This window comes from Anaerolineales bacterium (assembly GCA_019637755.1).
Lineage (GTDB): Bacteria > Chloroflexota > Anaerolineae > Anaerolineales > UBA11579 > JAMCZK01.
Genome location: JAHBVC010000001.1, coordinates 341239 through 451759, shown reverse-complemented (window position 1 = coordinate 451759; position 110521 = coordinate 341239). Strand labels below are relative to the sequence as shown.

Sequence of the window (110521 nt, the reverse complement as noted above, 5' to 3'; positions counted from 1 at the left end):
AGCAGCTCTGAGGAATGGGAAACACACAAAGCTTCAGCTATGTTTTCTCAAAGCATTACAATGCGATTGCAAGCTTGGGGTAGGGCGGCGGAACAGGCAATTGAGCGGTTTGATCGCCTTAACGATTTGGAGTGGCAAACAAAGCATGTGCCGCGAATCACCGCGAGAGAGCTTGTTGACACATGGATTACTCAGAAACAGGTGGAAGAATGTGGGGTTCTTGAAGTAGAGCATATTCGATCTGTACAACAGTGCCAGACGGATGAGGATATTGAGAAACTGATTGGCATAATTACAGACTCCAGCTGGGACCAAGTTGTGCTTCGCTGGGCGCGTCATCAAGACAGAATGGCACAACAAGCAGAAGGCTCCTTGGGCTTGCTTGAATCGCATGTCTTGTCTTTGCCTACCCGAGATAATCAAGGTAGCAAGACCTTTGAAGAATGGTTGCCCTTATTGACCAGAGCACAAAATAGAGTGGTAATGCTAGACGCGTTTAATCCCGTTCGGCTTAAAGGTGGCCCAGGCACCGGGAAGACACTGACCGCTATGCTTCGTGCAATATACTTGCTTCGCCAAGCTCGCGATGCAAAGCAGGAGCTTAAACTTGGTTTCTTTGTTTTTAACAAGGAGATCTCTCGAAAACTCGTGGGGATGTTGGCAGAGTTGGGAGCAACCGAGTTCTTATCACCTGATTCTAAGCAGCATCTTGTTGTTACAAGCCTGCTGGACTGGTGTAAAGAGTTTTTAGACCTAAGAAATATGGATATCACGGTACTAGAGCCATATCAGGGTGATGGTATTGACACGACTCGAGACTTAATTTTCGAGCTGGCAATTGAGCAGGCGCAAAGCTCATTGCAGAGGCCAGAATTCATACCGGTGTGGGCTGAATTCAACCCCTCTGGACAAAATGGCAAGAAGGAGGTCCAGCTTGAAATCAGTCAATTCATTAAAGCGAATACTATCGAAAGCCTAGATAATTATGTTGAACAACCGCGTGAAGTAAGTCTTGGAACAAAGGACAGGCTCTACCGAAGGTTTATCTGGGAAGTTGCAAAGATTTATAAAGATACTCTGAGCAAACTTGGTTATCTGGATGGGGATGATCTGGTTAACGACTGCTTACGAAAAACTTCCCAAACTATATGGGCCCAAGCGAAGAAAAGAGATGGTTTCGACTATTTGATAATCGATGAGGGCCAAGATTTTTTCCCAAACCAGTTACTTTTATTGGGGCACCTAGTCCAGCACTCGTCCCATTTAATGATTTGTTACGATGAGGGTCAGAAAGTTTACTCAAGATATCCTACGCTAAGGCAATTTGGTTTTGATACTGACAGTCGTTTCCGAAGCGAGAATTTAACGGTTAACTTCCGAAGCTCCAAGGCAATCGTGAAGCTGCTCAGTAGGTTTGTTTCGCTCTTTCCGGTGTATGGTCATTTATCACACTGGGCTGATTTTGCGGCTAATGAAGGCGCTCCCGAGGGTGAGATACCTACTATTTCCTCCTATGCAACTGATACGACTATGTTTTTGGAACTGGGTAAGAGGATTCAAGACTATGTTAACAAAAAAGTAGAGGCTAAGAATATTGCTATCTTAGCTTTTCGCGATACGGATCTGGATAAAGCAACTGATGCTTTGCTTGATATAGGGATGAACGTAAACAGAATCACGGCAAAGGGAAGGCTTGGCCCAAGGAAATCTGTGACTATTGCTTCACCCAGAAGCGTAAAGGGTGACCAATTTGAAGTTTGTTTTATTCTGGGAGTGGATAGAGATCATCTTCCTGAGTTGGATGGTATTCATAACCTTCAGCAGCTTAGCGCCAAAGAGGCAGATGATTTTCGCTTGCTGATGGTAGCAGTGAGCAGATGTAAGACCAATTTGCATTTTCTCTATCATGGAACTCAACCGAGTAAGTTTGTTGAGAATTTGGGGGATGCTGCTAGATGGTTCGGCGGCTAAGCATACTGCTGGGCTGCGTTTTGAAGTAGAATAAGTGTTCGCCAAAGTAACGGAGCCGTTGCGAAGCAACGGCTCTTTTTATTCGTGGGATAACGATGAAAAAAGCTGAAAAGAAACGAGCCTTTTATTGGCTACTGGGCAACAACCTGGTGGCTTCGATCACCAATAGCACGGTGTGGTTTGCGATCATCTTCTACGCCTACCTGGAAACCCAGTCCGTGCTGGTCACTTCGATCTTGGGTGGGCTTTACCTCGTACTGGTATCCGTCTCCGGCTTTTGGCTTGGCTCGCTGGTCGATCACCATAAGAAGAAGAGCATCATGCTGGTCTCCAGCGCCATCTCCCTGGCGATGTTCATTTTGTGCTTTGTGCTCTACCAGACCGCAGCCCCGGGCGAGTTCGCCAGCTTGCACAGTGTGCGTTTGTGGGTCTTGGCTGTGCTGGTGCTCTTCGGAATGATCGCCGGCAATATCCGCGGCATCGCCATGCCTACCTTGGTGACGCTGCTGTTCGCCGCCAAGGAGCGCGAGCGTGCCAATGGCCTGGTGGGCACCGTATTCGGCGTCTCCATGCTCACCACTTCGGTCATCAGTGGCTTGCTCGTGGCTCAGGCAGGCATGTTCCTGGTTTTGCTGTTGGCAGTCATCATCACGGTTCTAGTCATTGCTCATTTATGGAGCATTGAAATTCCCGAAGCCAAGATCGCCCATGTGGAAGGCGCCCCCAAGTCAGTTGATCTGCGTGGCACCTATAAACTAGTGGCCGGTATCCCCGGCTTGTTGGCCTTGATCTTGTTCACAACCTTTAACAATCTGCTGGGTGGCGTCTTCATGGCACTGATGGATGCCTATGGCCTCTCGATGATGTCGGTGGAGGCTTGGGGCATCCTGTGGGGCGTGATCAGCACCGGCTTTATCCTCGGCGGTCTGCTGATCGCGCGTTTTGGCCTGGGTGGCAAGCCGCTGCGCGCCCTGTTCGGCGCCAACCTGGTGATCTGGTTCGTGTCGTCGATCTTCACCATCCAGCCCTCAATTCCACTGATGACCGGTGGCCTGCTGATCTATCTCACCGTGGTGCCGTTCATTGAGGCGGCCGAGCACACCATCATCCAGCGCGTGGTGCCGCCGGCGCGCCAAGGCCGCGTGTTTGGCTTTGCCCAAAGCATTGAGCTGGCCGCCGCGCCGCTGACCGCCTTCCTGATTGGCCCACTGGCCGAGTTCTTCTTCATTCCCTTTATGACCGATGGGGCAGGCGTGCAGCTGATCGGTAGTTGGTTTGGCACCGGTCCGGCGCGCGGCATGGCGCTGGTCTTCACCGTCGCCGGCGTGATTGGCTGCATTGTTACCCTGCTGGCGATGCGTTCGCGCCCCTACCAATTGCTCGCCGCGCGCTATGCGAAGGGCAGTGCTACCAACAGCGGCTAACAAACTCGCATCGGTTAATCAATTAATCGATTGGTGCTGATTCTTATGGATAATCCTAAACTTATTCTTGCCCCCGGCCGCCAGCGTTCGCTGGAGCGCCGCCATCCCTGGGTCTTCGCCAGCGCCATCGCCAAGCTGGAGGGCAACCCGCAGCCTGGCGACACCGTTGCCGTGCATGCCGCCGGCGGCCAGTTCCTGGCCACCGCTGCGTATAGCCACCCCTCGCAGATTCGCGCCCGCGTCTGGTCTTGGCAGCAAGCTGAGCCGATCGACGCGGCCTTCTTCCGCCGCCGCCTGGCCGCCGCAATTGCCTCGCGCCGCAACCTGGCCATCGAGAGCGACGGCCTGCGCCTGGTACACGCCGAGTCAGATGGCTTGCCCGGCATCATTGTCGATCAATATGGCGACTCGCTGGTGCTGCAATGCCTCAGTTGGGGCGCCGAGCGTTGGCGCGAGACCATCGCCGCGCTGTTGATCGAGCTGTGCCAGCCGGCGCGTCTGCTCGAGCGCTCCGACGCGGATGTGCGCCAACTCGAGGGCTTGCCGCCGCGCCGCGGCCTGCTGCATGGCACCCCGGCCACAGTACCGCTTGCCATTCACGAATCCGCTTTGCAATTTCAGTTGGATTTGGAAGGTGGGCACAAAACCGGCTTTTATCTCGACCAGCGCGCCAATCGTGCTCTGGCCGGGTCGTTGGCGGCTGGCCGCCAGGTGTTGGATTGCTTCTCCTACACGGGCGGCTTCGCCACTCATATGCTGCAGGGTGGGGCTGAACATATCACTCTGGTGGACGATTCGGCCGCGGCGCTGGAGCTGGCGCGCCACAACATTCAGCGCAATCAGTTGCCCTTGGAGGCGGCCGAGTTCATCGATGGCGATGCCTTCCAGGTGTTGCGCCGCTTTCGCGATGCGGGCCGCCAGTTCGATATGATCGTGCTGGACCCGCCCAAGTTTGCCCCTACCCGGGCCACCGCCGAACGCGCCGCGCGCGGCTACAAAGACATCAACTTGCTGGCGCTGAAGCTGCTGCGTCCCGGCGGCCGCCTGCTGACCTTCTCATGTTCCGGGGGCGTGGATGCCGCGCTGTTCCAAAAGATCGTGGCCGGCGCCGCTCTGGATGCCGGGATCGAGGCGCGCATTCTGCAGCGTCTCAGCCAAGGTGCCGATCATCCCGTGGCGCTCAACTTCCCGGAGGGCGAATATCTCAAAGGCCTATTGATCGAAGTATAAAGAAAACACCGGCCGCATGGCCGGTGTTTTTCGCACGTTGAGTGTTGCTAGGGCTGTGCCGGGAAGCTACCCTCCGGCGCGTACCAGTCCTGTGGGTTGACGCCGGCGCTGTCCTGCCCACTCTTGACCTCAACAGTCACCAAGCTGTGATCGGTGCACTCAACGCTCAGGCCGCAAGCCACCGCAAATGAATGACCTCCTGCCATGCCATTGGTGTAAGCCACCACCTGGTAATCGCCCGCAGGCAAATTGCTGATTTGATAGAAGCTGGTGCCATCGCTGGTGGTCACGTAATAGTAAGTGCCGGGGTGCTCAACGCTCCAAGCTACCACCGTCATCCCGGGGATGAATTCGCTGGGGTAGCTCAAGCTGCCCGAGAGGCTGCCCGGATCTTGCGCTTCGTTCTGCGCCGGGGGTTGCACGCCCGGCGGGTAGGGCACATCGCCCGGCTGGCCGTACCAATCACACACGGCGATGCCGCCGGTCTGCTGGCCCGCCACCACGTCGAAGCTCACCAGCGAATGGTCTGTGCAATCCACGCTCAGGCCACACGCCACGGCTTGCGAATAGCTGCCGCCAAAGCTGAAGTCTGGCAGCCAGGCGTAGGCGGTGTAGCTGCCCGGCTCTACATCCGCGGAGAATGACATCTGGTTCTGCGCAATCGGCACTTGCACCGGTTCGGGTGCACCGGCCTTGTGCAAAAATACGGTCATCTCAGGAATGAAAGAGGAGGGATAGCACAGCGAGCCTTCCAGTGTGCCGAGTTGTAGGCTGGTCAGCTCCTCCTGCAAGGCGGGCTGCCCTGCCTGGCTGGTTTGCAGGGCCGCGGCCACCAGGGTGGCTACTGCGGCCTCATCCGTGGCCGTGCTGGGGGCGCAACTCGCTAGTAGCAGGGCCAGCGCGCATACAAGCATAGCGATCCGTGTACGCATGAACTCTCCTTGGGCACCACTGCGCCCCTTGAATGAATGGCGCTGATTATAAATTGAGCCGTGCAATTGCACGGCTCAAAAAGGGAGTGGAGATGGCGGGAATCGAACCCGCGTCCGACTGATTAGAGTGCTGAACGTCTACGAGCGTAGTCGGTTGTGTTGTCGCAGCCAGGCCCACAAACGACAAGGGGGTCCTCGCTGCCATCCGCTTTGGCTTAGGCGCCAGTCACGGCGGCTGGCACAGCACCTCGGCATTGTCTCGCCTGCTCCCGCCCAGCCGAGGAGAGGGCGGGGCAGACGCAACCCCGAAGGGTTGGGCAGTTCGTTGGCTAGCCGGTATTACGCGGCGAGCGGGAGAGCTGCGTAGTTAGTGCGGTTGGCACTTAAGGTTTGCGCTGATTTTTCGAGGTCGGCGCCGCTCGGCTCGCAGTTCAGACTCAGCCTCAACCGTCGAAGCCAGTCATCCCCATACACCGAAATTATAGCAGGGCGATATATACACAGTATTAGAAATGGATTGCACACTGCCCATTCGTAGCACAACGTATTTCTCATTCCTCCTCGCGCCTCTCCTTCGCAGGGGCGCAGCATGCTGCGCCTCTGCGAAGCCAAGCCGTCATTCCGAGCGTAGCGAGGAGTCCTTTAGGCCATAGCAGAAGCAAGCCTGTTTGTAATGCCAAAAGGATTCCTCCTCGCGCCTCTCCTTCGCAAGGGCGCAGCTACAGAGCCAAGCCGTCATTCCGAACGTAGCGAGGAATCCTTTAGGTCTAGCAGAAGCAAGCCTGTTTGTAATGATCTAAAGGATTCCTCCTCGCGGCTGCGCCGCTCGTTCGGAATGACAAAATTTGCTAATTGTGTTGTGGCCATACTCAGCATGACCCAAGTGAGCAGAGCAGTACGCCTTCGTAGCGGCAGCATACTTCGCCATTTCCGTCATTGCGAGGATTGCGCTGCGCAGCAGCGCTGACGAAGCAATCCCCAAGCCTGCCATTCACCTTACGCGTGAGGATTGCTTCGTTGTTCTGTCGCTAACGCCACTACGAAGCCAAGCCGTCAGTCTCGAATCACGCCGCGGCTGGCGCGCCGACCGCGGCAAGCGCCGCCAGTGCTTGGCGCACCGCGGCCGTATCCGGCGCCAGCAGCTCCACGCGGTTGCCGTCCTGATCCGGCAGCCAAAAGCCGGGCTGCCCATCGCGCTCCGTGGCCTGGGGCTGCTGCTGCGTGCTATTCACGCGCTGCAGCAACGCCAGCCAGCCGGCTTCGTCGGGGACGCGGTAGGCATATGAGCGCAGCCCGGTCATATCCTCGTCGCGGCGTGGCGCATTGCGGCTGTGCCAGGTATTGGCGCCCAGATGGTGGTGGTAACCGCCGGCGCTCATAAACAGGGCGCTGGGCATGCTCATCACAATGTCCATGCCCAGCAGGTCATGGTAGAAGGCGGCCGCCGTCGCCGTATCGGAGACTTGCAGGTGCATGTGGCCAATATCGGTGCCGGGGTGGATCTGGCCAGCCTGCGCCGCGGCCGTGTCGGCCTCTTCCAGCAGCTTGTGCAGGTCCAGCGGGGCGTTGGCCATCTGCAGCTCGCCACCATCCAGCCGCGGCCATTGCGCGCGCGGTCGGTCGCGGTAGATTTCAATCCCGTTGTTCTCTGGGTCCGGGAAGTAAATCGCCTCGCTCACCAGATGGTCGGCCGCACCGTGCAACGGCCAGCCGGCCGAGACCACGCGCAGAAAAGTGGTGGCCAGTGCCTGGCGGTGCGCGAAGCGGAAGGCGGTGTGGTACAGGCCGCTGCGCTCCTGCGGCTGCTGGCGCGCTCCCGGGTAGGCGCTCAGCGTCAACAGAGCAGGCAGCTCGCCGCTGGGCGAGAGGCGCACGCGGCCGGCATCGGCATCGATCACCTGAAAGCCCAGCAGATCGGCGTAGAAGGCTTGCATGCGCGCCAAGTCAGCTACCTGCAGCTCAACGTGAGCGATGTGTGTATCGGGATGGAGTTGGAAAGTAGGAGTATTCATGAGGTTTGACATATAGATGATAGTCAATTATGCTTTCTTACATAGATGGCCGTCTATACATATCCTCTTGTGGGAAAGGAGTACATGCCATGATGGAAGAGCAAGCAGTGTGTGAATGTGGTTGCTGCGCCGGCGGCGACGGTTGCTGCTAGCCCCAAACCAACGGGCGGCTCAGGCCGCCCGTTGGTTTACTTGCTAGCCTGCATACGCTCCAGATGTTCGGCCGTTTCGCTTTCGGGCGCAAAGGTGCTGATCAATTGCCCGCAGCAGCGCGCCATCTTCTCCTGGTTCAGCGTGTAATACGTATTCTTGCCCTCATCGCGCACCAGCACCAACTGCGCCTCGCGCAGTAGGGCCAGGTGGTGCGATACCGTGGGCTGGCTGACCTTGACCGTTTTTACGATCTCATTGACATTCTTCCACTGGCAGCAACACGTTTCCATGATCTGCTGCCGCGTAGGGTCGGCCAACACTTTCGCAAAGGCCACGGGGTCCATGCTTTTTGTTTTCATATTGATTGCTCTCTATGCAGTCTACTTGCGATAGCAACGAATGTCAATTCATGCCGCCGCTTGCGGGTGCGGCGAAAGCTATCGCGCGTGCACAGCACTTGCTGCTAATATGTAGCCATGCGCGCCCTTGCCCTCAGTGACCAGGTGCTGGATCTGGTCTACTCCACTCAGGCAGCCCAACGCTTCGCCGCTATCGATCTGGTGATCGGCTGCGGCGATCTGCCGTACTACTATCTTGAATACCTGGTGGATACGCTGGATAAGCCAGTCTTCTTCGTGCGCGGCAACCATGCCGCCGAGGTGGAGTATTCGCAGAGCCAGGCGCGCCGCGCCCCCTGGGGCGCCGAGGATCTGCACGGCCGCGTGGTACGGCACGGCGGCCTGATCCTGGCTGGCTTTGAGGGCAGCCTGCGCTACCGCCGAGGCCCCTTCATGTACACCCAGGGCGAAATGTGGCGCATGGTGCTGGGCATGCTGCCGCGCCTGCTCTATCATCGCCTGCGCTATGGCCGTGCCCTGGATGTGCTCGTCACCCATGCTCCCGCCTGGGGCCTCGGTGACCGTGAGGATAAGGCGCACCAGGGCTTCAAGGCTTTCCGCTGGCTGCTAGCCACCTTCAAGCCGCGCTGGCACCTGCACGGGCACATCCATCTTTATGACCGCAACCAGCCCGCCAGCGTGCAGTTTGGCGCTACGCGCATCCTCAACGTCTATGGCTATCAAGAGGTGGCCTTGGATGAATAGCTATTCCTCGGCGCTCAATGACTTCAAGCGCGCCCGCTCGCGCGCCGCACTGCGCAAGTGGCTGGCGCGCCTCGGCGCCCGCCACAGCGATGATCTGTTGCGCTTCGATGAGGTGCGCAAGATGCTGGGTGCGGTGAGCCAGTTGCCGCGCGGGCTGCACCAGATCCCGCTGGATGCGATCGTGGGTAGCGTGGGCCGCTATGAGGATTTCAATCGCCAGTTCCTGCCGCGCCAGGCCAGCCAGGGCGGGCGCTGGGCACGCGTGCGCATGGCGGTGGAGGGGCAGGGGGGCCTGCCGCCGATCGAAGTCTACAAGATCGGTGCGATCTACTTCGTGCTCGATGGCCATCACCGTGTCTCCGTGGCGCGTGAGGTCGGTGCCACCACTATCGAAGCCTACGTGACTGAGATCCCCACCAAGGTACAGCTCTCACCAACTGACAACATTGCCGATCTGATCCTCAAAACGGAGCTACAAGCCTTCACCGCTGATACCCAGTTGGCCCAAACACGCCCCGATGTTGATTTCCGCGTCACGCTGCCCGGCCGCATTCAGGAGCTGCGCGAACACATTGCCGTGCATCGCTACTACATGGGTCAGGCGCAGCAGCGTGAGATCAGCCTGCCCGAGGCGGCCGCCCACTGGGCTGATGAAGTCTATGTGCCCGCCGTGCACAGCATCCGCCAGCTCGGTTTGCTGCGCGATTTTCCGCAACGCACCGAGGCCGATATGTACCTCTGGCTGATGCGCCACCGCAGCGAGCTGGAAAAAGACCTGGGCTGGAACTTGGGCGTCAGCGAGGCCGCCGCGCATGCCTGGAACCGGCTCGAGGGCAGCCCGCGCCGCCTCGGCGCCCGCCTGCGCCGCTGGCTGAGCACGTGGCTGCCGCTGGCGGCGCCACCCGTGCCCACCGCCTGGCAATTGCCCAGCGAGGAGCTGGCCGGTGGGCAGACGCTCTTCCCGCGCCTCTTGGTACCACTCAGTGGCGAAGACGCCAGTTGGACCGCATTGGATGTGGCCCTGCAGGTGGCCCAGCGCGAGCACAGTGAACTGCGCGGCATCCATGTACAGCCGCTCGGCAAGGCGGATCCGGCCGCAGTGCAGCCGCTGCGCGAGGAATTCGAGCGCCGCGTGGCCGCCGCTGGGCTGCGCGGCAGCCTAGTGCTGGAGCAGGGCGATATTCACCGCCGGGTCGAGGCGCGCAGCCATTGGAGCGATCTGGTGGTGCTGCACCTTAAGTATCCTCCGGGCACGCGCCCATTGGAACGCCTGCTCTCCGGCTTGCGCACCTTTTTACAGCGCAGCCCGCGCCCGGTGTTGGTGGTGCCGCAGAAGACCGCGCTGCAGCATGCCCTGCTGGCTTACGATGGCAGCCGCAAGGCGCGCCAGGCGCTCTACCTGGCGGCTTACCTGGTGCGCCGTTGGGGTATCCGCCTCACCGTGCTCACCGCTCACGAGCGCAGCCTGCGCCCCACGCTGGCGCAAACCGGTGCCAAAAATTATCTGCTGGCTCGCGGCGTGCAGGCCGAGTATGTGCAGCGCCGTGGCCGCGCCGCCCAAGCCATCCTCAGCCTGGCGCGTGAACACGGCTGTGATTTTGTATTGATGGGCGGCTATGCCCAAAGTGGCTTACTGGAAGTCGTGCGTGGCAGCAACCTGGATGTGGTGCTGCGTGAGTTTCATGGAGCGGTGTGGGTGTGCAATTAAGCGGCCAGCCAGGCGCCTATCCCTTCGATCCCCAACCATAGCGCCATCCCCAACATCAACAGCAAGCTGCTTAGCTGCAGCCCGCGCCGCAAGCGCGGGTTGTATTGGCCCACCTTCTCAAAGATGTAAGCGATCAGCAGCAGGCCGGCAATGCTGACGATATAAAAGCCCGCCAGGAAGGCCAGCGCATGCACCCATGAGAGTTCCGCCGCCTCCACCAGCAGTGGACCGAGCACCAGCCCCCAGAACAAATACGTGCCCGGGCCAAGGAACAGCATCAGCATACCCTGCAGCAGGCTGCGCCAGGCGCTCACTGGCGCGGGCAGCTTGCCCGCTTGCGCCGTGCTGGCCTTGCGTAGTTGCCGCGCCAGATCCCAGGCCAGATACAGTAGCAGCAGCGCGCCGGCAATCCGGATGACCAGCAGGAAAGTAGTGGGCACTTGTTGCACCAGCAGCACCATGGCCACCGCAACGGGAATATCGGCCAGTAGCGGTGCCAGCGTCACCGGCAGGGCGCGCCGCCAGCCGCCCAGCAAAGCCTGGGCGATCACCAGGGATTGAAACGGCCCCGGGCTAAGCGCCGCACCCAGCCCGATCAGGCTGGCTTGCACAGCAAAGGCCCATACGCTCGTGGAGTCCATACGGGTTTATTTTACGAAAAGAGCCCAGTTTTGCTGGGCTCTTTGGTTGCTTGCTAGTATTGGCTCGAGTGCTCGTCCAGCCGGGCGACGTCTTCGGCGCTCAGGCTCCAACTCAACGTGGCGGCATTTTGCTGCGCCTGTTTGATGTTTTTGGCGCCGGGGATCGCCAGGGTTCCCTTGGCCACGCACCAGTTCAGCGCCACTTGGGCCAGCGGCACATCGCCGTGGGCGCTGGCAATGCGCCCCATCTCGGCCAGCAGCGGGCCGAGGCCGGCCAGCTTGCTGCCATTGGTCACCCGGCGGGCAATATCGCGCGGCGGGTTTTGCGCAGTGTACTTGCCGGTCAGCAAGCCTTGTGCCAAGGGGCTGTAAGCGATCACCGTGATGCCGTGATCGCGGCACAGTTGCAGCAGGCCGTTGCGCTCAGCGCCACGTGCCAGCAAACTGTACGAGATCTGGTTGCTGGCCAGGCGTACCCCGCGGCTCTCGAGCACCTTGACGGCCTGTTCCACCTGGCGCGGCCCAAAGTTGGAAACGCCCACCTGCTTCACCAGCCCGGCTTCTACCGCATCGGCGATGGCATGCAGCCAGGTACTGGTGCTGCGCGGCGGGAAGGGCCAGTGCACCTGATACAGGTCGATCGCCGGGGTGCCCAGGCGCTGCAAGCTGCCCGCTACCGCCTTGCGCAGGCTGCTGCGCAGCACGCGCCAGGGATACGGGAAGAACTTGGAGGCGACGAAGGCTTCGGCCGGGTTGGCCGCCATGAAGCCACCCAACAGGCTCTCGGAGCGGCCCATGCCATACACTTCAGCCGTATCCACGAAGGTGATTCCGGCGGCCAGGCTGGCGTCGTAGGCGCTCTTTAGCTCCGCTTCGCCGTACTCCTTGCCGTATGACCAGAACAGATTGTCTCCCCAGGCCCAGGTCCCCAAACCGATTGGGGCCACCTTGGGGCCATCAGGCCCAATATGAATGAGTTGCATAGCTTCCTTTGTAGCGAGTTTGTTGAGGCCTGTATTCTAAGCGCACATTCCATCCGCGGGCGGCGAATTTGTGGCCGTGATGTTATCCTTGGCCGCATGTCGGCTAAACCCTCCCTTTCCCTCCCACGCCTTAATTCCATCCAGTGGTTCGCGCAGGTATCCATTCCCTTGGTAGTGCTGGCTGCCTATTGTGTAGCCTTCCGCTGGCTGGTGGTGGCCTATCGCCCGCTGCCGGCTGGCGTCAATTTGAATTTCGTGCAGAACTTGCTGCCGCTGGCCTTGCTCGTTGCGGCGTTGGCTGCCGCGCTGGCGCTTTTGTTCAAACAGCGCGTTGCCCTCCAGCCGCCCGCGCCCGGCGGCCTGCAGGCCAGCGATGCGTTGCTGGTGCTCCTGCCGCTGGCGCCGATCGTGCAGTATGTGCTCAACAATCCGGGCCTGCTCTCGCCGCGCCAGGTGGCCATTCTGCTGGTGATCTTCCTCGTGGCCGCGCTGATCATGGTGCTCTTGGTGCCGGCCTTGCTTAGCGGCAGTGCCGATGTGCCATTGCTGCGCGCCATCGGCATGGTGACGGCCTTCCTGCTCAACAACATGGCGGCCATGAGTGCCGACTTCAAGTGGTTCGAACAGGGCAACTTTGCCATCCAACTGGGAATTGGGGTGGGCCTGGTGGCGCTGGCCAGCTTGCTGTATCGCTCGCGCCAGCGCGGCCTGCTGTTGGTGCTGGTTGTGGCCTTCTTCGCGTCCAACACGCTGCTGCAGATTGGCCGCGTGGAGGACAGCAGCAGTACGCAGGACATTAACAGCCACCCGCTACTGGCTGCCGGGCTGCCGGGCGAACCGGCCAGCCGCCCAAATGTCTACCTGCTGATCTACGATGCCTACGTGCCCAATGAGACGATGCGTGGCTACGGCCTGGATAATCAGGCGCAAGAGGACTACTTGCGCCAGCAGGGCTTTACGCTCTATCCGCGCACCTATTCGATCGGCTCGTATTCGGTGGCCACAATGACGCCAGTGCTGAATGCGTCCACCGAGTATTACGGGCCTTCGCGCACCGGCGCGTCCGGCGGCGGTGTGGTGCAGCAGCTGTTCCACACTCTGGGCTACCAAACCTATGGCATCTTCCCCTCTGACTATTTCTTCCGTGGGATCGGCTCCAGCTACGATGTGTCCTTCCCCAACAGCCGCCCGGCAGGCTCAGTGCTCTTTGATGCCATCCTCACCGGCGAATTCCGTTTCGACATCGGCTTCGATGCCATCAGCGCCAGTGATTACCTCAGTCAGAAGGCCTACCTGTTCTCCAACATCCCCGCCGAGCCTGTGTTTCTCTACAGTCACTCAAACTTCCCCGGGCACACCCAGAATTCAGGGGCCTGCCTGGATGATGAGTTGGAGAGCTTCCAACGCAAGCTCAACATTGCCAATGAGGAGATGCAGGCTGATCTGGGCTTGTTGCTGGCCAACGACCCTGACGCCATCGTTATCGTAGCCGGTGACCACGGCCCCTACCTCACCAAGAATTGCTATTCCCTGGGTGGCGAGTACCCGTTGGACGCGGTGACGCGCCTGGATATTCAGGATCGCTTCGGCACCTTCCTCGCGATCCACTGGCCGGGGAATGACCACGCCGCCTATGATGACATCGTCGTGCTGCAAGATGTGTTCCCGGCCGTATTCGCCTACATGTATCAAGACCCGGCCTTACTGCAAGCGCACCGCGTTGAGCCGGTCACGCGCTACACCCCCGAGACGATCAGCGGGGCGGCCGTGCAGGATGGCCTGATCGTGGGCGGCGCCGACGATGGCGAGCCACTGTTCCTCAGTGAGTAAAGCAAAAAAGAGCCCGGCGAACCGGGCTCTTTTTTTACGGGAGGGTGATCGTCGTCGCCAACGGCAGATGGTCTGATGCCGTGCTCAGGGGGATCGTAAAATCGCTGTAAGCCAGATCAGGCGAAGCGAAAATGTAGTCGATCTGGTGGTCAGCTGCAAACGAAGGATAGGTGAAGGTGCTGGCCAGGCCGCTGTGGCGTGAGATGTCCACGAAGCCACCGCCTTGCATCACCTCCAGCGCCAACGAATCGGGCAGCGAGTTCAGATCGCCCATGGCGATTGTCGCCGGGCGACCGGCGGCCGCATCCACCAGCACTGAGGCCTGCTGGGCGCGGATGTCATCCTGGCCTTCCTTCTCGCTGAAGTGCGTGTCGATCACGGTCAGGGTTTGGCCGTTCACATCCAGCTCGGCGTAGAGATAGCCGCGCAACAGCAGCACGTCTTCGGGTGGCAAGGTGTTGTTGGTGTAGCTTTGGATCGGCAGCCGCGTGAGAATGGCGTTGCCCCATTGGGCGTCTGCCGTTGGTCCCCAGATGTATTGCATCTCCAGGCGTTGGGCCAGCCACTCAAGCATGTCCATGCCGCCCCAAATCAGCCAGCCGCGCGAAATCTCTTGCAGGCCCACGATGTCTGCGCCGCTGGCTTCGATTACCTGCGCCAGCGCTTCCGGGTCCACGCGGCCATCCGTATTCACTGCGTCGTGCAGGTTGTAGTTCATCACGCGTACGCGGTTGCCTTCAGCGGCTTGTACCGCCGGCACCTGCCAGCTAAAGCTCAGGCCGAAGGGCACCAGCATGGCGATGGCTGCCAGCATCGCCGGGGAGAGCAGCGGCTTGCTCGCCTTCTGGCTGGCTGCACCACGCCAGGCCGGCAAAATGAACAGCGCCGCCAACACGGTGGCGGCGGGGGCGATCACGCTGGAGCGAATGCCGAAATCAATGTCGTAGGAGGCATAGTACACAAAGGTCATCAACACAAAGAAGATGTGCCCCAGGCCATTGAACAGCGTGCTGCGCAGCAGCCCCGGCTGGCCGCTGCCCTGCGTGGCGGCCAGGAAGATGAAATAGCCCAGCACCAGGCTGAACACCTGGCCGAGCAGCAGGATGATGGCCTGCGCCGGAGCCATGCGATAGGCCAGCAACAGGCTCATAAACACCAGCACGCCGGCCAACAGCCCGGCCAGGCCACGGCGCGGTGAGCTGCCAAGCTGCACCGCTTGCCACAGGCCGAAGGCGTTGCCGGCCAGCAGCAGGGTGCCCGCCAGTGGGGTGTTCCAGCCGGTATGGGCTGAGAACAGTGCGGTATTTTGGAAGACCAGCAATTGCAGCAGCAGCCAAGGGCCGATCGCCATCAGCGCGGTGGCATTGCCCCAACTGCCATCAGCGGCGGGCGGGGCATCGGCGGCCAGCTTGCTCAGCGTCCACAGTTGGGCTGCTGCCAGCAGCAACACCAGCAGCACGGCCCACACGCCGGGCTGCCAGGAGAGATCCAGCGTGCGCAGGCCGATCTGCAGCGCGCTATCCAGCACCAGGCCCAGCAGCCAGCCCAAGCCCAGATGCATGGGGATATCGCCGCCGCGTGCTCGCGCAATGCCGATCGCCAGCGGGATCCACATCAGGAACAGCGCGGTGGCCGCCGCCGAGAGGTACAGATCCAGCGGGGCGCTGGTGGCCAACTGCTCCAGCAGGCGTACCGCCGCCAGGCCGCCCGCGGTCAGCCAGAGAGTGGTGCGTGTGCCCAGCAGGCGGTTCAAGGGGCCAGCCAGGAAGGCGAGGGCGAAGACACCGATCGCCACGGGCGCCAGGCTGAGCGAGCTCATCCCGGTGGAATCACGCAAGTAGCCCACGAAGCTCACGAACAGCACGCGCAATTCCTGCAAGCCAAAGGTGACCGTGATGGCTGCAAACAGCCAGCGCAGCCAGTAGGCTTTAAGGTCAGAACGGAGAAGATTAAGCATGCAACTTCCTTTCAGAGATACGCGCGGAGAATTTGGATTAAATACATAAACCCCAGCGGGGCGGGTTCGTTGTCGGCTGGCTCAGGTGGCTTTGCGCCGGGCCGCGGGCGGCCACAGGCCCGACAGCGTGGCCAGCGCCACCAGCGCACCGAGGCTGAGCACAAAATAGCTGTAATCTGCCGGCTGCCGGGTGGCGTACAGAGCCGCCAGCATGCTGGCAAAGCACACCAGCGCGGTGACGGTGATGTTGTGCACCCGGCGCATCACCAGCCAGCCGATAAGGATCACCAGCAGCACTTGCGGCCAGGCTACAAAGGCGCTGGCGCCCAGCGCAGTCGCCAGCCCCTTGCCGCCGCGCAAGCGCAACCACAGCGGCCAGTTATGCCCAGCCACTGCCGCGCTGCCGGCCAACATCCACCAGGCGCCGCTATCGGCGGCCAGCGCCTGGCCGATGGCCATCGCCGCCAGCCCCTTTGAGAAATCCAGCACGGCGCCCACAGCTCCCCAGCCCAGGCCGGCCGTGCGCGCTAGATTGCGCGTGCCTACGTTGCCGCTGCCCGTCTCCGCCAGGCGCACGCCGGTGACGCGGCGCGCGAGGATGTGCGCGAAGGGCAGCGAGCCCAGCAGGTAGCCAATCAGCACACTGAGCAAGAGCTTCACTGGCTATAGATCCCCATTGGCCTTGAACCAGGCCAGCGCATCGCGCACGGTTTCTTCAAAGGGCCGCGCCTGCAGCCCCAGCTCGCCCTCGGCCTTGGTGGTGTTGTAGGGCTGCCAGCGGCGGATGCTGCGCAAATGATTGGCGGGCAGCGGAAAATTGGGGATGCGATCGCCCAGCCACACCACCGGCGGCACGACCCACAGCGGCAGGCGTAGCCAGGGCGCCTTGCGCCCGGCCACCTGCGCCGCGGTGCTGATCGCGTCGCGCAAGGTGGTGTTGTGCCCGCCGAGGATGTAGCGCTCGCCGGGGCGCCCGCGCAGGGCGGCCTGGATGTGGGCATTGGCCACATCGCGCACATCTACCACGTTCGCTCCTGCGGGCAGCCAGAAAAAGGCCAGCCCCTTGGCGATCAGGATCAATAGCGTGCCCAGGGTGCGGTTAAGGTCGCCCGGGCCGAAGACGGCGGTAGGGTTGGTCACCACCACTTCAAAATCCGGCGCGTTGGCGGCCAAGGCCAACTGCTCCATCAGAATTTTGGTTTCAAAATAGGCGCTTTCGGGAAAATCGCCCAGCGTATACACATCGCGCTCGTCGGCCAGGCGCCCGGCACCGGGCGGCAGGTTGGCGATGCAAAACAAGGCCGAGGTGTACACCATGCGCCGCACGCCGGCGGCGCGGGCGGCGGCCAGCACGCGCTGCATTTCGGCCTCTGCCGCGGCGAGGTGCTGGGCGCGGCTCAGTTGGTGTTCGCGGCGTGGGTAGTAGGCGGCGGCATGGAAGAGCAGGTCTACGCCTTCCATCGCGCCCGCCAGGCTGGCCGCATCGTTCAGGTCACCCTCCACCCAGGCCACGCCGGCATCCGCCGCCAGATGGCCGTGGTGGCCTGCCCGCCGGCGCAGGCCGCGCACGTGCCAGCCCTGTGCCAGGGCGGCGTGGGCAATGTGCCCGCCGATGAAGCCAGTGGCTCCGGTAACCAGTACGTTCATGGGCAGGATTATAAGGGGCATCGCTGCAGCGGTAGAATTGTGTCTGGCAGGTGATGGAGTTCGCCGCGCGCCGCCTATACTGTATGGGCAGCCCAAACCGCCGAATGGCTGATGACTCCTACGCATTCATCGATGTGGAGGCTTGCCATGGTTAACATTCTTTGGGTAGGGCTGGGCGGTGCACTGGGGGCGATGCTGCGCTATGTGCTTTCGATACAAATGCAGGCAGGGCGCGTTGCGCCGTTTCCCTACGCCACGTTGGGCATCAATCTCAGCGGTTGTTTTGCGATTGGCCTGCTGTCGCACTGGCTGTTACAGCATGGCCGCCTGGCGGATTATGGGCCGTTATTGATCAGCGGATTTTTGGGAGGTTACACCACCTTCTCCAGCTTTGGCTTGGAGCTCCTCAGCTTGCTTTCTGCAGGCCTGCTTGGCCAGGCGGCGGCCTATGTGCTGGCCAGCAATGTGGGCGGGTTGCTGGCTGTATGGGCGGGCAGGGCAGTGGCCGCACGGTTAGGTTAACAAAAAAAACCGCAGCATTCGCTGTGGTTTTTTTTGTTTTTGCGGTTGCTGATTATGCGGGTACGCTCTCGCCGGCGATGAACGTCTCCGTGTTGGTGCGGGCCAGGTCATCGGTGAACTGCTGCGGCGGGGTCTTCATAAAGTAGGAAGACGGGGCGATCAGCGGGCCGCCGATGCCGCGATCCATGGCCAACTTGGCGCAGCGCACCGCATCGATCACTACGCCAGCCGAGTTGGGCGAATCCCACACTTCCAGCTTGACTTCCATCTGCAGCGGCACATCGCCGAAGGCACGGCCTTCCATGCGGATGTGGCACCACTTACGGTCGGTCAGCCAGGGCACATAGTCGCTAGGGCCAACGTGCACATCGCCGCCGTCCAGTGCATAGGGCAGCATGCTGGTAACGGCGCCGGTCTTGGAGATCTTCTTCGACTCGAGGCGTTCGCGCTCGAGCATATTGTAAAAGTCCATATTGCCGCCGAAGTTCAGCTGGTAGGTGCGGTCGAGGTGCACACCGCGCTCCACGAACAGGCGCGTCAGAGCACGGTGGGTGATGGTAGCGCCTACCTGGCTCTTGATGTCATCGCCAATGATGGGGATGTTGCGCTCTTTGAAGCGCTCGCCCCAGTAATCCTGGCTGGCGATGAACACGGGGATGCAGTTCACGAAGCCCACACCGGCCTCGAGGATCTGTTCCACGTACCACTTGGTGGCCATCTCAGAGCCCACCGGCAGGTAGCTCACCACCACATCGGTGCCGGTGTCTTTCAGAACCTTGACAATATCGGCGGTGGCGCCGGGCGCCTTTTCCACTACTTCACGCAGGTACTTGCCCAGGCCATCGTGGGTCATGCCGCGCTGCACTTCCACGCCGAGGTGGGGCACATCGGCGAACTTGATCGTGTTATTGGGGTAGGCACAAATGGCTTCGCTCAGATCCTTGCCCACCTTGGTGGCCACCACGTCGAACGCAGCCGAGAATTCAATGTCGCGAATGTGATAGCCGCCCAGGTTGACATGCATCAAGCCGGGGACTTCGTCATTGTCGGCGGCGTTCTGGTAATACTGCACGCCTTGCACAAGGGAGCTGGCACAGTTGCCAACACCGATGATTGCCACGCGTACTTTTGAAGATGTGTTTGCCATGTTTCTCCTTTGTAAAGTTGCGGTGATTATATACCTTGCCCGCCGGGTTTGCTGCCTGTGGCCCCGCGCGCCGCGATGCAGGTTATGATTCGGCCTATGCAGGCCTATTCACTCCCTGAGATCATCACTGAGCTGCGCGACAACGCACAGCAAGTGGCCGCGGCCTTCGCGGCGGTGCCTGCGGCGCAGTTTTATCTGCACCCGCCGCAGGTATGGTCAGCCGCTGAGAACCTGGCGCACCTGATCAAGTCGGTGCGCATCGCTACGCTGGCCTACCGCCTGCCGGCGCGTATGTCGGGCCTGGTGTGGGGCACCGCCAGCCGCAGCCGCAGTTATGCCGAGCTGCTGGCGGCCTACCGCGCCAAGCTGGAAGGCGGCGCCGAAGCACCGGCAGCCTTCCTGCCGGAGCTGGGCGAACCGCCAGCCGACCCGGCCGCCGGGCAGCGCGCCTTGCTGGAGCAATGGATGCAGAGCATGTCTAAGCTGCTGAAGACGCTCGACGGCTGGCAGGAGGCGGATCTGGATAAGGCGCAGGTGCCGCACCCTTTGCTGGGCAAGCTCACCCTGCGCGAGTTGCTGTTCTTTACCCGCTACCACAACCTGCACCACGTCAATGATATGCAACGCTTGCTGGGCTTGCCTGAGGTTGCCTATGAGTGAGAACGGGCTGCCGGTGAACTTGCAGCGTTTTCTGGCCAGTTTTCCTGAGCCGCTGCAAGCCATGGCACTGGAGTTGCGCAGCCAGATCCTCGAGCTGGCGCCCGACGCGCTAGAGCAGCTCGACCCGGCAGCGCATTTGTTGGGCTATGGCTTCGCCGAAACCTATACCCACTTGATTTGCGTGATCATCTTTCAGGAGGATTACATCAACCTCGGCTTTCCGCGCGGGGTAGATCTGGAAGACCCCGAGGCTTTGCTGGAAGGCGAAGGCCAGCGCGCCCGCCACGTCAAGATCTACAGCCTCGAAGATGTAACCTTGCCGGGCATCCTCTCGCTGCTGCAAGAGGCGGTGCAGCGCACGCCGCGCCCAGACCCGCCTGACGCCAACGATCCCTAAGCACGATAAAAAACAGGCCGCAATTGCGGCCTGTTTTTTTTTATTGCTAAGCGTGTGCGGCTAGGGAACCTTGATCACTACGGAGAGATAACCAAACGGCGTGCCGCTGGCATCTGCCAGCGCCCAGTAGCCGGTATAGTCGCCGGCCGTGCTGGGCGCTACCAGGGCAATCGAAACATTGCCATTCTGGCCCACCGGAACGGCGGCGGTGAAGGGCTTGCTGCTGGAGGGGCCGCCCATCTGGTCACCACCGTTGTAGAGCAATTGGAATTCTGTGCTCCATTCACAGGTGCCCGAGTTGCGTACCGACCAGGTTTTCGTGTAGGCGGTGCCTGCGGCAATCTCTTCACCATCTTCCACGGTCACATCGGCCACAAAGGTCATCGCGCCACAGGTGGTCGCGGCGCCAGTGCCGCCAGTGCCGCCCGTACCGGCCCCGCCGCTACCCACCGTGGCCGTGGCCGATAGAGTGGCCGTGGGCTGCGGAGTAGCGGTGGGCATTTCAGTGGGGGTGGCCGAAGGATTGGCCAAGGCATATTCAGTCAATTGGGCGTAAGCGGTTGAAACGGCGTTCGTCTCGGCCACTGCCACGGTAGCCTGGATGTCGGCCTCCGAAGGGCCACAGGCTGCCAGCACTAGCGAGAGCGTCAGCAGGGGGAGAAGTAGGATGCGTTTCATCATGGGTACGATTCTATCCAGCAAATTTGCCGATTGGCGCTACTCATCTAGCGCTTAGGAAGTTGCCGGGCGGCTGGTCTCCGCCTTGGCCTGCTCGACTGCCTGGTTACCGATGTAGCGATAGGTCAGCAGCGTGGCCAGCAGGATCAGAACGCCGCCCGCCCAATAGGGCATCTCCAGCCCATAGCGGCGTGCCAGCAGGCCACCGGCCAGGCTGCCCAATGGCGCCGTGCCGATGACAATAAAGCGATACACACTGGTCACGCGGCCGAGCAGATCATCGGGGATCAGCGTCTGGCGCAGCGCCAGGATCAGCGTAACGCTCATCGTGGTGGAGAAGGAGTTGAGCGCCAGCATGGCCGCCGCCAACCAGGTGTTGTGGCTGACGCCCAGCACGATGAAGGCCAGGCCGGTCAGCACGATGCCGAGGATGATCACGCGGCCGGTGCCCAAGCGCAGCCCGGCGCGGTCAGAGACCACCGCACCGGTCAGGCCGCCGATGGCGCCCATCGAGAGCAGCAGCCCGTAGCCGGTGGCGCTCAGCCCCAGCTGGTCTTGCGCATACAAGACCAGCAGCGAATAGCCGGCGGTGAACACCAGGTTTTGCAGCGTGACCAGCAGCGCCAGGGCGCGCAGTACGCGGTGGTTCCAAAACCAGTGCAGGCCTTCGCGGATCTCGGTGAGCAGGCGCGTGGCTGCGCCGGGCTTGCGTTGTGCCAGGTAGGTGCCCTCCAGGGTGCCGAGCAAACCCGCCGCGCCACCGTAGGCCAGGCTGCTGATGATAAAAGCTGCCGGCGGAAACAAGGTGAACAGGAAGCTGCCCGCCGGTGGGCCGACCAGTTCGTTGGCCACGGTGGTGGTGGCAAACAAGCGCCCGTTGGCCTTCTCCAGTTGGCCTTGCTGCACTACGCGCGGCAGGATGGCAAAAGAGGCATTATCCACAAAAGGTTCCACCGTGCCCAGCAAGAAAAAGAATACATACATGCCATAGATGCTCAACAAACCATAGTAGGTGCTGAGCCCCAGGGCGAGGATCAGGCTGGCGCGAATGGCGTTGCCGATCCACATGATGCGTTTGCGATCCAGGCGGTCGACCACGGCACCGCTGGGTAGCGAGAACAGCAGCCAAGGCAGGCGCTGGGCAGTGACCAGGCCTGCGATCAGCAAGGGGTCACGCGTCAGGCTGGCCGCCAGCAGTGGCCCAGCCGAGAGCCATACGCCATCCGCCAGGTTGGTGGTGAAGGAGGCCTGCCACAGGCGCATGAACTTGGCGCCCAGGTTGCCGGCCACGGTGCTACGAATGCGGGAGAGATTCATCGTGTCTTTCTCATCGTGCCAGCGCGAAAAGCGCAGCCGGTGAATTCACCGGCTGCGCACGGCGCGTGGCGGGGTGGGCTCAATCCAGGCGATACAGTTGGCCGTACTTGTCTTTCAAGTAGCGCATGTACGGGGCGATACGCAGCTGGCCGCCGCTGATGCGTTCCACCAGCTCGTTGGGTTCGTACTTGGCGCCATACTGGTAGATATTCTCGCGCAGCCAGCCGTGCAGCGTGCCGAACTGGCCGGCGGCGATCTCCCCTGGAATGCTGGGGTGGGCCTGCAACGCCGCATCGTAAAACAGGGCGCTCATGATGTTACCGAGGGTGTAGCCCTGGAAGGCGCCGCCGATCAGGCCAGCATACCAGTGCACATCCTGCAGCACACCATCCACATCGCTGGGGGCCTGGATGCCCAGGTCACTCTGGTAGCGTGCCTGCCAGGCCGCCGGCAGATCCTTGATCTCCAGGCTGCCTTCCAGTAACTGCAACTCCAGGTCAAAGCGCAGCATCACGTGCAGGTTATAGGTCACCTCGTCGGCATCCGTACGGATCAGCGAACGCTCCACCTTATTGATGGCGCGGTAGAAGCCATCCACATCGGCGTCTTTGAGTTGGCTGGGGAATTGCTGCTGCAGCTTGGGGAAGTAGTGCTCCCAGAAGCCGCGGCTGCGGCCGACGATGTTCTCCCAGGTGCGCGATTGGCTCTCGTGCACGCCGGAGGAGGTGCCGCCTGCCAGCGGCGTGGCTTCATAGGCCGGGTGGATGCCCTGCTCGTACATGGCGTGCCCGGCTTCGTGCAGCGTGCTGAACAACGCGTCCGCCAGGTAGTTGGGCTTGACGCGGGTGGTGATGCGCACATCACTGATCGAGAAGCTGGTGCAGAAGGGGTGGTGGGTCTTGTCCTGGCGGCCGCGCTCAAAATCGAAGCCGAAATCTCTGATCACACCCAAGCCAAACGCCAGTTGCTGTTCTTCGGGATAGTCTTTGCGCAGCACGCGGTCATCGGCCTCTGCCTGGGCGGTGATGGCTTGCACCAAGGGCACCAGCTCCTGGCGCAATTCGGCGAACAGGCTGCGGATGCTCTCGGCACGCATGCCAGGGTCCGGCCCATCGATCAGCGGGTCGGCGATGTGCGCGTAGCCCGGGAAGAAGTTGGCATACTCGCGGCTGAGATCCAGCGTGGTTTGCAGGCGCTCGGCCACCGCCTTGAAGTCATTGGCGGGGCGAGCTTCCGTCCAGGCCTGATAGCTTTCGGCCATATGACGGTTGGCGCGTGCCACCCAATCGGCGGATACTTTGACCTGTTTGTCGTAGTCCTTACGCGTCTTGCGCACCAGGGCGGCATCGTCGGAGCCGGCGGGTTGCTCGGCCGCCCAGGGTTCCAGAGCGTCGAGCAGGCGGCCGATCTCCGCATCGGTGAACTTGGCTTGCGCCAGACTGGCCAGGGTGGCCATCTGGCGGCCGCGGGCGGCTGCGCTGCCTTTGGGCATATAGGTGGCTTGGTCCCAACTGAGCACCGCGCCGGCTGCGCTCAGGTCAGCCACTTCGGCCAAGCGGTTTTTGAGGTCATTGAGTTTGGCTTGCATCGTTGATGTCCTTGAGGGTTAGCGCAGCGCAAGGCGCAGCGGGGAACTGAGCAGGGCGCGTGGCCCGCGGCCGCCAGCCGCCGCGGGGACGCTGCGGCTGGGTTTGGGCGGCAAGTAGGGCACCAGGTTGGCGGCCACCAGCGGCAGCACTTGCTGCACAAAGGGGTCAAGCGCCTGGCGCGGCTGCTGGTGCGTCCATTGTTGGGCGGCACCGTACAGCGCCCAGGCCGCCACGGTGGCGGTCTGCGACAGGGTGGGGGCCTCGGCGCGGTGGCGCGCCGCTGCGTAGGGGGCCATGCCCTGCATCAGGCGTTCGTAGATGTGGGCCTTGAGCTGCTTCTCCACCAGGGCTTCCATCTGGCCGCGCGGTGGCGGGCAGTGACTTTCGGTCTTGTCCAGGAAGGTGCACACAAAACGCAGCAAGGCATGCAGCGCATCCTCGCTGAGCTGCAACTGGGGGCCGAGGGCGGCATCCAGCTCGGCACGGATGCGGCTGCTCATATCGTATTCGAGCAGCGCATACTTATCCTGAAAGTGCGCGTAGAAGGTGACGCGATTCAGGGTGGCGCGGCTGGCAATCTCGCTGACGGTGATGGCATCAAAACTTTTTTCGCCCATCAGTGCGTGCAGCGCATCCACCAGCAGGGCACGCGTGCGCACAACGCGCGGGTCTTCCGGATTCTTGGTTTTTTCTTGAGTAATTAACATTTTCGCCGTTTTGTTGTTTAGCTAACAAACTCTCCGATTTGTTGGTTGACGTAACCGAGTTCCTTATTATCATCTGTAGGATACCTTACATTTGTTGTTTTAGATAGGAGAAATAGATGCAAGCAGTAGTTTCGTTGTTGTCCCCCGATTGGGGTTTGCTCATCCTGCGCATTGGCGTAGCCGTGGTGTTCTTTGTGCACGGGCTGCCCAAGATTAAGAATGTGGGCCAGACGGCCGGCTTCTTCACGCAGGCCAACATTCCCATGCCGGTGGTATCGGCCTGGATCGTAGCCCTGGTGGAAACCCTCGGTGCGATTTTGCTAGTGCTCGGCCTGGGCACCCGCGTGATGGCGTTGGGTATGGCGTTTGCCATGCTGGTGGCGATCAAGGTCGTCAAGATCGGCATGGCCAAGGCCAAGTTCTCGGGTGGCTGGGAGTTTGAGTTCATCCTCGGCATGGCCGCCCTGGCGCTGGTGTTCACCGGTGCCGGTGCGCTGGCGCTGGACGCGGGCCTCGGCTGGTAACGATGGCCACCGTGCTCTGGATCGTACAAGCGCTGCTCGGCCTGATGTTCATCGGTGCGGGCGCCATGCACGCCTTCCAGGCGGAGACGATGGCCAAGCAGCCGCCGATGGCCTGGTTGGCCGCGGTGCCTAAGCCACTGATGACCTTTATTGGCTTGGCTGAGATTGCCGGTGGGTTGGGGCTGTTGTTGCCGATGCCCACAGGCATTGCGCCCTGGCTCACCCCGCTGGCTGCCGCACTGTTGGCGGTGGTGATGCTAGCCGCGATTGTGTTTCACTTGCGCCGCAAGGAGTACCCCAACATCGGCATCAATGTGGTGCTGTTGCTCCTCGCCGCACTGGTGGCCTGGGGCCGCTGGGGGCTGTTTTAGCCTCACGCTTTCCGCACGGAAACAAAAAAAGACCTCGCAATTTGCGAGGTCTTTTTTGTGTATGCGTGCAGCCTAGACGCGCTTGCTGCCGCGTGGGCTGGCCGAGATCCAGGCGATGATGTTGCGCACCACCAGAGCCACGATCATCACCCCAAAAAAGGTGGAGATGCTGGTGAGCAGGGCGGTGAGCGGCTCCCCGATGGTGGGCAATTCGGAGAGCGTCTGGCTGAAGAACACCAGACCAACCGCCACCAGGAAGAAGTGGTGCTCCATATCCTCGGTGATGAAGGTGTAGCCGGCAAACAAGCCGAGCAAGATCATGAGCCACACAAAGGCGGAGTGGATGGGCGTGACCAGGGCGAGAATGACAGCCAACACAAGTCCGGCGATGAAGGCCCAACGAGCCATTTCACTACGATCCATAGGTATCCTTTCACTTGGGCGTGGATGTGCGGCCACTGCGGCCGCGCTGTTGGAGACAACGCAAGGTTCGGATCCGTGTTATAGTTAATTGTCCAACCCAATCAAAAACGCCCGGCTTGCCGGGCGTTTTTGACTTTAAAAATAAGAGCTGCAATGGATTAGGAGCGGAACCAGCCGATCACGGTGCGGGCCACGATGGCCAGGGCCGCAATGGAAACAAACAGGCCCAGCAGGCCCAGGGCGGAGGTGATGTACGGGCCGACGACGGGCACGAAGTTCAGGCGGTCAGCAAAGAAGGAGAGCGCCAGGGCGATGATGAGGAAGCCCTTCTGCGAATCCTTGCCGATGTGCAGCCAGCCACCCACCAACGCCAACACGATGATGATGTAAGCGATCGGCATCTGCACGCTCTGGATGTTGACGCCAGGCAGCACGAACAGAATGCCGGCGATGATCGAAACCACTACGCCAGCCAAAAAGGTGTAGCGGCCGATCATGGCCATGTCGCTGCCGTTGCTGGCTGCGGCGGTGCTCTTGGTGGTGCGCTTGCTCTTGCTTACTGCTTTCTTGGTTGTTGCCATAATTCCTCCTTAGGGATTATGAAAAAAGGATAGACCGACTCTAACAGCTTGCGGCCGTTGCTGCCAGCCGATTAACGGGCCTTCTGCTTGGCATTTTCGAATAGAAAACTAAGCTGCTTGGCGCGCGCCGCGCCCATACTGGCGCCTTTGGGCGCCTTGATCACCAATGGCTTCAGTTTCTTGCTCGAAACCGTGGGAATGGCAGCTGTGCCGACCTGCACATCGCTGGCCGGGTCTAAAAATACCAATGCCGCCGATACCGGCACGCTCTCCTCCTTGAGGTGCTTGGAGAGCCAGCGGTCAAGCGCCTCTGCCTCGGCGGTGGCTTCGGCCACCGGGTTGCCGATGCCCTCTTGCGTCAGGCGCTTGAGCAGCGGCACGCCACTGGCCTTCCAGCGCCGGCGCTTGGCATCATAGGTGATCGTGCCCGTGGTCTGGCGTGGTAGCAAGATCCACAGGCCGCTGGGGCCAACCAGCAGGTGCGAGGCCGGGCTGGTGTAGTTGTACAGGCTGTAGCTATCATCCAGCGATTTGAGCGCCTGATAGAGCTGGCGGTCCGGGCGCTTATTCCAGCGGTTGAAGTATGTGCCCACCTGGGTAAAGATCATGCCACCGGTCAGGAACAACAAATACAGCCCAAAATCCTGATTCTGGCGAAAAAGCACATAGACCGAGATCACCAGCATGAACATGCCGGTGAGGTTGGCCACCAGGGCCACGCGGGTATTGCGCTTGTAGAGGCTTTCGTTGGTGATCAGGCGCATCCAATTACTCCTGAGAGGTTTCGAACGAAGTGAGCTGTGCCAGGCCGTGTTCGATGGTCTCGGCCAGCGAGGCCAGCAGGTTGACCTCAACCGAGTGGCGTGCCAGGCGCAGCGCGCTGAGCAGGGCGCGTGAATCGGAGCGCCCGTGGGCCACGAACACCAGGCCGTTGATGCCCAGCATCGGCGCCGCACCCACTTCGGCCGGGTCCAGCTCCTTGCGCAGACCGCGAAAGGCCGGGCGCGCCAGCAGACCGCCCAGCGTGGTGATCGGCGAGCTGCTGATCTGCTCGCGCAACCGGTCGGTGATCAGCTTGGCGATGGCTTCAGCCGATTTCATCACTACATTGCCAGTAAAGCCATCCGTCACCACCACATCGGCCTCGCCGCCGAAGAGCTCCTTGCCTTCTACGTTGCCTACGAAGTTCAAGCCGCTGTTTTGCAGCAGCGGGTAGGTGGCCTTGACCAGTTCGTTGCCCTTGCCCGCCTCTTCGCCATTGGAGAGCAGGCCGATGCGTGGGTTCTTCACGCCCAGCATCTTCTCCACATACACTGAACCGAGCAGGCCAAATTGCAGCAGGTATTCGGGCTTGCATTCCGCATTGGCGCCGATATCGAGTACGGCGCAGCGCCCGCCCGCCACCGGGAAGAACACGGTGAGCGCGGGGCGCTTGACGCCGCGCAGGCGGCCCAGGCGCGCCAGGGCAATCGCCATCTGGCCGCCGGTGTTGCCGGCCGAGACGAACGCATCTGCCTTGCCTTCCTTGATCAGATCCATCCCCACGCCCATGCTGTTCTGCATCTTGCGCAGCGAACCAGGCGAGATGTGGTCGGTCATCTCGAATACATCCGGGGCATGCACCAGCTCAATGCCGGCCGTGCGCGAGCCGAGCAGGGTCTTCAGGCGTGGCGCGTCGCCCACCAGGTATAGCGGTTCGCTGTATTGGCGGGCATACTCCACCGCGGCCTCTACTTCAGGGGCAGGGTGGTTATCGCTGCCCATGGCATCTAAAACAATGCGCATACGTCTCCTCGAAGAATAAATGGGTAATGAGCGCTAAGGCCCAGATGAAGGACCCCGCTTGACGGGCAGGGTGAGCGCATTATAATACTGCGTCTTGCGCTGGTGCTGGAACTGGTAGACAGGCATGGTTGAGGGCCATGTGCCGCAAGGCGTGTGGGTTCGATTCCCACCCAGCGCACTCGCCTCGCCTGGCGGCGAGACTTGAGGAGTTTCTGTTCGATACTGAGCAGAAACTCCTTTTCGTATCTGCGTATGGCCATCCGCTATACTTAGCCAAAACCGGAGGGTCGTATGTGCCGCAATATCCGAGTGCTCTATAACTTTGAACCACCCACCACGCAAGATGAAGTGCAGGCTGCCGCGTTGCAGTTTGTGCGCAAAGTATCTGGCTTCACCAAGCCTTCGAAGGTGAATGCTGCCGCGTTTGCGCTGGCGGTGGAAGAAGTGGCCGCGGCGACCCATAAGTTGCTGGGCAGCCTGGAAACTTCCGCCCCGCCGCGTGATCGCGATGTGATCGCCCAGCGGGCGCGTGAACGCGCTGCCAAGCGCTATGGCTTGCAAGCGCAATGACCAAATACACCACCACGATCTGGCAAAGTGGTAACAACACGGGCATCCCAGTGCCGCCTGAGGTGCTTGAGGCGCTCGGGGCGGGCAAGCGGCCGCCCGTCAAAGTAACCGTGGGAGAGTACAGTTACGCCAGCAGCGTAGGCGCCATGGGTGGCCAGAGCCTGATCCCGTTCAGCGCGGCCCATCGCGCCGCCAGCGGCCTTAAGGGCGGCGATCGGGTGGCGGTGACGCTGGTGCTGGATACGGCGCCGCGCACCGTGGAGCTGCCAACGGATCTGGCCGCGGCGCTCAAGCGCGCCGGCGTGCTGGCCGCCTTTGAGGCTAGCGCACCCTCGGCCAAGAAAGAATTTGTGCGCCAGGTCGAATCCGCCAAAGCAGCCGAGACGCGCCAGCGCCGCATAGAGAAGATCATCGCCAGCTTGGAAGCCAAAAGGAAGTAATCCAATGAACAGCAAGACGATCCTGACCGCCAGCGCGTGTGTTCTGGGGCTGGCGGGCATTGTGCTCACCTTCGCGCCCGAACTCGGTTTGGGCGCCCTGCGCATCCCGGCCGAGGCCGCCAGCCTGCTGCTGGCGCAAATTGTCGGCAGCCTGTATTTTGGCTTCGCCATGCTGAATTGGATGCTTAGAGATGGCATCATCGGCGGCATCTACAACCGCCCACTGTTGGTGGCCAACGTCAGCCATTTTGTGATCGCCGCGCTGGCGATCCTCAAGCAGCTTTCCGCAGCGGCCGGCACGGCGCTGTGGGTGGCCGGCGGGCTGTATGCGCTGTTCGCCATTTTGTTCGGCTGGCTGCTTTTCCAGCAGCCCAGCCGGGCGGCATAGCGTGCCACCAATTCTCACAGGGGAGTCCTCAGCACGTATGTCAAAACTTGTCAGTGTGGCCGAAATGCGCGCCATCGAGCAGGCCGCCGATGGACTCGGGTTAAGCTATGCGCAAATGATGGAGAATGCCGGCAAAGCGCTAGCCAACGCCTTGCTTGCGCATAGCCAGCAGGGAGAACGAGGGGGCGAGCGCAGCGTGGTGGCGCTGGTGGGCGGTGGAAACAATGGCGGCGATGCGCTGGTGGCCCTGGCGCATTTGGCCACGCTGGGCTGGAAAACCGGCGCCTTGCTGATCGGCAAGCGCTTCAGCCATGATGAGCATGTCAAGCGCGCCCGCAAGGCTGGCGCCGCGATCCGCAGCCTGGATTATGACAATCACGAAACGCTGGATGCGCATGCCGACTGGCTGCGCAGTTTTGCCTGCGTGCTGGATGGCATCCTCGGTACCGGCGTGCGCACGCCGGTACGCGAGCCGCTGGCACGCGTAATGGCCGCGCTCAAAGCCAATTTTGAACTCAGCCCGCGCAGGCCCTACGTCGTCGCAGTGGATTGCCCCTCGGGCATGGATTGCGATACTGGCGAGGTGGCGCCGCAGGCGCTGCCCGCCGATCTGACCGTGTGTATGGCGGCGGTCAAATATGGCATGCTGACCCTTCCCGCGTTTGGTTACCTGGGGGAGCTGCAGGTGGCCGATATTGGCATCACCAACCGTGTGCGCCCGTGGGCAGAGATCAAACGCCAGACCATCGATAGTGAGATGGTGCGCGGCTACCTGCCGCCGCGCCCGCTAGGGGCGCACAAAGGCAGCTTCGGCCGCCTGCTCGTCGTAGCCGGCTCGTTGCAGTACCCTGGCGCGGCGTTGCTGGCCGGGCGTGCTGGCTATCGCAGCGGTGCCGGCCTGGTGGAGCTGGCGCTGCCTAAACCTTTGCAGCCTCTGCTGGGGGGCCATTTGCCCGAGGCGATCTGGCTGCCGCTGCCGGCGCTGGAAGGCTGGCTGGCGGCCAGTGCGCTCAAGCCACTCAAAGCCGCTCTGCCGCAAGCCAGCGCGCTGCTGCTGGGGCCGGGGCTGGGCCTCACCGAAGCCACGGGCGAATTCGTGGGCAAGCTGCTTAAAGAGAAACTGCCGCCGCTGGTGGTGGATGCAGACGGGCTGAAGCTGATGGCCGCCTATAAAGATTGGTTCCGGCGTTTTGCCCTGGATGCGGTGTTAACGCCGCACCCGGGCGAGATGGCGGCGCTCACCGGCCGCAGCGTAGAAGAGATCCAGCGGGCGCGCATCGCCACCGCCGAGGAATTCGCGCAGGCTTGGCAGCAAGTGGTGGTGCTCAAAGGCGCCTTCACCGTGGTGGCCGCTCCGGATGGCCGCACGGCGGTGCTGCCCCTGGCTACCCCGGCGCTGGCGCGCGCAGGCACGGGCGATGTGCTGGCTGGCCTGCTGGCCGGCTTACGCGCCCAAGGTGCACCCGCCTTTGAGGCGGCCTGCGCGGCGGTGTGGCTGCACGGGCAGGCTGCCCTGAATGTGGCCCGGGTGCGCGGGGCCGCGGCCGTGCTGGCCGGTGACCTGTTGGATGCACTCCCACTATGGGCTGAGCGATAAAAAAAGAGACCCGCATCGCGGGTCTCTTTTTTTTGAAGATACAGGTGGGAGCCTACTTGGGCGACTTCTTGGCCGCTTCGATGGCGGCTTCGCCACGCGCCTTCAAGTCTTCGGCGCTCTTGCGCAGGCCGGCCGTTTGGTCCTTGGCGTACTTGGATACTTCCTCGGCACGCTGCTTGGCCATCTTGGTCAGCTCATCGGCGCGGGCGCGCGCCTCAGCGGCGGCTTCTTCGAGGCTGTCGCTGGCCTGATCGCGCAGCTCAATGCTGCGGTCACGGATGATGCGGCGGGTCTCCTCGCCGGAGTGGGGGGCGGTGAGCAAAGCCACTGCCGCACCGACCAAACCACCTACCAGCAAGCCAGACAGAAAGCCGCTGAATTCACTACTACTTCGGTCAGACATAGTTATCTCCTTTTGATTTCCCAGGTTACTTACGACGGCTAAAGTTCAGCATATCCAGCGCTTTGCGAGCAGCCGCCAGGCTCGCATTCACTTTCACTACAGGCTCCACCAAATGATCGCTCAGGAAGCGCGCCGTGCCCCGCAGGGTGTGCGCCGCATCGCTGGCGGAGTCAATAATGGGGCGCAACTCGTTTTGCAACAAGTTGATCAGCTGGGCCAGTTGGAACAGCAGGATGACCAAGGCCAGGCCCACGAGCATGAACTCAAACGCCACCAGGATGATCACGATGTCGCGCACCGTCTCGGTGGGGGCGCCGGGCTGCAGCAGGAAGTAGACACCGGCAACCAGCGCGCCGATGAACAGCACCGCCAGCACGCCCAGGCCGATCATCAGCCCCTTGGACGATGCAGCGGCTTCCCCGTTGACATGGTCGTTTGCAAAATCGTCAGTCATTTTTCGCTGCTCAGCCCGCATTATAGCGTACGGCCTATAAGCTTTATATTTGATTTCTTAAACGCTATGTGAGTGTTGTTTGTCACTGCCAGGCGGACAGATTGTCTTGGATCTGTTGCATCTCACGTTGATTGCCATTCACCTGACGTACAGGGGCGTCAGCTTCCAGCTGGCTGCAGGCGGCATCGCGGCAGTAGCGATACTCCAGCCCTTCGCCAAAGTTGGTGGGGCTGTACAACACATAGGTATAGCGCCCGCCCCCCAGATCCCACATCGGCAGCGGGGTGGCCCAATCGAGCAGCTTGAATTGCAAATACACCGCACCACTATCCGCCGGGGCGCTCAGATCGAACCACAACGGTGCGCTGCTGCCCGCCGTCCAGCCTTGCAGGTTGTCACGCACGGTGAGTTGCTGGGTGCCGGCCGGAATGATCAGTTGGCGCTGCACGAAGCCGCCCTCGGCATAGTGCTCGGCGTTCCAGAAGCCATCCCCCAGGCTGTACTTGTAGCGCAGGTCAATACCGCTAGGCAGTTGCAGGGTCAGCGAATAGCCACCATCGTGAGCAGTGAGCACCATGCCGTGGCTCAGCGCGGTGAGGTTGCCCAGCAGGAAAACAGGTACGCCCGCCGGGCTGTTGGCGCTGGGCACCAGGATGAAGGTTACATTGGCCAGCACCGCCGGCTGCAATTGCAGTTCCGCCGGCGTTTGTGAGCCCGCCGCTACCAGGGCGCCTTGCTGGAAGCTCTGGTAGCGCCCCTCGGGGTCAGTGAGCACCATGTTGTGCAAGCCTTGTGGCAGGCCGTCAAAATAAAAGCGTCCTTCCGCATCGCTGATCGTAGCCAGGCCGGCGGCGCGCACGGCGATGCCGTCGAGCGGCTGGCCGCTATCGGCGGCGGTGATGCGCCCGGCTACCTGGCCAACCGGCAGGGTGCTGGCTGGCGCGTCGGCCCAGGCGGCGATGAGATCATGCACCACATGGCCAGCGCCGCTGACCAGGAAGCTGCGGTAGGCGATCGGCTCGCCAGTGGCACTGACTTCATCCACGGCCGCGGCGGCGCTCACCCGGCTGTAGCGATAGGTGAGCAAGCTGCCGGCGGGCACGCTGAGCGTGGTGGCATAGCTGCCCTCACCGCTGCGCTGCATGTTGACCGCCTGGCGGTTGAAGCTCAGCCCGGTAAGCAGATCGACAACATCAAGCTGCACGGGCTCGTTGGCGGGAGTGCCCGGCGGGGTGAGCACGTTGAGGATCACGCTGACCAGCGGCGGATTTTGCACATCCGTAATGGCAGGGCGGGCGGGTTGGCAACTTGCCAGTAGCAGGCCCAGCAGGGCTAGAGATAGGGCACGTCTCATAGGTCTTGGCTCCGGCGGCGCACACGCTGGTGTTGGGCCAGCAAGGCGGTCGCTACGCTAAGGAAGTAAAGGGCTACCAGCGGCGCCCACACCAGCAGCATATTGATCGGGTCAACCGTGGGGGTGATCGCTGCGGCAATGATCGCCAGCACCACCACGGCGATGCGCCAGTTGGCGCTCAGCCAGCGGGCGGGCAACAGGCCGATGGCAGCCAGCACGAAGGAAAGCAGCGGGAGTTCAAAGGCCAGCCCGATCCAGAACATCAGCCCGGTGGCAAACCCAATATACGAAGAAGGCCGCACCTGGGTGGGGATCTCCATAAAGTTCACAAGAAAGGTAACGGCGGGCGGCAGCAAAATGTAATAGGTGAACAAGGCGCCGCACGCAAACAGGATCAGGATCAGTGGAATGGCGATCAAGCCCACCAGACGCGAGCGGCGCGAGAGCCCCGGCGCTACAAAGCTCAACGCCTCAAACGCGATATACGGCAGGCTGACCACAAAGGCACTGAAGAAGGTGATGCGCATCACTACGCCGACTGGCTCGGTAACATCCACGGCTTGCAGGGCGGGCAGGCCGCCGATGGGGGCCGCCAGCCAGCCGAGCAGCTGCGGGGCGAATTCGAAGGCGACCAATGAGGCGAGGATGAGCACAATGACCGAGCGCACCAAATGGCCGCGCAACGCGGCGAGGTGCACGAGCACATCGCCCGGGTTGGCGACGGCCTTCTGCACCGTTTCGCTCAGCGGTACATAGGCCGGCTCCTCGGCCAAAAAGGGCTGCAGCGGGCGCAGCAGCCAGCGGAAGGGGGCGCTGAGCACGCGCCACAGGCCGCCGAGCAGGCGGCGTATGGCGGCGCCGAGCTTGCTGGCCATCAGGCGCCCTCGCCAGGGTCGTTGCCCGGGCCAGCGGCCGCGTCCGGGTCAGGCGGCGTGGGGGCGGGCGGCTGGCTGGGGGTTGGGTTGCGCGTCCAGGCCACGAATTGGCGGTCGAGCTCTTCGATCTTCTGGCGCTGCTGCTTGAGCTCGCTGCCGATCTCGCGCCCCATCATTTCGAGCTCATCCACGCCGGCTTGGCGTGCCAGCGTTTGCGGCAGCTCGCGCAGTTGGCGTGTGGCCTCGGTGAAGGTATGCCAGGCGCCCGATTGGCGCACGGTGCGAATGGTGCGCCCCAGGCGCGCGCCCAGCTTCACCAGGTCTTGCGGGCCGAGCACCAGAAAGAGGATGATGGCTACAAAGAAAAGCTCAGTGGGGCTGATACCGAGAAATTGCATGCAACAATCATGCCCTACTTTGGATCAACTTGTCCCAGGGCTTGCTTAATTTCTTCGCTGCGCTCGGCCAGGCTGCCGAGCACACCGTTGACGAAGCGCGGCGAGCTGTCTGAGCCGTAACGCTTGGCCAGCTCCACCGCTTCGTTGATGGCTACTTTGACCGGGGTCTCGCCGCTCACGGCGAATTCCCAGGTGGCCATGCGGATCAGGTTGCGGTCAATCACCGAGATCTGGTCGATCGGCCATTCCGGGGCGTGCTGAGCAATGTAGTGGTCAAGCTCTTTGCGGATGGGCAAGACGCCGAGTACCAGGCGGCGGGCGAAATCCTCCAGCTCACCTTCCAGGGCATATTCGGCAGCGCGTCCCTCGAACACGGTGCCTTGCGGGTGGGCCGTCAGGTCGAGTTCGTAAAGCGCCTGTAGGGCCAGGCTGCGCGCCCGAGTGCGCGGTTTCATCGCTAGGCTTCGGGGTAGTGAATGTCTTCGATATGCACGTTGATGTGGCCGGGCGACATGCCCACCATCTCCGTGATGGCGCGGTGCACTTCATCTTGCACGGCGCGGGCCACCTGGCGCAGATTCACGTCTTTGTGCAGCACCAGGTAAAGGTCCAGGTCAATTTCATCGCTAAAGATGCTGGCCAGCACCCCTTCGGTGGTGTGCTCATCCTTGCTGCGGCGCGGGGCGCGCGCCATGGCGTACACGCCATCCACTTGCAGCGCGGTCAGGCGGGCGATGGCCAACAGCACATCGGGCGCTACCGTGGTGAGGCCGGGGGAACGTAAGGAGCTGCTCATGTTTAGGCCATCGCCATGCCGCCATCCACCGCCAGGGTCTGGCCGGTGATGTAGCTGGCTTCATCGGAGGCGAGGAAGGCGACCGCGTTGGCAATGTCTTGCGTCTCCCCCTTGCGGGCGAGCGGGATCATGTTGAGCAGGCCGGTGCGCGCTTCCTCGGGCACACCTTCCCAAATTTCAGTTTCCACGTAGCCCGCGGCTACGGCGTTGACGGTGATGTTGCGGGCGGCGACCTCACGGGCGAGCGCCTTGGTGAAGCCGATCTGGCCGGCCTTGGAGGCGGAGTAGTTGGTCTGGCCGGCGTTGCCGATCTGGCCGGAGATGGAGGAGATGTTGATGATGCGGCCGTAGCGTGCCTTCATCATGTAGCGCACGGCTGCCTTGGAGCAGTTGAAGGTGCCCTTGAGGTTAGTGTCCATCACCGCATCCCAGGATTCTTCGCTCATCATCATGATCAGCATGTCGCGGGTGATGCCAGCGTTGTTGATCAGGATGTCGATCTTGCCGTACTTTTCAACCGCGGCCTTGATCAAGTTGGTGGCGTCTTCCACTTTGGCTACATCGCCGGGGAAGGCGGCGGCACTGCCACCCGCCTTGACGATCTCCATCACGACGTCCTCGGCGGCCTTGCCGTTGCTGTTGTAGTTGACCACGACCGACGCGCCGCGCGCGGCCAGCTCAATGGCAATGGCGCGGCCAATGCCGCGTGAACCGCCAGTAACGACGGCAACTTTGTTCTCAAATGGGCGGGGGTTTACGGGCATGTGAAGCTCCTCAGATGAGGCTGATTATACACAAGCGCGCCGGTGCGATTGCCAGTACACACCATTCGGCATGAGGCCGGCATTGCTTGCGTTCCTCTGTTTGGCATGGTTATACTCAACCATACGCTATGGAGTTTGACGCGTTAGTTGAAGTTTTGCCCAGTCGCTACACCCCAGCTGATCTGGAGCTGATCCAGCGCGCCTACAAATACGCCGCCAAAGCACACGAAGGCCAGCAGCGCGCCTCCGGCGAGCCGTATATCAATCATTGCCTGGCGGTGGCGATCATTCTGGCCGAGCTCGAAGTGCCGGCGGCCCTGGTGGCAGCCGGCCTGCTGCACGATACCGTAGAAGATACCAGTGTCACCCTCAAAGATCTGCAAAGCGAATTTGGCGAAGAAGTGGCCAAGCTGGTCTCGGGCGTCACCAAGCTCAGCCAGTTGCCGCGTGTCTCGCGCATCGCCGGTGGCGGCAAACTGCGCCGCAATGGGGAGGGCGAGGACGACGAAGCCATCGAGGAGGATCGCAGCCGCGGCGCCGACTTGGCGTCAGAGACGCTGCGCAAAACCTTCCTGGCGATGGGCGAAGATGTGCGCGTGGTGATGATCAAGCTGGCCGATCGCTTGCACAACATGCGTACCCTCGGCTATCTGCCGGACGAAAAGCGCCAGCGCATCGCCAAGCAGACCCTGGACATTTTTGCGCCACTGGCCAACCGCCTGGGTATTTGGCAGCTCAAGTGGGAGCTGGAAGACCTGGCCTTCCGCCATTCGGAGCCCAACACCTATAAGCAAATTGCCGCCAATCTGGCCGAGCGCCGCTCAGAGCGCGAGAAGAGCCTGCAATCGATCGAGAAAACCTTGCGCGGCATGCTGGCACAAGAAGGCATCGAGGCGGAGGTTTCCGGGCGCCCCAAACATATCTATTCCATTTATAACAAGATGCGCCGCAAAGGCGTGCCGTTTGAAGCGTTGATGGATGTGCGCGCCGCGCGCATCATCGTCAAGGATATTGCCACCTGTTACCAAGTGCTCGGCATCATCCATTCACGTTTCCGCCCGGTGCCGGGTGAGTTTGACGATTACATCGCCGCCCCCAAAGATAACTTTTACCGTTCGCTGCACACGGCCGTGATTTACGAAGATGGCCGCCCTCTGGAAGTCCAGATCCGTACTAATGAAATGCACGAAAGCGCCGAGCTGGGTATCGCTGCCCACTGGCGCTACAAAGAGGGCACGCCGCAGGATAAGGATTACGAACGCCGCGTGATCTGGCTGCGCTCGCTGATGGATTGGATGCACGAGGTGGATGACGCCGGCCAGTTCGTGGATACGATGAAGACAGATGTCTTCAGTGACCGCGTGTATGCCTTCACGCCGCGCGGAGACATCATTGATATGCCCAGCGGCGCTACGCCGCTTGATTTTGCCTACCATGTGCACACCGATGTTGGCCACCGCTGCCGCGGCGCCAAGGTGAACGGCAAGCTGGTGGCGCTGGATACACGCCTGCGCACCGGGGACCAGGTTGAGATCCTCACCACCAAGCGCGGCGGGCCCAGCCGGGATTGGCTCAACCCCAACCTACGCCTGCTCAATACCGAGCGGGCGCGTGCCAAAGTGCGCCACTGGTTCAAGCGCCAGGACCGTGAGCTCAACATCAGCATGGGGCGTGGCCAACTGGAGCGCGAGCTGCGCCGCCTGAGCCTGCCTGAGTTCAGCCTCGAGCGCTTGGTGCAGGATGCGGGCTTCAAAGAAAGTGATGACCTCTACGAGGCGATCGGTACCGGCGATATGTCGGTAGGGCGCGTGATCAGCAAGTTGAACTTGGGCGGCGAACGCGAGCAGAAGCTCGAGCCCTTGCCGCCGGGCCAGCAGACGCCGTTCTCCAGCGGCGATAGCGTCAGTGTATTGGGCCTGCGCGGGCTGCTAACCACCATGGCCAAGTGTTGCAAGCCGGTGCCGGGTGATCCGATCGTCGGGTACATCACCCGTGGCCGCGGCGCCACGATCCACCGCCGCGATTGCCCCAACATTTTGCGGGCGCGTGACCGCGAGCGCCTGGTACAGGTCTCGTGGGGCGCGCCGAAGTCCACCTACCCGGTGGCGGTACGCATTCAGGCGTACGACCGTGATGGGTTGATGCGCGATGTCTCGACCCTGATCGCCGATGAAGGGGTGAGCATGAGCCAGGTGAAAGTGGATGTCGATCGTAACGAAGCCACTTTTGACCTGGTGCTGAACGTCGATAACATTGCCCAATTGAGCCGTGTGCTTACCCGCATTGAAACGTTACCTAATGTGCTTGAGGCGCGGCGTGTGCGCCCAGGCTAAAACAGGATGGGTGCATTGATCTCCGTTGAGGAAGCCTTAGAACGGTTACTGGCCAGTTTGCCGGTCACCGATGCCGAGCGCGTGCCGCTGGCCGAGGCCAACGGCCGCGTGCTGGCCGAGCCGTTGGCGGCGCCGTTTGATTCACCGCGCTTTGATAACTCCAGCATGGATGGCTTCGCCGTGCGCTCGGCCGATGTGCACGGCGCCAGCCGCCAGAAGCCCAAGAGCCTGCTAGTGGCCGGGGATATTCCGGCGGGCAAATCCTCCAGCACCACTTTGCAGCCTGGCCACACCATGCGCATCATGACCGGGGCAGCCTTGCCGGCCGGCGCCGATGCGGTCGTGCCGGTAGAGGATAGCGATGCCGCCGCCCAGGCCGGCGCGGCCCTGCCCGCGGTGGTGCAGATCTTTGCCTCGGGCGGGCCCGGGGCGTATGTGCGCCCGGCGGCGCAAGACTTCGCCAGTGGCGATGCGCTGTTGGCGGCGGGCACGCGCCTACGCCCGCAGGAGTTGGCGCTGTGCGCCATGCTGGGCCAGGCCGAGCTGGCCGTGCACCGCAAACCGCGCGTCGCCATCTTCTCTTCAGGCGATGAGTTGTTGCCGCCCGGTGAGAAGCTGCAGCCCGGCAAGATCTACGAAACCAATTCCTACACGCTGCGCGGCCTGGTGGAGAGCGCCGGCGGCGAGGCGTTGCTGCTGGGCACCGCCAAAGACAGCCTGGCGGATGTGAAGGCCCATTTGGAAGGTGCTTACCAAGCCGGGGTGGACCTGATCCTCACCAGCGCCGGCGTCAGCGTGGGCAGCTATGATTTCGTGCGCGCCGCAGTGGAAAGCGAAGGGCAGATCGATGCCTGGCAGGTCAACATGCGCCCTGGCAAGCCCTTCACCTTTGGCCGCTACCGCCAGTTGCCCTTCGTGGGCTTGGCCGGTAACCCCGCCTCAAGCTTCGTGGGCTTCGAAGTCTTTTTGCGCCCGGCGTTGCACAAGTTGGGCGGCGTCATCGGCTGGCAGCGCCGTGTGGTGCGCGCCCGGCTGATGGACGCGGTCGAATCGGATGGCCGCCAGAGCTACCTGCGCGTGCGCATCCAGCCCCAGGCGCGCGAATGGCAGGTTTATTTGACAGGCCATCAGGGTTCAGGTAATCTTTACTCGCTCGTTCAGGCAGAAGCCTTGATGCTGGTGCCGGCGGGTGTTAAGAAGATTCGTGCAAAATCTTGGGTAGATGTTTGGCCACTGTAGCGGAGGCATTGCTTGCTTAGAACAGTTTTGATCGGTTTGGCGATCTTGGGCTTGCTGGATGCAGCCTATCTCACCTATATCAAAGTGCTGGAGGATGGTGTATGCGCCATTAGCGGGGGCTGTGCCATCGTCAACACCAGCCCGTATGCCTCGCTGGCCGGTATCCCCATCGCCGCCATCGGCGCGGTGGCGTACCTGGCCATGCTGGCCGTCTTGTGGCTCGAAGAGCGCAATGATTTCTTCGCCGTCAACGGCAGCATGATTGTCTTCGGCATGGCGCTGATCGGTGTGCTGTACTCAGCCTATCTCACCTACCTGGAGCTCTACGTGATCCATGCCATCTGCCCCTTCTGTGTGGTCTCCGCGGTGATCCTGGTGGCCATGCTGGTTGTCTCGATCCTGCGCTTGCGCAACGATCTACACACTGCCTAGGTGCCCGATGCCACGCATTCGTTGCCATTACGTTGATTGCGTTTTTCTTGATGAAGGCTATTGCGCCGCCGCAGCGGTAGAGCTCGACTCCGAAGAGGGCTGCCTTACCTACGCCGCTGCTGGCGAAGTATCCGCCGAGGACGCCTGGGACGATAACGAGGCCCTCGAAGAAGAATGGGAAGAAGCCGGCTTCGCCCCGGATGAAGAAGAGGACGAGGACGACGAGCTGGAAGAAGAAGAGGAAGACGACGATTTTGAAGACGAATAGCCAGTGAACCACTGGCTATTTTCTTTTTAAGCTACGCTGCGTATATAATTTCCTGCATGAGTGCGCAACACTCGCCCCTGAAGAAGAGCGCCGAGCTCATTCGTGCCGGGCGTCTTGACGATGCCCGCAACCAATTGGTGGGGCTGCTGCGCCTCGAACCCAACAATGCCCAGGCCTGGTACCTGCTCAGTTTTGTGCTCGATGATCCCCAGCGTAAGCAGTACGCGCTGCAGCAAGCTCTCAAGGCCCAGCCGGATTTCGAGCGCGCGCAGGAGCGCTTGCAACAACTGCGTGGCGAGCTGCCCGCCGCGCCGCCCAGCCAGCCGATAACTCCCGCCTTCAGTGATATGCCCGCGGCGCCGCCCTGGGAGGCAGAGCAAGCCCTGCGCGTGGAGGAGCCGCCGCTGCCTGCGCGCCGCTCGCCGCTGCGCACGATTTTGCTCGCCCTGCTGGCAGTTGTCGTAGTCGCTGCCTTGTGGCTGCTGGGGCAGGGCTGGCTTTCCGGGCTTGGTAGCGGCGGCGCACTGCCGCCCACGCTCACCAATGCGCCCTTCCGCACGCTGCCAGCGGTGTGGACCGCAACACCGCAGCCCGCGGGCACTGCCACCACTACGCCGGCCAGCCAGCTCACTTTGCCCGCCGATGGCCAAGCGCTGTTGCAAACTATTGCTGACCAGGTGGCCAGCGTGCGGGGCCTTGCCCCCAGCCGGGCTGTGCCTGCGCTGCTGGTGCCCACGGCCGCGGCGGCCGATGCGGTCGCAAGCCTGGCGCCGGGCGGCCCGGCGGCTGAGGCACGCATGCTGCAGGCCCTCGGCCTGCTGCCCGCCGATGGCAACCTGGCGGCGTACTATCGCAATCGCCAGGTGGATGCGTATGCTGGCGCTTACCAGGCCAGCGCCCACCGTGTGCTTTTGCTGGGTGAGCAGCTTAACAATGGCCTCAGTTATGCCTATGCGCGCGGGGTGGGGCGCGCCGCCCTGGCGGACCAGTTCCCTGAGGTCTACGCGCCGCTGCAAAACTGCGCGATATTCGATGATGGCTGCCGCGCCCGCCTGGCCCTGGTGCAAGGCGATGCTAACTGGGCCGCCGCGGAGTGGCTGCGCGGCCCCGGCGCGGCGGCCTTTGACGCCAGCAGCCTGCCGCAACCCAACTACACCTATTTCACCGATCCGGCCTCGGCCGATGTGGCCGTGCTGGATACGCGCTTTGCCGCCGAGACGGGCCAGAGCTTTGTGCAGACCCTGTTTGCAGCCGGCGGCTGGGAACAGGTCAATAGCGCCTATCGCAATCTGCCCAGCACCACGGAGCATATATTGCACCCCGAAAAATACGTTGCCAACGAGGCTGCGCTCAACTTGCAGCCGGCTGACCTGGCGGATGCGCTAGGTGCAGGCTGGCAATTGCAAGGTCGTGGCCAATTGGGCGAATGGCTCACGCGGCTACTGCTGGCGGCCGGCGCCGATGCGGATACGCGTTTGCCGGAAGAGAGCGCCGTGACCGCTGCGGCGGGCTGGGGCGGCGATGAGCTGCAGGTCTACTGGCGCAGTAGCGATGGCCAATTGGCGCTGGCGCAGCACTGGCTGATGGATGATGCCGCCAACGGCCAGGAGTTACATGCCGGCGTGCAACAATACCTATCGCAGCGTTTTGGCGGGGCGCCCGGCGAGCTGGGCCGCGGCCGCTGCTGGCAAGCTGGCGGCCAGGCCGCCTGCCTGCTGGCCAACGCCGCCGAGGTCGTGTGGCTGCTGCTGCCAGATGACCCCGCGGTGATCAACGCGGCACTGGCGCTGTATCCACATATTCCCTAAACGCAGCGCCTGCGGTGGCCGCCTGTGGCGCGGCAGGCCGCCTTGTTGACAAATCCCCCGCCTGCATAGTAAACTCGCCCGCGTTGTCTTGGCGAGGTAGCTCAGTGGTAGAGCAGGGGACTCATAAGCCCTTGGTCGTGAGTTCGAATCTCACCCTCGCCACCTCGTTTTCCCCCGTAAATCGGGGGATTTTTGTTGGATTATGGCGGGTTCGGGGATTTCGGGTGCAATGTTGGTGCAATCTTTTTAGCTCACTACTAAGCGATCCATCACGTCTGCCGCTTCTGCTTGAACGGACGGGATGAGATGGCCATACACATCCAAAGTGATGCTGGGTTTGGCATGCCCAAGTCGGCGTGAAGCAACTAAGACATCCACTCCATTGTTGAGCATGAGCGAAGCGGCGGTGTGTCTGAGATCATGGAAGCGGACTTTGCCCAGACCAGCTTCCTTGAGCAAGTGAGAGAACTGGCGATTAAGGTTAGTCGGGTCGATGGCTGTGCCAACGGTTGAAGCAAACACATGGCCAGTTTCTTGCCAGTAGCCATTCAACTGTTCCCTTTCTCGTCGCTGTTGTGCTCTGTGTTCCTCCAAAACGGTGATCGATTCTTTGCCAAGTTTTACGGATCGCTCCGATGACTTGGTCTTGGGTTTCTGTATTGTGAGGCTGCCACCTGGCAGGCGGGTGAGGCTGAATTTGACATTGAGTAACCCCTTGTCCAAGTCAACATTGTCCCACTTCAAGCCCAGCAGTTCGCCCTGGCGCATGCCGGTGACGATGGCAGTAAAGTACAGAGCATAGTTGCGGTCGCCCGTTCGTTTGGCTGTTTCCAGCAAGACTTTCACCTCGCCTTGATTAAGAAAGCGCATCTCTTTGTGACCTGGCTTTGGTGGTTGGGTGGCATCATCCGGATTGCGGCCAATCAGTCCCATTTTGAGGGCGCCATTGAGCGAAGCGTGGATGACTGTGTGCGCTTTCTGCACAGTACGCAAGCCAACCCCTTCAGCTACTTTTTGGTTGTAGAAGCGCTGAATGGAGCTTGGATTTAGATCACGCAGTTTGATTTTTCCCAACGCCGGAAGAATGTACTTTGCGGCAAGTTGTGAGTAGCTGTAGTGGGTGCCAACTGTCAGGCGTTGCTTGGCCGTAACCAACCACTCGGCCAGAAACTCTCCGTAGGTGGTTTTGGCTCCCCGCAGGGTCAAACCTGAATCGATTTGGTTCCGGGTTGCCCTTAGCCATTCCTGAGCTTCGGTGCGGGTGCTGGCAGTTTTACTAAGCCGGCCGCCGTTGAGCACGATTTGGGCGCGCCACTTACCGTTTGGTTTCTGAAAAATCGTCCCCTCTTTGTAACGTCGTTTTGCCATTTCCTAGTCTCCTTTCTACAGAGAGCTAGGAAAGACGGTTCCTCGGCGATATGCGGTTGGTAAGGTGCAGGATCGCTTCGAGGATTTTAACCGAGCTTCGAATCGCGAAAGCAAAATTCTCATCAGATACCCGTGCTCAGGTTTGCGTGGATGTAAGCTTCTAAGTCTTCCGGACGCACGCGCACCGCGGTACCAATGCGCACACAAGGAATTTCGCCCATTTGCATCAGCCGATAGGCAAGGGCTTGGCTGACGTTGAGGATTTTGGCAACCTCACGAGCGCGAAGCAAGTGGGTTGTTTGTTCAGCTTCAACTAATCGTTCAGCCACGGCAACCTCGATGAAGCAATGCCCCTGCTCGCAGTGGGCAGGGGCAGTCACACGCCCCGATAATGCTATTGAGGTTTCTTGCCGCCCCAATAACGTCACAGGCACCAACAGGCAAGTGGTCGGCAACTGCACGACCGCTTCCTTGCTTTTGAAGCAATCGTGCGGGACGAGCCACTATCATGCAAAAAATAATCTCAAAAATCAACGGTTGACTCCAATGTTGCCGACTAGCGCGATCAGGTCACTCGATCCGCCCCGCCACCAAATAGGTGCGTTGAGCACAGTCGCGGATGTGACCTTGTTGAAAGTCGTAAACAGGAAATTGCTGGCTTGTCTGCCCAAGACTTTTTCCGTTTGCGCTTTGAGATTGCGCATGCGGACGCCACTCTTGCAAACCACCAGCCAGCGGCCGGAATTGAAACCGAAGCGTTTCTTGTACGCACTGCTTCGGATGTAAGCCAAGCCTGACAACGCCTTATCCCGACCGAAGCGATTGAGCGGATGGGTGCTGTTATCAAGCTCCAGTAAGAATCGTGCCTTTGCCGGTGAATTGTCAATTTGACGCAAGTGATCAACCAGAATAAAAAAGCCGTCCGGTCGCACGCCTTTGCGCCGCTTGTCACTTTCAGAAATCGTGATCGTGTCCATATTGGTGAGGAAGTCACCTTCGGGGATCCATTCCTCAAGGGAAATCGATGGCCAGTGATCAGCCGCCTGTTCGACGGCCCGGCGAAAATCGTTGACGGCAATATCGTGGGCTAACTGGCTCCAGCGCGGTTCGCGCTGCCAGCGCATACCAGCCTCACGCAAACGCTTTTCAAGTCGGCGCAGCTGGTTTTCGTTGACGGGCTTTGGCGGGTCAACTTCGATGCCTAACTGGCTGGCCACAAACAGAATGCCGCGCCAGCCAAGCCAGACGATAGGTTCAGAGATGGGATGAATGCGTCTTTGCTCAAAATCCGGCATGTTGAGATAGCCCGTGTGATAGAGCAAGGACAGACGCCGTTCCATGGCTTGTAGGCTTGCCTGAGGCCAGAAAAGCGCCTTGATTTGACGCTTGGCAAGAACACCATCGTATTTGTGAATGGCGGCGAGAATTTCGCCATCACGCACTTGGAAGCGCATAGGTGGCGTTGCTACTTTTCTTTCGAAGCGTTTCTGTTCAACTTGCATCGTTTCACTCTAGCATTCAGGTCGTCCAAAGTGGAGGGTCTGGTTCAAGAGATTGCTCATGTGATTGCAACTTTGATTTGGGGATGGCGTAACGCTGACCACTAATGTTGCGCAAAGTTTGAATCTGGTTTTGCAGTTCGGGCGTGAGCTTTGGATCCGGCATGAAGTAGCTTTGTTGTTTCACGGGTTGGTGATTGCCTCTTTTGCGAGACCAGAATTGGCGGTTTTCGAGGCTTGCTAGCTCCCGCGCCGGTCTCTCCCAACCCTTGGGTTTGTTTTCGCCAGGAAAGCTCACCGGCAAAAACCACGGGGCGCGCAGGTTTGGCCGAAAGCCTGTGGCTTGAAAGAAATCTGGGCGGGGGAAAATTTCCTTGGCTAGCTCCATAGCGTCTTTGTAGCCCACCCTGAAGCTGACAATCGTGCCAGCGGTATTGAGGACTGCACTGCGAAGCTCATCGGGGAGTTGCTGCAAATATTGGTGCGCCAGGATCAATGAAAGCGCGTATTTCCGGCTTTCAGACAGGATGTCAGCAATATTGTCGGTGGTGTAGTTTTGAAACTCATCTAAGTACAGATAGAAGGGTGGACGGGTAGGTGAACTGGCGCGGGATAGCGCTGCTTTTTGCAAGTGCGCAACTACGAACGCCGCCAAAAGCGAACTGAGGCTTTCACCCAGGATGCCCTTTGGCACATTGACCAACAGGATTTTTTGCTCGTCAATCACTTGGCGAAAATTGACTGTGCTTTTCTTTTGGAAAATCCTTCGCACGTCCGGATCGAATAGCAGGTTCCCTAGCTTGTTTAGGATCGGTGTCGCCCACTGCTGGGAAGACTTGGTGGTCGTGGGGTATTCACGCTCAAAATAATGGCGCACAGCTTGGTTGGTAAGCTTCGCAGTGAGTTCTTCACGGTAGTCGCTATCGACCAGGAAGCGCTGCAAATCCAGTAAGGTCAGCCCGAGGTTGGCAAGTGCCAGAAAGCTGTTGGTCAAAAGCCAAATCATGCGCGGTGCGTTCTCCGGCTTTAATTTCCAAACCTTGATCACAACGTCGGTAAGATACAACGCAATCCGCTCTTGGGAGAAGCCCTGGACTGGTTCAAGCGGGTTGAGACCGACGATCCAATCCGGGTCAAGCGGATCGAAGATCACCACGCGATCATGAAGCTGGTGTCTTATGGCAATGCGAGTCAGTAGATTGTTGAAGAGATCTCCATGCGGGTCGATAACACCCACTCCCCTTCCATTGAGGATGTCTTGCATAACCCAAGACTCAAGCGCCCGCGATTTGCCGGTGCCAGATTGCCCGACCACATAGGTGTGGGTTGCACGGTCTGTGAAGCCGAAGGCGGTTTCTCTCTCACCCATCAGCCACTCGGCCGCCTTGCTCATGGCATCCTCTCCCCCAGGCGAAACTCGCCTGGGTTTTCAATGTGCTCCCACACGGAACCGATCAGTAAGCCATGAGCCGTGAAGATGGCAAGCCACCAGAAGCCAATGTGCCAGCCAAGCCAAACCAAAAACCCGCAGCCAATCGCAAGGGAAAGCACTGTGCACGAGATGACTCGCGCATGCGGGGACAGCACATCAAGGCCGGTGGTTGAATAAATCAAGGGGCGAAGCTTGCTGAGACTAAAAGCATAGAGTTGGAACGAACCGCGCAGAAGCAATCTCACCGCTAAGAGCAACCCTTGCAAAAGGCGCGGAAAGTTCAAAAGGATGCCAATCGCGCCAATGGCTAGAGCCCCGCAAACTGAGAAGCAGACTACCATCAAGAGATTGCCGCCCATCTGATTACTCGTACCAACGATCAATCTCAATCCACACGTTATCTTCCGTGACCGCGACCAGGATAGGGTCTAATAGCAGCGCGCTGCCCATCGCAAACATGGCTGGCAGAACAACACCCGCAACCGCGATGGTAGCCATTGCCATCGCTCCGACAGCTTTCAGTCCGAGGTCGATCACCTTGCCGACGTCGAGCGTGATTTCATAGGGTTTGATAACCGTGTATTCGCCGTCGATGATGTCCGCAGCACCGGCGGGCAACTGGTCAGGCAATTCGTGCACCAGTACGAACCCTTTCGGGCGAATGCCGGCGGCGAAAATTGCTTGAATTCGCGTGAGGGGACGCGCCGGAATTTCAGAGGTATCAAGATGGGCGGGCACGATCTCCCACTTGGACATGCGAATGCGCTCATTGGGCATGGGGGCAATGCCCAGGATGGCAAACACCCATCCTTCACGCATGCTCAAGTGCATAAGCTCCTTGGTGGGCTTGCTTTGAGCTAGATGGATTTTCGGATCGTATAGGGTAGGTTCGTTCATGTCTCCTCACATTCTTTCGAGCCGGTGCAAGAGCACGTCGATGATGTGCAATGCCTTACGCCAGGCAAAGCTGGCCGCCCACGACAGTATGAGTATGGCAATCAATCCAAGCCAAAACAGCGCGCCTGCCGATAACAGCCACCACGAAAGCAGGTAGAGCGCGCCAACTGCCAGGAGCCAAAGACCTCTAGGTGACAATCGAACGCGCAGGCGGCGATCAAACTGAAGCGTTTCGAATGGGTTTTGCTGCATGCGGTTTCTCCTTCGGTGGTATAAATCCCTTCGTTGCCTGATGGGGGCATATCGCAGGGTGCCCACAAAATACCAGCAGGAACAATTGAAATCATTGGACTAAGGTGGAAATAAAGGTTTAAGTTTTGTGGTGCGTCCAAGCCTGCGGCAGGGCTGCTGTTAAACCTTTGTTTCAGGAGAGATATGAACCATATCGAACGCTTTAGACAATTGACCGCCAGGGAACGCGAAGTCCTGGATCTTTTTTGCCAAGGTCTTCTGTATCGAGATATCGGCGAACGCCTCTTCATTTCGGTTAAAGGCGTCAAGTCGCACATGCAGCACATTTATCAGAAGCTTGGTCTGATGCACCTGCCGCCAAAGGCTAGGGCATTTACGCTGCGCGAGGAATACTGGCCGCTAGTCCAATCTGAACCGCAGGCAGCGCAAGCTGTGGAGCCTGACGTTGAAATCGTCGACCAGATAGAGCCAGAGGTCGAAGCCTTGATCGACCAAGACGAAGCGACCATGAAAGCCTTGGTGGTTACCGAGCCTCCCAAGTTAGTTCCTCCGCCCAGACGACGGTCTCGGCTAGCTTGTTTCCCGCTCACATTGATCATGCTTGTAGTTGTCGCCGCTGCCTTCTGGTACTTTGATGGCTTGTCGCTTATTCAAGGCGCGTTTGCTCAACCGCAAAGTATTGCAACCGATACAGAACCTGCTCTAACGGTAGTTGAAGTTCAGGAAACGCCAACCTTGACTCCAAGCCAAACGCAATCAGCCACAAGCGTTCCGAGCGACACGCCTCTCCCCTCTGCGACCTATACCTTGACTCCCCGATCTTCAGCCACGCCAAATTTTGGACCCGTTTATGAAGTTGAAGATTGGCATAAAGAAGGTGATCTTTGGTTTAGGTTATTTGACTGGCACATTGATGACGAAAGGATTTTTTTATTGGTTGAGTTGTGGAATCAATCAAACCAGGATCATTATTTTCGGTGGGACCCTAACCAAAATGGTTTCCTCGAAGACAATCTTGGGGTTAAGTACTCCATCAATAACTGGTTTGATTATGGGCCTTGGGATGAGATCGTGTCTGCGGGGGAGAAGATTTTCATCACTTACGGGAATTACACAGACGTGACTTTTGTGTATGATTCTGACGATTTATTCTCTCCAGGCGTTACAGATCTTTATTTCACCCTAGAATATTTCTCGGACATTGAGCGCGCAACTTGGCATATCTCGGTGGGTAACTAAATTTTTCCTGCCTAGCTAAGGCAACACTCCAGCCCGTTCGCAGGCTTGTCAAGGAGACGCCGCAGGCGGACTTGCGCAGTTGCTTTTTGACGAAGTCCTTGACAAGGCGAGGCGGCTGGTAAGCTAAAGAGGCTAGGCTAAAGGTTTAAGGATTTTCGCGGCCAGGCAGAGGGTTTCGGGGAGATGCCGTCGGCCGCGTGCGTGTCGGCGTTGTGTGACGCCGACCGCCAACACGTTAGCTTGATGCGAGCGAGGTGAGCAACAAGCGTAGCGCCAGGCGGTAAACCGGACGTGCTATAGGACGGTTAACCAGAGGCGCAGAGTTGGCGGTCGGGGTCGAGCCGAAACGCTTCACCTCGGCCTCAACCCGACACGCACCGCCTTGGTGAGCGGTAGGTAATGCCGAAATGGTGTGCCGTTCCTTGTTTTCAGGATTCGCAGGCACACGATTTTAAGGCGCGGGGCGGTTTCCCCGCAACCTGCCCGAACAAGGCGGCTCTCCCCGCTCAAGACGAGTGGCTCGATGCCCGAAGGCTTGAGGCCACCTGTTGAGAGCATTCAACGCCTTTATCAATACCTGCTCCAACAAGGTGGGTTTTTTATCTGTTCGATCTGGTACTTTGGTTTAAGCTTGTGTTTGACGCCTCTAGCTGGTTGATTTTCTGCTTCTGCCTTTTAGGAAGATCGACTAGCTAGGCTTAAGGGTTACTGCTTGACAACGCCCCTCACAAAATCTAAGATTTATTTTGCTTCGCAAAATCGTTAAGCTAAAGCTACATATCAGGTTTCCTTAGCTTGACCATCAGACTTGTAACGACGCCTTGGGAAACCGAGGCGTTTGTGTTCCTCTCTCCCCTGCCGTTCTTTTTTCTCCGGCGGCGCGACCTCCTACCTCTTTCGTTCGGCTCCTCAGCCTAGGACGATGCATTGGGTGCTTGTCGTCATCTCTACTTCAGTAGGTGGATTTAAATGTGCGTAATCTATTAATTGCACACGCAAAAAAGGTTGTCAAGTCCGTCTTTTTTCTCGGTCGGTCGAACGCTCGGTCGCCCGTTCACCCGTTCGGGCGTTCGGTCGAACGCTGGGTCGGGTTCACTTCATTTTGGGTTTTCAAATAGCTATCAACGGCTTCGCGGATCATTTCAGAGATTGACCGTGTTTCCCCCGCGATCTCGGCTTCTAAAGAGATTTTCTTGAGGTGCCTTACTTGATCATCATAGGCTTCAAAACTGTAGCGCCTGATGATCCGGTGTTGCCTGGCTGGAGTTCCGATAACCCGTTCGGGCGTTTGCTCGGTCGGTCGTTCGATCGTTCGCTCGGTCGCCCGTTCGGGCGGTCGGGTATTCGGTTTGACTTCATCTGATGGTGTTGGAGTTTCAGCATCTTTGGGGAAGAAAGCCGACTGGCCCGTCAATTCACTCAGGACGTTTTCAGTATTGAGTTGTTTTTTGCTCATATAAAGAGTTCCTCGATAAGTTTCTGATAGGCGAGGGCAGCTTTTGATGTTGGCTCAAATTCGAAAATATCTTTCTTGTTGAAGATCGCATCCTTGAGGGAAACATTGCGGGGAATGACGGTGCGGCAAACTTTGTCGGTATATGCCTGGCGCAAGAGCTTGAGGCTCTCGCGGCTGTTAACGGTTGGATCTGATTTGGTAAACAAGTAGCCCAAGATATGCAGGCTGGGGTGATAGAACTCACGTACCTCAGCCAGGGTCTTATTCAGTTGCACAATGCTGTCTAACTCGAAATAGCCAGGTTCGACGACAACCAGCACGCTGTCGGCCGCGGTAAAGGCATTGATAGTCAGCCAACCAAGCGCAGGGGGACAGTCGATAAAAATGTGGTCGTATTGGCTTCTGATTGGCTCTAAACGGTCTCGCAAGCGTGCTTCTCGGTGATCCTTAGCAGTCGTTAGTTCAACGTCTGCATTGGACAATAGGATGTGCGAGGCGACGACATCCAGGCCTGGCACGGCTGACTGTAAGACTGGCAACGGCGCACGATCAAGCAGAGTAGCGCAAATAGTTTGTTCTTTGGGAAGCGAACGGTAGTCAGGTACTAACACTTTGCTCGTGTTAGCCTGGCTGTCTATATCAATCAAAAGGATTTTCTTATTGTGGAGCCTGGCAAGTCCAGCAGCTAAAGAAATCGAGGTAGTGGTTTTTCCGGTGCCACCTTTTTGGGTGGCAACTGCAACGATCATATTTTCTTTCAGCCAGCGAAAGCCGGTAAGGGTTTTCCGCCAACAGAGCAATATGTACTTTTGATTATGAAAGCATGGCGAATAGGGGATTGTCAACTAGAAAATACTGCATGGATTTGCTATTGTCGGGTCATGTCAGAAGAAACGGCAAAACCGTTTGGCAAAGACCTACTCGATCAAGCTAGCCGCGAAAAATTGCCTCCCTTGAACAGCAATGAGGAATTGGGATTGATGGCTCAAGCCTTGGTCAAATTCTTTACACCTGATAGCAACTGGACGTGGTACGCCAGTGAATTTGACGGCGATGACACTTTCTTTGGGCTGGTGGCAGGACTGGATGTTGAGCTTGGGTATTTCCTGCTTTCAGAACTTCAATCCGTGCGCGGGCCGCTTGGATTGCCGGTGGAGCGAGATATTCACTATCAACCAAAAACACTCAAAGACTTATTAGCGCATCACGGGAAACATTTTGAGGATGAATAGCCTAAAAGTTTTGGCAGAATAACGGCGGTTTATCGGTAACTTATCGGCAAATTAACGGTAATTTATCGGCAATGATGCTATACTGACCCGATGCCTTATCGTTTTCAATTCACCACATCCATAGTTCGGAATTTGCAAGTGATTGAAAGCGCGCGGGAACGATTGCGGCATGTAGTGCTGCCCCCGGCTTTAGCGGAGCAACTACGAACCCAAGCACAGTTACGGGCGACTCATTATTCGACCCGCATTGAAGGCAATCGCTTAACCCTCAAAGAGACAGAGCAAGTTATCCAGCAGGGAAAACTTTTTCCTGGGCGAGAACGCGATGTCAAAGAAGTTGAGCGCTATTACCTTGCTTTGCAGCAAATGGAGAAATGGGTGGAGAAGGGGCAGGGAATCACCGAGGAAAGATTGCGCAAGCTTCATGCACAAATCATGAAGGGTGGGCGAGCGCGCCCTTCGGCTTACAGAGACGGGCAGAACGTCATTCGAGAGACCGACGGGCAAATCGTGTACCTGCCACCAGAAGCCAAAGATGTTCCCAAGCTTATTAAAGAACTATTGGATTGGATCAATAATTCCGTAAAAGAGGTGCCGGTACCTGTGGTTGCCGGAATTGCCCACTACCAATTTGAAACCATCCATCCGTTTTACGATGGCAATGGGCGAACAGGTCGCTTGCTGACCACTTGGATTTTGTATCTGGGAGGTTATGACCTAGGCAAGTTCTATTCTTTGGAAGAGTTTTACGCCCAGGACTTAGATGGGTATTACCAAGCCTTAGTCACACATCCTAATCACAATTATTACGAAGGGCGAAATAAAGCGGACATCACTCCCTGGCTGGAGTACTTTCTAAAAGGCATGGCTGGCGTGTTTGAAAAGGTAGCAGGTGTGATCCTAACTCAGGCCAGTGGCAAAGTTACAGCCGAGCAAAGATTTCTTCATGACCTCGACCACCGTGCTCGTAGAGTTTTGGGTCTTTTTGCTCAGCAAGATCTGATTCAGTCATCCCAAGTAGCAAGGCTCTTGGGTGTATCTGACCGGCAAGCCAGAGTCTTGATGTCAACCTGGGTAAATGATGGATGGCTAGATGTGGCTGACCCGTCGCGAAAAGCGCGAAAGTATCGGTTAGCAAAAAAGTATAAGGGGTTGCTTGAATAGGTGTCGTTCTGATCTATAAGATGGACAGGAACTATCCATGCGCATAGAATCAAGGCAGGAGTAAAAGATGTCGAAACAATTCGAAAAGCTATCGGGGTTGCTCAAAGAGCTATTTCAAACAAACCAAGCCGACCTGGATTTTGGGATTTATCGCGTCATAAACCAGCGGCGGGACGAGATCAACCGTTTTCTAGACGAAGAACTATTGAGGCAGGTAAAAACCGCGTTTTCTCAATATGACTCTCTGGATAAAAAACAGAAGGAAAAGCAGCTAGCTGAGGCTATTGAAAGTGCAAAAAAAGCCGGGTTGGAAAACCCAGATGAAGCACCAGCCGCTCGAAAAATCCGTGAAGAAATAGCTAGTTACGCGGTTGACTTAACTGAACTTGAAAACCAAGTCTATTCTGCGCTATACAACTTCTTTAGCCGCTACTATGACGAAGGAGACTTCATTTCACAGCGCCGCTACAAAGATGGCGTGTATGCCATTCCTTATGAGGGCGAGGAGGTAAAACTACATTGGGCTAATCATGATCAGTTTTACGTAAAAACAACGGAGCATTTTCGAGACTATTCCTTCCAGTTGCCTTCGGGAAAGCGTGCTCATTTTAAGCTGAGCGAGGCCGAGGTTGAAAAGGATAATCGCAAAGAAGCCGAAGATAAAAAGCGCCGTTTTATCCTCAGTGCTGAACCTATTTCCTGGCTAGGCAATGAGCCTGTCTTTCATTTCCACTTTCAGGGGGATGAGCAGAGCCGATCCCAGACTAAATGCAACGAAGCCTCCATAGAAGTGATTTATAAGTTGAGGGAAAAGGAAAAAGACAAAGCTAAAAAAGATGTGTTATTGGAACTGGCGACTCCAGTGCCAACAGAGAAAAACAACAAGCGTACGTTAGTAGAAAAACACCTTGAGGATTACACGAAACGCAACACCCAGGACTACTTTATCCATAAAGACCTGGGGAAATTCCTCCGCCGTGAACTCGATTTCTATATCAAGAACGAGATTATGCAGCTCGATAATGTTGAAAATGAAACAGCCCCTCGAGTTGAGCAATACCTGAGTAAGGTTCGGGTGATTCGATTAATCGCTCACCGGCTGATTGATTTCCTCGCTCAGATCGAGGACTTTCAGAAAAAGCTATGGCTCAAAAAGAAATTTGTCGTTGAAACCAACTATTGCATCACCTTGGATCGCATTCCCGAAGAGTTCTATTCCGAGATAGCAGCAAACGACCAACAAAGAAAAGAATGGGTTCGGCTTTTTTCAATTGATCAGATAAAGAAAGGCGATCTATTTAAGGTTGAGTACAGTGAACCGTTAAAAACTGAGTTTTTGAAAGCGAATAGCTTTTTGGTTGTTGACACATTCTTTTTTGACGTTGGCTTTAAGTATAGGTTGTTGGAAAAACTCGATAATCTCGATGCTCAAATGAATGGCGTGATGGTTCAAAGTGAGAATTTTCAAGCTACAACTCTCCTGAAATCTAGATTCGAAAATCAGATCAAGAGCATCTACATTGACCCTCCATTCAATACCGTAGAGGAAACATTCCTTTATAAGAACGAATACAAGCATTCCTCTTGGGCCGCCATGATGATTGAAAGGTTGTCGATATTGCGTGATCTCCTTCAGGAGGACGGGGTTATTGAAGTTGCCATCGATGATTTTGAATTGCCAGTTTTAATTAATCTATGTGAATTGGTTTTTGGCAAAGAAAACCATTTGGGGAATCTCGTAATTGAAATCAAGCCCTCCGGGCGCACCAACGACGAATTCCTTGCCACCTCACACGAGTACTTACTGATTTTTTCAAAGAATCCTGGACGCGTCGAAATCAACTTTTTCGGGCTTACGGAGGATCAGAAGCAAGCCTATAAGCAAGAGGATGCGGCAGGAGCTTTCAAATGGCGAGATTTCCTGCGAACTGGAGGGTACTCGACTCCTTTTGAGCGTCCGAACTCATACTATCCCATTTTCTATGATGAGAAAACAAATGGTATTTCTTTGGAGAAAAAGAAGGGTTGGGCAGAAATACTACCAATTGATAGCAATGGGAAACAGCGTGTTTGGCGTAAAACCCCACCATCTTTTCAGCAACATCTCGAAAAGGGTGAAATTCAAGTTGTTAGAAATAGGGAAGGCACCTGGAAGGTCCAAATTGTTGATCGGCTTAAGGATGGTATCCGCCCAAAGTCGGTCTGGGTGGGTAGCAAATATGACGCGTCCTCTCACGGGACAAAACTCTTGCAGAACATGTTTGGAGAAGCAAGAGTATTTTCGTTTCCAAAATCATTGTATACAGTAAAGGATTCTTTATTTGTTGTTTCAAGTTCGTCTGATGACATCGTCGTTGATTGTTTTGCGGGTTCTGGGACTACTGGTCATGCTCTGATTGATTTAGAGAGAGAGGATGGAGAAAGCAGAAGATATATCCTTGTTGAAATGGGAAAATACTTTGATGATGTAACAAAACCTAGAATTGAAAAAGCGATCTACTCGCGGGACTGGAAGGATGGAAAACCAATCGCGAGGGAAGGAATAAGCCATGCCTTTAAATACATAAAACTTGAAAGCTACGAAGACTCACTTAACAACCTGCAATTGTTCCGTTCTGCGGATCAGCAACTTGCATTAGATAGCAACGCTGATTTTCGAAATGATTTTATCCTCCGCTACATGCTGGACGTCGAGGCGAAGGGCAGCCTGCTAAATATTGAAAAGTTCAATACTCCTTTTGACTATCAAATGTTGATTGCTGATGGAACTGTGGGTGAAGCCGAAGCTAAGAATGTCGACCTGGTGGAAACTTTCAACTATTTGCTTGGTTTGCACGTAAAAACCATGCGATACCTTGATGGCGTGGTCGTTGTTCGTGGGAACACCGGAGACGACCGAAATGTTTTGGTCATGTGGCGCGATGTATCCAAAATGGACAATGCGGCCTTGACGAAATTTTTTAAACAAGGAATTGCCTCAGACCTATCTGAGGTAACTGACATTTATGTAAACGGTGATCACAACCTAGCTAATGCAAAAACAAAAGACGATTCTTGGAACGTACACTTAATTGAGGAAGCCTTTCATCGTCTGATGTTTGAAGAGACTGGGGAAGGCTAATAAATGCCGCGCAAAGCGTCCAATGGTCTCCCGTTCGAGCAAAAGCTCATTCTTCAGCGATGGGTTTTTGATAGGTTGGGTGTTAGCGATTTCGAGCAGCTAAAGAATTGGCTCTCCGGCGACGAATTAGAAGGTTTTAATTCAGAAGGAACTAGCCATTTTTACGAGGCGCTGGCGGCTCACCTTGCTGCCAGCCAGATCTCCCAAGATGATTTGCTCAGATACGACCAGAACATCGTTCGCCACTGGAAACGGATCACTGAGAATCGCAATTTGCGGGAAGGGCGTACTCTCCACCTGAAATACTTTCAGTATTTAGCGCTTCTGCTTGTAGAAATTTACCTGGATGCATATTTTGTAAACCCGTCGTCTTTGTTGATCGAAATCAACAGATCGATTGAGGGCTTCAATTTGGGCAAGCAAGTTGTAGACCAGATAGAAGCATTTCGCGAAAGCGAACTAAACAAACTGGCATTTTGGATGGCAACCGGCAGTGGTAAGACGTTGTTAATGCACTGCAATTTGCTGCAATACCAGCATTATCTAACGCAACATCGGCGAAGTAGGGAGATCAATCGGGTGATTCTATTGACTCCAAATGAAGGATTATCCGAACAACATCTACGGGAATTCGCTTTGTCGAAAATCGCCGCCACCATTTTCTCAAAACAAACGCTGGGCAGTTTCGCTGGTGGCGGGTACGTTGAAATTATTGATATTAACAAGCTCGCTGAGACTACTGGAGAGAAAACAATCAATGTGGCCGCTTTTGAAGGCCGCAACCTTGTCATGGTAGACGAAGGTCACACGGGAGCAAGCAGCGGGGGTGAGGGCGCTTGGATGAGCCGCCGTAACGCGCTTTGTGAGGACGGCTTTTCGTTCGAGTATTCAGCGACTTTCGGCCAGGCAGTAAAAACCGACAAAGGGTTGTTACAAGCTTATGCGAAAAGTGTCCTGTTTGATTATTCCTATCGATATTTTTACGGCGACGGCTATGGAAAAGAATACCGAATCCTTAATATGGAGGACGATTCTGACGAAGAACAACGTTACCGATACCTGAGCGCATGCCTCTTGGCTTTTTATCAACAGCAGGCGGTGTATCAAGGCAACGCGTCCCAAATTCAGGCATACCTCATTGAAAAACCGCTCTGGGTCTTTGTGGGAAGCAGCGTCAATGCAATACGAAAGCAAAATAAGCAGCAAGTATCCGATGTCTTGGATGTCATCTTGTTTCTTGCAGATTTCGCTTCGCCTGAAAAGCGGGAACGTAATATTGAATTGTTAGAAGGTTTCCTAAAGGGAAAAGCCGGTCTGCTAGATCAGAACCGTAATGATATTTTTGAGAATAGCTTTCAGTATTTAGCTTCTTTAGGAAATAGCGCCACGGAAATTTACAACGCCGTTCTTTTGGCGTTGTTTAACAGTGAACAACCCGCCAGGCTTGTGATGGAAAACCTTAAAGGCGCCGCTGGAGAGATTGGTCTACGCCTGGGAGATAACGAGTATTTTGGAATAGTAAACGTAGGCGATGCCAATAGCTTGTGCAAGATGGCGGAAGGTTTTGGTGAGCAGGTGATCGTCGAAGAACAACCTATTTCAACATCGATTTTTCAACAGTTGGACAAAGCTGATTCCAATATCAACATCCTCGTCGGTTCTCGCAAGTTTATGGAGGGATGGAATAGTTGGCGGGTTTCAACCATGGGTTTGCTCAACGTAGGTAGGGGAGAAGGCACGCAGATTATTCAGTTATTCGGCCGGGGAGTTCGCCTAAAGGGTAAGAATTTCAGTTTGAAACGAAGTACCGCTACCCAGGATGCTGCACCTCCGAATCTCCCATTGGTGGAGACCCTAAATGTCTTTGGTGTCCGTGCCGACTACATGCGACAATTCGAGGAATACTTGCGCGACGAAGGCGTTGCACCTGCCAAGCAAAAGGTTGAGTTTGTTATGCCCGTCGTGAAGGCACTTGGCAAGCAGAAGCTAAAGATCATAAAAGTTAAAGACGGCAAGGATTTCAAGCGTGACGCACCAACGCCTATTTTAGATATTCCAGACGAGCGACAAAAGCGCAAACCCATCAGTGTTAATTGGTACCCGCGAGTTCAGGCGCTTTCAAGCTTCGAAGGTCAAGAAAACGTTGCCTTATTGAATAAGGGCAAGTTTGAATCGAAACACATTGCATTCCTTGACGTTGATAAGCTCTATTTCGATTTACAGGATTACAAGGGTGAGCGGGGTTGGGATAACCTGAGCATCCCACGCGAAAGAATCGAGAAACTATTAGTAGATGGATCGTGGTACCAACTGTATATCCCACCGGACGAAATGGAATTCCGGGGTTTTGAGCAGGTCTTCCGTTGGCAAGAAATTGCATCGGCACTGCTCAAGAAATACGCGGATGCATACTATAAGTACCAGAAAGCTAAGTGGGAAAGCGATTTGTTGGAGTACCAAGACCTTTCACCGGATGACTCAAATTTCTTCGATGAATACAGAATCCAGGTAGAGAAGTCGCGGCACGACATCATTAAAATATTAAACGAGATAAAAGATGCGGTTGTCGGCGGAAAATTCCGGTCGATTGAATATCAGCGCTTTGCATCGATTATGTTTGGTCAGCATCTCTATCAGCCACTACTTTATTTAGGCAAGGGTATGGAGTTGGAAATAAAGCCTGTGGCATTGAATGAAGGAGAAATGACTTTTGTCTCTGATCTAAAGAATTTCTATGAGGCCAATGCTGCACTGTTCGCAAATAAGGAAATGTATCTCCTTAGAAACCGGAGTCGCGGGAGCGGCATCGGCTTTTTCGAAGCTGGTAATTTCTATCCCGACTTTATCCTATGGCTTGTGGAGGAAGGAATCCAGCAGGTGGCGTTCGTTGATCCCAAAGGGATTAGAAATATCGGGGTCGAGGATCCGAAGATCACCTTTTTCGAGGAGATCAAAGCCCTTGAAAAAGAATTAGCCGATAAAAATGTCCATTTGCACTCCTTCATAGTTTCGAGCACACCCCTAAATGAAGTTCCTTTGCAAATGGAAAACATGAGTCAGGCAGAATGGGAGAAGCGGAACATACTCTTCCAAAAAGATGATCCAGATGGGTACATCGGAAAGATATTCAACAAGATTAGTCGGTGATGGAGGAAAAATTGCCATATGTATATGCTTACGGCTCAAATATGCTGAATCGTCGAATGCAGGAACGCATCCCAAGTGCCAAGCCAATTGGTAGCGCCACATTGGACGGATACAAATTTGTTTGTAATAAACGAAGTGCCGACGGGAGCGGTAAGGGCAATATTTTTAGGGCAGAAGGTGACACAGTTTGGGGTGTTGTCTTCGAAATTTCCAAAGCCGACCTTAGCCGTCTTGATGCATTTGAAAACGGATATGATCGCGTAACTATGCAAGTCGAACTTGATGGGAAGGTGGTAAATGCAGAGACCTACATTTCTGACAAACTAACCGGAGCGCCACCGACTGCAGAATATATGGCTTACATCACTAGCGGCGCAAAAGAACATGAATTGCCCGCCGAATACATTGTCATGTTGGAAGGCATGGAAACAAAGGGTTAAAACCCGAACGAAGATTTAGGTCTTGTCTGTTGTTTTATAGGACGATTAAAATTACCTTCTGACCTGGAGCCGGGTGTTATACAAATCGCGACATTAGCTTGGGCCTGGTAACCAAGGACATAAAAGCAACATTGTGCGACACAAACATCCATATCAGAAGCAGAGACAGTTATTTAACAGACGTTATTTTTCCGATTCCTTAGTACTTTCCTTTGTGTTGGCTTGATCTTTCAGCTTGCCCAAAAGGGCCTCGGAAATTTTGGTTAGGTTTTCTATAGTCTGTTCGTCGCCCTCACCGTTTTCTAAAAGTCTTTTTAAAGTGTCCCCAACCCGTCTTTTACTAAATCCGAAACCGTATTTTTCTCGATATGATTCTTCGTATAATTTTGTTCTCTTTTTGTTGCCATCACTCGGTTGATCTACTGGTTGTGAGGGATAAGTGTCCTGTACCGCACGATGATAAAAGTCAGGGCTGATCACGTCCTCCAATTCAAAATCCGCTCCATTTTTTTGCGTAATAACTTCCTCCAGCGGGACGACGTAATCCTTATCAAAACCCAGTTTCTTGAGTTCTCCCCTTATAGTTCTGCCTGAATCATCGGCGTCTAAAAATACAACAAAGGGCAATCCACTTCGATCAAAGAATTGCGCTATGAATATATCTTTACTTTCCGCAACGTTACCGTTTATTAAAACCCTGTTTTCCAGATCTTTGTGTTTAAGAGAGAAAATAGCCTCCAAGATAGGTTTGTCGGCCGCGCCTTCAACCAAGATGTTGTACTCATTAAATACCAAGCTGGCAATTATGCTTGTGCCAATTGCCGACCTCACAGGCTCAAGTAAATCAAAATCTTCACCCGGCTTTGGAGTAATTGCGGAAATTTTTGTTCCTTCATTATTCCGCTTCAGTGCGACCACTCTTACCTGAGAAAGATTGAACGGGTTTATAAGAGCGGGTGAGTGGGTTACGTACATTACTTGGCTGTCAGATGCAATTTTCTCCTCCAAAAACCGCTTGATATCCCGTTGTCCGTCTACGTGTAGTTCAAGCGCGGGGTTATCAAGAAGGAAGATTACTTTTCCCGTTCTGCCTACATCAGTCAGCATCGCACTGTAAAAAGACAAATACCATTGAAATCCTTCACTACGTGCTGTAGGTGGTATCCGTGGTTCATAAGTTCCATCACTGATTGAAACGGAGAGTTTACTGTTTGCAATGTCAAAATGAACTTGGTAGGTCTCCTGAGTCCAAAATTCATTTAACCCACCGGAAATGGCACTCTTATGGAAGTCTTCGTAAGAATGCACGTCCGCTGTATCGGTGGATTTAGCCAGTGTTGCAATAGTTTGTAAAGATAAACCGGCAGCTCTACAAAGATTGTGCATTCCTGCCGATACCTTATTAGGGTCAGCAATGAAGCTCTCAATGTCGACTTCGTCCGGAATATGATGAATAGTTGCTTGATGAAAAATAAAACTCGGAATAAGCTTTCTTATCCTTTCGGCAGGATCAACAAGAAGCTTTTCTTTAATTGCATTCACTATGGCCTTGATTCCAGTTAGTTCGCCATTGATTTCCTGTTGAAGGGTTTCGTCCTGCCCGGGCAATCCTTTTAGTGCTGTCGAGAAGGTTTCGTACGTGTCCTCAAGTTTATTGACATCCTCGAATCGGGAATTTACAAAGGCTTGTATTGCCTTTTGAAAGCGATCTTTGGCACCGGCAAATTCTGCCAGCCTCTCTGACTGAGCAATTAACTTGGCTTCAAGCGCCGTACCCTTACTTTTTAACTCGGTAACGTGAGATGTAACATCGGGCTTTATTAACTGGATAGGGATAACTTCGCCCTTGGTGTTTACCCACGAAAAAATGTAATTATTTCCGAAGTGTTTTGCGATTCTGACGTACTCTATGCCTTCAAGATCGCCTTCAATCGATTTCAGATCATCTTGGTCAAGGCCGAATGTCAAAACGATTATAGGAATCGACTTTGCATCTTGGTTTGCTAATTGCGGCCGAAGATGATTGGGTAGGTCGCTCGCTTTGTATGAGTATGCCGTGTTAAAGCTTTCTAGCGCCTTCAAGAAAGTTGTTTTGCCCTGCTCGTTTTTCCCGATTAGAACAGTAACCCTATCCTCCACTTCGATAGGATCGCTATCAACGATCGAGCGGAAATTCGTTATGTGAGCTTTTGCTAGCTTCATTTGCCCTCTATTTTACATCCCTAAGTGATTTTAATACTTAATGACCTCACTTGCTTGTCAGATCGGCAAGCGAGAGAGGCACAAGCGAGGAGACTTGACAAAGCTATGAAGGTCAATTGTATATGTAACAACGAAAAAAATATATTCTGTAGAGATAAATAAGCCAACTAAGCTTTTGGAATTTGGCTCGTGTCCAACACGATAATTGTTTAACTTGGAGACAGATCGGAATACTGACTTCGAGTTGTGTTTATCTCTGTGTCTAGTAAAATCACTGCCATGTCAAGGAAATTTTATAGACGGCTCGAAAAGGACAGCGGAATAAGAAAAAGAATTTTGTATGCACAAAACTACCTTAAGAGTGCATCTTTAGTAAAAACCTTGGTTGCACAGTCATCAATTGGGAGAGAAGATACTGTTTATGAAATCGGGCCTGGAAATGGCATTATCACGGCTGAGTTGGCAAAAATTGCTCGGAAGGTAATAGCCATTGAATTGGACGAGAACTTAGTAAAAAGGTTGACCAATCAATTTACTGGCTCGACCAATATTGAGATCGTCCAAGGAAATTTCATAGATTTTCAAATTCCCGATGAGAAATACAAGGTTTTCGCAAATCTACCATTCAATATAACTGCAGAAACGGTGAGAAAGCTTCTTTATGCTAGGAATCCTCCAATAGATGCATACCTAATACTCCAGAAAGAAGCGGCCGGCAAGTTTTCCGGAAGTCCAAGGGAAAGCGAATTTTCGGTTCTTGCCAAACCGTGGTTTTCTTTGCAAGAATTATGGAGTTTCAAGAAATCTGACTTTGTGCCGGCGCCAGCGGTTGATGTTGTGTTGCTGCACATTCGCAGAAGAGAAATATCCTTGATCAAAAATGAAGAGGCAAAACAATATACAAGGTTTGTAAAGTTTGGTTTCGGAGCTTGGAAAAAGGATTTAAAGACTGCGTTTAAGTCGGTTTTCACTTACGAGCAATGGAAGCGATTATCAAGGGATAATCGATTCAACATAGATGCAAAGCCGACGGACTTAATATTCGATCAATGGCTGGCCATTTATCAGTTCTTCTCTGTGGGCGTATCTGCAGCCAAGAAATCGAATATTGCGTAACCCGCGCTTGAGTGTCAAATGGTTTCCGAGAGACTTTTTATAATTCTTTTCTGCATTAGGTAAAAAATCACTAAGACCGGAAGAGCGGCAAGCGTAAAGGCGCTGAAAGCCCGGTTGTACTGAATCGAGCTGAAAGAGATAACCATTGAATACACGCCCAAGGGGAGTGGATAGGCTTCACTGTTGCCCGATACAAACGTAAGAGAAAATAGATACTCATTCCAAACATTGATCACATTAATGATAACTACCGCAACCAGTGCAGGGCTTAGCGTGGGCAACAATATTTTCCAAAAAAACCGCGCAAATGATGCGCCATCTAATCGGGCTGCTTCCTCAAGATCAATAGGCAATTGCGAAATAAATGTGTGCAGTATATAGATTGAAACGGGAAGGCCGAAACCAACGTAAGGGAAAAATAAGGCGATTAACTTGTTGAGAAGCCCCAAATCCCGCAACATTGAATAAAGAGGTATTAGAGTGACGTGTGGGGGAATCATCAAACCAGCAAGAAAAACATAAAGCAATATCTTCGCCCCTGGTACTCTAAGCCTTGCCAACGCAAATGCCGCCATCGCGGCTGCGATGGTCAAAAAACCAACGCTAATAATTGTAATAATTAGCGAATTCGAGAAGTATGTCTTAAATGCTGGCACCTCTAAAACTGATCTGAAAGCATCAAACGACGGGTTGACCGGAAGAGCCCAGATATTGTTTACAAGTTCACTATTTGATTTAAACGAAGAATAGACCATCCAAATCAATGGAAAGCCGAAGAAAATGCCAAGAATTAATAAAATTCCATATTGAAACAACAGAACCGGTCGAACTGGACGAATTCTTTTCAAACTTTACCCGTTGAACCTTCAATACTACGTCGCCGAATTTTTATAATACCTAAAACTGAGCCAGTAAAAATAGCGACGATAAAGAACTGTGTAAAAGCCAACGATGTGGAGTAACCCCAATCTCGGAGATGAAATGCCATCTTAAACATATACGTTGTTAAAACTTCGCTAGAATTATAAGGGCCACCTTCTGTCATCACCCATATTAAATCAAAGATCAGGAATGAACTAATTATTCCTAATGTTGCCGCCGTTAACATCGTGGGTCTTATCAATGGCAAGGTAATATTTCTGTGTAATTGCCACCCCGTTGCTCCATCCATTTCTGCAGCTTCGTATATTTCTCGCGATATAGCCTGGATCGACCCGATAAAAATAATAATGTAGAAACCAATATCTCGCCAAATTCCTGCAACAATAATCCAAAGTAATACTCGCTGATCATCGCCTAGCCAATTTTGCACTAGCCCATTTAAACCAAATTCCCTAAGTAAGGAATTTGCCAAACCAAAGCCAGGATTGTATATCCATTGCCACAACAGTCCAACGATCACACCAGATAAGACGATAGGAGATAAATAAATTGTGCGGAAGAATGCCAACCCCTTCATCTTTCCTGTAAGAAGAATCGCCAGAGATATTCCAAGGGGAATTTGGATAAACAACGAAAATAACAAAACGACCCCATTATTTTTTAGGGCATTCCAAAAAATTGGATCGCCAATCATCCGTTCGTAGTTATGAAACCCCACAAAATTGACCGGAGTGCCAAGTCCATCCCAGGCAAAAAGACTGTACCGAGCCGATTGGATTATTGGCCATAAAACGAATACAGCAAAAATCGATGCGGCCGGTAGGAGGAATAAAGCTCCAGTTGCTTTAGCTTCCGACCGAATCCGGGGGCGCGGCATTGAATGGTTCAAAGGAACACCAACACAATCTGGTCAACGAAACTTAAGTAAAAAAACGGATTTCCCCTGGCGATTCTATTCGGTGCAAAACGAATTAGTTGCCTTCGTTCAAGCCCTCGGCAGCTTCTTGCATATCTAGTGCGGCTTGTTCAGGCGTTGTGGCTTGCCCGTAAATTTGTTGGGTTACATTGTTGTAAGCATTAGCGAGTTCTGGCGCGAGGTCAGTTCCGTAAAAGAGATGGAGATTGTTCGCAGAGGACAGCATCGCTAAAATACTTAGCATAATTGGATCATCGGAAAAAATCTCATCATAACCAGCAGCCGCAGGAATTAGTCCTGCCCCGGCTAAATCTCTGGCAAACTGCTCGCTGCCGAGCATTTCAATAAGCGCGGCCTCTGTTTCCGGCGGGGCAGTTGCGGAAATCGCCATAGCCTGCCCGGTTCCTCCTAATAGATCCGTGGGGTTTCCTTCTCCTCCTTCAAAGGCTGGAAAAGGAAATACTCCAAGACTGGAGTTGGCAAACTCGGGATCAGTATCCCTGTAAAAGAAAAGCATCCAATTACCCTGAAGCTGCATGGCCGCCTGGTCGGTGGCTACCATCAGGCCCGCGTCATGAGAGTTGCTTCCGTTAATACCGTCCTCAAAGCATCCACCTTCAACAGCTTCGCTTATCTTCTGCCACGCCTGTATGAACGTGTCATTGTTATAGGTTCCGCCATTGGCTTGATTATATGTGGCATCCACATAAGCCTCCTGGCCACCGATTCTATTTACTAAGTAGTCCATGTAAAAAACGCCCGGCCAACGTTCAATATTTCCTATCGCTGCTGGAACTATTCCGGCTTCTCTAAAAGTGTGACACACACTAATAAACTCGTCCCAGGTGGTAGGGATCTGCACATTGTGCTGAGCGAAAAGGTCTTTGTTGTAGAAAAAGAGAGCAAATGCTAGATCGACTGGCACAGAATAGTGCTTTCCATCGAATGTACTTGGACCCAAGGCTGCGGGTCTAAAGACATTTCCGGCCTCTCCGCCAAGTGCTTGGATTTCACGAACTACACCTGCTTCAACTAAGGTGTTCAGTACTCCTCCTCCCCAGTCTTGAAAAATATCAGGTGTTTCTCCCGCGGCAATTGCGACTTGGAGCTGTGTTTTAAAACTTTCGCTCTCAATGTAACTTACGTCAATTTGAACATCAGAATGGTTGGCGTTATATGTTTCGACGGCATTGGAAAAGGCGTCGTGGGTTGCATCGGCTTCAATAGCTATGCTCCACATGGTTATATGAATAGGTTCGGAATTACTAGCGCTTGTTGCAGGTGAGCAACCTGAAATAGCGATGATTAGGAAGATAAGCAATAATGAAGATAATCGATTTGCTTTTTTCATGATTTTATGTCCCTGTCCTATTTTGAAGGATCAAACCCCACAAAGTCCAGATTCAACCATTTGAGTGTTCGGATTATATCAGCTTCTCTCAAGGGAAAGATTTTTGATCCGAGAAACGCGCTCTTTCCTAGCTCTAAATGTTGGGTGCAGATTTGGTGCAATTGGTGTGGAAATCTTGGAAACTGCGTACTCTGTGGAAGCTTTTTACCCGTAAATTCGCTTTATACTGCTCCTTTCGGTGGCTTGCCCAGGACTCATAAGCCCTTGGTCGTGAGTTCGAATCTCACTCTCGCCACTACGCTTTTTTCGGTGGTTTGAAAAAAGCCAATACAACTGAGTGTTCGGTTGTGAAGGTGCCTTGTTCACCGCTTCAGCTTGCAGGCGGGGGTCGGCGAACAAAAAAAACAGAAAGTCCTGGTCGAGAGGCTGGGGCTTTTTGTTTTGTGCCCCAATCTCTTTCCTACTCCGGGATGTACTCCCAGATTGAGCCAGGCTGAACCCCGAAGTGCTTGCACAATTTAGCCATTGTGTTCGCTTCAACGCGGGTGGGTGCCTGGCGGCCTTCGAACTCAGCCCATGCTGCGGCTGTTTCGAAAACAAGCTGAGCGCCCCACATCAGTTCAATGTGGGTCTCACCTCGTTTTGCCAAGAGTTCGGGGACGCGGTTGATGATCTTTCCAACCATCACGTCCTCCTCGGCAGCTAGTACAGCTCTCAAACTCATGCAGACAATGTAATCGACAAAAGCCAGACTGTCAAGTCGGATTATAAATCCAACTTGACACCAATTCTATCTGGGTTTATAACTTGGAATAACAGACTAAGTTTTAGTGACAGGGAGAAGCCATGACAGCAGAAATCAATGACGATTATCGGATCCAGTTGGTCGTGTTTGAGCGCAAAGCTCCGCACTTACCCTGGGAGTACACGGCGGCTTACAAAGCCGACACTCAGGAGCAATGCGACGCGAGCGAGCTGACCATCCGCCGCACATTCATGGCCTTACACAAGGATGATGGCGTTGAGTGGGCGGTGCTGGGGATGGATGAGAGGCTGGTTTTCAGCCTCATGTTCAAGAGACCGGCCCCGACCTTCAAAAACATCGAAGATGTGCGTGGCGCCCTGGCGCTGCGTTTTCCTGAGGCGGACGATGCAGCGAACGAAGATACTCCGCGCTGCATTTGTGGCCGCATGCTGGCCGTGATTGGCGAGCGCACCATCTGCACCGGCTGCGGCACAGAAGGCAGATTGGCTAATGCAATCAAAAACACTCGCGAAATGGAGATGGTAGCGTGAACGAAAGTAAGGATCTGGTTTTGCAAAGTAGCGTCTTTCTGGGCAGCGTGCAGTTGGCATCGCCCCGCGACGTGGTGATTACTGCTACAGAGGTGGCGCGAGAACTTGCCAAAATCATCGAGGACAAGAACTTATTTGTCCCGATGAAGAACGGAAAGTACGTGAAGGTTGAGGGCTGGGCGACGCTTGGATCAATGCTTGGCATCACGCCGAAGGAACGCTCCGTAGAGACTGTGGTTGAAGGGGAGGGGCCGGACCGGGTGCACCAGTTTGAGGCCTATATCGACCTTGTGCGTAACTCTGACGGCGTTGTGATTGGCGGAGCGTCTGCTATCTGTCGCACAGATGAGGTGCTGAATCGCAAAAGCGGCGGCTCTTACAAGCGTTGGGGTGGGATGGACCTGAACGCACCTCGCTCAATGGCCATCACTCGGGCAACCAGCAAGGCGCTGCGTATTGCCTTGGCATGGATCATGGTGCTTGGTGGTTACAAGCCCACACCGGCCGAGGAGATGGAGGGCGTGATCGATGCGGAGTACTCCGAATCCCCGGCGAATACGCAATCTGATCAATCTCCAGCCACGACTACGGTTCAAGGTGCGCCAATTGACTCCAAAGACTGGACGACTTATTACAAATACGCTGATGCTTTGATGGATCATGTTAGCTCGGTAAAGATCGCCCAGGAGTATGGCGATGGTCAAACTAACGCCATCAAAGCATTTGAGTATGTGAAGGCTAAATTCGGATGAGCGACCTCCAGGACGTCAGGAAGATTGATGTGAAGCATTTTCTGTTCTCTGGCCGCCGACCAACATTCTTTTTGGCTGGATTTGAATGCTTCATCAGGCGCGCAGGCACTAAAGGCGCATACGAAGGCTTGGCCCGCAACATGGCTACTGGCGTTGGCCTGCAAACTGATCGCATCTTTGGCGACGGCGCTAAAGCCCTTGCCAACAGAGAAATTGAAGGCTGCCATTCGCAATCAAACCTCTACTATGGAAGGAAGTGCAATATGAGTGACAAAAAGTTGCTGGCTTATCACGGTGACCCAGCCGTGAAAACGAAGTACCTCGACCGGGTAAAAGCCCACCAGTTGGCTGACGAGATCATCCAGGGCAAATACTGGGAGAACGGTAAGGGCTGTGCAGTGGGGTGCACCATCCACGGCAGCAAACATAAGCGCTACGAAACCGAGCTCGGCATTCCAGAGTGGCTGGCCTATCTGGAGGATGGCATTTTCGAGGGCTTGCCTAATGCGAAGGCTAAAGAGTTCCCGCTGCGCTTCCTAGAAGCAATTCCTGTTGGCGCAGACTTGGAGGGTGTTTACTACAAGTTCTGCCATTGGCTGTTGGTGGATCCGGAGCACGGCGTGCTACGCTTGATGCCGCGTGAGAGCGAGCCTGAAGTGCATGACGTGATCTTGCGTGTAGCCACGTTGCACGAACGGGCCATCGCGGGCGATATGCCTGAGGAAGGTGATTGGGCCGCCGCCTGGGACGCCGCCAGGGCCGCCGCCAGGGCCGCCGCCTGGGACGCCGCCAGGGCCGCCGCCAGGGCCGCCGCCAGGGCCGCCGCCAGGGCCGCCGCCAGGGCCGCCGCCAGGGACGCGCAAGCTGAGAAACTTTTGGAGTTGCTGTCTGCCGCCCCTGTGCCTTTGCAGGCAGTGGCTTAGCCTCGCCTCTCTTCTGTATTTCAAAAGCCGCCTCGATTGGGGCGGCTTTTTGATTGGATGGTCTCCGTGGCGTCTTTTGAAATCAAGCACACCAGGTAGCGGATGAGTTTCATCCGCTACCTGGTGGAACAAACGGCCCGACTTTGGTTCAACCTATACTTGCTGCGGTCTCTTTTTTGGGTGGCCGGCCGTCATGTTTTGTTGTATCTGGACTTGAAAGTTGGCATATTGGGATTCGGTCGCCGGCTGGGGTCAAAGAGCAAGAGCGGGTCTGGTGCAGCGCTGGCGCGGGGTAGGTGCTTGCGCAGCTGGCTGAGATTGCGGCCAGATGTGTAGCGTGCTACGGTGGGGCGGTCCTTGAGCCGCAAGCCCATCTGAATCAGCAGCTCATTGGCGCCATTCTCCAGCAGGTTGTTCCCACAGGAGTGGCGGAAGCGGTGGGGCGAGCCACGCTCCAGGCCTGCGCCTTCGGTGAACGCATAGAAGATGCCCCGCAGCCCATGCCGAGTGAGTGGGCGGCCGCAGTAGCCACCCCACAGCGCAATGAAAACGTTCTTCACGCGGGCATCGGTCACATACTGTTCACGCAGCGAAAGCCAATCTAGTAAGTACTGAGCTGTTTCGCGGGTGAATATGGCCGTCTCGTAGCGTTGGCCTTTCACCAGCACCACCAGCGAGAGATCTGAGAAGTTGACGTCATCAATCTCCAGCCTGCAGATCTCCGAGACGCGCAGGCCGGTGGTGTAGGCGAGCGAGACAATCGCTTTATTGCGAATCTCTACTGAAGTGTCGCCGAAGCTGTCCAGCAGGCGCTCAATTTCCTCGTCTTTGTAAAAAGGCCGCGGTTTTACGGGAGCCTTGCGGACGCGGATGCGGGTGATGGGATGAGTGATTTCGGGGTAGGCCCATTTGTAGAAGGCCTTGATGGTTCCTGCAAAGTTGTACTTGCTGGCTTGGGACCAGTAGCCCTTGGGGTGCTCCATCTCAAGGAACTCCGCCACATGTTCCTGGTCAAGCTGGTCAAGCGGGAAGCCGCAGGCCTCCACCCAGCTAAACCAATAGCCCAGGTTGGTGCGATACAGCACCTTCGTGGCATCGGTGTATTTGCTCTCCATCAGAAACCTTGTCACCTTGCGGGCGTTTTGGTCATTCATTACAGACCTCCGGTGGCCGCGAGGGCAGTAGTGGCCTGGCCAACGAAGAAAGCCAGGTCGCGGGGTGACCGCTGTGGGTCCTGAAAGTACGAAAGGCAGAGCGCCAAGTCGATGGCCGCTGGCGGGGCACCGAGCTGGTCCATCTGGTCGATGATGCGCTGGGTCAGTTGGGTGGCCATGTGCTGATGAAACTTAGCTGGTGGCTGAAGCAACTTATCGGGGTGGGGCATGGTAAACTATCCTCCTTCTCTGCAGCGAATGGCTTCCTGGCTAACGCGCTTCAGAGGTAGCGCCGCCCGGCTTTGCCGGGCGGTTTGTGTTTTTAGAGGGGGACTTTTGCGCTCCCCCAGGCCCAGACTCTAGCAGAACATGAGTTCTAAATCTAGGCCCTGTCAAGGTGTTAGTTGGTTTCCACAGGATTGGTCCAGTGGTACTCGTTGTTGCTGCCGTATTTGCCCTCTGCTGCATCCAGGCATTCTTCGGGTGAGCTACCCGTGATCGTGTCCACCAAGGGCCAATTGTCTGTGCCGTCAATTACCTGGTAAACATCAAGCTTGTATTCGCGCTGTTCCATTTTTCCTCCTGCGCCCCGATGGCCGGCGCCCGCATTGTGCTTAGTTTAAAGTGATTTCATCCGATTTGGTAGATCTGGTATTATGGTGACGGAAGTCGGGCGGGGCTACGAACCCCGCCCGACCCGCCAGTCTTACCGAAGTGCGCCCAGCAGGCTCAATCCAATAAGCACCAGCGTTCCCACGAACACCGCTTCACCGAGCAAGGCGAAGAAAAGAAATCGCGAGCGGCGATACTTCCTTCGCTGCGCTTGGAACTTGCGCACGCGTCGGCTCTTGCGGTACTTCTGTGTTTCCGTCATGGCTATTTACCTCCTTTCCGTGTATTTGCCTGAGTAAACTGTATCTCAGACATGCACTAATTATATCTATAAATAGTATCTTGTCAAGTACCAATTATTTTGATATGCTATAGCTATGTTGAACGACTACCTCACTACGGCAGAAGCGGCCGAGGTAAAAAAGGTTACGGTTGCCTACATTGCGCGCCTGATACGGCAGAAGCGCCTCAAGGCCCAGAAGAAGGGCGGTGTCTACTTCATCCTCCGTGAGGATTTGGATCGTATCGCGCCGCCAGCTCGACCAAGGGGGCGGCCGTGGCCAAAGAAAAGCTAAGCTCTCTGGCCGTCCTGGCGGCATACCCCCACGAGCTGATGCATCATCTGGCGGCTCGCACGATGCGCCTGCCTTCGCGTATCGTGGCTGGAGCGACCGAGGTTGATCTTGAGACCGACGTACAGGAGCTCATCATCGCTCTAGCGCCGCTGGTCGGCACGATGGTGTTGGTGGCCATCGGTAGTTATTTGATGCGTGCCATGCCCGGTGCTACGCCCCTGACCTGGAGCCTATTCTGCCTGGTGTCAGCCGGCTGGATCCTCGGCTGCGCTCACGATGTGGCCCAGGCCGCCGCAACACTGCGGCGCATGTTGGCTTGACACCGCGCACCTGACCGTATAGCATTACGACAACTTAATACAGCGCACCACCTTACAGCGCGAGAAAGAAAACTCGGCGGGGTGATGTGCACATCTGATGGCTATGGCTTTCAGTTGTGCACGTCACCCCGCCGTTTTGTTTTCCCTATAGGTGTGCGCAACCAACAGGAGAAATTCGCATGGAACAACTCTTCACGTCCTTCCTCGCTCTCGCCGGTGTGGCTGCCCTGGTCGCCGTGCTGGTAAACATCGGCAAACTGGTCGGCTGGGTACCTGATGGCGCTGCGCCCACGGCCGCCCTGCTGCTCAACCTGGGTGCGTTTGTGGTATTCGCCGGGCTCAAGATCTATGCCCCTGATGTCGACGTTGCCGGCCTGGATGCCGGCGCTCAGCAAATTGCTACCATCCTGGTGCAGGTGCTGGCCTTCGTGGCTCAGCTGGGCGTGTCTCGTGCCGCCAATGCGGCGGTGCGCGGCGTGCCGGTGATCGGTTACTCGCACTCCCAGGCCTAATATCTCATGGCCTGGCTAGTGGATAACTGGCAGGTGCTCGTTGGGCTGGCAGGCTCCCTGTTGGGGACAGGGGGCCTGCTGGCTTTGTTGCGCTATCGTCGCATCGAAGAGCCTCAGGCCGAGAGCGAGTTGCGCGCAAAGGAAGCCGAGAATTACCAGCGCATGCTAGAAACCCAGGCAAAGCAAGGCACCCTCATAGGTGAGCTCAGCGCCAAGCTGGATGATGAGCGCGAGAAACGCAGGGAGCTTGAGGATCGCCTTGATGAGCTGGAAAACAAGCTGGCAATCAAGGACCGCACCATCTCGATCTTTTCCCGGGGCGTAGCCAAACTGCACAAACAGATCCGTGACCTGGGCCACGAGCCGGTCTGGTCGTACGAGGGCTGATAGCTGCATGTTATGGGCAATTCCGGCAAGCGAGAAAGCAACAAGGCTCTCCGCGCTTTTGAGGATTATTTCAACTTGGGGCCCGGCCGTAGCTTGGCAAAACTGGTGCGAATGTATGGCGAAGCTAAGGCGGGTGCGCCGACACGCCACAAGTCCACGCTCGAGAAGTGGTCCTCGGATTTCCGCTGGCAAGAGCGCGTGCGCGAGCGGGAAGCCGAGATTGCTGCCGCCCAGCTGGAGGCCATCAAACAAACAGCACCAATCACCGGCTATGCCATTTATCAAAAACGGATTGCCGACTTGAATCAGCTTGCTGAAACTCTGAAGGCAGAGGTCATGGACCCCAATCGCCGGTGGACTACCGACTCCCACTGGGAGGGTGGCGTCAATTCCGGCGAACTCGTGGAGACCCATGAGTTCAACGCGCCTTTGGTGACGCAGTATCGCGGGGTCTTGGGTGATATAGCGGCGGAAATGGGCGAGCGCAAGGCAGCCCCTGAGCCGCCGGTGCCGACTTCGCCGGTGGCGGCCGGCCTGCCGGCGCACATGCTGGCCCCCAGCTTCCTGGCGCCCTACCGTGACATTCGCGCCGCCGGGCACACAGAGTATGTTTTCAACGGCGGCCGCGGCTCGACCAAGTCGAGCGCAGTAAGCATGTTTGGCCTCGAGCTGTTATTGGCCAATCCTGATATGCATTGGCTGGCTGTGCGCCAGTTCGCCAACACACTGCGGGATAGCGTGTACAGCCAGATCCAGTGGGCGATCGGCGAGATGGGCCTGGAAGATCGTTTTCGCCAGGTGCGCAGCCCGCTAGAGATGGAGTACCTGCCCACCGGGCAGAAGATCTACTTCCGCGGCGCAGACGAGCCGAAGAAGATCAAGTCCATCAAGCCGCCCTTTGGCTACATCGGCATCTTGTGGCTTGAGGAGCTTGACCAGTTCAAGGGCGAGGATGCGGTGCGCAACATCGAGCAGTCTGCGATCCGCGGCGGTGACCTCGCCTACAAGTTCAAGACGTACAACCCGCCACGCAGCGCCAACAATTGGGTGAACAAATGGGTAGCGGTCCCGGATCCGCAACGCCTGCTGCATAAGAGCTCGTATCTAGATGTGCCGCCCGAATGGCTCGGGCGCGCCTTTATCGATATGGCCGAGCACCTCAAAGAGGTCAACCCCAAAGCCTACGAGCACGAATACCTGGGTGAAGTAAACGGCACCGGCGGCATGGTGTTCGAGAACGTTGTGCTCGAACCTATCACCGATGAGCAGATTGCTCAATTTGACCGCCCGCTGCAAGGTATGGACTGGGGCTGGTTCCCGGATCCGCTGCACTTCGCCAAGATGCACTATGACGCGGCGCGCATGACCCTGTACATCTATGGTGAGTATCGAGCCAACAAAACGAAGAACCGCCAAGCGTTTGATGATCTGATTTCCAAGGGCTTGCTATCCCTCGATCACCTCTTGATTGCTGATAGCGCCAGCCCTAAGGATATTGCCGACTTCCGCTCCTTTGGAGCAAATATCCGCGGCGCTGAGAAGGGCCCCGATAGCGTGAGCTACGGGATGAAATGGCTGCAGAGCCTAGCGAAGATCGTAATTGACAACGAGCGCTGCCCGCACACCGCAGACGAATTCATGAATTACGAACTTGAGCGGGACAAGGACGGCGATTTTATTTCTGCCTACCCGGACAAGAAAAATCACAGCATTGACTCTACGCGTTATGCAACAAATCTTCACTGGCGTCGGGGTGGTGAGTAGTGATGTTCGAGCGCATATTGGGCTGGGCTAAAGGAGTGTGGAACAAGATGATTGGTAAATCAGATATCAAGCGGCTGCTTGGGGTTGAGGTTGACATCTCCTCGGCGATGATGACGGCGCTGGCTGAATGGGCCAAGATGTACGAGAACCGCGCCGAGTGGCTCAGCAAAACGGTGCGCTCCCTCAACCTGCCGGCAGCCGTGGCCGGCGCGTTTGCGACATCGGTAACCCTCGAAATGGAAGTGGAGGTGACCGGCGCATCTGGCGGCAGTGGAGCGCGCGCCGAGTTCCTACACGAGCAGTTGCAGCGTATCCTGCCCAGCCTACGCGAACAGGTCGAATACGGCGTGGCCAAGGGTGGCCTGATCATGAAGCCGTGGGTGGATGGGGACCAGCTGGCGGTGGACTTCTCCCAGGCTGATCAATTCATCCCCGTCGCCTTCGACAGCCGCAAGCGGCCCTCGAAGTGCATCTTCGTCTACAAGCTTCGGCAAGGGGATTATTACTACACCCGCCTCGAGTTCCATGAGTTCCTCGGCTACGTCCAGGACGGCGCTCGGGCCGAAGGCTCGTACCGCATCCGCAACAAGGTTCTGCGCAGCACCTCAGATGCAGATCTCGGCTCCGTGGTTCCTCTGTCTTCGGTGCCCGAGTGGGCCGATCTCAGCGAGGAGGAGAGCTACCTGGGCGTCCGGCAGCCGCTGTTCGGCTACTTCCGCTTCCCGCAGGCCAACAACATCGAGCCCGGATCGCCATTGGGCGTGAGCGCTTACGCCCGCGCCGTAGACCTTATCAAGCAGGCCGACATCCAGTGGTCGCAGCTGCTCTGGGAATTCAAGAGCGGCTCTCGGCGGCTAACTGTGGATGAGCAGGCGCTCCCCAAGGACCCCAAAACTGGGAAGTTTGTTGTGGAGGATGTTGAGCTGTATCGAGTTCTGCGCAGCACGAACAATGTGGGCGCGGCCGGGAAGCTGTTTGAGGACTGGTCTCCGACCTTTCGCGAGCAGGCCATCATCAACGGTTTGGAAGCCATCCTCAAGCGCATTGAGTTCAACTGCGGCATGGCCCGCGGCATGCTGAGCGATCCTCAGCAGGTCGACAAGACGGCCACCGAAGTGCTATCCAGCAAGCAGCAGTACGCCGCCACCGTGGTCGATATCCAAAAGGCGCTCGAGACGGCCATCCGTGACCTGCTGTATGCGATGGATGCATGGACGAGCATCTTCAAATTGGCCCCCAAGGGGGGCTACGAAGCCACTTTCACCTTTGATGACAGCCTGGTCACCGATCGCCAGCAGCAGTTCGCCCAGGACACCCAGATGGTGAACATGCGGGCAATGGGGCCGGTGGAGTTACGTATGCGCACCTACGGCGAGAGCGAGGCCGTGGCCAAGCAGAAGGTGGCCGAGGCGCAAGCTAGCCAGACAACCGAGCTATTCCCAGAGGAGGAGTAATGGAAAAGCGTTTTGTGTTCAAGAGAATATCGGTCTTCTTGGGGGATGTGGCTGCGGCTCTATTGATGCTCATTGCCACTGTATGGCTGATCTATGCGCTGGAGTGGTCTGCGCTGAAGCTGGCAGCTTTGCTGCGAGGAGCCTGGTAATGAAATTCACCGAATTCATCCCCAACCACGAAGACACCTACCCGCGCCCGGCGCGCAAAAGCCTGGCGCTCGGCTGGGGCTTCTGGGTGGCGGTAGCCGTGGCCGCGGGTGCCATCGTCTTGGCGGCCATGCGCACGGCCCATAGCTTCTACACCGCCGCCATCCTCTCCGCCCAGGTATACGGTATGGAGAGTGCGATCGCAACGCAGGTGATGGGTCTGGCCGAGGCCGTGGCGGCGATGCTGGCCATCGAGGGCGGCCTGGTCTACGCCGCGGTGAAGCGCGCCCAGCAAGAGGGCAAGGTAAAGCCCCGCTTGATCGCAACTAATATCGCTCTCTTGGTAGCCATCTCCGTGGTGGCCGGCCTGGGCCAGTCGCTGGGTCTGGTGATCGGATTGCCGGCTGAGTGGCTGGAGGGCTTCAGCTGGCTGATGGCGCTCATCCTGGGCGCCGGCGCTTCAATCGTGGCCTGGCTCTCCGGCGAGATGCTGGGCGTTGAACTGCTGAAATTTGAGCAGGCCCGGGCGGCAGCCGAAAAGGCTCATCAGTCTGCGCTGACCAAGTGGACGAACGAGGCTCGGGCGGCTTGGCAGCAGGCGAGGCAGGAGCAGCGCGAGCTTGCCAGTCAGCCTCAACCGGCAGAGGAACCCGCGCCGCCGACCAGTAAATTTGACCAAGACAAACAGCGCGTTTTTGAGTACGTCACGCAATTCTCACTTAATCGGCGGCGCATACCCACCACCGGTGAGATCAGTGCGGCGCTTGGCCTGCCCGGCAAGTATGTTGCCCAGATCTTTGAAGTCCTGAAGCGCGAGCACCGGGTGCAGCAGGCGTGAAGCCCGCGTTCTTTTTCAAGCCTCATCAGCACAAGGGCAAAGCGTATCTTGAAGCTTTGCTTGCTGCGGGGTATTGCAAAACTCGCAACCTTGAGAAGGCTCAGTTCGTATTTTTGGATTTTCTCTACGCTGGGCTATTCTCCGGGCTAAATGGCAACGGCATGCTGCGCAAAGAGGCTGCCTATGCTGTAGAGCACGGCAAGCCGGTCTTTTTGTACCCGCACTTCTGCTCGCCCTGGCTGCCGCACGACCTTGAGGTAGAGCCGCTGGCCGCCGCTGCATTCTTTTGCCACTCAGCCGGCTATGCCAAGGTGCTCGAGATGATTGGTTATCCAACGCCAACGGAGGTGGTCGGATGGTCGTACAGCGACGTGCGCCCGTTTGCGCCGTTCGTCGGCCACAAGCCGCGGGTGCTGTTTGCGCCCCTGCATCCTGTGGGCGGCACGCTACCCCAGGTGGAGCGTGAGATCAATGAGCATGTGTTCCGTACATTAGTTGCCCTTCGCACAGCCGGGGCGCTGGCCAAGCTCACCGTACGCTTTTACGGCAGCCTGGCAACCAACGGCCTGCACAGGCATAGCGACGTGAATTACCAGGAGGCCCTGCTCACCGGGCGCACCGATGACATGGAGCGAGCCGACGTGGTGGTCTCAGCCGGCACTTATGCCCACATGGCGGTAGCGCTGGGCAAGCCAACGGTGATGATGGGCCAGGATATCCGTCCGCACAACACTCCCCGCGGCGGTGGCCAGATGGCCTGGGTGCGCAACTGGGAGCTGTATCGTGATTTTGCCCGCTTCCCACACTCGATCGAGATGAGTACAGGCAGCAGCGTTGCTGCAGAAACGATCAAGCGCGCCTGTGAGGGCACCGCTTCTGTCGAAGACTGGAAGGCCAACCATATTGGCCATCAATTCAACCCGCAGCACTTTATCTCACGCTTGGAGGCGTACCTATGAGTAATCAACAAGCCGGACTCTTCACCCCTCCGCATGCACAGCTCATTGACGATACCTTCGGTCGCCATATCGGCGTAAAGGAGACGGACGCCCGGCGGTTGGCCTGGTTGGCTAGCCAAGTGCCTGAGAACGGCATCATTGTTGAGGTTGGCAGCTTCTGGGGGCGCAGTGCTGGCTATATGGCCTCAGCCATGCATCGAAGCGTTCAACTCTTCTGCGTAGACAAGTGGCCCAACCTGGTAGACCTGGAAAAATTCAAACGCAACATATCCAGCCTCGCACTCGGGCATTTCAACGTACAGACCATGCGAGGCGAGAGCGTGGAAATGTCCAAGAAATGGAGTGGTCGACCCATCGACCTGCTGTACATTGACGCTACGCATACGTACGCGATGGTGCAGGCGGATTATCTTGCTTGGGCACCGTTCGTGAGGCCGGGCGGGCTGATAGCGTTCCATGACTACGGGGCACGCACCTGGCCCGCGGTGAAGCGCTTCGTAGACGAAGTGGCAAGTTTGGAGTTTCAGCAGTTGGGCATTCATCAGCATGTATGGAGTGGGGTGAAGCGATGAAGCTGTCCGTCATTTTCCCCTACACCAAGGCTTATGGCGATTTCGCAACACCATACACCGAAAGCATTCACAAGCACGAGCCTGCTGTTCAGGTGGTGGGAGTGAACACCGAGGGTGAGCCAGATTATCGCTACACCCAGGCGCTCAACCAGGGCGCCAGGCAGGCAGCCGGTGACTGGCTCATGTTCACCAATGACGACATCCTTTGCCAGGGTGAATTTGTAGAGTTGGTGAGCGGCCTCGATCCCAACAATATCTATGGCATGGAACTGCGCCACAAGACCAAAGAGGAGTGGGGTGCAGATGTTGAGTACCTCTATGGTTGGATCCTGCTAATGCACCGCCAGTTGTACGATGGTGTTGGCCCCTTCGAGGAGCAGTACCTGCACGCCGGCTTCGATGATATCGATTATTGCTGGCGCGCCAAGCAGGCCGGCTTCGGCCTGGAAGTGATCGACTTGCCTTTCGTCCACTTGGCCGACCAGCCCGGCGGTGAGCATCGCCGTTATACGGTGCCTGGCTACCGCGAGCAGATGGCCCGCAGTAAGCGTTTCTTCTTGGCCAAAGTGAACCTCGCTGCCCGAGGTTATACCAAAGATCAAAGCTCGGCCCTGCTTATGGCTATAGTCCCGTACATCGACAATCATGTCTTGTTTGAGCAAAGCCTGTATGACCAAGTACAAGGCGCGAAACCGCTAGAACTCTCTAGCCAGTAAACGAGATGTTGACGCCCGGCCAGTTCGACGTTTCTGCAGATGCCATCCTCAAGCTCTATCACGAGTTTGAGGATGCTGTGCTGCAGGATATTGCTCGCCGGCTGGCTGGGCTCAACTTTGCCTCGGCCGCCTGGCAGGTGCAGCGGCTTAACGAAACCGGAGCGCTGTACGAGGACATTCTGCGCGAGCTGGCCAGGCTGACTGGGCAATCCGAGCGCCAAGTAGCTGAGATCCTGCGTCAGGCGGGCGTGCAGGCGGTACGCTTTGACGATGGCATTTACAGGGCGGCCGGGCTGGACCCGCTGCCGCTCAATCTCTCGCCGCAGATGGCCTCTGTGCTCTCGATTGCCATCCAGCGCACCAATGGCAGCATGCGCAACCTCACGCAGACCACCGTGCTGACGGCTCAGCAAGCCTTTGTGCAGGCGGCCGACATGGCTTTCCTGCAGGTGAGCAGCGGTGCCATGAGCTACGACCAGGCTATCCGGGCGGCCGTGGGCAACGTGGGTGCCAGCGGGCTGGAGGTGATGTATCCATCTGGTCGCCGAGACAAGCTGGATGTGGCGATGCGGCGCACCGTGCTGACGGGGGTAGGGCAGGCGGCCGGGCAGCTGCAGTGGGCGCGGGCTGATGAAATGGGCGTGGACCTGGTTCAGACCTCGGCGCATATTGGCGCCCGGCCAAGCCATCAGCTTTGGCAGGGGCGCATCTTCTCTCGATCGGGCACGCATCCGCTATACCCGCCCTTTGTGGCCGAGACTGGCTGGGGCACGGTGACCGGGCTGGGCGGCGCCAACTGCCGGCATAGCTGGTACCCGTTTTTTGAAGGGTTGTCTGAGAACGCCTACGATGAGGCAATGCGGGAGCACCTGGCTAACGAGAGTGTGGACTACCGCGGCCGCCAGCTGACGGCCTACGAGGCTACCCAGGTGCAGCGCGGCCTCGAGCGCAAGATCCGCGAGTGGAAGCGCCGGGCACTGACGCTGGAGGCCGCCGGGCTGGATGCGACCAGCGAAAGTGCCAAGGTGCGCCTTTGGCAGGCGCGGATGCGAGATTTCGTCGGACAGACCGGGCTTCGCCGGCAGCGCGTTCGGGAGCAGATATGAGCGACCGCATGCTTGCTGAGATCATCTGCCGGGCATTGCTGGCTATTGTGGCGGGGATTCGCAAGAAGTACAACCTGCCAGACATCAAGAATGTGACGGTCGTGCTGCAAACTGAGGTGGTATCACCGGATAAATACCAACAAAAAGAGAGCGGTTAAAAACGCTGCTCTTTTTTTGGTATCATCAAAGCTCGTAAGCGCGGGCCGGTTTGGGATATTGACCCGGCCAGAGCAGAGGCATACAAAAAGCGCCCAAGGCTAAAAGGTGGGCGACCAAGAAAGAGGGATATCAAAAAATGAAGAACAAACATGTTGGGAAACTTAGCATTCTAGTATTGGTTTTGGTATTTGCATCTTTAGCCTGCGGGGGAGGGTCAGAGGTGCAAGTAAATGCCCCTGTAAGCCAAGAAGATGCGGTAAATACTCAGGTAGCCGTCATCCTCGCCCAAGGCGGAGACGGTGAATCGAGTACTGCCGCTGCCGCAACAGAGCAGCCTGCTCTGGGTACAGCCCGAAGCAACCCTGCACCTGCCGGGTCAGAGATCATTGCTGATGGAATGGCATTTACGCTTACAGGGAGCGTACGCCCTGCCACACAGACAGTGATGAGCGCAAACCAGTTCAACTCAGCACCCGAGGCTGATGAAGAATATGTTTTGGTGTCTGTCAGCATTGCGTGTCAAAAGACAGTAGATGAAAAATGCTCCATCTTCTCTTCAAGCTTCAAGATGTTAGGGAGTAGTGGCATTACAAGCGAGCCCGAGATATTCGTGGCTGGTGTGCCAGGTCTATTAGACTTCAATACTGAGTTCTACGGCGGTGCATCGATTTCAGGGGCAATCCCATTCATTGTCAGCATTGCAGACACCGGGCTACTGCTTGTTTATGAACCCTTCTTGGGTGACAGTTTCTATCTTGCAACAGAATAAGGCTGATAAAGAGATCAAGAAGGCTTCCCTTTCTGGTTGACAACTTGCAGATTGCTCTGCTAGTATTGGGCCGGAAGCAAAAAACTAAATAGAAGTACAGCCCCGCTGAACCTCAGCCGCGCTTGTGACATGTCGAGAGACGTGCCGCAAGCGCGGCTTTTTTTGTTTCCAATTTCGCCAGCCTGGCAGGCGTAAAAGCAGCCAGCCATCGGGTGACGCCGACCACCTAAAACGGCTAGATGGATATCGGAGCGCTAGCTCCCAGGAGACACAGGAATGAAGAAGTCAGATCTTGAAAATCTGGGCTTGACCGAAGAGGCCATCAAGAAGGCCGGCCTGCCGGACAACCTGCAGGAAGAGCTGCTGAAGCTGAACGGCCAGGCGGTCGAGGCCCAGAAGGCCAAGACGGTGGCGGCCGAAGAGAAGGCAACTGCCTTGCAGACGCGGCTCGACGAAGCCGGCGAGACCATCAAGAGCTTTGAAGGCCTGAAGCCGGATGAGCTGAAAAAGTCGGTCGAGGAATGGAAGGCAAAAGCCAGTGAGGCCCAGGAAGCCGCGAAGAAGGTGGCCGCCGAGGCTGAATCCAAACTGAAGGCTCAGGCCTTTGACCATGCGCTGGATGGCGCCCTGACCGCGGCCAAGGTGAAGAACACCAAGGCTGCCAAGGCGCTGCTCAAGATCGATCTGCTGAAGCTGAACGATGAGGACGGCTCGATTGCCGGTCTCAGCGAGCAACTGGAGAAGATCAAAGAGACTGACGACTACCTGTTCTCTGACACTGACCCCGCCCCTCGCCAAACGGTGAAGGGTGGCAAAGCCGGCAACGCCACTGATGACGCTGTTGTGAGCGCTATGCGCGCTGGTGCCGGCCTGACCGAAACCAAAGGAGACTAAACGATGGCAAACAGCATCACCCTTGCCGAGAAGTTTTTGCCCATCTTAGATGAGATCTACAAGCGGGAATCCCTTACTGCTGATCTCGACGCGCTGACCAAGCCCGTTGACTTCGGCGGCGCAAACGAAGTCAAGATCTTCAAGACCAGCATGGTGGGCCTGGGTAACTATGGCCGCAATACCGGCTATCCGGTAGGCGATGTAACCGGTGCCTGGGAAACCATCCAGCTGACCAAGGAACGCGGCCGTGAGTTCAATGTCGACCGCATGGACAACGAAGAGACCCTGGGCATGGCCTTCGGCTCCTTGGCGGGCGAATTCATGCGCACCCAGGTAGTGCCCGAGGTTGACGCCACCCGCTTTGCGATTTGGGCGGATGGTGCCGGCCAGGAAGTTGACACTCCTGAAGTCTTGAACAAGGACACCGTTCTGGCAGCTATCGATGCTGCCAATGAGGCGTTGGACGCCGCCGAAGTCCCTCAGGAAGGTCGCCTGCTCTATGCGTCCGACAGTGTGTGGAACATGCTCAAGGGTGCGGTTACTCGCTCCCTGGGCAATGAGCAGGCCGCCGATCGCCGCCTCACGACCTTGGACGGGGTGCCCATCCGCATGGTGCCGCAGACCCGCTTCAAGACGGCGATCACGTTGAACCCGGGCTCCTCGTCCTCTGCGGGCGGCTTTGCCCCTGCGGTTGGCGCGCAGGATATCAACTTCCTTCTGTTGCATCGCACTGCCCGCGACCAGGCTACCAAGCTCGCCATTCCCAAAATCTTTGATCCTGACACCAATCAGGATATGGACGCATGGAAGTTCCAGTTCCGTCTCTATCACGATGCCTGGGTGTACGACAACAAGGCCACCGGCATCTACCTGCACATGAAACCGGGCGAGAGCGCCTAAGCGCTCCTGGATTACGCCTGAACAGCTATGGCCGCGTACGCAGATTACGACTTCTACACCACCGTATATCTCGGCGCGGCCATAGCTGAGGATGCCTTCCCTGCACTGGCCCTGCGCGCATCAGAGCAAATCGATGCGCTCACCTTTGGGCGGGCGCCCAAGGTGCCTGAGACCGACCAGGCCACGCTAACCCTGCTGGGCAAAGCCTGCTGTGCAGCCGCTGAAGTTGAGCAGGCAGCGCAGCAGGCCGGCGGCGCGGTTGGCGTGCAGGCCGAGCGCCTGGGCAACTACTCCGTGACCTATGCGGCCGGCTCCGAAAAGCAGCTCAGCCTTGCCCAGCAAGTGGAGCAAGCGGTGAGCAAGTACCTGGCCGGCACCGGCTTGATGTTCCGTGGCTTCTACGAAGGCGAGTACGGCCGATGATCACCAACGCCGACCTGACGCTCTACAACAAATACATCGAAGAACGCAAGGAGCGGTTTCAGCGCGTGCAGCTGCTGGGCGTGATGTGGGAGAACCGCAAAGCACGCAACGTGCTGGCCAGCGGCGGCAACATCGCCGCAGACCAGGCCGCCATCTACATCCCGATGAGCATCCCTGGCTACCTGGCGCCCAAGGAGTGGCAGGCAGGCCAGGATGAATCGGGCGACGAAGATCTGGTGACGTGGACACTGCAGACTGGCGACTTTGTGGTGCGGGGCCTGGTGGATGACGAGTTGGACGATGATTTCGGCCCATCGGCGCTGAAGGCCAAGTACGACGACGTGCTGGCGATCAGTAGCGTGGACACGATGAAGGCTGGTGGTGAAGCTATGCACCACTGGCAGGTGGGTGCCAAATGAGCGGGCCGGTCATTCAGACGCCGCGGGGCGCCGTCTTCCACACGCCAAACGGGTCTGCACGCCTGATCTGGAACCCCGGCTTCAAGCCGGTTTGGCAAGGGCGCTACACCGGTGCGCAGCACTTCGTGGATAGCGAAGTCCTGCGAGGAACGGAGCCCTTCACGCCTTTACTCACTGGCACGCTGATCAAGACGGGCCAACTGGGCACTGAAGTCGGTAGCGGCCTGGTGCAGTGGATTGCCCTGTATGCACGCCGCCAGTACTACGCCAAGCGCAAGCCTGGCAGCCAAACTGGCCCCTTGCGTGGGCCCTACTGGTTCCACCGATGGAAGGCGGCTGACGGCGGGGCCACCGTGCGCAAAGCCCGGCGCCTGGCCGGCGGTGGTGTGCGATGACCATCATCGAAGCACTGCAGACGTGGATCGGCAGCTTTGATCTGCTTGCGGCCGAGGCCCCGTTGTTTGTGGATTACGTAGATGCCGGCACGCTGACGCAGTATGCCATCGTCCCGCTGCCTGGCCCGCCCATTGTGGAACGCTATCTGGATGGCAGTAGCACGCGCCAGTATGCGTTTGCAATCCAGTTTGCGGCACCCACCGCGGACGACCAGGCACGCCTGGCCAATAGCGGGTTCATGGAGTTTCTCAGCGATGAGTTTGAGCGCCGTACGGCGGATGGTGACCTGCCTGATCTTGGCGATCGCCGCACGGCAGAAGCCGTTGAAGCCGTGAATTCGGGCTTCCTGGCCCAGCAGGGCGAGAGCGACAGTGCAATTTACCAAATCAGTTGCCGGCTGGAGTACTTCCAACCGGCGATGACGAGCGACGAATCTGAGTAAGGAGAAATAGCTATGGCAAAAGTACGCCGAGATCAATTCCGCACTTTCATCGACACGACCCCCAAAGCGGGGTCTGCCACCTTCGCGCTGTTGGGCAAGGGGATTTCCGATTCTGCGGTGAACGCCAATCCGCAGACGGAGACCGAGCACTACATCAGCGACAAAGAGGCCACCACGGACACCAACAGCTACCAGCGTGCACTGCCGTTTGATGCTCGCCTGATCATGAGCGACGAGGCCCTAGCCTACCTCGAAGGCCTGTGGCGCGACGGCCCGCCGGTGCTGGATGATGCGGTGACCGAAATCGTGAACGTGTACACGTATCACGAAAAGGTGGAAGGCAAGTACCCGGCCACCAAGCACGAGGTTTCGATTGCCTATGACAACTTTGGTGGTGCCGGTGGTGCTGGGGTGCGGATGAGCGGGAACCTCAATTACCGCGGCGACCAGGTCAAGGGCTGGTTTGACCCCGTGGAGCTGGAGTTCACCGCGACCGAAGAGAGCGCATAAGTAGAGACAGTCAGCCCCCGTATGGAGCGCGGCTTGCCGCGCTCCATACGGGCAGGAGATAAACCGATGGATTCCATTCGAATTGATCAGCCCAACCTGAAGCGCATTCTCATCAATGAGGATGAGAGCAAGGTGCTTGAGTTTGACCCTAGCGATGTTGCTTTCATCGAGCGCTTTTACAAGGTTTTCAACGAGCTGAAGGCCAAGATCGAGTACTACCAGCAGCGCAACAACGATCTGGGCAGCCATGTAGCAACCGATGAGCTGGGGGTGCCCCTGAATGTGGGTGACCGGCTCAAACTGCTTAGTGAGGCGTGTGATTACATCCGCGGCCTGGTAGATGACCTGTTTGGTGCTGGTACCGCCCAGATGGTATTTGGCGACGCACGCAGCTTGCGCCAGTTCGAAATCTTTTTTGAGCAGCTCACGCCCTTCATTGAGAAACCCCGGGCCGAGAAGCTAAAGCCTTATGTGGTGCCTCGCCGCGGCGGCAAGAAGCAGAAGCGGAGCGGCAAATAAGCGTCAATCTGCTGGTCTCCGACTTCCCTGAAAGCATCACCCTGGGAGGGCGCGAGCTCGCCTTGAACACCGATTTCCGGGCCGCCCTTGGCGGCCTCTTGGCGTTTGAGGATCCTGAGCTGACAGCTAGCGAAAAGCAGGGCGTTTTGCTGAGCAATTTGTTCCCCGAGGTTGACTTTGGCGAGCTTACTCCGGCCGAGTTGATCGAGTTGCAGGAGCGGGTGAATTGGTACCTGAATGCCGGCCAGCCCGAGAGTGAGGACCATGCTGCGGATGGGCCGCGGGTGTACTCCTTCGGCAAAGACGGTGCCCTGATTTTTGCCGCCTTCCGGCAGACACATGGCATTGACTTGCAGGGCGCTGAGCTGCATTGGTGGAGTTTTCTGGCCCTATTCATGGATTTGGGCAACGAGACGGCGTTTAACCAGCTGGTCTCGTTGCGCAAGCGCGTGAAAACCGGCAAGGCCACCAAGGAGGAGCGCCAGGCAGCCAGCGAACTGGGGGCTCGGTTTGATTTGGAAGAGCTTGATGAGCGCACTCCTGACGAGCGGATGCAGGATGATGAATTCGACCGCTTGGTAGAGAAAGGGCGGCGCAAGCGTGAGCAAGCCAGCTGAGTATGACCAGGCGGTCATGGATGATCTGCTGGCCACGCCCGGCGTGCAGGAGCACGTGCAGCAGATGAAGCCTGAGGTGTTGGAAGCCTATATTGAGCTGCTCTTGCAGCCGCAAGGCTACCTGCCGAGCATTTATGAACAGCACCGCCAAACCCTTGAGCGTCGTAAGGAGCACGGCCTGTAATGCAGTACGACGGCTCTATTCGCATTGACACGCGCATTGATGAGCGCGGCTTCAACACGGGCGTGGCCTCGATGCAGAAGATCCTGCTGCGTATTGGGCGCCTTGTGGCAACCACTTTCGCCGTCGCGGCGATTGTGGCGTTTGGGCGCACCGCGGTGCAGGCAGCCAGCGAAACCGCTTCTGCGATGGTGGGCCTGCAGTCGGTGGCCGAGGGTGTGGGCACCAGTTTTGCAGACGCCCACGAGTTCATAAAAGACTTCACCGCGGATGGCCTGGTGCCGGCCACCAATGCCGTCAACGCGTACAAGAACCTTCTGCTGCGTGGCTATGACACCTCGCAGATCGAAGGTGTGCTTACGGCTCTCAAGGACAGCGCCGCCTTCGGCCGGCAGGGCCGGCTCTCGATGGGCGAAGCCATCGAATCGGCCAGTGAAGGCCTGAAGAACGAGAACTCCCTGCTGGTAGACAACGCCGGTGTCACCAAGAACGTGGCCAAGATGTGGCGTGACTACGCCGCCTCGATCGGCACCACCGTGGGTGCGCTGACCCAGCAGCAGAAGATCGATGCTGAATACCAGGGCATCCTGCAGGAGACCCGCTTCCAAACTGGCGATGCGGCCAAGCTAGCCGGCACCTACGCCGGCCAGCTATCGGCGCTGGGTGTGAGCTTCTACAACCTTAAGGTGGGGATCGGTAATGTCATCATCCCGATCGCCCAGCGGGTGATGCCGTACATCAAGGCGGCGATTGACTTGCTGACGGTGTTTGCAAACCGCCTGGCCAGCATTATGAGCATCCTGTTTGGCGTGGATATTGGCGCGGCGCGCCAGTCTATGGATGCGGTGGCCGATGCGAGCAATGCGGCGGCAGACGGCCAGGCCAACTTGGCCAAGCAGACCGAGAAGGCAGGCAAGGCTGCCAAGGGCGCCCTGGCACCGTTCGATGAGCTGAATGTATTGGAGCAGCCGGATACCAGCGGCACCGGCGATGCTGCGGGTGTTGGCGGGATGCCAGCGGCGGGGGCGGCCTCTCCGTTTGATTCGCAGGTCATTGACGAGCAGTTGGAAGAGCTCAAAGCCAAGGTCGAGGCCTGGAAGCAGAGCTTTTTGGCGGCAATTCAGCCCGTGACAGATGCCTTAGGTCGTCTTGGTGATGCCTTAAGCCCATTGAAAGATTTTGCGGCTCTAGCCTTGATTAATTTCTACAACGAATTCCTTGTTCCCGTCGGCACTTGGGTGCTGGGTGAAGGTTTACCACGGTTTGTTGATGCAATCGCTAATGGGCTTATGAAGGTGGACTGGGAGAACATCAATGCCTCACTTGTAAATCTGTGGGATTCGCTGGCGCCATTTGCAGTGAATGTGGGCGAAGGTTTGCTCTGGCTGTGGGAAAACGTTCTGGTGCCCTTCGGTACTTGGGTCTTGAATGATGCTGTCCCTGTGTTTCTTGATCTGCTGTCTGGTGCTATTGATGTACTCAACTCGGTGTTGGATGCCTTAGAGCCGCTGGGGAAATGGCTGTGGGAGGAGTTCCTGCAGCCGATCGCGGAGTGGAGCGGAGAAAAATTGTTGGAGGCATTGGGTTGGGTAACCGAGAAGTTGGAGGATTTTTCGGGTTGGATTGATGACAACCAAGGAACTGTTGAAACACTCGTCGTTGTCGTGGGTTCTCTCGCCGCTGGTTTCTGGCTCCTGTACGCGGCATTGCAGGCATATACCTTAATTACTGGCATTGCCACCGCTGTGTCTACAGGTTTTGCTGCGATCATGGCGATTGTTAGCAGCCCTATATTCCTGATAGGTTTAGCTATTGGCGCCATCATCGCTGTGATTGTTCTTCTTATTCGCCATTGGGATGAAGTTTCTAAGGCTACTGTGTTGGCTGTCGAGAATATCAAATACTCACTTAATCGCATTGGCCTTTGGTTCAAGGAAAATGTTTTCGAGCCAATATCTCGTGGCTTCAACACCCTGCTGGATAGCCTAAGTGTAGGCTGGCAGCGTACCTGGGACGGGATCAAGGGCTTCGTCAAGAACACCGTCAACGGCATCATCGATCTGATCAACGGCATGCTGCGGGCGGTGGCCGGCGGGCTGAACGCGGTGATCGGCGGCATGAATTCACTCAAAGTGAACATCCCCGACTGGGTGCCGAATTTTGGCGGCAAGAGCTTTGGGCTGAGCATTCCCACGGTGGGCGTGCCGCAAATCCCCCGCCTGGCCCGCGGCGCGGTGATCCCGCCGAACGCTGAGTTCCTGGCGGTGCTGGGCGACCAGCGCAACGGCAACAACATTGAGGCCCCGCAGGCGCTCCTGGAGCAAATGCTGGAGCGCGCCGTTGCCGGGGCCCAGGGCAGCCAGCAGGTGACGATCAACTTCACTGGCAGCATGGCTGAGCTGGTGCGGATCCTGAAGCCCAAGATCGACCAGGAGTATGTGCGCGCCGATAGTTCGCTGGTAAGCAGTGGAGGGGCGGCGTGATCGTAATCGACGGTGACACCTTCAATGTGCCTATTCTGCAGCTGACGGATACGCTCAACTTCTTGGACAAGTACGCTGAGCGCACAGTAGATGGCAACCTGCGGCGCGAGCTGATTGGAACCTTTCCTAAGGCACGGCTGATCTTCGCTTCGCCGACCACCTGGGAAGAGCGGGCTGAGTTTGGCCGACTGACGTCCAAGCTGCGTGAGCCGGTGGAGTTCCACACGGTCACCATCCCAGCTGAAGATGGCACCACCTTCACGTTCATCGCCTATGTGTCTGAGGTGACCCGGGAGCTCAAGCGCTGGACGCCCGCTGCCACTTGGTGGAAAGCCCTCAGTGTGACCTTTACCGCCCAGGGTCCGAAGGACAGGCCATGAGCACATCTCCGGTTATCCAAATGACGATCGGCGATGAAACGTTGGTCTTTGAAGGCCCGCAGGTGCGCACTGCTCATTTGGTAGTAGAAAGCAGCCCGATCAGCGACGAGCTGCCCGGCAGCTCCATTGAGTTCACCATCATCAGCACAGATGAAACATTCTCGATGTTCAACGCCGATCGGGTGAATTTGCTGGCTGAGCGGCTTCCCATCCTGGCGTACGAACGGGTAGACGGGAGTTTGAAATGGCTGGGCAAGTTCTACCTGGAAGATTGGTCCAACCTCAGCGAGCAGGAGATTCAGTTTCAGGCCATCGATCTGATCGGGGTGATGGAAGAGATGGCGTTCGAGGGCATCTTCTGGGCCAGCCCGGTCACGCTGGATACTGCCTTGCGCCAGGTGTTGGTGCCGGCTGATATCCCCTATGACCTGGACCCGAGCATCGCATCGAGAACCCTGAAGGGGTGGATTGCACCTGGAAGCTACCGCAGCGCGCTAAAGCAAATGCTATTTGCTGCCCGTGCCACGGTGAGTACTTTTGGGTCTGACAAGCTCACCATCCGCTCTGTCGCATTGCCCAACAAAATGCCCGATGTGATTTTGGCCGACGCGAGTGTGGCTGACAGCCGCAAACCGTCTTTGTTGCCTCTGGTGTATTCGGTCGAGCTGGTAAGCCACGACTACAAGGAGTCTGACGCGCCAGAAACGGTGTTCGATGGCATCCTGGGCGCTGGCACCCATAAGATCATTTTCGAGCGGCCTTACTACAACATCGAGATCATTGGCCCAGGCTTTGTTCCGGACACCTTGGTGAGCACTGAAGGCGATCGGATCGTAACGACCAGTGGAGACTGGATTGCGGTTGGCGGTAGTTTCCAGTTCGGCCCTAATTCCGTCACGCTCACGCTGAGCGAGGAAGCTGAGATCCTGATCACCGGCTACCCGTGGCAGGACCGGATGAAGTCGTTCCAGTTTGTTGAGGCAGATGCGGCCAGCTACGGGAACAAGAAAATGCTATCCATCCGAGAAGCCACTTTGGTTTCCGAGGATGCTGCCCAAGGCGTCTTGGATACCCTGCGCGACTACTACCGCCAGCGCTATCAGCAGGAGTATGAGGTGCTGCCCTCGGATGTGACGCCGGGCGCCAAAGTGCTGGTGAATACCTATTACCGCAAGAAGCTACTCACCCAAGTGCGGCGCATTGAATTTGATATGGCGGGTGGCTTCCTGGGGCGGGTACTGGCCCGCGGGATTGTGCCGCAGTATGTGCCGCCGATGGAGCACCCGTACCTGCGGCCACGGACAGGGGTGGCGGTCGCCGGCGCTAATTTGCTGCGCCAAAACATGTTTCGGGAGTATGCGTAATGGCAGATAAAACTTTGCAGCAGCTGGCCGACGACGGCCACAAAGTGAGCGTTCTTCCGCAGGCCGCTCTGTTGTATGCCGAAGATCCAACGGAACCCAACATGGTCAATCGCAGTAAGGTGATTGAGTTTGGGGATGTAGTCAAAACCAAATACAACATTCTTTTCCCCTTTGGGGATGGATACAGTGTTGTGCCCGTGGGCACAGTGGGCCAACTTCCAATGTGTATTCCCTCGGCCAGCACCATTATTGGTTGGACCATCCTTGCTTCTGGAGTTGGGTCTATCACTTTAGATGTCTGGCGAACAACCTACGGAAGCTATCCGCCAAACAGCTCCAATAGTATTACTGGTTCCCAGAAGCCAGCTTTGAGTGGCGCTAGCAAGAGCGCATCGGTTTCACTGTCCACTTGGACGACCGAGCTGAATGCGGGAGACATCCTTATGGCTTCCGCTGCCGCCGAGATATCAAATGTGAAGCTTTTGGGCTTGTATCTACACCTGGAGAGAAAGTAAATGGCTCTGTTGTTGAATGGCGCCAACCAATATGCCCAGATCATGGAGGGTCTTTTTAGCACAGAGCCTGTGTTGTGCATGGCATGGTTCAAATCAAGTAGCCAGACGGCCAACCAACGAATATTAACAATCTTCAACTCGTCCAATAACAGAGGTTTTGCTATGGGCATCGATGGGGCTGGCGGCGACAGGGTGAATGCCCTCAAGAGTAGCTCTACGGGAGCGCAGGATCAGGCAAACTCTAGCGCTGCCTACGTGGCGAACCAATGGCAACTTGGTATGGCTGAGTTCTTGAGCAGCACGAGCCGGAATGCGTTCTTGAATGGGGCTAGCAAGGGTGTCAACACCACTAGTGTGGGCGCCGCTTCCCCCAACCGCACCTACATAGGGCGGGGTTCTTCGGCCGATTTCTTTGTCGGTCAACTTGCCGAGCTTGCGATCTGGTTTGGCGAGATTCCTTCAGACGATCAGAAGATGGCAATGTACATGGATCAACTCTCTCCATTGTTCTTTCCTCAGGGTCTCCAGCACTACTGGCCCCTAATTGATAGTTATGCCGATGTGATTGGAGGGAAGTTTATTGATCCAATAGGCAGTCCAACTTTCGTAGAACACCCCGAAATTCACCGTCCGCGGCGGTTGGCAGCCAGGATTACAGGATTGTAGAGGCAAAAAATGGCTAAGCAATATGAACGCACAGATTGGGTAGATGATCTCCTTGTTGGCGATCCCCGCTACAACATCAGTGATGGGGAGGGGGAGCCGATCTATGAGGATGTGCAGATCAGTCTCGCCTCGTTGGTCGCGCATGCCGGCACCCCGGTCAACGCTGAGCACATGAACAACCTCGAGGATGGGGTTGACATGCTCGACACCATCGTCAATGAGGACGGCGTGCGCCGGTTGCAGGTAGATGGTGAAAGCGATCCGGTGACGCTCGAAATCGGCGAGGTGCAGGATGGGCAAGCGCTGGTGCGGCAGGGCGATACGATCGTGGGCGGCTCGGGGGGAGCAAGCCTGGCGCACATCTGGGTCGCAGGATAAAAAGGAGCAGAAAATGCCTGGTGTCAATTATGTAGCAAGCGGATCAGAAGATAAAGAAGTTGTTTTTACTGCCACTGGCAAGCCTCAGGTGCTTGGCTGGGTTCAGGTATCCAATGCTGGCCTGGGTGAAGCCTTGGTTGGCATCTATATTGCTGGCTCCTCAGCCACGCATGTACTAATCCCCCCTAAGGCATTTGATCCTGGAGAGAGCTTCCCTTTTCCTTGTGCGCCAACGCTCAATATCGGAGACGAAATTCAGGTTGACTGTGATCAGGCTGGCGTCACTTTCCATTTTTCGCTGGCCGAGAGCAAATAAGAATGCCGCGTCCTAAATTCCCCCTCCCGCTAAGTGAAGGTTTCCCTCTCCTTACCGATTACCCGCTATTGGGCGACTATCCCATCATCATCGGTCGAGGACTGGAAATACTTGCAGACGTTTTGCTCGTGGCCGGCGGTGGTGGGGGTGCTGGTGTTCGCGCTGCGAATGGGTATGCCGCTGGCGGCGGTGGCGGTGGGCAAGTGCTACTCCTCGAGAGTATGGCTTTGCTACCAGGAACGTACCCCGTGGTTGTTGGTAATGGTGGTGCCGGAGGTGCTGGTGCAGCAGATGCTACTGCACGGGGGGCAAAAGGAGGCAATACCTCATTCAACGGGTTCACCTCGGTTGGTGGCGGGGCAGGTATGCCTTACGGGGAAAACGGTGGAGCCGGTGGTCCGGGCGGCGGTGGCGGCGGGTCCATTACGACTGGCGGCGTTGGTACACCCGGCGGCAATGGAGGTAATGGTGCCCAGGGAACAAAATGGGCTGCTGGTGGTGGCGGCAGTAGCGCAGCCAATGGCGGCAATGCTACAGATACTCTGGCCGGCGCTGGCGCCAATGGGGTGAGCGTTTGGGGGGGAGATTATGGCGGTGGTGGCGGTGGTGGAAACGGTGGCGTTGGTGGCAATGCCGACGGTGCGGATGGCGGTTCTGGCGGTGGTGGAAGTGGCGGCAAATCAGCGAACAGTTATGTCGGGCAGCCAGGGCAGGCAAACACCGGTGGTGGCGGTGGTGGTGCTACGTCTACTAGCGCTGCCAAGAGCGGTGGTGCCGGCGGGAGCGGGATTGTGATTATCCGATACCCTGGGCCGCCTGTAGCAACTGGAGGTGCGATTACCGAGGACGGTGGATACACCTATCACGAGTTTACCGCTAGTGGTGATTTCATCTATTAAGAATAGGAGTTTTGAATATGGATATTTTGAACGGCAAAGGAATGTATTTGTGGATCAACAGCCGGGTAGAGGGTGGCGACCCGGAGCGCATCGCCCAGGTGGCCGCCGAGGCTGGCCTCACGCATGTGCTCATCAAAGTGGCGGATGGGCAGTACGCCTACAACATCGATCCTAAGACCGGCAAGGATAACGTGCCGGCCGTGGTCGATGCGTTGCGCGCCCGCGGCATCCAGGCGTGGGGTTGGCAGTACATCTACGGCCGCAACCCGGCCGCCGAAGCGGCGATGGCCATCCAACGCGTCAAGCAGTTCGGCCTGGATGGTTTCGTGGTCAATGCCGAGGTAGAGTTCAAGCAGAAGGGCATGGAAGCAGCGGCGCGCCAATACATGCAAGCGCTGCGCGCCGGCCTGCCCAGCACCCCGATCGGTTTCAGCAGCTATCGCTACCCCACGCTGCATCGCCCGCTGCCCTTCGAGACGTTCCTGGAGTACAGCGACATCAACATGCCGCAGGTGTACTGGGTGCAGGCCAGCAACCCGGCGGCGCAGTTGCGGCGTTCGGTGCGCGAGCACCAGGCGCTGAAGGTGTGGCGCCCGATCGTGCCCACCGGCTGCGCCTACCCGGATGGCGGCTGGGCGCCGACGGCTGGCCAGGTGACCGAGTTCCTACAGGCCTGCAAGGATCTGGGCCTCAGCGGCGCCAACTTCTGGGAGTGGTACTACGCCCGGCGGGATCTTGCGCTGTGGGCCGCGCTGAGCGCGTTTCCCTGGGCGCCGCCGGTGGTGGAGCCCGAAGCGGAGCCGATCGTAGATGATCCGGAGCCGGCGCCGGTGAAGGCGGAGACGCAGCCGTACGTCAGCCCGGAGGTGCTCAAGGACTGGCAGACCATGCGGGCAGCGGCTAGCCGCGGGTGAGGCTCTGATTTATCGCAGCGCAGTAAAGTGGACAGCAAAGAATGCCAACCCTCACCGTTGGCCTTCTTTGCTTTCTCCCAACAACTCATCGTCCCAGATTATGTCTGCCAGATAGCGGATGCCCGCGGCCTGCATGCGGTTCACGGTCTCTATACTGGCACCCATGTTGTAGGCAATTTCCTTAGTTGTAATATGCTCACTAAACCGCTGGAGCAGCACATTTGCGATGCTGGGCTGTAGTTGGCCCAGCTCGTAAATGTAGCTCTTCAGTAGCATGTTCAAGGTCAGGCGCGCTTCCACCACCCGCAGGCGGCGGTGCAAGCCACGCCTGCGAAAAACGGCCAAGCGGAAGAAGGGCTCGATGCCTTTGCGGCTGGGCGAGCCCCACTCCTTTAATGCAATGTGTATGTGTTTGTGTAATTGGCCTTTGCCACTTGCGACCCCCATCGTCTCCATCTTACGGCAGTTTTGCTAACTGCCGTGCTTCATTCGGCTTCCTCGTGCACATGCCTGGACACTGGGCGCGAGGTCTCCACGCCGAGGATGATCTTCTCCTTGGCTGAGCCGGCGCGTTCGATGGTGATGCGGATGGTGCCGAAGCCGGTGGTCTCTGCAATCCTGCGGTAGCCATCACGGATATCTTTCATGATGTTAGCGATGGCTTGCTCGGAGAGCTCGGGTGCAGGCAGTGTGCTCATCGTGCCTTCCCGCACATGCCTGGACACTGGGCGCGAGGTCTCCACGCCAAGGATGATCTTCTCCTTCGCTGAGCCGGCGCGCTCAATGGTGATGCGGATAGTGCCGAAACCGTTGGCTTCGGAAATCTGGCGGTAACCCTCGCGGATACGGGCTACGATGTTAGCGATCGTTTGCTCGGAGAGCTCGGGCACAGGAAGATTGCTCATCATCCCTTCATGCGGCTTCGCTTGGGCGGCGCACCGAGGTGCCACTTGCCGCAATGCGGGCATTGGTACGGCTCGACATAGTGATCGGGATGCTTGAAGTGGCGCACGCGCTTGGCGACGGCTTTGCTGGGAAATGCCTTCTTGCGTTCGCACTGATTCCAGCGGAAGGAGTTTTGCTGGAGCTGGCGGCGCTCTTGGCGGGACATCTTGCGGCCTTCGTAGCGCGTGCTCATTTACGCGCCCATCACGTGCACATCAAAGCTGAGCGCATCCAGGGCGCTCAGCCGCTTGGCGCTGTCGTTGTACTCGCCGCGGGTCATCAGGATGTGAAACTCGCCGCGTTCGTCAGCGTGTTGCGTGCGCAGAGCTCTCTGGCCAATTTCGGCCCGGCCGCCAAGCCAGTCGACCTCGATCACACGGGTGGCGTTGATGCTCACGCCGGCATCGCCCACCTTGCTGATCACGAAGGTGTCGTTATCCTGGATCACCTTATACTGCTTGGCAGTGGCACCGTGGACAAAGGGCACGCCCAGGCGCTTGGCGATGGTGTGGCCAACATCCAGGCGGTAGACGAAGATCATCGTCTTGCCCGCAGTGGGCTCGCCGACCAATTGCTCCACCATGTCCAGCTTTTCCTTCTGGCCATCTACGATCCAAACCTTCGTGTCGGCCGGCTCCCCAGACGGCCAGTCGGCGCCCACGGGCAAGCCGCACAGCGCCGGGATGATGTCCTCATTGCCATCCTCGCGCCAAGGCGTGGCGCTCAGGCCAATACGGGTAGCGGTGTGCATCTGGCTGGCCTTGATGCCCATGTTGGCGGGCATGTGCTGGATCTCATCGTAGATGACGAGGCTGTATTTCTTGTTGGGCACGCGCTTGTGCATCGCCTGGTAGGTCAGGAAATCCCACTCGTGCGCCATCTTGGGCGCCAGGAGCTTGATGCGCGCTTCCCACTGCTGGGCGATGGCACGGCGTGGCACCACCACGGCTTTGTGACCGGATACGGATGCGCCGGCGTAGATGCCAAAGAAGGTCTTGCCGCCACCGCCGGTAGCGAAGGCGCTTACGGCACTGTATTCAAGCCAGGTAGCAAAGTCACGCGCTTGCTTCTCGCGCAGCTGGATGCTGGTAAAGTCGGCCGGGTTGCGGCGCAGCTCAGCCGGGATGGGCTGCGGGCGGTACGGCAGCACGCCCTTACGCAGCAGGTCACGGATCACCTGCAGGCGCTGGGTCTCCGGCATCTTGAGCCGCTTGCCCTCGCGCTTGCTGAAGCGCTTGCCGCCGCCGAGGCTGGCCCAGACGTCGTTGGGCTTACCCTTGTCCACCACCAGCCAATCGCCCTCAATGTGCGCCGAAAATTCCGGCTGTGCCAGGTTGATCTCAGCGCGTAGCCAATCCGGCATCGGCGTGATGAGATCGATCATGCGGTTGATGGCGTAGACGGTGTACTCGCCCTCCACGCGCACAGGCCAGCCGGCCTTGAAGTCTACGAAGCGAGGCATGACCAGCTCCCAGCGATCCCCACGCAGCGGGCGTAGTAGATACGGCTTGGCCATGAAGCGATCGAAGGCTTCCGGGTCCAGCTTGGACAGGTCATATTTGCGACTGATGGCGTGGTAGTCGCTGCGGCGCTGAGCGGCCAGCTCCTCGAGGGCGCGCAGGTCAGCACTCAGCCCTTCGAAGTGCTCTTGGATGCGCTTAGTGACTTGCGTCATCGCTTGGCTCCAATTCTTTGACTTTACCGACTTCGCCCTCAATCACAAAGGAAACCAGCTCACACGTATCCCGAACACCCTCCAACTCTTGGATGCGGGCGCGGATGGCTTGAGCGGGAACAGGCCCGCTCACCACGCCATTGGTTCCAGGGTCGCAATAATGAGCAGAAGTAAGCACCTCTGCCTCTTTCAGCCCCTCGATGCGGCCAGCGGCGTAGGCACGCGAAAGTTGGCGTTCAAGATAGGCCACCATGCGCTCATTCACGGCAACATCGCCGCCACCACCCTCTCGCACGCCCAAACGAATGCCATCCTCTAGCTCGGCAGCCATTTTTGAGGCGTGCTCGCGAGCCAGCTTCTCTAGGTCAGTCATTGTGCCCATAATCCATTTCCGCAAAGTTTCGTTGTCCATCGCGTCCCGAAAATCGGGATGAGCGGCCAGCAATTCTCTTTGCTTTTGAGTGGCCAGCCCCATAATCTCGGCGCGTTCGTCCAGGTCAGTCATGGTTGCTCCTCACTTGCAACATCGCCCATCTGGCAATCCTGGCATTCATACTCGAGGCCATCACCGCCGCAAAGTGGGCAAGTTTCTAGCTCATCGAGGTCATCACTTCTGTGTCGGCCCAAGTATTGACCGCCAAAAGCTACGTACACATCACCCGAACCGCCACACTCCTCGCACAAAACACACGAGCACTCCATCACTCACCGCCTTTCTCGGATTGCAGCGTGACGGTGGCGGCTTCTTTGAGTACAGCGTCAATTGCATCAGCGCGCTCATGCGCACCTTTACGCCCAGCCAGACTGCTAACTTCGGCCATCTGGCGCAACAGGTTTCGTCCATCCTCAGCAGCAGCAATGAGATTGGCAATCACTTCATCCTTGCGCTTGTTCTCGGCGCGGGCGATTGCGTGAGCCTCGCCGCTAACACCATCAGGCATCGGCAACCCAAGAGCCTCAGACGAACGCGACAGCACGTTCATCCAGGCGCTGTCCGCGGCTTTTTCGGCAACGCACACGCCGATGGCTTGTTCGCGGATTGCGCGAATCTCGGAGCGGGCCGCGATGAGAGCGCGAAGCAGAAAGTTGGGCACGCCATCGCCCAGGTTGTTTCTGTTTGAAAAGCGATTGGCTATCTCGCGCTCATCAGCCGTCAATAGACTTAGGTCTTGTGTGCTCATCGCTTCCTCTCGATCAGCCCGGCGCCGATGAGCATCACACCCATCACAGGCACCACGCAGCAAAGAGCCGCAAATATCCAGCCCATACTTTCGCTCATGCTTCCTCCTCAAAATAGGCCGCCACCAATAGAGCATTGCGTTTCTCTTCTGCGTTGAGTGTGCGGTTGATGTAGTCGCGCTCGGCGGCCGTGGCCACCGGCACACAGACCCGCAGCTTGTCCTTGCTGCGGTCGCGCTTCCTGCGCAGCAAAGCGGCCAAAGCGTTGGTGAAGATGGGGGATGGAGCGCTCATGCCTTTGTTGCGATGCAACACGCCCAGGATGTAGTTAGGCGTCCAGCTCACCCGGCCGCCAGCGACAGCGCGTAGCTTTGGCGCAAGCCGTTTGCAGGCGGCCAGGTTGCCAACGTCTTCTGGATGCTTGTGCTGGCCTACGAGCAGGTCCAGCTGTTCGCGCCAGTTGTCCTCTGAGGTGGCTTTTTCAAGCCAAGTGGTGTCAGTAGTGGGGGATGGATTATTCATCTGATTTCGTGGCCTTCTTAGCGTTTCTTAGTGGGTTGTCAGTTTGGCTTGGCTGACCGATTTGCTCGAGTTTCCAGCCCGTATTGCGGCTAGGGGCCAGCGCTTCCACCCAGTGAAAGTAGGGATACACCTCAGCGGCGGCACGCAGCTTGGAGCGTGCATCGCGGTAGTTTGTCTGTCGGCGGCTGCCCTTGATCTCGACAAAGACCTGCTCACCGGTGGAGAGGATGTGCAGGAAGTCGGGCGTGTAACGGCCGCCCGGCACGCTGAAGCTCATTGGCTCATAGAGCGTGACCTCAACCGGCGTATGGAACAGCTCTGCGATCAGGATCTGACCCTCAGAAGCCCAGCGACGCTCGGCGCGGGAGCGATACTCGCGGCCGGCAAAATCTAGCAGGGCGCGGGCGGTGATGTGTTTGTTCATGCGGGCACCTCATCCCAGGTGCGTTGGCGCAGCAGGCGGCCGGCCGCACGCTTGCCGGCACGCAGCAACTCGTAGCCCGGCGCGAATACATCGGTCTCATCAGCGACGACCGCCGAGGCGGTGACTTGGGTGCTTTCGGGCAACTCGCGCAGCGGCACCCACTCGCCCCATTGCTTGAAGAAGAACGGCACGCCGGAGGCCTGGCACTGGTCGAGCAGGCTGTAGGCGTGGTCAGGGTGCATGGGCCTGGCGTTCGGCCCGCTCTCGCCGCCGGCGATGACCCAGTCGATCCTTCCGTTGCCCAGACCCCCAGTAAGGTGGCGGGCGAGATCAACTGAGTTCAGCAGAGGCTCGCAACTCAGGAATCGGCGCTCGGCAAGAAATAGTTTCTTTAGTTGAGGAATGCGCGTATCTGCTGTCTGCTGGTTTTCTACGCTTGTTCCAAACCAGACGTTCCTGGGGAAGTGGAAATAGCGCCATCGCATAGGCACCATGTGCAGAACGTTCTCCGGGCGCTTGGTGAGCAGCAGCCAGTCCAGGTGCGGGGTCTGCTCGATGAGCTCGAACAGGCGTGCCCGCGGCGCTACCAGGTCAGGGCGGTCTTCGAATACGTCGCACCAGCTGCCGCAGAACACGCGCCGGCGCACACCATCCGCGGCCGCTTTGAGGTTCCACTTCAGCGGCTGCTTCCAGTAGGTGTCGCTGGTCACCTGGCGCTGCGCGCCGGGACCCCAGCGGTGCTTGCCGTAGCGTAGGTTCTCGCGCTCAGCGTAGCAGTGCTTGCAGCCGGCCGAGACCTTGGTGCAGCCCATCCAGGGGTTGAAGGTGTGATGGCACCATTCGATGCCCGTGCGCTCAGCCATACCCTAGGCCCCCGCCAAAAGAAACAGGGCAAACGGGATAGATAAGATGCACAGGAATACAGTAAGCGTTATGGCTACCAGTAGCGCCAGCACACCACACGCAAAGGCCGCCTGAGGATCGGGTGCCTGGCTGCTCATGCTGGCACCAGCTCATCATCGCCCGAAGGCAGCGGCTCATCTGTGGGCGGGAATGGCGGGAGCAACGGCTTACTGCTGGCAGCGGCTTTGCGCAGCAGGTTGGCCAAGCGACGTTTAGCGTTGTCGCTGTCGTGAAAGTTGGTGAGCGACTTCATGAACTTGCTGGCTTCGCGGTCGTAGTCCATTTACGCATCCCCCTTAGAGGCGCTGATGACTAAGCCGCCTTCAGTGGTTTCAAAATTCACATCATCAAGGCCGATCCTTCCCATGCCAGCTGTGAATTCTTCCTTGACGGACTCAACCTTGCCTTTGCGGGCAACGCCGGGCATTTGCACTTGGCGAGCGTCCTCAAAGGTTGAACTTCCGAGATGGGCAGTCGGATACCAAAGGCCATACTCCTGCAGGTTGCTGGAGAACGCCTGAATGTCAGGCGCAACCATCTTGTAGACGGTGATGCCTTTCTTCTCGTCGTAGTCTGCTTGCACATGGCAGAGGGCGAAGTCAACCAGCGCTTCGCGTTGGTGGCGGTCGAGAACGTTCCACTTGTTGGCGGCCAGCTCGACCAGCAGGTCGTAGTCGAGGCCAAAGGCGGGTGCCCAGGCGGGCGGCTTGTAGGCCTTGGCCCAGACTTCACGGCCTTTGACCACGGCGGCCTCATCGCGCATGAGCACGCCGATGCGCAATTCATCAAGACCGTGTTTCTCGGCCAGGCGTTCGACCAAGCCGACTGCTTCATTTGGGGCAGGTGAAAATTCAGTTGCCATCTTGTTCCTCCGGTTGTTGCGATTGGGTTTCAAGCAGATCAAAAAGAGTAGGCGCGAGCTTTTGCGTCTCAATGTCCTGCATGTAACGCAGGCCGTACTTGTAGTAATCAGGGTTGAGTTCGGTGCCAAAGCCACGCCGGCCATTCTTCACGGCGCAGTAAGGGACAGTGAAAAGGCCAGCAAACGGATCCGCCACCAAGTCGCCGGCGTTGCTGTAGCGCTCAATCAGGCGTTCAACAATGTCAAAGGGCAGCGGGCAAACGTGGTTCTCAAGCCGCTTGCGGCTTTGCTCGGCGTTGAGGCCGCGCATGAAGTTGACGTCTGTCCACACCCGATCGCTGGGCGATTCAACGGCATTCATCAGGAAGGACTTGGACAGAGCATTCTTGCGCTCCAGCCTGTCCATCTCGCCCACGTGCGCCTGGTAGTCGTACCAGGCCTCGGCTTCCCACGGCTGCAGCAGCCGGTCACCGTTCGAGCGCCAGAAAGAATGAGCATCCAGCTGCCAGCGGCCAATGCTGTAGGCGTCCTTGCTCTTGACCACCGGCACGTCGGCGTAAGCGTCTGAGTTGTCAGAAGGGGGCTTGCGGAACAGCAGCACATACTCCGGCAGGCCGACGCCCATCTTGGTGCCGTCCTTGCACATCTCGGTGTAGCCAAGGCGGTAGGTGCTGTTGTTCTCGCGCACCACGTCGGTGACGACGGTGATGCGGCCCTGGTACAGAAAGCCGTGCTTCTGGAAGGCGGCCACGGTCTTGTCGCTGAACGGGTTGACGAACAGGAAGCCCTCGCCCTGCCAGCCGTACATGATGCGGTCTTTGACATGGATGCAGGCCATCCGGCCGGGCTGCAGCGATCGGTACATCTCTGGGATGAGGAAGTCCATCTGCTTGAAGAAGGTGGCGTCATCCTCGTTGTGGCCGAAGTCATTCAGGCTGGCGACGTACTCGTAGTGATTGCCAAAGGGGATGCTGGTCAGCCACAAGCCGATGGAGCTATCCGGCAGGTTACGGCTCTCCTCCACGCAGTCGTTGTTGATGGCTGTGAATAGCTGGCCATCGTGCTGCTGCCGGGCAACGCCCAGCGATCGGGATGCGGTGGAGCGCAGCGCTTCCTCGCTCAAGCCATGCTCGCGGATGATGGCGCTCATGCGGGCGGTCAGCTCGTCGTGCTGGCGCCATTTGCGCTTGAGCACGTCCACTACTCCATCCTCGCTCTCGGCGTAGATGATGTGGATATCTACGGGCTGGGTTTGCTGAAAGCGATGCGTGCGGTGCACGGCCTGAATGAAGTCTTGGAAGCGGTAGTCAACGCCCAGGAAGATGTTGGAGTGGCAATGGCGCTGGAAGTTGCATCCGGATCCGGCGATCTCTGGCTTCGTGGCCAGCACCGGAATACGGCCGTGCGAGAAGTCGAGGATGTGCTGCTCACGGGTTTCCAGATCCTGCGAACCGTAGACCGTGACCGCCGCGGGGATGTGCTCCTCAATGGCGGAGCGCTCAGCCTCCAGATGGTGCCAGATCAGCCAATGCGTATCCTGGCCGTTTTGAGACATGATTTCCTGCGCCTTGGCCAGGCGAGCGCTCAGCGTGGCGCGCTTCTCTTCGCTGGCCTCTCGCACGCCGCCGGCCGCATCCAGCAGCAGCCGGTGCTGGCCGAAGCTGTCGGTCTGGCCGAAAGCGCGGGAGTGGTCTACCGGAATGCGGTGCCAATGCACACGCATTTCAGGCAGGTCGTAGCCCTCATCTGAGTGGCCGAGGTCACTGGGCTTGTTGATGAACAAGGCCCAGCTGGCCACCCAGGTCCAGAATTCCTTTTCGAGGTGCGGGTGAACCGTGAGGTCGCCGGCTTTGTCGGGATTGCGCTTGAACCAGCGCGTCAGCGCCTGGCCACGGTCCATGTGGCCGAGGAAGTCAGCATAGTTGATGATCTCGTTGTAGTTGTTCGGGCTTGGGGTGGCCGTGGCCACATAGCGGAACGGGATGTCCTTGCAGGCACGCTCAAAGACGGCGTAGGTGTCGCTGCCCAGGGAGCGCAGCACACTGCCTTCGTCGAGCGAGATGCCGGTGAACTGCGCCGGCGTGATGTGGCCTTCACGGATGCGCTCGTAGTTGGTTACCAGGAAGGGCGTGTCAGCCGCTTCAACCTCGGCATCTGTAGCCACGTACTTGAACGGCACACCCAGGCGGGGTCCGTCTTCGTCGATGAATTGATGGCGCACGCCCAGCGGGGTCACCACCAAGAACTTACCGCCGTGCTCTTCTACGATGATGCGGGCGGCTTCTACTTGGGCATGGGTCTTGCCAAGCCCAAAGCTGGCCGCCAGCAGCCCGCGGCCGATACGCAGCATCCAACGGATGGCGTCTGCCTGGTGAGGCAAAGTGCTGTGGTGCAGGCGAGATGCAGGCACATCAATGCCTGTCCACTCGACCACAGCCACTTTGGCTTTCAGGAAGTCGGTGTATTGATCGGTCATCGCAAGCGCTCTATGTAGTCAGGGGCGAACACGCCGTTGGCGGCATTGCGTTGTTGCAGACCGTGGTCGACTTCGTCGATGGCTTCGTTGGCAGCGTCACGGATGCGCTGCAGCTCAGTCAGGGCGAGCACAGGGTCAGACTTGGCCCAGAACTTGCGCAGGCTGGTGATGGCGTTCAAAGCCAGTTGGGTGATTGCTTTCATGTGTCCTCTTAGTGCTCGATGAAGTCGGCGAATTCGCCGTTCACGTACTTCTGGCGAGCCTCTTCAGAATTGGGGTCTATTTCCGGGGGGTCATTGCGAAGCATGGTCACCAGAAGGCCCACGCCAGGTGAGCCTTTCTTCTGCCAGCGGGCAATATCGGCCTTGATCTGGTCGGGGGTTTTGGTGAGGTCGCGCGCTAAGCGGGAGCGTTCCGGCTCAGTTACGGCTGACAAGACTTCGTATCTCGCGCTCTCTACTGCATTACTGAATACAGCAACAGCTTCTAAACCTTGTTGGTTTTGTTGTTCTGCTGTTGTTGTATTAACTGCAGCCTCCCAAAAGGGAAAACTGTCCGGAATTCCGGACTCAGTCCGAAACTCTGGACTGGCAAAACTTGTCCGGATTATTGGACTGGGGAGGAAATGGATGCGCAGCTTGCCACCCCCGACGCTCTCTGAACGCAGCCAGCCGAGCTCGGTCATTGCTTTGAGGTGGGTATAGAACGCACTGCGCCCGAGATCGAGGAAAGACAGCAGCTCACCAAGGTCGAGGGCAGGCGTGTGCTTATAGTTGTTGACCCAGGCCAGGCCGCGCAACTCGTCATAGGTCTGTTTGACCGGTGCGGAGGCGCGTGGGTCACGGCTGTATTTGATTGCAGCGGGCACGTTGACGTATTGCGGAGGGATGCGAATGCTCACTCAGCCCCCTGGTCAAGAAGGGTCAGCTGCATCAATTCCGGATGCTGGACGCGGAGGTCTATGAGCGTATCGATCACATGGCGAATGTGCACATCCAGCTCTGGCTTGTATTCAGCCACCAGAGCAGACTCCCCATTGACCTTGAGTAGCTGGCACCAAGTGCCGCTTGCAGGGAACATGAGCCGCACCTGGTCCATCTCACCCATAAAAAACAGGCGCGGGCTAGTTTCCTGCGTCCACCCGATAATGAGGCCGTTGAGTGTGCCGATTGGGCGGCCAGGTATGCTCGCCACTTCGTAGCGGTCGCTCACGCCTGAGCTCCTTCTTGCTGCGCCGCCAGGTTGAGCGCCACGGCGTCGCGATAGCAGGCGTAGATGTCGGCATAGGCTGGGCTGACCGCCGCATTTGCAGCAGCATCAATAATGTGCCAGCCACCGATCGTGGCCTCGATCCGGTAGCGTGCTCTCACTCGTCCTCCGGCGAAACCCACACGATGCGGTGGTCGCGCAGAATGCCGCGAAGGGGAATGCGCACGATGGCCTGTTCTTGGATTGTCTGCGCCAGGACAGTTCCGCGGGAGATGCCGGGTGTGGTGGTGATTAGCCCCTCAGCCGCCATTTTGTGCAGGTAGCACCTCGTCACACAGGTTGACGAGATGCCAGCCGCCTTAGCAAACTCGCGGATGCTTGGCGGGGGAAGCCCCTTTGACTGGTTGTGGCGCAAAAGCTGCAAGATGGCCTGCTTGCGCTTATGAACACGCTCAGGGTTTGGGCTTTTGCCAGTCATCGCAACAATCCCAGGGCCAAGGCCATATAGCAGACGACGAACAGTAATGCGCCAATGAAGTAGATGTGTGCTTTCTTGGCGCCGATAGGGCGTAGTTGGCTGTCTTGCTTTTCTTGCTCCATATCGTCCTCGTGGTGTAGTGGGCGGTTGATCATGCTGAGGCCAGCAGGTCTTCCATGCGGATTTGATCGGGGGATTGCAGCCCCGCATGTGTTTCTTGGTTGCGCACGCGGCGCGCGATGTTGGCGATACGCATCTTGTCTTTGGCCAGGTGGGCGCGTAGTTCGGCCTCGTCTTTGGCGGCGAAGTAGCCCGATTTCAGCGAGCCACAGATCCAGCAACCGCGCTCTTCGTTGCGCAGCTCCTCAAGCATGTCGCGCATCTTGCGGTCGCTGACATTGGCACCCAGGCGCAGGCATAGCTCCTCTTTGAGAACAGAGCGCTTGATGCGGTTCTCGTGACCGAGGTGCTCCGCCAGGATGAGCAGCAAGAAGTGTTTGATGCTGTCGTTGAGGTTCTTGGCAGCCATGCGATGCCCCTTCCCACTTGGCCGGCGGCCGCCAGGTGCCGCCAGCCTGCATTTGGTGTCGGTGGTGATCCAGGCGCCTGGCCGCCTGGTTTACGCAGGATCTAGCGGCCTGCGTAAAAGTGGGATGGGCTGGATTTGAACCAGCAACCTGACGCTTATCTGGCGCCTGCTCTATCCGGTTGAGCTACCATCCCGATGTGCTCGTCTCTCCGAGCCGTCACGCCACTGCTTGCGCTTCCTGGCAGGTGTCGCCTTCACAAAAGGTTTTTGTAGCGCGGGGTGGATTTGAACCACCGGCCTCCAGGTTATGAGCCTGGCGAGCTGCCGCTGCTCTACCGCGCTGTGCCCTGGCTGGCATTGGCTCAGCCAGGGGTCAACCGAAGGAGAAAGAAGAAACTGCGCTGAGCGCTTGCCACGAACGCCCATCCAGCGACACGAGGTGAGGGGGGCACCCCGCGCCGCTGGATCGACATTCGTGTGCACAGACGCCCAGATCAGCCCTGCAACAGGTGAGGGGGGGCACCCGCTGCAGGAGCTGACTTGGATGTCTGTAACGAAATAAAAAAGACACCTAGTCAGGTGTCTCAGTTGTTTCTGGTTATTTTTAGAGTGAGTCTGTCAAGGTCGAACTCTAAGCCCTTGGTCGTGAGTTCGAATCTCACTCTCGCCACAAAAAATCCCCGTAGCTACGGGGATTTTTGTTTACCCCCACGCCGGCTGCATTGCTCCTGCCCTGATCAACTATCTATGTAAAATAGGCGCCATGCTTCACATTGACGCGCAAACCGCGCGCCGCTACATTCTCGGTAAGCAAGGCCTGTGGCCGGGGCGCCGCTGGCAGGGCGCCCGCGGCACACAGCAGGCCATGCGTGCCATGGAGTATCTGCAGCTCGATCCGCTGCAGATCATCGCCCGCAGCCAGGATATCAAGCTGCACGGCCGCGTGCTGGAGTACCGCCCGGGTGACTGGGAGCGCCCCACCTACCAGCAGCGCAAATTCTTCGATTGGGGCGGCTGGTTGGCCGTGCGCCCGATGGATGAGCTGCCGTACTGGCGCGTGGTCATGCGGCGCGAGCGCGAGGAAGCGCAACGCCTGCGCAGCAGCGCACACGAGCACGCCGCGGCCATCGCCGAGATGCGCCAACTGCTGCGCCAGCGCGGCACGCTGAGCAATCGTGATTTCAAGATGGCCGAGCGCCAGCGCACCGAAAGCTACCGTGGCCGCAAAGACAGCGCGGTGGCGCTGTACTACCTTTGGCGCACCGGCGAAGTGATGACCCATCATCGCGAGAACTTCGAGCGCGTCTATGCCCTCACGGAAGCCGTGGCGCCCGCCGAGCTGATCTATGAGGCCAGCGATGCGGATACCGACCGTTTCCTTTTCCTCAAAGAGGTGCGCTTCAACGGCCTGACGCGCCTCAACCGCACCGCCGATGTGTTCTTTCGTGGCGTGCCCACGGAGAAGGCTCAGCAGATCGTTGGCGATATGCTGGCCAAGGGGGAGCTGATTGAAGTGCAAGTGGAGGGCTGGAAGCATATCTACTGTGCTGTGGGCCGCGACCGCAAGCTTTTGCAAACCCTGGCTGCCGGGCGCGTGCCCACGGCCTGGGCGCCGCGCGGCCCCAGCACCCAGGAGGAAGTGACCTTCCTGGCGCCGCTGGAACCCGTCAGTGCCCGCGGCCGCGCCAAACTCTTATTTGACTTTGATTATGTGTGGGAGGTGTACAAGCCGGAGCCGCAGCGCAAATATGGCTACTACACCTTGCCGATCTTGTGGGGCGATCAGTTGGTGGGGCGCTTTGACAGCAAGCTGGATCGTAGCGCCAACCGCTATCACATTCTTGGCTTATGGCTCGAGAACGAAGCATTGGCGCAGAATGCAGACTTTGGCGATGCCCTGGCGCAGGGCTTTGCCCGCTTCGTGCGCTTTTTGGGCGCGGGCGGGCTGGATGCCAGCCGCGTGCAGTCGCCGCGGCTGCGCAAGCGCTTGGCTGCCCGCGGCTAGTACAAGGTAGGTTAAACATGGTGGGCAAGCAAATGAAATTCGCAATATGGCTACGTTGGGGGTTCTCATTGGCAGTGCTGGCGCTGGCCGGGCAGTTAGGCTGGTTTCTACGCGCTGGCCGCCCGATCTTTACGCACAATCGTGTCGATCGTGAGGTAGTGGAAGCACGCGTGCCAGCCGGGCCGGTGCGCATTGGCCGCCAGGAGAACAACCGGCGCGTGGGCCAGTTGGCACTGCAGCCACAGGAAGTGTGGCTGCCCACGTTTTGGATCACGCGCACGCCGATCACCAATGCTCAATATGCCCTGTGCGTGGAGGCGGGTGTCTGTGACCTGCCGCTGCGCCAGGAGCGCAACCCGCATTACTATGATCCTGCCTACGCGGATCACCCGGTGGTCTTCGTCTCCTGGTATGCCGCTGAAACCTATTGCGAATGGCTCGGCGGGCGCTTGCCCAGCGAAGCAGAATGGGAAAAGGCCGCCCGCGGGGCAGACGAGCGCACGTATGCCTGGGGCGAAGAAGACCCTGAGTGGTTTGGTACAGTGAACATCAATAACGCCCACGAAGGCACCATCGCGGTGGGTAGCAAACCGCGCAACGCCAGCCCTTACGGTGTGCTGGATATGGGCGGCAATGTGCGCGAGTGGGTGGCCGATTGGTACTTCGAGGATGGCTTGGAAGGTGCCGATGCCACGGCCAAAGTATTGCGCGGCGCCTCATGGTTTGACCCCGGCAAGTTTGCGATGGCGTTCAGCCGCCTATACCATGTGCCCAACTCGCCGGGGCAAAATCGCGGCTTTCGCTGCGCCTTTGACTAAGCCTAAAGCTGCCCGCATACGGCATAATTTGCCGATACTCTTAGCTCGATCTGTGAGGTCGCGATGAAATCAAAACCTGTCTTGTTTTTGCTTGCAATACTCCTGGCCAGTTGTGCGTATCCTACGCAATCGCCCGCCGTAGCGCCCGCCACCGAGGCGCCAGTGCAGGCCAGCACCAGCCAGCCGGAAGCGCCCCTGGCGGTGACGGCGATTCCTACGCCGGCCTTTGAAACCCAGCTCTTTAGCGATGCGCAGGGGCGCTTCCATCTCGACTACCCGACCAGTTGGCAGATCCTGGGCGGCGAAAGTGGCGCGCGCGGCAGCTACGTACAGATCCTTTCATGGGATCCAGGCCCGGCGGGCTTTGAAGAAGTGCCGGCCGGCGAAAGCCTGCTACAGATCGCTGAATACCAGTGGGACCCCAAGGGGGACCTAGCCGCACGGATGAGCATGCGCCGCACTGCCATCGAAAGCTCAGGCACGCAGATCGTTAGCGAAGATCACGTAACCCCCGCTAATGGCCCGGCGGGAGTGCGCTGGCTGCTGCTGGATAGCCAGGGCAAAGAAAGCGTGCTCTACCTATTTGTGCTCGGCGATAGCTATCTGGAATTGGCCGGCATCGGCGATCTACAGTTGCTGGATCAAGTGATCAGCACCTTTGACTACGGCGCCTGACCGCGAAACAAGAAAAGGCCCTGGCATTCGCTAGGGCCTTTTTTTTATGCCGGCTGGCGATAGCCCAGCAGGCGTAAGGCATTGCCCACCACCAGGAGTGTGCTGCCTTCATGCAACAAGACGGCAAAGCCCAACTGCACCAGCCCGAAGACGGAGCTCACCACCAAGAGCGCGATGACCCCCAGCGAGAGCCATAAATTTTGCTGGATGATGCCACGGCTGGCGCGGCTGAGGCCCACTGCGAAGGGCAGCGTCTCCAGATCGTCGCCCATCAGCGCCACATCGGCGGTCTCCAGCGCTACCGCTGTGCCAGCGCCACCCATGGCAATGCCTACCGTGGCGCGCGCCAGCGCCGGCGCATCGTTGACGCCATCGCCCACCATGGCGATGGCGCCATACTCCTGCTCGAGCTCCTCAATGCTTTCCAGCTTGTGCTCAGGCAGCAGGTTGGCGCGCACCTCGCTGATTCCCAGGGGTGCGGCGATCTGCTGCGCCACCGCGGCATGATCGCCGGTGAGCATCACTAGATGATCCAGCCCCAGTTGGCGCAGGCGCGCCAGCACCGCGGCGGCCTGCGGGCGCGGCGTATCTGCTAGGGCCAGCAAGCCCAGCAGGCGCGCGCCGTGGCTCACCAGCATGGTGGAGCGCCCGGCCGCTTGCAGCTCGGCCAGGCGCTGCTCGAGCGGGCTATCCAGCACCAGGCGGCTCTCTTCGCTGAGCAGCGCGGGCGTGCCAATGCGCACCTGCTCGCCGGCCAAGGTACTGCGCACGCCGCGCCCAGGGATGTTCTCCAGCCCGCTGGCACTGGGTAGCGCCAGTTGCCGCTCGGCGGCGGCCTGCACGATCGCCTGGGCTAGCGGGTGGTTGGAATGCCGCTCCACCGCTGCGGCCGTGCGCAGCAGCTCGATTTCATCGCTCGCCGCGCTAGGCACGATCTCGGTGACGCGGAAGCGCCCCTGGGTCAGGGTGCCTGTTTTGTCGAAGGCCATCGCTCGCAGGCGGCCGAGGTTCTCTAAATGCACGCCACCTTTGATCAGCACGCCGTTGCGGGCGGCTTGGGCAATGCCCGCCAGCACCGCCGCCGGCGTCCCGATCGCCAGTGCGCAGGGCGAAGCCGCCACCAGCAGCAGCATGCCGCGGTAGAAGCTGGCTTGCCACGCCATCCAGCCGAAGAGCGGCGGCAGGGCCACTACCAACAGCGTGGCGATAAACACCGCCGGCACGAAGCGGCTGGTAAACCGGTCGGCAAATTGCTGCGTGGGGCTTTGCTGGCTTTGTGCCTCGGCCACCAGCTTCATTACGCGGGCCAGTGTGTTATCGGCCGCCAGGCGGGTGACCTCGATCTCCAGCGCGGCGTTCTGGTTTACGCTGCCAGCGAAGACCTCTGCGCCGGGGCCTTTTTCCACCGGCACACTTTCACCGGTGATCGGGCTTTGATCCATCAGGCTGTTCCCCTGGGCCACCC

The 110521-nt window shown here is 57.6% G+C and carries 130 protein-coding genes, 4 tRNA genes and 1 other RNA gene (2 of these 135 running past the window's edge); 69 read left to right on the top strand and 66 right to left on the bottom strand.

Translation table 11 applies throughout. The annotated features are described in order from the left end of the window. The 3 genes from KF821_02365 to KF821_02355 form a co-directional block, all read left to right on the top strand. Positions 1-1971, top strand: partial view of a UvrD-helicase domain-containing protein gene (locus KF821_02365; GenBank protein MBX3004653.1) — the 3' portion only. The gene continues 510 nt to the left of window position 1, outside the view; only the last 1971 of its 2481 coding nucleotides appear in the window; its start codon lies beyond the left edge, outside the window; the stop codon is at positions 1969-1971. A gap of 95 nt (positions 1972-2066) precedes the next feature. Then, positions 2067-3395 carry an MFS transporter gene (locus KF821_02360; GenBank protein MBX3004652.1) on the top strand — a complete coding sequence of 443 codons (1329 nt, stop codon included), beginning with the start codon at positions 2067-2069 and terminating at the stop codon, positions 3393-3395. 45 nt (positions 3396-3440) lie between these two features. Next, a complete protein-coding gene (locus tag KF821_02355; protein MBX3004651.1) occupies positions 3441-4625 on the top strand; it encodes a class I SAM-dependent methyltransferase in 1185 nt (394 codons plus the stop codon). 47 nt (positions 4626-4672) lie between these two features. Here the strand turns inward: KF821_02355 and KF821_02350 are convergent, their stop codons facing one another. From KF821_02350 to KF821_02335, 4 genes are all read right to left on the bottom strand, one after another. After that, a complete protein-coding gene (locus KF821_02350) occupies positions 4673-5557 on the bottom strand; it encodes a carboxypeptidase regulatory-like domain-containing protein (GenBank protein ID MBX3004650.1) in 885 nt (294 codons plus the stop codon). An 84-nt stretch (positions 5558-5641) separates the two neighbouring features. Beyond that, positions 5642-6025: a transfer-messenger RNA gene (ssrA, locus tag KF821_02345) on the bottom strand. 596 nt (positions 6026-6621) lie between these two features. Next, positions 6622-7569 (bottom strand): VOC family protein, encoded by a 948-nt coding sequence (locus tag KF821_02340; protein ID MBX3004649.1) that lies wholly within the window; start codon positions 7567-7569, stop codon positions 6622-6624. A gap of 188 nt (positions 7570-7757) precedes the next feature. Then, on the bottom strand, positions 7758-8081 hold the full coding sequence (locus KF821_02335) for a winged helix-turn-helix transcriptional regulator (protein MBX3004648.1): 324 nt from the start codon (positions 8079-8081) through the stop codon (positions 7758-7760). A gap of 117 nt (positions 8082-8198) precedes the next feature. Here KF821_02335 and KF821_02330 point away from each other — a divergent pair, with 117 nt between their 5' ends. Both KF821_02330 and KF821_02325 read left to right on the top strand, forming a co-directional pair. Continuing rightward, positions 8199-8825, top strand: a complete 627-nt coding sequence (locus tag KF821_02330; GenBank protein MBX3004647.1) for a metallophosphoesterase — start codon at positions 8199-8201, stop codon at positions 8823-8825. Next, positions 8818-10533 carry a universal stress protein gene (locus tag KF821_02325; GenBank protein MBX3004646.1) on the top strand — a complete coding sequence of 572 codons (1716 nt, stop codon included), beginning with the start codon at positions 8818-8820 and terminating at the stop codon, positions 10531-10533. Before KF821_02330 ends, KF821_02325 begins: the two co-directional genes overlap by 8 nt. Here the strand turns inward: KF821_02325 and KF821_02320 are convergent. Together KF821_02320 and KF821_02315 are read right to left on the bottom strand one after the other, a co-directional pair. Further along, on the bottom strand, positions 10530-11174 hold the full coding sequence (locus KF821_02320; GenBank protein MBX3004645.1) for a LysE family transporter: 645 nt from the start codon (positions 11172-11174) through the stop codon (positions 10530-10532). The genes KF821_02325 and KF821_02320 overlap by 4 nt on opposite strands. Positions 11175-11227: 53 nt before the next feature. Next, positions 11228-12157: an aldo/keto reductase gene (locus tag KF821_02315; protein MBX3004644.1), complete on the bottom strand. Its 930-nt coding sequence runs from the start codon at positions 12155-12157 to the stop codon at positions 11228-11230. A 96-nt stretch (positions 12158-12253) separates the two neighbouring features. Between KF821_02315 and KF821_02310 the strand changes: the two genes are divergently transcribed. After that, positions 12254-13987, top strand: coding sequence for a hypothetical protein (locus tag KF821_02310; protein ID MBX3004643.1), 1734 nt, complete (start codon positions 12254-12256; stop codon positions 13985-13987). Between the two features lie 34 nt (positions 13988-14021). Here the strand turns inward: KF821_02310 and KF821_02305 are convergent, their stop codons facing one another. The 3 genes from KF821_02305 to KF821_02295 all read right to left on the bottom strand — a co-directional run bounded on the left by KF821_02305 (position 14022) and on the right by KF821_02295 (position 17591). Beyond that, positions 14022-15944: an endonuclease/exonuclease/phosphatase family protein gene (locus KF821_02305; protein ID MBX3004642.1), complete on the bottom strand. Its 1923-nt coding sequence runs from the start codon at positions 15942-15944 to the stop codon at positions 14022-14024. 81 nt (positions 15945-16025) lie between these two features. After that, on the bottom strand, positions 16026-16604 hold the full coding sequence (locus tag KF821_02300; GenBank protein ID MBX3004641.1) for a glycerol-3-phosphate acyltransferase: 579 nt from the start codon (positions 16602-16604) through the stop codon (positions 16026-16028). 3 nt (positions 16605-16607) lie between these two features. Beyond that, positions 16608-17591, bottom strand: a complete 984-nt coding sequence (locus KF821_02295) for an NAD-dependent epimerase/dehydratase family protein (GenBank protein ID MBX3004640.1) — start codon at positions 17589-17591, stop codon at positions 16608-16610. 147 nt (positions 17592-17738) lie between these two features. Here KF821_02295 and crcB point away from each other — a divergent pair, with 147 nt between their 5' ends. Then, positions 17739-18113 carry a fluoride efflux transporter CrcB gene (gene crcB / locus KF821_02290; GenBank protein MBX3004639.1) on the top strand — a complete coding sequence of 125 codons (375 nt, stop codon included), beginning with the start codon at positions 17739-17741 and terminating at the stop codon, positions 18111-18113. Positions 18114-18165: 52 nt separating this feature from the next. Here the strand turns inward: crcB and KF821_02285 are convergent, their stop codons facing one another. Then, positions 18166-19260, bottom strand: a complete 1095-nt coding sequence (locus KF821_02285; protein MBX3004638.1) for an inositol-3-phosphate synthase — start codon at positions 19258-19260, stop codon at positions 18166-18168. A 96-nt stretch (positions 19261-19356) separates the two neighbouring features. Between KF821_02285 and KF821_02280 the strand changes: the two genes are divergently transcribed. Continuing rightward, positions 19357-19920, top strand: coding sequence for a DinB family protein (locus KF821_02280; GenBank protein MBX3004637.1), 564 nt, complete (start codon positions 19357-19359; stop codon positions 19918-19920). Further along, positions 19913-20317: a DUF1801 domain-containing protein gene (locus KF821_02275; protein ID MBX3004636.1), complete on the top strand. Its 405-nt coding sequence runs from the start codon at positions 19913-19915 to the stop codon at positions 20315-20317. The genes KF821_02280 and KF821_02275 overlap by 8 nt, the downstream gene beginning before the upstream one ends. Positions 20318-20377: 60 nt before the next feature. On the opposite strand, the gene KF821_02270 is transcribed toward KF821_02275, so the two are convergent. From KF821_02270 to KF821_02255, 4 genes are all read right to left on the bottom strand, one after another. Beyond that, positions 20378-20998, bottom strand: a complete 621-nt coding sequence (locus KF821_02270) for a hypothetical protein (GenBank protein MBX3004635.1) — start codon at positions 20996-20998, stop codon at positions 20378-20380. A gap of 51 nt (positions 20999-21049) precedes the next feature. After that, the gene (locus tag KF821_02265; protein MBX3004634.1) at positions 21050-22312 is read right to left on the bottom strand and encodes an MFS transporter; all 1263 of its coding nucleotides are present in this window, start codon (positions 22310-22312) and stop codon (positions 21050-21052) included. 79 nt (positions 22313-22391) lie between these two features. Continuing rightward, positions 22392-23900 (bottom strand): carboxypeptidase M32, encoded by a 1509-nt coding sequence (locus KF821_02260; protein MBX3004633.1) that lies wholly within the window; start codon positions 23898-23900, stop codon positions 22392-22394. A gap of 18 nt (positions 23901-23918) precedes the next feature. Continuing rightward, positions 23919-24608 (bottom strand): TetR family transcriptional regulator, encoded by a 690-nt coding sequence (locus KF821_02255; protein MBX3004632.1) that lies wholly within the window; start codon positions 24606-24608, stop codon positions 23919-23921. A 116-nt stretch (positions 24609-24724) separates the two neighbouring features. Between KF821_02255 and KF821_02250 the strand changes: the two genes are divergently transcribed. Then, positions 24725-25132 (top strand): DoxX family protein, encoded by a 408-nt coding sequence (locus tag KF821_02250; protein ID MBX3004631.1) that lies wholly within the window; start codon positions 24725-24727, stop codon positions 25130-25132. 2 nt (positions 25133-25134) lie between these two features. Next, positions 25135-25503, top strand: a complete 369-nt coding sequence (locus KF821_02245; GenBank protein ID MBX3004630.1) for a DoxX family protein — start codon at positions 25135-25137, stop codon at positions 25501-25503. Between the two features lie 72 nt (positions 25504-25575). Here the strand turns inward: KF821_02245 and KF821_02240 are convergent, their stop codons facing one another. From KF821_02240 to plsX, 4 genes are all read right to left on the bottom strand, one after another. Then, positions 25576-25926 (bottom strand): hypothetical protein, encoded by a 351-nt coding sequence (locus KF821_02240; GenBank protein MBX3004629.1) that lies wholly within the window; start codon positions 25924-25926, stop codon positions 25576-25578. A 158-nt stretch (positions 25927-26084) separates the two neighbouring features. Then, positions 26085-26507, bottom strand: coding sequence for a hypothetical protein (locus KF821_02235; protein ID MBX3004628.1), 423 nt, complete (start codon positions 26505-26507; stop codon positions 26085-26087). Positions 26508-26578: 71 nt separating this feature from the next. After that, on the bottom strand, positions 26579-27271 hold the full coding sequence (locus KF821_02230) for an NERD domain-containing protein (GenBank protein MBX3004627.1): 693 nt from the start codon (positions 27269-27271) through the stop codon (positions 26579-26581). Positions 27272-27275: 4 nt separating this feature from the next. Continuing rightward, positions 27276-28292: a phosphate acyltransferase PlsX gene (gene plsX, locus KF821_02225; GenBank protein MBX3004626.1), complete on the bottom strand. Its 1017-nt coding sequence runs from the start codon at positions 28290-28292 to the stop codon at positions 27276-27278. Positions 28293-28388: 96 nt separating this feature from the next. Between plsX and KF821_02220 the strand changes: the two genes are divergently transcribed. The 5 genes from KF821_02220 to KF821_02200 all read left to right on the top strand — a co-directional run bounded on the left by KF821_02220 (position 28389) and on the right by KF821_02200 (position 31287). Continuing rightward, positions 28389-28470, top strand: a tRNA-Leu gene (locus KF821_02220). A 113-nt stretch (positions 28471-28583) separates the two neighbouring features. After that, complete coding sequence (locus tag KF821_02215; protein MBX3004625.1) at positions 28584-28862, top strand: DUF2277 domain-containing protein; 279 nt, start codon at positions 28584-28586, stop codon at positions 28860-28862. Then, the gene (locus tag KF821_02210; protein ID MBX3004624.1) at positions 28859-29302 is read left to right on the top strand and encodes a DUF1905 domain-containing protein; all 444 of its coding nucleotides are present in this window, start codon (positions 28859-28861) and stop codon (positions 29300-29302) included. The genes KF821_02215 and KF821_02210 overlap by 4 nt, the downstream gene beginning before the upstream one ends. A gap of 4 nt (positions 29303-29306) precedes the next feature. Beyond that, a complete protein-coding gene (locus tag KF821_02205; protein MBX3004623.1) occupies positions 29307-29690 on the top strand; it encodes a hypothetical protein in 384 nt (127 codons plus the stop codon). Positions 29691-29727: 37 nt separating this feature from the next. Next, entirely contained in the window at positions 29728-31287 is a 1560-nt protein-coding gene (locus KF821_02200; protein MBX3004622.1) for an NAD(P)H-hydrate dehydratase, read from the top strand. 52 nt (positions 31288-31339) lie between these two features. Here KF821_02200 and KF821_02195 read toward each other — a convergent pair whose 3' ends face one another. The 8 genes from KF821_02195 to fabG all read right to left on the bottom strand — a co-directional run bounded on the left by KF821_02195 (position 31340) and on the right by fabG (position 36331). Further along, positions 31340-31690 (bottom strand): YtxH domain-containing protein, encoded by a 351-nt coding sequence (locus KF821_02195; GenBank protein ID MBX3004621.1) that lies wholly within the window; start codon positions 31688-31690, stop codon positions 31340-31342. 25 nt (positions 31691-31715) lie between these two features. Continuing rightward, the gene (locus KF821_02190; protein MBX3004620.1) at positions 31716-32144 is read right to left on the bottom strand and encodes a hypothetical protein; all 429 of its coding nucleotides are present in this window, start codon (positions 32142-32144) and stop codon (positions 31716-31718) included. Between the two features lie 82 nt (positions 32145-32226). Next, complete coding sequence (locus tag KF821_02185; GenBank protein ID MBX3004619.1) at positions 32227-33498, bottom strand: hypothetical protein; 1272 nt, start codon at positions 33496-33498, stop codon at positions 32227-32229. Continuing rightward, positions 33495-34373, bottom strand: a complete 879-nt coding sequence (locus KF821_02180) for a twin-arginine translocase subunit TatC (GenBank protein MBX3004618.1) — start codon at positions 34371-34373, stop codon at positions 33495-33497. Before KF821_02180 ends, KF821_02185 begins: the two co-directional genes overlap by 4 nt. Further along, on the bottom strand, positions 34373-34771 hold the full coding sequence (locus tag KF821_02175) for a twin-arginine translocase TatA/TatE family subunit (GenBank protein MBX3004617.1): 399 nt from the start codon (positions 34769-34771) through the stop codon (positions 34373-34375). Before KF821_02175 ends, KF821_02180 begins: the two co-directional genes overlap by 1 nt. 14 nt (positions 34772-34785) lie before the next feature. Then, positions 34786-35226 carry a transcription antitermination factor NusB gene (nusB, locus tag KF821_02170; protein MBX3004616.1) on the bottom strand — a complete coding sequence of 147 codons (441 nt, stop codon included), beginning with the start codon at positions 35224-35226 and terminating at the stop codon, positions 34786-34788. A 2-nt stretch (positions 35227-35228) separates the two neighbouring features. Beyond that, a complete protein-coding gene (locus KF821_02165) occupies positions 35229-35567 on the bottom strand; it encodes an Asp23/Gls24 family envelope stress response protein (GenBank protein ID MBX3004615.1) in 339 nt (112 codons plus the stop codon). A 2-nt stretch (positions 35568-35569) separates the two neighbouring features. Further along, a complete protein-coding gene (gene fabG, locus KF821_02160; GenBank protein MBX3004614.1) occupies positions 35570-36331 on the bottom strand; it encodes a 3-oxoacyl-[acyl-carrier-protein] reductase in 762 nt (253 codons plus the stop codon). A 128-nt stretch (positions 36332-36459) separates the two neighbouring features. Between fabG and KF821_02155 the strand changes: the two genes are divergently transcribed. From KF821_02155 to KF821_02130, 6 genes are all read left to right on the top strand, one after another. Continuing rightward, on the top strand, positions 36460-38664 hold the full coding sequence (locus KF821_02155; GenBank protein ID MBX3004613.1) for a bifunctional (p)ppGpp synthetase/guanosine-3',5'-bis(diphosphate) 3'-pyrophosphohydrolase: 2205 nt from the start codon (positions 36460-36462) through the stop codon (positions 38662-38664). 15 nt (positions 38665-38679) lie between these two features. Next, on the top strand, positions 38680-39903 hold the full coding sequence (locus KF821_02150; GenBank protein ID MBX3004612.1) for a molybdopterin molybdotransferase MoeA: 1224 nt from the start codon (positions 38680-38682) through the stop codon (positions 39901-39903). A gap of 12 nt (positions 39904-39915) precedes the next feature. Next, positions 39916-40335: a vitamin K epoxide reductase family protein gene (locus tag KF821_02145; GenBank protein MBX3004611.1), complete on the top strand. Its 420-nt coding sequence runs from the start codon at positions 39916-39918 to the stop codon at positions 40333-40335. Between the two features lie 7 nt (positions 40336-40342). Beyond that, positions 40343-40603: a hypothetical protein gene (locus KF821_02140; GenBank protein ID MBX3004610.1), complete on the top strand. Its 261-nt coding sequence runs from the start codon at positions 40343-40345 to the stop codon at positions 40601-40603. Positions 40604-40659: 56 nt separating this feature from the next. Next, positions 40660-42411, top strand: coding sequence for a hypothetical protein (locus KF821_02135; GenBank protein MBX3004609.1), 1752 nt, complete (start codon positions 40660-40662; stop codon positions 42409-42411). Positions 42412-42501: 90 nt separating this feature from the next. Continuing rightward, positions 42502-42573, top strand: a tRNA-Met gene (locus tag KF821_02130). A gap of 84 nt (positions 42574-42657) precedes the next feature. On the opposite strand, the gene KF821_02125 is transcribed toward KF821_02130, so the two are convergent. From KF821_02125 to KF821_02095, 7 genes are all read right to left on the bottom strand, one after another. Further along, a complete protein-coding gene (locus KF821_02125) occupies positions 42658-43779 on the bottom strand; it encodes a site-specific integrase (protein MBX3004608.1) in 1122 nt (373 codons plus the stop codon). Positions 43780-43901: 122 nt separating this feature from the next. Beyond that, complete coding sequence (locus KF821_02120; GenBank protein ID MBX3004607.1) at positions 43902-44240, bottom strand: helix-turn-helix domain-containing protein; 339 nt, start codon at positions 44238-44240, stop codon at positions 43902-43904. A gap of 69 nt (positions 44241-44309) precedes the next feature. Further along, entirely contained in the window at positions 44310-45281 is a 972-nt protein-coding gene (locus tag KF821_02115) for a replication-relaxation family protein (protein ID MBX3004606.1), read from the bottom strand. Between the two features lie 16 nt (positions 45282-45297). Continuing rightward, positions 45298-46671, bottom strand: a complete 1374-nt coding sequence (locus tag KF821_02110; protein ID MBX3004605.1) for a DUF87 domain-containing protein — start codon at positions 46669-46671, stop codon at positions 45298-45300. Further along, positions 46668-47069 carry a hypothetical protein gene (locus KF821_02105; protein MBX3004604.1) on the bottom strand — a complete coding sequence of 134 codons (402 nt, stop codon included), beginning with the start codon at positions 47067-47069 and terminating at the stop codon, positions 46668-46670. The genes KF821_02110 and KF821_02105 overlap by 4 nt, the downstream gene beginning before the upstream one ends. 4 nt (positions 47070-47073) lie before the next feature. Beyond that, entirely contained in the window at positions 47074-47607 is a 534-nt protein-coding gene (locus KF821_02100) for a hypothetical protein (protein ID MBX3004603.1), read from the bottom strand. Positions 47608-47613: 6 nt separating this feature from the next. Then, positions 47614-47859, bottom strand: a complete 246-nt coding sequence (locus KF821_02095; GenBank protein MBX3004602.1) for a hypothetical protein — start codon at positions 47857-47859, stop codon at positions 47614-47616. Between the two features lie 183 nt (positions 47860-48042). Here KF821_02095 and KF821_02090 point away from each other — a divergent pair, with 183 nt between their 5' ends. Beyond that, a complete protein-coding gene (locus tag KF821_02090; GenBank protein MBX3004601.1) occupies positions 48043-49098 on the top strand; it encodes a hypothetical protein in 1056 nt (351 codons plus the stop codon). Positions 49099-50152: 1054 nt separating this feature from the next. On the opposite strand, the gene KF821_02085 is transcribed toward KF821_02090, so the two are convergent. Next, the gene (locus tag KF821_02085) at positions 50153-50554 is read right to left on the bottom strand and encodes a hypothetical protein (GenBank protein MBX3004600.1); all 402 of its coding nucleotides are present in this window, start codon (positions 50552-50554) and stop codon (positions 50153-50155) included. Beyond that, positions 50551-51399 carry a ParA family protein gene (locus tag KF821_02080; GenBank protein ID MBX3004599.1) on the bottom strand — a complete coding sequence of 283 codons (849 nt, stop codon included), beginning with the start codon at positions 51397-51399 and terminating at the stop codon, positions 50551-50553. Before KF821_02080 ends, KF821_02085 begins: the two co-directional genes overlap by 4 nt. Before the next feature lie 36 nt (positions 51400-51435). Between KF821_02080 and KF821_02075 the strand changes: the two genes are divergently transcribed. From KF821_02075 to KF821_02055, 5 genes are all read left to right on the top strand, one after another. Next, on the top strand, positions 51436-51786 hold the full coding sequence (locus tag KF821_02075; GenBank protein ID MBX3004598.1) for a DUF2958 domain-containing protein: 351 nt from the start codon (positions 51436-51438) through the stop codon (positions 51784-51786). A 90-nt stretch (positions 51787-51876) separates the two neighbouring features. Next, the gene (locus KF821_02070; protein ID MBX3004597.1) at positions 51877-52950 is read left to right on the top strand and encodes a Fic family protein; all 1074 of its coding nucleotides are present in this window, start codon (positions 51877-51879) and stop codon (positions 52948-52950) included. Between the two features lie 67 nt (positions 52951-53017). Then, positions 53018-56071, top strand: coding sequence for a site-specific DNA-methyltransferase (locus KF821_02065; GenBank protein MBX3004596.1), 3054 nt, complete (start codon positions 53018-53020; stop codon positions 56069-56071). Between the two features lie 3 nt (positions 56072-56074). Next, positions 56075-59218, top strand: a complete 3144-nt coding sequence (locus tag KF821_02060) for a DEAD/DEAH box helicase family protein (GenBank protein ID MBX3004595.1) — start codon at positions 56075-56077, stop codon at positions 59216-59218. Between the two features lie 56 nt (positions 59219-59274). Continuing rightward, the gene (locus KF821_02055; GenBank protein ID MBX3004594.1) at positions 59275-59658 is read left to right on the top strand and encodes a gamma-glutamylcyclotransferase; all 384 of its coding nucleotides are present in this window, start codon (positions 59275-59277) and stop codon (positions 59656-59658) included. A gap of 183 nt (positions 59659-59841) precedes the next feature. Here KF821_02055 and KF821_02050 read toward each other — a convergent pair whose 3' ends face one another. Further along, entirely contained in the window at positions 59842-61860 is a 2019-nt protein-coding gene (locus KF821_02050; GenBank protein MBX3004593.1) for an AAA family ATPase, read from the bottom strand. 279 nt (positions 61861-62139) lie between these two features. On the opposite strand from KF821_02050, the gene erm reads away from it, so the two are divergent. Next, positions 62140-62976, top strand: coding sequence for a 23S ribosomal RNA methyltransferase Erm (erm, locus tag KF821_02045; protein ID MBX3004592.1), 837 nt, complete (start codon positions 62140-62142; stop codon positions 62974-62976). A 14-nt stretch (positions 62977-62990) separates the two neighbouring features. Here the strand turns inward: erm and KF821_02040 are convergent, their stop codons facing one another. The 4 genes from KF821_02040 to KF821_02025 form a co-directional block, all read right to left on the bottom strand. Further along, the gene (locus KF821_02040; protein MBX3004591.1) at positions 62991-63824 is read right to left on the bottom strand and encodes a carbohydrate ABC transporter permease; all 834 of its coding nucleotides are present in this window, start codon (positions 63822-63824) and stop codon (positions 62991-62993) included. Further along, on the bottom strand, positions 63821-64735 hold the full coding sequence (locus KF821_02035; GenBank protein MBX3004590.1) for a sugar ABC transporter permease: 915 nt from the start codon (positions 64733-64735) through the stop codon (positions 63821-63823). Before KF821_02035 ends, KF821_02040 begins: the two co-directional genes overlap by 4 nt. 94 nt (positions 64736-64829) lie before the next feature. Beyond that, entirely contained in the window at positions 64830-66125 is a 1296-nt protein-coding gene (locus KF821_02030) for an extracellular solute-binding protein (protein ID MBX3004589.1), read from the bottom strand. Positions 66126-66585: 460 nt separating this feature from the next. Beyond that, the gene (locus KF821_02025) at positions 66586-66810 is read right to left on the bottom strand and encodes a helix-turn-helix transcriptional regulator (GenBank protein MBX3004588.1); all 225 of its coding nucleotides are present in this window, start codon (positions 66808-66810) and stop codon (positions 66586-66588) included. Positions 66811-66971: 161 nt separating this feature from the next. On the opposite strand from KF821_02025, the gene KF821_02020 reads away from it, so the two are divergent. Both KF821_02020 and KF821_02015 read left to right on the top strand, forming a co-directional pair. Beyond that, the gene (locus KF821_02020; protein ID MBX3004587.1) at positions 66972-67421 is read left to right on the top strand and encodes a hypothetical protein; all 450 of its coding nucleotides are present in this window, start codon (positions 66972-66974) and stop codon (positions 67419-67421) included. Further along, positions 67418-68173: a hypothetical protein gene (locus tag KF821_02015; GenBank protein ID MBX3004586.1), complete on the top strand. Its 756-nt coding sequence runs from the start codon at positions 67418-67420 to the stop codon at positions 68171-68173. The genes KF821_02020 and KF821_02015 overlap by 4 nt, the downstream gene beginning before the upstream one ends. Here the strand turns inward: KF821_02015 and KF821_02010 are convergent. Next, a complete protein-coding gene (locus tag KF821_02010) occupies positions 68122-68400 on the bottom strand; it encodes a hypothetical protein (protein MBX3004585.1) in 279 nt (92 codons plus the stop codon). The two genes, KF821_02015 and KF821_02010, sit on opposite strands and share 52 nt — an antisense overlap. A gap of 36 nt (positions 68401-68436) precedes the next feature. Between KF821_02010 and KF821_02005 the strand changes: the two genes are divergently transcribed. Continuing rightward, a complete protein-coding gene (locus tag KF821_02005) occupies positions 68437-69096 on the top strand; it encodes a hypothetical protein (protein ID MBX3004584.1) in 660 nt (219 codons plus the stop codon). A 191-nt stretch (positions 69097-69287) separates the two neighbouring features. Here the strand turns inward: KF821_02005 and KF821_02000 are convergent, their stop codons facing one another. From KF821_02000 to KF821_01985, 4 genes are all read right to left on the bottom strand, one after another. Further along, positions 69288-70250 carry a tyrosine-type recombinase/integrase gene (locus tag KF821_02000; protein MBX3004583.1) on the bottom strand — a complete coding sequence of 321 codons (963 nt, stop codon included), beginning with the start codon at positions 70248-70250 and terminating at the stop codon, positions 69288-69290. Further along, positions 70250-70429: a hypothetical protein gene (locus KF821_01995; GenBank protein MBX3004582.1), complete on the bottom strand. Its 180-nt coding sequence runs from the start codon at positions 70427-70429 to the stop codon at positions 70250-70252. Before KF821_01995 ends, KF821_02000 begins: the two co-directional genes overlap by 1 nt. A gap of 221 nt (positions 70430-70650) precedes the next feature. Then, positions 70651-70824, bottom strand: a complete 174-nt coding sequence (locus KF821_01990; protein MBX3004581.1) for a hypothetical protein — start codon at positions 70822-70824, stop codon at positions 70651-70653. A gap of 132 nt (positions 70825-70956) precedes the next feature. Beyond that, a complete protein-coding gene (locus KF821_01985; GenBank protein MBX3004580.1) occupies positions 70957-71124 on the bottom strand; it encodes a hypothetical protein in 168 nt (55 codons plus the stop codon). A 115-nt stretch (positions 71125-71239) separates the two neighbouring features. On the opposite strand from KF821_01985, the gene KF821_01980 reads away from it, so the two are divergent. The 34 genes from KF821_01980 (at position 71240) to KF821_01815 (ending at position 94356) form a co-directional block, all read left to right on the top strand. Next, entirely contained in the window at positions 71240-71437 is a 198-nt protein-coding gene (locus KF821_01980) for a helix-turn-helix domain-containing protein (GenBank protein ID MBX3004579.1), read from the top strand. Further along, positions 71419-71757, top strand: coding sequence for a hypothetical protein (locus KF821_01975; protein ID MBX3004578.1), 339 nt, complete (start codon positions 71419-71421; stop codon positions 71755-71757). The genes KF821_01980 and KF821_01975 overlap by 19 nt, the downstream gene beginning before the upstream one ends. Before the next feature lie 179 nt (positions 71758-71936). Beyond that, on the top strand, positions 71937-72269 hold the full coding sequence (locus KF821_01970) for a hypothetical protein (protein ID MBX3004577.1): 333 nt from the start codon (positions 71937-71939) through the stop codon (positions 72267-72269). A gap of 6 nt (positions 72270-72275) precedes the next feature. After that, complete coding sequence (locus KF821_01965) at positions 72276-72656, top strand: hypothetical protein (GenBank protein MBX3004576.1); 381 nt, start codon at positions 72276-72278, stop codon at positions 72654-72656. A 111-nt stretch (positions 72657-72767) separates the two neighbouring features. Beyond that, on the top strand, positions 72768-74420 hold the full coding sequence (locus KF821_01960) for a PBSX family phage terminase large subunit (protein MBX3004575.1): 1653 nt from the start codon (positions 72768-72770) through the stop codon (positions 74418-74420). 47 nt (positions 74421-74467) lie between these two features. Next, positions 74468-75874 carry a phage portal protein gene (locus KF821_01955; GenBank protein MBX3004574.1) on the top strand — a complete coding sequence of 469 codons (1407 nt, stop codon included), beginning with the start codon at positions 74468-74470 and terminating at the stop codon, positions 75872-75874. Then, a complete protein-coding gene (locus KF821_01950) occupies positions 75874-76023 on the top strand; it encodes a hypothetical protein (GenBank protein MBX3004573.1) in 150 nt (49 codons plus the stop codon). Before KF821_01955 ends, KF821_01950 begins: the two co-directional genes overlap by 1 nt. Next, positions 76023-76859, top strand: a complete 837-nt coding sequence (locus KF821_01945) for a hypothetical protein (protein ID MBX3004572.1) — start codon at positions 76023-76025, stop codon at positions 76857-76859. Before KF821_01950 ends, KF821_01945 begins: the two co-directional genes overlap by 1 nt. Before the next feature lie 113 nt (positions 76860-76972). Further along, positions 76973-77818, top strand: a complete 846-nt coding sequence (locus KF821_01940) for a hypothetical protein (GenBank protein MBX3004571.1) — start codon at positions 76973-76975, stop codon at positions 77816-77818. Then, positions 77815-78390, top strand: a complete 576-nt coding sequence (locus KF821_01935; GenBank protein MBX3004570.1) for a class I SAM-dependent methyltransferase — start codon at positions 77815-77817, stop codon at positions 78388-78390. Before KF821_01940 ends, KF821_01935 begins: the two co-directional genes overlap by 4 nt. After that, positions 78387-79106: a hypothetical protein gene (locus KF821_01930; protein MBX3004569.1), complete on the top strand. Its 720-nt coding sequence runs from the start codon at positions 78387-78389 to the stop codon at positions 79104-79106. Before KF821_01935 ends, KF821_01930 begins: the two co-directional genes overlap by 4 nt. Before the next feature lie 5 nt (positions 79107-79111). Beyond that, positions 79112-80212 (top strand): phage minor capsid protein, encoded by a 1101-nt coding sequence (locus KF821_01925; GenBank protein ID MBX3004568.1) that lies wholly within the window; start codon positions 79112-79114, stop codon positions 80210-80212. Continuing rightward, complete coding sequence (locus tag KF821_01920) at positions 80209-80370, top strand: hypothetical protein (GenBank protein ID MBX3004567.1); 162 nt, start codon at positions 80209-80211, stop codon at positions 80368-80370. The genes KF821_01925 and KF821_01920 overlap by 4 nt, the downstream gene beginning before the upstream one ends. A 137-nt stretch (positions 80371-80507) precedes the next feature. Continuing rightward, positions 80508-81140, top strand: coding sequence for a hypothetical protein (locus KF821_01915; protein ID MBX3004566.1), 633 nt, complete (start codon positions 80508-80510; stop codon positions 81138-81140). Positions 81141-81416: 276 nt separating this feature from the next. Next, positions 81417-82034: a phage scaffolding protein gene (locus tag KF821_01910; protein MBX3004565.1), complete on the top strand. Its 618-nt coding sequence runs from the start codon at positions 81417-81419 to the stop codon at positions 82032-82034. A gap of 36 nt (positions 82035-82070) precedes the next feature. Beyond that, on the top strand, positions 82071-82934 hold the full coding sequence (locus tag KF821_01905; protein ID MBX3004564.1) for a hypothetical protein: 864 nt from the start codon (positions 82071-82073) through the stop codon (positions 82932-82934). Between the two features lie 27 nt (positions 82935-82961). Then, on the top strand, positions 82962-83357 hold the full coding sequence (locus tag KF821_01900; protein ID MBX3004563.1) for a hypothetical protein: 396 nt from the start codon (positions 82962-82964) through the stop codon (positions 83355-83357). After that, the gene (locus KF821_01895) at positions 83354-83776 is read left to right on the top strand and encodes a hypothetical protein (GenBank protein MBX3004562.1); all 423 of its coding nucleotides are present in this window, start codon (positions 83354-83356) and stop codon (positions 83774-83776) included. The genes KF821_01900 and KF821_01895 overlap by 4 nt, the downstream gene beginning before the upstream one ends. Continuing rightward, entirely contained in the window at positions 83773-84171 is a 399-nt protein-coding gene (locus tag KF821_01890; GenBank protein ID MBX3004561.1) for a hypothetical protein, read from the top strand. The genes KF821_01895 and KF821_01890 overlap by 4 nt, the downstream gene beginning before the upstream one ends. Further along, on the top strand, positions 84168-84614 hold the full coding sequence (locus KF821_01885; GenBank protein ID MBX3004560.1) for a hypothetical protein: 447 nt from the start codon (positions 84168-84170) through the stop codon (positions 84612-84614). Before KF821_01890 ends, KF821_01885 begins: the two co-directional genes overlap by 4 nt. 12 nt (positions 84615-84626) lie before the next feature. Continuing rightward, positions 84627-85124 carry a hypothetical protein gene (locus KF821_01880; GenBank protein ID MBX3004559.1) on the top strand — a complete coding sequence of 166 codons (498 nt, stop codon included), beginning with the start codon at positions 84627-84629 and terminating at the stop codon, positions 85122-85124. 66 nt (positions 85125-85190) lie between these two features. Continuing rightward, the gene (locus KF821_01875) at positions 85191-85643 is read left to right on the top strand and encodes a hypothetical protein (GenBank protein MBX3004558.1); all 453 of its coding nucleotides are present in this window, start codon (positions 85191-85193) and stop codon (positions 85641-85643) included. Beyond that, positions 85640-86260, top strand: coding sequence for a hypothetical protein (locus tag KF821_01870; GenBank protein MBX3004557.1), 621 nt, complete (start codon positions 85640-85642; stop codon positions 86258-86260). Before KF821_01875 ends, KF821_01870 begins: the two co-directional genes overlap by 4 nt. After that, positions 86244-86444: a hypothetical protein gene (locus KF821_01865; protein MBX3004556.1), complete on the top strand. Its 201-nt coding sequence runs from the start codon at positions 86244-86246 to the stop codon at positions 86442-86444. The genes KF821_01870 and KF821_01865 overlap by 17 nt, the downstream gene beginning before the upstream one ends. Then, positions 86444-88924, top strand: coding sequence for a hypothetical protein (locus KF821_01860; GenBank protein ID MBX3004555.1), 2481 nt, complete (start codon positions 86444-86446; stop codon positions 88922-88924). Before KF821_01865 ends, KF821_01860 begins: the two co-directional genes overlap by 1 nt. Continuing rightward, positions 88921-89304 (top strand): hypothetical protein, encoded by a 384-nt coding sequence (locus KF821_01855; GenBank protein ID MBX3004554.1) that lies wholly within the window; start codon positions 88921-88923, stop codon positions 89302-89304. Before KF821_01860 ends, KF821_01855 begins: the two co-directional genes overlap by 4 nt. Continuing rightward, the gene (locus KF821_01850; GenBank protein MBX3004553.1) at positions 89301-90668 is read left to right on the top strand and encodes a hypothetical protein; all 1368 of its coding nucleotides are present in this window, start codon (positions 89301-89303) and stop codon (positions 90666-90668) included. The genes KF821_01855 and KF821_01850 overlap by 4 nt, the downstream gene beginning before the upstream one ends. Continuing rightward, complete coding sequence (locus KF821_01845; GenBank protein MBX3004552.1) at positions 90668-91183, top strand: hypothetical protein; 516 nt, start codon at positions 90668-90670, stop codon at positions 91181-91183. Before KF821_01850 ends, KF821_01845 begins: the two co-directional genes overlap by 1 nt. After that, a complete protein-coding gene (locus KF821_01840; GenBank protein ID MBX3004551.1) occupies positions 91184-91849 on the top strand; it encodes a LamG domain-containing protein in 666 nt (221 codons plus the stop codon). Between the two features lie 9 nt (positions 91850-91858). Then, positions 91859-92227 carry a hypothetical protein gene (locus KF821_01835; GenBank protein MBX3004550.1) on the top strand — a complete coding sequence of 123 codons (369 nt, stop codon included), beginning with the start codon at positions 91859-91861 and terminating at the stop codon, positions 92225-92227. A gap of 13 nt (positions 92228-92240) precedes the next feature. Beyond that, positions 92241-92543 (top strand): hypothetical protein, encoded by a 303-nt coding sequence (locus KF821_01830; GenBank protein ID MBX3004549.1) that lies wholly within the window; start codon positions 92241-92243, stop codon positions 92541-92543. A gap of 111 nt (positions 92544-92654) precedes the next feature. Next, positions 92655-93113: a hypothetical protein gene (locus KF821_01825; GenBank protein ID MBX3004548.1), complete on the top strand. Its 459-nt coding sequence runs from the start codon at positions 92655-92657 to the stop codon at positions 93111-93113. 18 nt (positions 93114-93131) lie between these two features. Beyond that, on the top strand, positions 93132-93338 hold the full coding sequence (locus tag KF821_01820) for a hypothetical protein (protein ID MBX3004547.1): 207 nt from the start codon (positions 93132-93134) through the stop codon (positions 93336-93338). Positions 93339-93459: 121 nt separating this feature from the next. Next, entirely contained in the window at positions 93460-94356 is an 897-nt protein-coding gene (locus tag KF821_01815) for a hypothetical protein (protein ID MBX3004546.1), read from the top strand. A 51-nt stretch (positions 94357-94407) separates the two neighbouring features. On the opposite strand, the gene KF821_01810 is transcribed toward KF821_01815, so the two are convergent. The 20 genes from KF821_01810 to KF821_01715 all read right to left on the bottom strand — a co-directional run bounded on the left by KF821_01810 (position 94408) and on the right by KF821_01715 (position 105900). Further along, positions 94408-94803: a hypothetical protein gene (locus tag KF821_01810; protein ID MBX3004545.1), complete on the bottom strand. Its 396-nt coding sequence runs from the start codon at positions 94801-94803 to the stop codon at positions 94408-94410. 38 nt (positions 94804-94841) lie between these two features. Further along, a complete protein-coding gene (locus tag KF821_01805; protein ID MBX3004544.1) occupies positions 94842-95261 on the bottom strand; it encodes a hypothetical protein in 420 nt (139 codons plus the stop codon). Beyond that, positions 95261-95494, bottom strand: coding sequence for a hypothetical protein (locus KF821_01800; GenBank protein MBX3004543.1), 234 nt, complete (start codon positions 95492-95494; stop codon positions 95261-95263). Before KF821_01800 ends, KF821_01805 begins: the two co-directional genes overlap by 1 nt. After that, positions 95495-96976 carry a hypothetical protein gene (locus tag KF821_01795; protein MBX3004542.1) on the bottom strand — a complete coding sequence of 494 codons (1482 nt, stop codon included), beginning with the start codon at positions 96974-96976 and terminating at the stop codon, positions 95495-95497. It abuts the gene before it with no gap. After that, positions 96960-97481 (bottom strand): hypothetical protein, encoded by a 522-nt coding sequence (locus KF821_01790; protein ID MBX3004541.1) that lies wholly within the window; start codon positions 97479-97481, stop codon positions 96960-96962. Before KF821_01790 ends, KF821_01795 begins: the two co-directional genes overlap by 17 nt. Positions 97482-97677: 196 nt before the next feature. Further along, entirely contained in the window at positions 97678-98157 is a 480-nt protein-coding gene (locus tag KF821_01785; protein MBX3004540.1) for a hypothetical protein, read from the bottom strand. 94 nt (positions 98158-98251) lie between these two features. Then, on the bottom strand, positions 98252-98677 hold the full coding sequence (locus KF821_01780) for a hypothetical protein (protein MBX3004539.1): 426 nt from the start codon (positions 98675-98677) through the stop codon (positions 98252-98254). After that, a complete protein-coding gene (locus KF821_01775; protein MBX3004538.1) occupies positions 98670-99101 on the bottom strand; it encodes a hypothetical protein in 432 nt (143 codons plus the stop codon). The genes KF821_01780 and KF821_01775 overlap by 8 nt, the downstream gene beginning before the upstream one ends. Then, positions 99098-99964 (bottom strand): phage Gp37/Gp68 family protein, encoded by an 867-nt coding sequence (locus tag KF821_01770; protein MBX3004537.1) that lies wholly within the window; start codon positions 99962-99964, stop codon positions 99098-99100. The genes KF821_01775 and KF821_01770 overlap by 4 nt, the downstream gene beginning before the upstream one ends. Positions 99965-100098: 134 nt before the next feature. Beyond that, the gene (locus KF821_01765; GenBank protein ID MBX3004536.1) at positions 100099-100287 is read right to left on the bottom strand and encodes a hypothetical protein; all 189 of its coding nucleotides are present in this window, start codon (positions 100285-100287) and stop codon (positions 100099-100101) included. Further along, positions 100288-100866: a hypothetical protein gene (locus tag KF821_01760; GenBank protein ID MBX3004535.1), complete on the bottom strand. Its 579-nt coding sequence runs from the start codon at positions 100864-100866 to the stop codon at positions 100288-100290. It lies immediately after the preceding gene. Further along, positions 100856-103342 carry a hypothetical protein gene (locus tag KF821_01755; GenBank protein MBX3004534.1) on the bottom strand — a complete coding sequence of 829 codons (2487 nt, stop codon included), beginning with the start codon at positions 103340-103342 and terminating at the stop codon, positions 100856-100858. Before KF821_01755 ends, KF821_01760 begins: the two co-directional genes overlap by 11 nt. Further along, on the bottom strand, positions 103339-103545 hold the full coding sequence (locus tag KF821_01750; GenBank protein MBX3004533.1) for a hypothetical protein: 207 nt from the start codon (positions 103543-103545) through the stop codon (positions 103339-103341). Before KF821_01750 ends, KF821_01755 begins: the two co-directional genes overlap by 4 nt. Before the next feature lie 8 nt (positions 103546-103553). Next, the gene (locus KF821_01745; GenBank protein ID MBX3004532.1) at positions 103554-104243 is read right to left on the bottom strand and encodes a hypothetical protein; all 690 of its coding nucleotides are present in this window, start codon (positions 104241-104243) and stop codon (positions 103554-103556) included. Continuing rightward, positions 104240-104554 (bottom strand): hypothetical protein, encoded by a 315-nt coding sequence (locus tag KF821_01740; protein ID MBX3004531.1) that lies wholly within the window; start codon positions 104552-104554, stop codon positions 104240-104242. The genes KF821_01745 and KF821_01740 overlap by 4 nt, the downstream gene beginning before the upstream one ends. Then, the gene (locus KF821_01735; protein ID MBX3004530.1) at positions 104551-104712 is read right to left on the bottom strand and encodes a hypothetical protein; all 162 of its coding nucleotides are present in this window, start codon (positions 104710-104712) and stop codon (positions 104551-104553) included. The genes KF821_01740 and KF821_01735 overlap by 4 nt, the downstream gene beginning before the upstream one ends. Next, on the bottom strand, positions 104709-105029 hold the full coding sequence (locus KF821_01730; GenBank protein ID MBX3004529.1) for a hypothetical protein: 321 nt from the start codon (positions 105027-105029) through the stop codon (positions 104709-104711). Before KF821_01730 ends, KF821_01735 begins: the two co-directional genes overlap by 4 nt. 151 nt (positions 105030-105180) lie before the next feature. Then, positions 105181-105558 carry a hypothetical protein gene (locus tag KF821_01725; protein ID MBX3004528.1) on the bottom strand — a complete coding sequence of 126 codons (378 nt, stop codon included), beginning with the start codon at positions 105556-105558 and terminating at the stop codon, positions 105181-105183. A gap of 120 nt (positions 105559-105678) precedes the next feature. Next, positions 105679-105752 (bottom strand) — tRNA-Ile (locus tag KF821_01720). A gap of 76 nt (positions 105753-105828) precedes the next feature. Beyond that, a tRNA-Met gene (locus KF821_01715) sits at positions 105829-105900 on the bottom strand. Between the two features lie 421 nt (positions 105901-106321). On the opposite strand from KF821_01715, the gene KF821_01710 reads away from it, so the two are divergent. The 3 genes from KF821_01710 to KF821_01700 all read left to right on the top strand — a co-directional run bounded on the left by KF821_01710 (position 106322) and on the right by KF821_01700 (position 109056). Next, entirely contained in the window at positions 106322-107563 is a 1242-nt protein-coding gene (locus KF821_01710) for a YcaQ family DNA glycosylase (protein ID MBX3004527.1), read from the top strand. Between the two features lie 32 nt (positions 107564-107595). Beyond that, entirely contained in the window at positions 107596-108381 is a 786-nt protein-coding gene (locus KF821_01705) for a formylglycine-generating enzyme family protein (protein MBX3004526.1), read from the top strand. Between the two features lie 63 nt (positions 108382-108444). Continuing rightward, entirely contained in the window at positions 108445-109056 is a 612-nt protein-coding gene (locus KF821_01700) for a hypothetical protein (protein ID MBX3004525.1), read from the top strand. Between the two features lie 44 nt (positions 109057-109100). Here KF821_01700 and cadA read toward each other — a convergent pair whose 3' ends face one another. Continuing rightward, positions 109101-110521, bottom strand: the 3' portion of a protein-coding gene (cadA, locus tag KF821_01695) for a cadmium-translocating P-type ATPase (GenBank protein ID MBX3004524.1). 994 nt of this gene lie beyond the right edge of the window; the window shows 1421 of its 2415 coding nt (coding positions 995-2415); the start codon falls outside the window, past its right edge; the stop codon is at positions 109101-109103.

Coding starts and splice junctions, on each gene's coding strand:
- KF821_02360 (MBX3004652.1), top strand. CDS start 2,067: ATGAAAAAAGCTGAAAAGAAACGAGCCTTTTATTGGCTACTGGGCAAC.
- KF821_02355 (MBX3004651.1), top strand. CDS start 3,441: ATGGATAATCCTAAACTTATTCTTGCCCCCGGCCGCCAGCGTTCGCTG.
- KF821_02350 (MBX3004650.1), bottom strand. CDS start 5,557: ATGCGTACACGGATCGCTATGCTTGTATGCGCGCTGGCCCTGCTACTA.
- KF821_02340 (MBX3004649.1), bottom strand. CDS start 7,569: ATGAATACTCCTACTTTCCAACTCCATCCCGATACACACATCGCTCAC.
- KF821_02335 (MBX3004648.1), bottom strand. CDS start 8,081: ATGAAAACAAAAAGCATGGACCCCGTGGCCTTTGCGAAAGTGTTGGCC.
- KF821_02330 (MBX3004647.1), top strand. CDS start 8,199: ATGCGCGCCCTTGCCCTCAGTGACCAGGTGCTGGATCTGGTCTACTCC.
- KF821_02325 (MBX3004646.1), top strand. CDS start 8,818: ATGAATAGCTATTCCTCGGCGCTCAATGACTTCAAGCGCGCCCGCTCG.
- KF821_02320 (MBX3004645.1), bottom strand. CDS start 11,174: ATGGACTCCACGAGCGTATGGGCCTTTGCTGTGCAAGCCAGCCTGATC.
- KF821_02315 (MBX3004644.1), bottom strand. CDS start 12,157: ATGCAACTCATTCATATTGGGCCTGATGGCCCCAAGGTGGCCCCAATC.
- KF821_02310 (MBX3004643.1), top strand. CDS start 12,254: ATGTCGGCTAAACCCTCCCTTTCCCTCCCACGCCTTAATTCCATCCAG.
- KF821_02305 (MBX3004642.1), bottom strand. CDS start 15,944: ATGCTTAATCTTCTCCGTTCTGACCTTAAAGCCTACTGGCTGCGCTGG.
- KF821_02295 (MBX3004640.1), bottom strand. CDS start 17,591: ATGAACGTACTGGTTACCGGAGCCACTGGCTTCATCGGCGGGCACATT.
- crcB (MBX3004639.1), top strand. CDS start 17,739: ATGGTTAACATTCTTTGGGTAGGGCTGGGCGGTGCACTGGGGGCGATG.
- KF821_02285 (MBX3004638.1), bottom strand. CDS start 19,260: ATGGCAAACACATCTTCAAAAGTACGCGTGGCAATCATCGGTGTTGGC.
- KF821_02280 (MBX3004637.1), top strand. CDS start 19,357: ATGCAGGCCTATTCACTCCCTGAGATCATCACTGAGCTGCGCGACAAC.
- KF821_02275 (MBX3004636.1), top strand. CDS start 19,913: ATGAGTGAGAACGGGCTGCCGGTGAACTTGCAGCGTTTTCTGGCCAGT.
- KF821_02270 (MBX3004635.1), bottom strand. CDS start 20,998: ATGATGAAACGCATCCTACTTCTCCCCCTGCTGACGCTCTCGCTAGTG.
- KF821_02265 (MBX3004634.1), bottom strand. CDS start 22,312: ATGAATCTCTCCCGCATTCGTAGCACCGTGGCCGGCAACCTGGGCGCC.
- KF821_02260 (MBX3004633.1), bottom strand. CDS start 23,900: ATGCAAGCCAAACTCAATGACCTCAAAAACCGCTTGGCCGAAGTGGCT.
- KF821_02255 (MBX3004632.1), bottom strand. CDS start 24,608: ATGTTAATTACTCAAGAAAAAACCAAGAATCCGGAAGACCCGCGCGTT.
- KF821_02250 (MBX3004631.1), top strand. CDS start 24,725: ATGCAAGCAGTAGTTTCGTTGTTGTCCCCCGATTGGGGTTTGCTCATC.
- KF821_02245 (MBX3004630.1), top strand. CDS start 25,135: ATGGCCACCGTGCTCTGGATCGTACAAGCGCTGCTCGGCCTGATGTTC.
- KF821_02240 (MBX3004629.1), bottom strand. CDS start 25,926: ATGGATCGTAGTGAAATGGCTCGTTGGGCCTTCATCGCCGGACTTGTG.
- KF821_02235 (MBX3004628.1), bottom strand. CDS start 26,507: ATGGCAACAACCAAGAAAGCAGTAAGCAAGAGCAAGCGCACCACCAAG.
- KF821_02230 (MBX3004627.1), bottom strand. CDS start 27,271: ATGCGCCTGATCACCAACGAAAGCCTCTACAAGCGCAATACCCGCGTG.
- plsX (MBX3004626.1), bottom strand. CDS start 28,292: ATGCGCATTGTTTTAGATGCCATGGGCAGCGATAACCACCCTGCCCCT.
- KF821_02215 (MBX3004625.1), top strand. CDS start 28,584: ATGTGCCGCAATATCCGAGTGCTCTATAACTTTGAACCACCCACCACG.
- KF821_02210 (MBX3004624.1), top strand. CDS start 28,859: ATGACCAAATACACCACCACGATCTGGCAAAGTGGTAACAACACGGGC.
- KF821_02205 (MBX3004623.1), top strand. CDS start 29,307: ATGAACAGCAAGACGATCCTGACCGCCAGCGCGTGTGTTCTGGGGCTG.
- KF821_02200 (MBX3004622.1), top strand. CDS start 29,728: ATGTCAAAACTTGTCAGTGTGGCCGAAATGCGCGCCATCGAGCAGGCC.
- KF821_02195 (MBX3004621.1), bottom strand. CDS start 31,690: ATGTCTGACCGAAGTAGTAGTGAATTCAGCGGCTTTCTGTCTGGCTTG.
- KF821_02190 (MBX3004620.1), bottom strand. CDS start 32,144: ATGACTGACGATTTTGCAAACGACCATGTCAACGGGGAAGCCGCTGCA.
- KF821_02185 (MBX3004619.1), bottom strand. CDS start 33,498: ATGAGACGTGCCCTATCTCTAGCCCTGCTGGGCCTGCTACTGGCAAGT.
- KF821_02180 (MBX3004618.1), bottom strand. CDS start 34,373: ATGGCCAGCAAGCTCGGCGCCGCCATACGCCGCCTGCTCGGCGGCCTG.
- KF821_02175 (MBX3004617.1), bottom strand. CDS start 34,771: ATGCAATTTCTCGGTATCAGCCCCACTGAGCTTTTCTTTGTAGCCATC.
- nusB (MBX3004616.1), bottom strand. CDS start 35,226: ATGAAACCGCGCACTCGGGCGCGCAGCCTGGCCCTACAGGCGCTTTAC.
- KF821_02165 (MBX3004615.1), bottom strand. CDS start 35,567: ATGAGCAGCTCCTTACGTTCCCCCGGCCTCACCACGGTAGCGCCCGAT.
- fabG (MBX3004614.1), bottom strand. CDS start 36,331: ATGCCCGTAAACCCCCGCCCATTTGAGAACAAAGTTGCCGTCGTTACT.
- KF821_02155 (MBX3004613.1), top strand. CDS start 36,460: ATGGAGTTTGACGCGTTAGTTGAAGTTTTGCCCAGTCGCTACACCCCA.
- KF821_02140 (MBX3004610.1), top strand. CDS start 40,343: ATGCCACGCATTCGTTGCCATTACGTTGATTGCGTTTTTCTTGATGAA.
- KF821_02135 (MBX3004609.1), top strand. CDS start 40,660: ATGAGTGCGCAACACTCGCCCCTGAAGAAGAGCGCCGAGCTCATTCGT.
- KF821_02125 (MBX3004608.1), bottom strand. CDS start 43,779: ATGGCAAAACGACGTTACAAAGAGGGGACGATTTTTCAGAAACCAAAC.
- KF821_02115 (MBX3004606.1), bottom strand. CDS start 45,281: ATGCAAGTTGAACAGAAACGCTTCGAAAGAAAAGTAGCAACGCCACCT.
- KF821_02110 (MBX3004605.1), bottom strand. CDS start 46,671: ATGAGCAAGGCGGCCGAGTGGCTGATGGGTGAGAGAGAAACCGCCTTC.
- KF821_02105 (MBX3004604.1), bottom strand. CDS start 47,069: ATGGGCGGCAATCTCTTGATGGTAGTCTGCTTCTCAGTTTGCGGGGCT.
- KF821_02100 (MBX3004603.1), bottom strand. CDS start 47,607: ATGAACGAACCTACCCTATACGATCCGAAAATCCATCTAGCTCAAAGC.
- KF821_02095 (MBX3004602.1), bottom strand. CDS start 47,859: ATGCAGCAAAACCCATTCGAAACGCTTCAGTTTGATCGCCGCCTGCGC.
- KF821_02090 (MBX3004601.1), top strand. CDS start 48,043: ATGAACCATATCGAACGCTTTAGACAATTGACCGCCAGGGAACGCGAA.
- KF821_02085 (MBX3004600.1), bottom strand. CDS start 50,554: ATGAGCAAAAAACAACTCAATACTGAAAACGTCCTGAGTGAATTGACG.
- KF821_02075 (MBX3004598.1), top strand. CDS start 51,436: ATGTCAGAAGAAACGGCAAAACCGTTTGGCAAAGACCTACTCGATCAA.
- KF821_02070 (MBX3004597.1), top strand. CDS start 51,877: ATGCCTTATCGTTTTCAATTCACCACATCCATAGTTCGGAATTTGCAA.
- KF821_02065 (MBX3004596.1), top strand. CDS start 53,018: ATGTCGAAACAATTCGAAAAGCTATCGGGGTTGCTCAAAGAGCTATTT.
- KF821_02060 (MBX3004595.1), top strand. CDS start 56,075: ATGCCGCGCAAAGCGTCCAATGGTCTCCCGTTCGAGCAAAAGCTCATT.
- KF821_02055 (MBX3004594.1), top strand. CDS start 59,275: ATGCAGGAACGCATCCCAAGTGCCAAGCCAATTGGTAGCGCCACATTG.
- KF821_02050 (MBX3004593.1), bottom strand. CDS start 61,860: ATGAAGCTAGCAAAAGCTCACATAACGAATTTCCGCTCGATCGTTGAT.
- erm (MBX3004592.1), top strand. CDS start 62,140: ATGTCAAGGAAATTTTATAGACGGCTCGAAAAGGACAGCGGAATAAGA.
- KF821_02035 (MBX3004590.1), bottom strand. CDS start 64,735: ATGCCGCGCCCCCGGATTCGGTCGGAAGCTAAAGCAACTGGAGCTTTA.
- KF821_02030 (MBX3004589.1), bottom strand. CDS start 66,125: ATGAAAAAAGCAAATCGATTATCTTCATTATTGCTTATCTTCCTAATC.
- KF821_02025 (MBX3004588.1), bottom strand. CDS start 66,810: ATGGTTGGAAAGATCATCAACCGCGTCCCCGAACTCTTGGCAAAACGA.
- KF821_02020 (MBX3004587.1), top strand. CDS start 66,972: ATGACAGCAGAAATCAATGACGATTATCGGATCCAGTTGGTCGTGTTT.
- KF821_02010 (MBX3004585.1), bottom strand. CDS start 68,400: ATGGCAGCCTTCAATTTCTCTGTTGGCAAGGGCTTTAGCGCCGTCGCC.
- KF821_02005 (MBX3004584.1), top strand. CDS start 68,437: ATGAGTGACAAAAAGTTGCTGGCTTATCACGGTGACCCAGCCGTGAAA.
- KF821_02000 (MBX3004583.1), bottom strand. CDS start 70,250: ATGAATGACCAAAACGCCCGCAAGGTGACAAGGTTTCTGATGGAGAGC.
- KF821_01995 (MBX3004582.1), bottom strand. CDS start 70,429: ATGGCCACCCAACTGACCCAGCGCATCATCGACCAGATGGACCAGCTC.
- KF821_01990 (MBX3004581.1), bottom strand. CDS start 70,824: ATGGAACAGCGCGAATACAAGCTTGATGTTTACCAGGTAATTGACGGC.
- KF821_01985 (MBX3004580.1), bottom strand. CDS start 71,124: ATGACGGAAACACAGAAGTACCGCAAGAGCCGACGCGTGCGCAAGTTC.
- KF821_01980 (MBX3004579.1), top strand. CDS start 71,240: ATGTTGAACGACTACCTCACTACGGCAGAAGCGGCCGAGGTAAAAAAG.
- KF821_01970 (MBX3004577.1), top strand. CDS start 71,937: ATGGAACAACTCTTCACGTCCTTCCTCGCTCTCGCCGGTGTGGCTGCC.
- KF821_01965 (MBX3004576.1), top strand. CDS start 72,276: ATGGCCTGGCTAGTGGATAACTGGCAGGTGCTCGTTGGGCTGGCAGGC.
- KF821_01960 (MBX3004575.1), top strand. CDS start 72,768: ATGTATGGCGAAGCTAAGGCGGGTGCGCCGACACGCCACAAGTCCACG.
- KF821_01955 (MBX3004574.1), top strand. CDS start 74,468: ATGATTGGTAAATCAGATATCAAGCGGCTGCTTGGGGTTGAGGTTGAC.
- KF821_01950 (MBX3004573.1), top strand. CDS start 75,874: ATGGAAAAGCGTTTTGTGTTCAAGAGAATATCGGTCTTCTTGGGGGAT.
- KF821_01945 (MBX3004572.1), top strand. CDS start 76,023: ATGAAATTCACCGAATTCATCCCCAACCACGAAGACACCTACCCGCGC.
- KF821_01935 (MBX3004570.1), top strand. CDS start 77,815: ATGAGTAATCAACAAGCCGGACTCTTCACCCCTCCGCATGCACAGCTC.
- KF821_01930 (MBX3004569.1), top strand. CDS start 78,387: ATGAAGCTGTCCGTCATTTTCCCCTACACCAAGGCTTATGGCGATTTC.
- KF821_01925 (MBX3004568.1), top strand. CDS start 79,112: ATGTTGACGCCCGGCCAGTTCGACGTTTCTGCAGATGCCATCCTCAAG.
- KF821_01920 (MBX3004567.1), top strand. CDS start 80,209: ATGAGCGACCGCATGCTTGCTGAGATCATCTGCCGGGCATTGCTGGCT.
- KF821_01915 (MBX3004566.1), top strand. CDS start 80,508: ATGAAGAACAAACATGTTGGGAAACTTAGCATTCTAGTATTGGTTTTG.
- KF821_01910 (MBX3004565.1), top strand. CDS start 81,417: ATGAAGAAGTCAGATCTTGAAAATCTGGGCTTGACCGAAGAGGCCATC.
- KF821_01900 (MBX3004563.1), top strand. CDS start 82,962: ATGGCCGCGTACGCAGATTACGACTTCTACACCACCGTATATCTCGGC.
- KF821_01895 (MBX3004562.1), top strand. CDS start 83,354: ATGATCACCAACGCCGACCTGACGCTCTACAACAAATACATCGAAGAA.
- KF821_01890 (MBX3004561.1), top strand. CDS start 83,773: ATGAGCGGGCCGGTCATTCAGACGCCGCGGGGCGCCGTCTTCCACACG.
- KF821_01885 (MBX3004560.1), top strand. CDS start 84,168: ATGACCATCATCGAAGCACTGCAGACGTGGATCGGCAGCTTTGATCTG.
- KF821_01880 (MBX3004559.1), top strand. CDS start 84,627: ATGGCAAAAGTACGCCGAGATCAATTCCGCACTTTCATCGACACGACC.
- KF821_01875 (MBX3004558.1), top strand. CDS start 85,191: ATGGATTCCATTCGAATTGATCAGCCCAACCTGAAGCGCATTCTCATC.
- KF821_01860 (MBX3004555.1), top strand. CDS start 86,444: ATGCAGTACGACGGCTCTATTCGCATTGACACGCGCATTGATGAGCGC.
- KF821_01850 (MBX3004553.1), top strand. CDS start 89,301: ATGAGCACATCTCCGGTTATCCAAATGACGATCGGCGATGAAACGTTG.
- KF821_01845 (MBX3004552.1), top strand. CDS start 90,668: ATGGCAGATAAAACTTTGCAGCAGCTGGCCGACGACGGCCACAAAGTG.
- KF821_01840 (MBX3004551.1), top strand. CDS start 91,184: ATGGCTCTGTTGTTGAATGGCGCCAACCAATATGCCCAGATCATGGAG.
- KF821_01835 (MBX3004550.1), top strand. CDS start 91,859: ATGGCTAAGCAATATGAACGCACAGATTGGGTAGATGATCTCCTTGTT.
- KF821_01830 (MBX3004549.1), top strand. CDS start 92,241: ATGCCTGGTGTCAATTATGTAGCAAGCGGATCAGAAGATAAAGAAGTT.
- KF821_01820 (MBX3004547.1), top strand. CDS start 93,132: ATGGCGGTGGTGGCGGTGGTGGAAACGGTGGCGTTGGTGGCAATGCCG.
- KF821_01815 (MBX3004546.1), top strand. CDS start 93,460: ATGGATATTTTGAACGGCAAAGGAATGTATTTGTGGATCAACAGCCGG.
- KF821_01810 (MBX3004545.1), bottom strand. CDS start 94,803: ATGGGGGTCGCAAGTGGCAAAGGCCAATTACACAAACACATACACATT.
- KF821_01805 (MBX3004544.1), bottom strand. CDS start 95,261: ATGAGCAATCTTCCTGTGCCCGAGCTCTCCGAGCAAACGATCGCTAAC.
- KF821_01800 (MBX3004543.1), bottom strand. CDS start 95,494: ATGAGCACGCGCTACGAAGGCCGCAAGATGTCCCGCCAAGAGCGCCGC.
- KF821_01795 (MBX3004542.1), bottom strand. CDS start 96,976: ATGACGCAAGTCACTAAGCGCATCCAAGAGCACTTCGAAGGGCTGAGT.
- KF821_01790 (MBX3004541.1), bottom strand. CDS start 97,481: ATGACTGACCTGGACGAACGCGCCGAGATTATGGGGCTGGCCACTCAA.
- KF821_01785 (MBX3004540.1), bottom strand. CDS start 98,157: ATGAGCACACAAGACCTAAGTCTATTGACGGCTGATGAGCGCGAGATA.
- KF821_01780 (MBX3004539.1), bottom strand. CDS start 98,677: ATGAATAATCCATCCCCCACTACTGACACCACTTGGCTTGAAAAAGCC.
- KF821_01775 (MBX3004538.1), bottom strand. CDS start 99,101: ATGAACAAACACATCACCGCCCGCGCCCTGCTAGATTTTGCCGGCCGC.
- KF821_01770 (MBX3004537.1), bottom strand. CDS start 99,964: ATGGCTGAGCGCACGGGCATCGAATGGTGCCATCACACCTTCAACCCC.
- KF821_01765 (MBX3004536.1), bottom strand. CDS start 100,287: ATGGACTACGACCGCGAAGCCAGCAAGTTCATGAAGTCGCTCACCAAC.
- KF821_01760 (MBX3004535.1), bottom strand. CDS start 100,866: ATGGCAACTGAATTTTCACCTGCCCCAAATGAAGCAGTCGGCTTGGTC.
- KF821_01755 (MBX3004534.1), bottom strand. CDS start 103,342: ATGACCGATCAATACACCGACTTCCTGAAAGCCAAAGTGGCTGTGGTC.
- KF821_01750 (MBX3004533.1), bottom strand. CDS start 103,545: ATGAAAGCAATCACCCAACTGGCTTTGAACGCCATCACCAGCCTGCGC.
- KF821_01730 (MBX3004529.1), bottom strand. CDS start 105,029: ATGACTGGCAAAAGCCCAAACCCTGAGCGTGTTCATAAGCGCAAGCAG.
- KF821_01725 (MBX3004528.1), bottom strand. CDS start 105,558: ATGGCTGCCAAGAACCTCAACGACAGCATCAAACACTTCTTGCTGCTC.
- KF821_01710 (MBX3004527.1), top strand. CDS start 106,322: ATGCTTCACATTGACGCGCAAACCGCGCGCCGCTACATTCTCGGTAAG.
- KF821_01705 (MBX3004526.1), top strand. CDS start 107,596: ATGAAATTCGCAATATGGCTACGTTGGGGGTTCTCATTGGCAGTGCTG.
- KF821_01700 (MBX3004525.1), top strand. CDS start 108,445: ATGAAATCAAAACCTGTCTTGTTTTTGCTTGCAATACTCCTGGCCAGT.